Source organism: Bacillus fungorum (assembly GCF_002746455.1).
GTDB classification, from domain to species: Bacteria; Bacillota; Bacilli; order Bacillales; family Bacillaceae_G; genus Bacillus_A; species Bacillus_A fungorum.
Genome location: NZ_NWUW01000009.1, coordinates 57,672 through 168,655, shown reverse-complemented (window position 1 = coordinate 168,655; position 110,984 = coordinate 57,672). Strand labels below are relative to the sequence as shown.

The following is a 110,984-nucleotide window of genomic DNA, read 5'->3' as shown; positions in this document are numbered from 1 at the left end:
CCCATAGCGTAAGCTAGTAAGATCCCTGAAAGATGATCAGGTTGATAGGTTCGAGGTGGAAGCATGGTGACATGTGGAGCTGACGAATACTAATAGATCGAGGACTTAACCATATAATATGTAGCAAATGTTATCTAGTTTTGAAGGAATATGCCTTCAATAGTTTGGTGATGATGGCAGAGAGGTCACACCCGTTCCCATACCGAACACGGAAGTTAAGCTCTCTAGCGCCGATGGTAGTTGGGACCTTGTCCCTGTGAGAGTAGGACGTCGCCAAGCAAAAACCTAAGTCGATTCGACTTAGGTTTTTTTGTTTTTATTTTTATGTAGAACTTGCTAATGTATATATTTTGATTTGAGTTTACTGGAGTATTATATAAATAGCTATAGGTAAAATAGATCTCTAGAAATATATATTCTAATTCCCTTTCCTTCTTGCATATACTTGCAAATCTTCTTTTGAATATAACTAAAACACGAACGTTATCGAGAACAAATAAAAAAACATTCGATTATTTATTGACATTGTTTATGAAATATTGTTAATATAGCCATAGAAACAATAATATAAGACCTCATATAATCGCGGGGATATGGCCTGCAAGTCTCTACCTAACGACCGTTATTCGTTAGACTATGAGGGAAAGTCACTCGGTATTTTTCTATTCACAAGGGATACGTATGCCTGAGTAGAGCGCTTTCTCTCATAGTAAAAGAGAAACTGTTCTATTTCAGGCTTTTTTTATTTGAATCGGGGGGATTCTAATATGAAATCACTAGTTGGAGTCATAATGGGAAGCACGTCAGACTGGGAAACAATGAAATATGCTTGTGACATTTTAGATGAATTAAATATACCGTATGAGAAAAAAGTTGTATCCGCTCATCGGACTCCGGATTATATGTTTGAATATGCAGAGACGGCTCGTGAACGTGGATTGAAAGTTATTATTGCTGGAGCTGGTGGAGCAGCGCATTTACCAGGAATGGTTGCAGCGAAGACGAATCTTCCTGTAATCGGGGTTCCAGTTCAATCAAAAGCGTTAAACGGCTTAGATTCATTATTATCCATCGTCCAAATGCCAGGAGGGGTTCCAGTTGCAACTGTTGCAATTGGTAAAGCTGGTTCAACAAATGCTGGTTTACTTGCTGCACAAATACTTGGATCATTCCATGATGATATACATGATGCATTAGAATTGAGACGAGAAGCAATTGAAAAAGATGTGCGCGAAGGTAGTGAGCTAGTATGACGAGAATCATTTTACCTGGAAAAACAATCGGTATTATTGGAGGCGGCCAGCTAGGAAGAATGATGGCATTGGCAGCTAAGGAGATGGGATATAAAATTGCTGTTTTAGATCCTACAAAACATTCACCATGTGCACAAGTTGCTGATATTGAAATTGTTGCATCATATGACGATTTAAAAGCAATTCAGCATTTAGCAGAGATCAGTGATGTTGTCACATATGAATTTGAGAATATTGATTATAGATGTTTACAATGGCTTGAAAAACATGCTTACTTACCGCAAGGCAGCCAGTTGTTAAGTAAAACACAAAATCGTTTTACAGAAAAGAATGCAATTGAAAAAGCGGGATTACCAGTAGCAACGTATAGATTGGTTCAAACTCAAGAGCAGCTTACTGAAGCAATCACCGAGTTATCATATCCTTCCGTCTTAAAAACAACGACGGGTGGATATGATGGGAAAGGGCAAGTTGTTTTAAGAAGTGAAGCAGACGTTGAGAAAGCACGAAAGCTTGCGAACGCAGCAGAGTGTATTTTAGAGAAATGGGTGCCTTTTGAAAAAGAAGTATCAGTTATTGTAATTCGTAGTGTAAGTGGTGAAACGAAAGTATTTCCGGTAGCAGAAAATATTCATGTAAATAACATTTTGCATGAATCTATCGTTCCAGCTCGCATTACAGAAGAACTTTCTCAAAAAGCAATTGCTTATGCAAAAGTGCTCGCGGATGAACTAGAACTTGTGGGAACACTAGCGGTAGAGATGTTTGCTACAGCTGATGGTGAGATTTACATTAATGAATTAGCACCAAGACCACACAATTCAGGACACTATACACAGGATGCATGTGAAACGAGTCAATTCGGTCAACATATTCGAGCAATCTGTAATTTACCTCTTGGAGAAACAAATTTGTTAAAACCAGTTGTCATGGTAAACATTTTAGGCGAACATATAGAAGGGGTCCTAAGACAAGTGAATAGATTAACCGGGTGCTATTTACACTTGTATGGAAAAGAAGAAGCAAAAGCGCAGCGAAAAATGGGGCATGTTAATATTTTAAATGATAATATTGAAGTCGCTCTAGAAAAAGCGAAGAGTTTGCATATTTGGGACCATCAAGAACAACTGTTGGAGGGAAAAAGATGATTAGTCGTTATACACGCCCAGAAATGGGTGCAATTTGGACGGAAGAGAACAAATTTAAAGCGTGGTTAGAAGTTGAGATTTTAGCTTGTGAAGCATGGGCTGAGCTTGGCGATATTCCAAAAGAAGATGTTAAAAAAATTCGTGAGCATGCATCATTTGATATTGATCGTATTTATGAAATTGAAAAAGAGACACGTCATGACGTAGTTGCATTCACTCGTGCTGTATCAGAAACACCAGCATTAGGTGAGGAACGTAAATGGGTTCATTACGGTTTAACATCTACAGACGTAGTAGATACAGCATTATCTTACATCTTAAAACAAGCGAATGAAATTATATTAAAAGACTTAGAAAACTTTGTAAGCATTTTGGCTAACAAAGCGAAAGAGCATAAATACACGATCATGATGGGAAGAACACACGGTGTTCATGCAGAACCAACAACATTTGGTTTAAAACTTGGTCTTTGGTATGAAGAAATGAAACGCAACGTAGAGCGTTTCAAACAAGCTGCTGATACAGTTCGCGTGGGTAAATTATCTGGTGCGGTTGGTACATATGCAAATATCGATCCATTCGTAGAAAAGTATGTTTGTGAAAACTTAGGATTAGAAGCAGCACCAATTTCAACACAAACATTGCAACGTGATCGCCATGCTCATTACATGTCAACACTTGCACTAATCGCAACATCTATCGAAAAGATGGCAGTTGAGATCCGTGGTTTACAAAAGAGTGAAACACGTGAAGTTGAGGAAGCTTTCGCAAAAGGCCAAAAAGGTTCTTCTGCAATGCCACATAAGCGTAATCCAATTGGCTCAGAAAATATGACTGGTTTAGCTCGTGTTATCCGCGGTTATATGATGACAGCTTATGAGAATGTTCCATTATGGCATGAGCGTGATATTTCTCACTCTTCGGCAGAACGCGTAATTTTACCAGATGCTACAATCGCGTTAAATTACATGTTAAATCGCTTTGGTAATATCGTTAAAAACTTAACTGTATATCCAGAGAATATGAAACGCAATATGACAAGAACATACGGCTTAATTTATTCTCAGCGCGTAATGCTTACATTAATCGACAAAGGTATGGTGCGTGAAGAAGCTTACGATATCGTACAGCCTAAAGCGATGGAAGCTTGGGAAACACAAGTACAATTTAAAGAGCTTGTAGAAGCTGATGAGCGTATTACAAGCAAGTTAACACAAGAAGAAATTAATGAATGCTTCAACTATGAGCATCATATGCAACACGTTGATACAATCTTTGAACGCCTTGGATTAAACGAAGCGTAAAATTTCATATGGCACAGAATAGAGTCATTCTGTGCCATTCTTTATAAAAACATTATTCACATTTTTCAAACTACAGGGGGCTTGCGAAATGCAAAAGCTAGAATTGCTGTATGAAGGTAAGGCAAAAAGAATTTATCGTACAGAATCAGCAGATATGGTTTGGGTAGAGTACAAAGATAGTGCGACTGCTTTCAATGGGGAGAAAAAAGAGACGATTACAGGAAAAGGTCGTTTGAACAATGAGATTACAACTTTATTGTTCAGAAAGTTACAAGAAGTAGGAATTAAAACACACTTTGTTGAGAAGCTATCTGAAACAGAACAACTTGTTAAAAAAGTGAGTATTATTCCTTTAGAAGTTGTCACAAGAAATGTAATTGCAGGAAGTCTTTCAAAACGATTAGGAATGGAAGAGGGAACTGTACTTGCAGAACCAATCGTAGAATTTTACTTCAAAGATGATGATTTAGGAGATCCGCTTGTAACGGAAGATCATATTCGTGTATTAAACGTTGCATCGCCAGAGCAAGTAAGCGTATTACGAGATATGGCTCTACAAATCAATCAAGTGTTGATTGATCATTTCGCAAGCTGTCGTGTAAGATTAGTAGATTTTAAATTAGAGTTTGGTGTAACGGATGAAGGAGAAATCATTTTAGCAGATGAAATTTCACCAGATACTTGCCGTTTATGGGATGAAACGAGCAATGAAAAGTTTGATAAAGACGTATTCCGTCGTGATCTTGGAAATTTAACAGATGCTTATGAAGAGATTTTAAAACGTTTAGGGGGAATTTCACATGTATAAAGTTAAGGTATATGTAACATTAAGAGAAAGCGTATTAGATCCACAAGGAACAGCAGTAAAAGGAGCACTTCATAGTCTTTCATTCACAGAAGTACAAGATGTTCGAATCGGAAAGTATATGGAATTAACAATTGATAAATCAGTATCTGACCTTGACGCAAAGGTAAAGGAAATGTGTGAAAAACTATTAGCGAACGTTGTAATGGAAGATTTCCGTTATGAAGTTGAGGAGGTTGTCGCACAGTGAAATTTGCAGTAATAGTATTTCCGGGTTCGAACTGTGATGTCGATATGTTCCATGCAATTAAAGATGAGCTTGGCGAAGAAGTAGATTACGTTTGGCACGATACAGAGAATTTAGATGAATATGATGCAATTTTACTACCAGGTGGATTCTCTTACGGTGACTACTTACGCTGCGGTGCTATTTCTCGCTTTGCGAATGCAATGAAAGCAGTGCAAAAAGCTGCTGAGCAAGGCAAGCCGATTTTAGGTGTATGTAATGGATTCCAGATTCTTGTTGAATCAGGATTACTACCAGGAGCATTAATGAGAAACGAAAACTTAAAATTTATGTGCCGAACAGTTCAGTTACGTGTTGAAAATAATGAAACGATGTTTACATCACAATATGAAAAAGATGAAGTAATCAATATTCCAATTGCACATGGTGAGGGGAATTACTATTGTGATGAAGAGACTCTTAAAAGATTAGAAGAGAATAATCAAATCGCATTCCGTTACGTGGAAAACCCGAATGGAAGCGTTTCAGATATTGCTGGTATTGTAAATGAAAAAGGAAATGTACTTGGTATGATGCCACACCCAGAGCGTGCTGTAGATGAATTACTTGGCGGTGCTGAAGGGTTAAAAGTCTTTCAATCTATTTTAAAACAGTGGAGGGAAACATATGTCGTTAATGCTTGAGCCAAATCCAACACAAATTAAAGAAGAGCGTATATATGCGGAAATGGGGCTAACAGACGAAGAGTTTGCCATGGTTGAAAAGATTTTAGGCCGTTTGCCAAATTATACAGAAACAGGATTATTCTCTGTAATGTGGTCTGAACATTGTAGTTATAAAAATTCAAAACCAGTTCTGCGCAAATTCCCAACGACAGGTGAGCGTGTCCTACAAGGACCTGGAGAAGGCGCTGGAATTGTAGATATCGGTGATAATCAAGCGGTTGTATTTAAAATGGAAAGTCATAACCATCCTTCTGCAATTGAGCCATATCAAGGAGCAGCAACAGGCGTTGGTGGTATTATCCGTGACGTATTCTCTATGGGAGCGCGTCCAGTAGCTCTATTAAACTCACTTCGCTTCGGTGAATTACAATCACCACGTGTGAAATATTTATTTGAAGAAGTAGTAGCGGGAATCGCAGGATACGGTAACTGCATTGGTATCCCTACTGTTGGCGGCGAAGTACAATTTGATCCATGTTATGAAGGAAATCCACTTGTAAATGCAATGTGCGTAGGCTTAATTAACCACGAAGACATTAAAAAAGGGCAAGCGCACGGTGCTGGAAATACGGTAATGTACGTAGGAGCATCAACTGGTCGTGACGGTATTCACGGTGCAACATTCGCATCTGAAGAGTTATCTGAAAGCTCGGAAGCGAAGCGTCCAGCAGTTCAAGTAGGAGATCCATTTATGGAGAAACTTCTTATTGAAGCTTGTTTAGAACTTATTCAGTCGGACGCACTTGTTGGAATTCAAGATATGGGAGCTGCCGGTTTAACTTCATCTTCTGCAGAAATGGCGAGTAAAGCAGGTATGGGTATTGAAATGTACTTAGATGATGTACCACAGCGTGAAACTGGAATGACTCCATATGAAATGATGCTATCTGAATCACAAGAGCGTATGTTAATCGTTGTGAAAAAAGGTAGAGAGCAAGAAATAGTAGATTTATTTGAGAAGTATGGTCTTGCAGCCGTTACGATGGGGAAAGTAACGGAAGATAAAATGCTTCGTTTATTCCATAAAGGTGAAATGGTAGCTGAAGTACCAGCGGATGCTCTTGCAGAAGAAGCGCCAATTTATCATAAACCATCAAAAGAAGCAGCATACTTTGCTGAATTCCAGCAGATGAAAATGGAAACACCAAAAATAGAAAATTATAAAGAAACGTTATTCTCTCTATTACAACAACCGACGATTGCAAGTAAAGAGTGGGTATATGATCAATACGATTACCAAGTTCGCACAAGCACAGTTGTTACACCAGGTTCAGATGCAGCAGTTGTACGTGTACGCGGTACAGAAAAAGGATTAGCAATGACGACAGATTGTAACTCTCGCTATATTTATTTAGATCCAGAAGTGGGCGGTAAAATTGCAGTAGCAGAGGCAGCGCGTAATATCGTATGTTCTGGAGGAGAGCCACTTGCAATTACAGATTGCTTAAACTTCGGTAATCCAGAAAAACCAGAAATCTTCTGGCAAATTGAAAAATCAGTAGATGGTATGAGTGAAGCTTGTCGCAAGTTACAAACGCCAGTTATTGGCGGAAACGTATCAATGTATAACGAGCGTAGTGGTGAAGCAGTATATCCAACACCGACAGTTGGGATGGTTGGACTTGTACACGATTTAAAACATGTAACAACACAAGAGTTTAAGCAAGCTGGCGATTTAGTTTACGTAATCGGAGAGACGAAAGCTGAGTTTGGTGGAAGTGAATTACAGAAAATGATCCACGGTAAAATTTTCGGTCAATCACCAAGTATCGATCTAGATGTAGAATTAAAACGTCAAAAACAAGTACTCGAAGCAATTCAAGCTGGCCTTGTTCAATCTGCACATGATGTTGCAGAAGGTGGTTTAGCAGTTGCAATTACTGAAAGTGCAATTGGTGCTAACGGTTTAGGTGCTAATGTGAAATTAGACGGAGAAGCAACAGCTGCATTATTCTCTGAGTCACAATCTCGCTTCGTTATAACTGTAAAGCGTGAAAATAAAGAAGCGTTCGAGAAAGCGGTAGAAGCACTTCAAGTTGGAGAAGTAACAAATACAAATGAAGTAAAAATTCACAATGAAGAAAATGAAGTATTACTTACAGCAAATGTAGATGAAATGAGAAAGGCTTGGAAAGGGGCAATCCCATGCTTGCTGAAATAAAGGGGTTAAATGAAGAATGTGGCGTTTTCGGAATTTGGGGGCATGAAAATGCAGCACAAGTTTCATATTACGGATTGCACAGTTTACAGCACCGTGGGCAAGAAGGCGCAGGCATTGTCGTAAATAATGGGGAAAAAATCGTCGGTCACAAGGGGTTAGGTTTAATATCAGAAGTGTTTTCAAGAGGTGAGCTAGAAGGATTGAACGGAAAATCAGCAATCGGGCATGTACGATACGCAACGGCTGGTGGGAGTGAAGTTGCTAACGTTCAACCATTATTGTTCCGTTTCTCCGATCATAGCATGGCGCTAGCCCATAACGGAAATTTAATTAACGCAAAAATGCTTCGCCGTGAATTAGAGGCAGAGGGAAGTATTTTTCAAACGAGTTCAGATACAGAAGTACTTTTACATCTTATTAAGCGTAGTACGAAAGATTCTTTAATTGAAAGTGTAAAAGAGGCACTAAACAAAGTGAAAGGTGCGTTTGCGTATCTTTTACTAACTGGAAATGAAATGATTGTTGCACTAGATCCGAATGGGTTCCGTCCTCTTTCAATTGGAAAGATGGGGGATGCTTACGTTGTAGCATCAGAAACATGTGCTTTCGATGTAGTAGGTGCAACATACATTCGTGATGTAGAACCAGGTGAATTACTTATCATCAATGATGAAGGAATTCACGTAGATCGTTTTACAAATGAAGTAGATCATGCAATTTGTAGTATGGAGTACATTTACTTTGCACGTCCGGATTCTAATATTGCGGGTATTAACGTCCATGCAGCACGTAAAAACATGGGGAAACGTTTGGCGGCAGAAGCTCCTATTGAAGCTGATGTTGTTACTGGTGTACCAGACTCTAGTATTTCAGCAGCAATTGGTTATGCTGAGGCGACAGGCATTCCATATGAGTTAGGGTTAATTAAAAATCGTTACGTTGGACGTACGTTTATTCAACCTTCGCAAGAACTGCGAGAGCAAGGGGTTAAGATGAAGCTTTCAGCAGTAAGAGGTGTAGTTGAAGGGAAACGAGTTGTTATGATTGACGATTCTATCGTAAGAGGAACAACGAGTAAACGAATTGTTCGTATGCTTCGCGAGGCTGGAGCGACAGAAGTTCACGTAAGAATTGCGTCACCACCTCTGAAATATCCATGCTTCTATGGCATTGATATTCAAACGAGAAAAGAATTAATTGCAGCAAATAATACAGTAGAAGAAATCCGTGAAATGATCGGAGCAGATTCACTAACATTTTTAAGTGAAGATGGATTAGTAGATGCAATTGGACGTCCATATGAAGGGAAATATGGCGGTCTATGTATGGCTTACTTTAATGGGGACTATCCGACAGCTCTTTATGATTATGAGCAAGAGCTTTTAGAAAGCATGAAATAAGAAGAAAACAGCTTCTACATGATTTGATGTAGAAGCTGGCTTCTTTCTGAAAATAGCCTGTCCTGGATGGGGAGAAATTAAAAGACGAGGTGTAGAGAACGATGGCGAATGCATATAAGCAAGCAGGAGTAGATATTGAAGCTGGATATGAAGCGGTATCTCGCATGAAAAAACACGTACAAACAACAATGAGAAAAGAAGTACTAGGTGGTTTAGGCGGTTTTGGAGGTATGTTTGATCTATCAAAATTTGCATTAGAAGAACCTGTATTAGTATCTGGAACAGATGGCGTGGGAACGAAATTGATGCTCGCTTTTATGGCAGATAAACATGACACAATTGGTATTGATGCAGTAGCAATGTGTGTAAATGATATTGTTGTCCAAGGGGCAGAGCCGCTTTTCTTCCTTGATTATATTGCTTGTGGTAAAGCTGAACCTAGTAAAATTGAAAGCATCGTCAAAGGTATATCAGAGGGCTGCCGCCAAGCTGGTTGTGCATTAATTGGTGGAGAAACAGCTGAAATGCCAGGGATGTATTCTACGGAAGAATACGATTTAGCTGGTTTTACAGTTGGAATTGTTGATAAAAAGAAGATTGTAACAGGTGAAAAGATTGAAGCTGGCCACGTATTAATTGGCTTAGCATCTAGCGGCATTCATAGTAACGGTTATTCTTTAGTACGAAAAGTATTGCTAGAAGATGGAGAACTATCCTTGGATCGCATTTACGGACGCTTAGAGCTACCTCTTGGTGAAGAATTATTAAAACCAACGAAAATTTATGTCAAACCTATTTTAGAACTATTGAAGAAACATGAAGTATACGGTATGGCGCATATTACAGGTGGCGGATTCATTGAAAATATTCCACGTATGTTACCAGAAGGAATCGGTGCAGAAATTGAATTAGGATCTTGGAAAATTCAACCGATTTTCAGTTTGCTTCAAGAAGTTGGAAAGCTAGAAGAGAAAGAAATGTTCAATATTTTTAACATGGGTATTGGTATGGTAGTAGCGGTGAAGGAAGAAGATGCAAAAGATGTTGTTCGTCTTCTTGAAGAGCAAGGAGAAACAGCTCGTATTATTGGACGTACTGTACAAGGGGCTGGTGTTACTTTCAATGGGGGCACAGCACTATGAGTAGATTAGCAGTTTTTGCTTCTGGGAGTGGATCTAACTTTCAATCTCTCGTTAATGCGGTAGAAGAAACAAGATTGGATGCAGAAATTAGTTTATTAGTATGTGATAAACCAGAAGCACGCGCTGTGGGACGGGCACATTATCATCATATTCCATGTTTCGCTTTTTCAGCAAAAGCGTATGAGTCAAAAGAAGCATTTGAAAAAGAAATATTAAAGAAGCTAGAAGAATATGAAATTGATTATGTTATTTTAGCTGGCTATATGCGTTTGATCGGGCCGACGTTATTAGACGCATACGGCGGGAAGATTATTAATATTCATCCATCACTACTACCGAGTTTTCCAGGTAAAGATGCTGTTGGTCAAGCGTTAGAAGCAGGTGTGAAAGTAACTGGAGTAACGATTCATTATGTAGATGCAGGTATGGATACAGGGCCAATTATTGCGCAAGAAGCAGTAGTTGTTTCTGAAGGGGATACGAGAGAAAGCTTACAGAAGAAAATTCAACAAGTGGAACATAAATTATACGTAAATACAGTCAATCGAATTGTTCAGTCTGTAAAAGAGCCAACTGTTAACTAACATACAACTAGGGGTGAAGGGTCAATGAAAAAGCGTGCATTAGTAAGTGTTTCAGATAAAACAGGAGTAGTAGAATTTGTTAAAGGTTTACTAGAACAAGGAATCGAAGTTATATCAACAGGTGGTACAAAAAAATTACTAGAAGAAAATGGCTTACAAGTAATCGGTATTTCTGAAGTAACTGGGTTCCCAGAAATTATGGATGGTCGTGTGAAAACATTACATCCAAATATTCATGGTGGTCTATTAGCAGTTCGCGATAATGAAACGCATGTAGCGCAAATGAATGAGTTAGGTATGGAGCCAATTGATTTTGTTGTTGTTAACTTATACCCATTCAAAGAAACAATCGCTAAGCCTGATGTAACATTTGCTGATGCAATTGAAAACATTGATATTGGTGGCCCGACAATGATTCGCTCTGCTGCGAAAAATCACAAATTTGTATCGGTAATTGTAGATCCAGTAGATTACGATGTTGTATTAGCAGAGCTGAAAGAGAACGGTCAAGTAAAAGAGGAAACGAAACGTAAATTAGCAGCGAAAGTATTCCGTCATACAGCAGCATATGATGCGTTAATCTCTAACTACTTAACAGAGCAAATGGGTGAAGAAAGCCCAGAAACATTAACAGTGACATTTGAGAAAAAACAAGATTTACGCTATGGAGAAAATCCACATCAAAAAGCAACATTCTATAAAGCACCATTCGCTGTAACTTCTTCTGTTGCGTACGCAGAACAATTACACGGTAAAGAATTATCTTATAACAATATTAACGATGCAGATGCAGCACTTAGTATCGTGAAAGAATTTACAGAACCAGCAGTAGTAGCGGTAAAACATATGAATCCATGTGGTGTTGGAGTAGGAACTGATATTCATGAAGCATACACACGTGCTTATGAAGCGGATCCAGTATCAATCTTTGGAGGCATTATTGCAGCGAATCGTGAAATCGATAAAGCTACAGCTGAAAAGTTACACGAAATTTTCTTAGAAATTATTATCGCACCTTCTTTCTCAAAAGAGGCTTTAGAAGTGTTGCAAAGTAAGAAAAACTTACGTTTACTAACTGTAAATATTGAAAAAGCGAAAAGTGCAAGCAAAAAACTAACTTCTGTACAAGGTGGTCTTCTCGTTCAAGAGGAAGATACGTTATCATTAGATGAAAGCACAATTTCAATTCCAACAAAACGTGAACCGTCAGAGCAAGAGTGGAAAGATTTAAAACTAGCTTGGAAAGTTGTAAAACATGTGAAATCAAATGCAATTGTTTTAGCGAATGATAACATGACAGTTGGTGTAGGTGCAGGACAGATGAACCGTGTAGGTTCTGCAAAAATCGCAATTACACAAGCTGGCGAAAAGGCACAAGGTAGCGCACTTGCATCTGATGCTTTCTTCCCAATGCCAGATACAGTAGAAGAAGCAGCAAAAGCAGGAATTACAGCAATCATTCAGCCAGGCGGATCAATCCGTGATGAGGATTCTATAAAGATGGCAGATGAGTATGGGATTGCTATGGTGTTCACTGGCGTACGTCATTTCAAACACTAATAGAGGATGTTTAAAAGGTCCGGTCGAGATAACCTCTCTTTTAAACTTTTATTGATATGAAAAGGCAAACTAGGAGCAGAGCTTCTAGTTTGTACTTATTTAAGTATTGGGGGATGAAATATGAATGTTTTAGTAATTGGCCGAGGTGGGCGTGAACATGCTTTAGCTTGGAAGTTTGCACAATCTGCAAAAGTGAAAAAGGTGTATGTAGCACCAGGTAATGAAGGTATGCGAGATGTTGCAACGCCAGTTGATATTGATGAAAATGATTTTGATGCATTAGTCTTATTTGCAAAAGAGAATAATGTGGAGTTAACTTTCGTTGGACCAGAAATTCCACTTATGAATGGAATTGTTGATCGTTTTAAAGAAGAGGGACTTCGTGTATTCGGTCCGAATAAAGCGGCTGCTGTTATTGAAGGTAGTAAAGCTTTTACAAAAGAATTGATGAAAAAATATAATATTCCAACTGCAGCGTACGAAACTTTTACAGACTATGAAGAAGCGGTGAAGTACATTGAAAAAGTTGGTGCACCAATCGTTATTAAAGCAGATGGCCTAGCTGCTGGTAAAGGTGTAACAGTAGCGATGACACTTGACGAGGCATTACAAGCTGCGAAAGAAATGCTACAAGATGTGAAATTCGGTGAAGCGAGCAAGAAGGTCGTTATTGAAGAGTTTTTAGATGGACAAGAATTTTCATTAATGGCATTTGTGAATGGAACAACTGTACATCCGATGGTAATTGCGCAAGATCATAAACGAGCTTTTGATGGTGATAAAGGTCCAAATACAGGTGGAATGGGTGCATATTCTCCAGTACCACAAATTTCGGAATCAGCAGTTCAAGAGGCGATTGAAACGGTGTTACATCCAACTGCTAAAGCGATGATCCAAGAAAACCGATCTTTTACAGGAATTTTATATGCGGGACTTATTTTAACAAATGATGGTCCAAAGGTAATTGAATTTAATGCACGCTTTGGCGATCCTGAAACTGAAGTTGTATTACCACGCTTAGAAAATGATTTAGTGGATGTATGTAACGCTATATTAGATGAAAGTGAGTTAACGTTACAATGGTCAGATGAAGCGGTAATTGGTGTTGTACTTGCTTCGAAAGGATATCCGGAAGCATATAAAAAAGGTGAAATTATTAAAGGATTAGATGCATTGCAAGATGTGATTGTTTTCCATGCGGGTACAGTAATGAAGCATGGTGACTTTGTGACAAACGGTGGCCGTGTACTATTTGTTGCTTGTAAGGCAAATAGTTTACAAGAAGCGAAAGATAAGGTGTATAAAGAAATCAGTAAAATTGAGAGTGATGGTCTATTTTACCGAGGTGATATAGGATATCGTGCAATTGGGCATGAGATGACGAGAAGCTAATATGTGAAAAATCCCGCTGATTTCTCAGCGGGATTTTTATGCATCTTTATCTTTTTTTAATTTACCTTTTTGCTTTGCCATTTCTCGAAGTAAATACTCGATGTGTGCATTGACGCTACGAAACTCATCATTCGCCCATTTTTCGATGACTGCGTGTAATTCAGGATCAATACGTAATGGAAAGCTTTTCTTTTTAGCCATAATGATTTACAACCTTTTAGTATAGGCTTCCTGTATTAATAACTGGTTGCGCACCTTTATCTGAAACGATGGCAACTAATAAGTTGTTTACCATATTCGCTTTACGCTCGTCATCGAGTTCCAGTACGCCTTCCTCATCTAACATATGAATTGAATCTTTTGCCATCTTCACAGCACCTTCAACAATCTCTTTTCTAGCAGCTAATACTGCTTTTGCTTGTTGACGTTGTAACATTGCATGGGCAATTTCTGTTGCATAAGCTAAATGTGTTAAACGAGTTTCTAATACTTCTACGCCAGCGATTTCAAGGCGCGCTTCCAACTCACGTTTTAATTCTTCAGAGACTTCTTCAGTATTTCCGCGTAACGTAATGCAGGTTTCATCTTGGAAATTGTCATAAGGATATTTTGTTGCAACGTGGCGGATTGCCGTTTCACTTTGAATTTCTACAAATCGATCATAATGTTCAACGCCGAACATTGCTTTTGCAGAATCAACAACTTTATATACGATAACAGCTGCAATTTCAATTGGGTTTCCGTCGACATCATTTACTTTTAATTTCTTACTATTAAAGTTTTCAACACGTAACGATACAGTTTGACGGAACGCGAACGGAATCGTTAAAAATAAACCGTTTTGACGAATTGTTCCTAAATAATTACCGAAAAACGTAATGACTTTTGCTTGGTTTGGTTGAACAATACCAATACCTGTAGCAAGAACTGCGGCTAAAATAATAGTTAATGCCGCTCCTATAAAAATTTCTTGTACGAGGAAAAATACACCGATAGCGGCTAAAATCAAAATTCCAATAATCCCAAGAAAACCATTAACATACAATACTTGTTTTTCTTTCATATGATCGCCTCCTGATATAAAAATGATATCACTTTTATATCATTTTAAGCAAGGGGTTTACACCTAATTTTCTGAAATTTATTGATTAGGTCTATTTTAATGTTCAAAATAAGAATGTACGTTCTGTTTTGTGGTAAAATAAAGAAGACTTAACCGCCCACTGCAGCAGCTAAGTCTCTTTGAGAGCATCTTACATCGTGACAAATGATTCAAAGCGGTTTTGCCAGGATTATATCTTCAATCGCTGACTCAATCTCTTTGTCAGAAGCGTCATAACTTCCATTTGACTGTGGTTTGTCGTGATTGGAAGTTTGATTCACTTCTTCTTTAGTATGTCCCTTTTCAGCAAAATTCATGCTAGGCATTTTAAATGCCCCCATGTTCATGTATTTTCCGAATTTCCACATTTCAACAACAGGGCAGAAACGAACAATTCCCTCTGCAATTTTCATTGCACCAACCCATAGCAAAATGTTAGACCAAATGCACCAAGGCTTGCGTACGAGTTTCGTTGCACTACAACCGAAGAGGACAAGTCCGAGTGTAATTCGAATTAGGGCATTTATTGTACCGATATTTTGCTTCATTAGAAAAACACTCCTTTTTATGAAAGTTGAAATAGATAATACTATTTCTCTTATTAGTATCCCGTTTGATTTTTGGGATATGTAATCCAACATTTGACGTGGAAAAAGATGTTGGATTGTGCGTGTGTGTAAGTAGCTTTTTTTGTTATAATGAAAGAATGCATAAAAGGAAGTGCAAAATTAAATCCTCTCGTTTGAAAAAATGTGGAAGAGGAAATTCCAAACTTAATTCTCCGTTTGAAACAAATATTTAAGATGAAGTTAAAACAATAATGATGAAAATAAACTGTTATTTTGAACAGAAATATATATAACTAGAGAAAAGAAAGGGTGTTTTCATGTACGATATTTCCGGGTGGAAACATGTATTTAAGCTTGATCCAAATAAGGAGCTAAGTGACGAACATTTAGAAATGATTTGTGAGTCTGGAACAGATGCTGTTATTGTAGGCGGAAGTGATGGAGTGACAATTGATAATGTACTACATATGCTAGTTAGCATTCGTAGATATGCGGTTCCTTGTGTGTTAGAGGTTTCTGATGTAGAAGCAATTACACCAGGATTTGATTTTTATTATATCCCAAGCGTTTTAAATAGCCGAAAGGTAGAATGGGTAACAGGCGTTCATCATGAGGCTTTGAAAGAATTTGGGGATATTATGGATTGGGACGAAATTTTCATGGAAGGGTATTGTGTTTTAAATCCTGAAGCGAAAGTAGCACAGCTTACAGATGCAAAATGTGATGTAACAGAAGATGATGTGATTGCATACGCGCGTTTAGCAGACAAGCTATTACGTTTACCGATATTTTATTTAGAATATAGCGGTACGTATGGAGACGTTGAACTTGTTAAAAATGTAAAAGCAGAATTGAAGCAAGCAAAATTATATTATGGCGGCGGTATTTCTAATGCAGAGCAAGCAAAAGAAATGGCGCAATATGCTGATACGGTAGTTGTTGGAAATATTATTTATGATGATATAAAAGCAGCGTTAAAAACAGTTAAAGCAGTAAAAGGAGAGTAGGTGCAGGCGTATATGGGTATGACAGATAAGTTATTAAATGGTTTAAATCCGCAGCAACAAAAAGCAGTACAAATAACGAACGGACCACTTCTATTAATGGCAGGTGCAGGTAGTGGTAAAACACGTGTGTTAACACATCGTATTGCGTATTTACTTGGTGAAAAAGGTGTAGCACCATGGAATGTACTAGCTATTACCTTTACAAATAAAGCTGCTCGTGAAATGCGTGAGCGTATTGATACACTTGTCGGACCAGAAGCAGAAGATATTTGGATTTCTACGTTCCACTCTATGTGTGTACGTATTTTACGACGTGATATCGATCGTATTGGTATTAATCGTAACTTTACAATCTTAGATTCAGGCGATCAGTTAACTGTAGTCAAAAAAATTATGAAAGAGCGTAATATTGATCCGAAGAAATTTGAGCCGCGCTCTATTTTAGCCGGTATTAGTAATGCGAAAAATGAATTGTTATCTGCAGATAACTATGCAAAAAAAATTACAATCGCTGATCCATATGAAAAATTAACAAGCGATGTATATACAGAATACCAAAAACGCCTTCTGAAAAATAACTCATTGGACTTTGATGATTTAATTATGACAACGATTCAGCTATTTGAACGTGTTCCAGAAGTACTAGAGTTTTATCAGCGTAAATTCCAGTATATTCACGTGGATGAGTATCAAGATACGAACAAAGCGCAGTACCTTCTTGTTAAACATTTAGCAGCACGTTTTAAAAACTTATGCGTTGTAGGTGACTCAGATCAGTCGATTTATCGCTGGCGTGGTGCGGACATATCTAACATTTTGTCATTCGAAAAAGACTATGAGAATGCGCAAGTTATTCTGTTAGAACAAAACTATCGTTCGTCACAAAATATTTTAAATGCAGCGAATGCTGTAATTGAAAAAAATACGAATCGTAAACCGAAGAAATTATGGACAGACAATCAAGTTGGAAGCAAAATCTCGTACTATCGTGCTGCAACGGAAAAAGACGAAGCATACTTTGTTGCGAAAAAAATTCGTGACGATATTCAAATGGGAAAACGAAAATATACTGATTTTGCAGTGTTATATCGTACAAATGCGCAGTCTCGTATGGTCGAGGAGATTTTCCTGAAATCTAATATTCCTTACAAAATTGTTGGCGGAACGAAGTTCTACGATCGTAAAGAGATTAAAGACATTTTGGCGTATTTACGCTTAATTGGGAATCCAGATGATGAGATTAGTTTCGCACGTATTATTAACGTGCCAAAGCGCGGAATTGGTGCGACTTCTATCGACAAAATTATTAATTACGGTGTACAAAATGGAATTTCATTAACAGCTGTATTCGATGAGATTGAGCATGTTGGAGTAAGTGCAAAGGTTACAAAGGCAGTAAAAGAATTCGCAGGTTTATTACACAACTGGGTAAATATGCAAGAGTATTTATCTGTTACAGAATTGGTAGAAGAAGTTATTGAAAAAACAGGCTATCGCGATATGTTGAAAAATGAGCGTACGTTAGAAGCGGAAGGTCGTCTAGAGAACTTAGATGAGTTTTTATCTGTTACGCAAACATTTGAATCTCAAAGCGAAGATAAGAGCCTTGTTGCATTCTTAACAGACTTAGCACTTGTTGCAGATATTGATCGTGTAGATGAAGACCCAACTGCTGGTGAGGAAGTTATTTTAATGACGATGCACTCAGCGAAAGGATTAGAATTCCCAGTTGTCTTTATTGTTGGTTTAGAGGAAGGAATATTCCCGCATACTCGTTCTCTAATGGAAGAAGATGAAATGCAAGAAGAACGTCGTCTTGCTTATGTAGGTATTACTCGTGCGGAAGAAGAGTTGTATTTATCCAATGCACAAATGCGTACTTTATTTGGTAGAACAAGTATGAATGCCGCATCTCGATTTATTACAGAAATCCCGACAGAACTAGTGGAATCATTAAATGAAACAGCGCCGAAGCGTGAAACTTCGTTTGGTGCAAAAGGAAGAACAGCAAGTAGCAGTAAAACGACAACTACAACACGTTCTCGCTCAGCTTTCGTGCGTCCTGCAGCTAAGACGACGGGCGGCGAACAAATCGGCTGGGCAGTAGGCGATAAAGCTTCCCACCAAAAATGGGGAGTCGGTACAGTTGTAAGTGTAAAAGGTGAAGGTGATGCAAAAGAATTAGATATTGCGTTCCCAAGCCCAATTGGTGTTAAACGTTTGTTAGCAAAATTTGCACCTGTGACGAAACAATAGGAAAGGAATGAGGATATGTCAAAAGAGATAGCAAAAAAACGTATAGAAGAACTACGTGATTTGTTAAATACATTTAACTATCAATATCACGTATTAGACAATCCTTCTGTTTCTGATGCGGAGTACGACCGTAATATGCAGGAGCTTATAAAATTAGAAGCAGAGAATCCAGAGTTTATGAGTGAAGATTCTCCCTCTATTCGTGTTGGGGGGACTGTTCTTGATATATTTGAAAAAGTAACACATAAGTCACCGATGTTAAGTTTAGGAAATGCATTTAACGAAGGAGATTTACGTGATTTTGACCGACGAGTACGTCAAGGAATTGATGGTGCGAATGTAAGATATATATGCGAATTAAAAATTGACGGACTTGCTGTTTCGCTTCATTATGAAAAAGGACGCTTCATTCAAGGGGCAACACGTGGTGATGGTGTAACAGGTGAAGATATTACCCAAAATTTAAAGACGATTAAAGCAATTCCACTTCGTTTAAATGAAGAAGTAACGTTAGAAGCACGAGGCGAAGCTTATATGCCTAAGCGTTCATTCGTTAAGTTAAATGAAGAGAAAGAGCAAAATGGTGAAGATGTATTTGCGAATCCGCGTAATGCGGCAGCAGGTTCAATACGCCAACTTGATCCGAAAATTGCAGCGAAGCGTAACTTGTCTATGTTTGTGTACGGTCTTGCGAATGTAGAAGAAAAAACAATTCCATCACATAGTGAATCGCTTGATTTCTTAGGTGAACTTGGGTTCAAAACAAATCCAAATCGTCGTACATGTGAAACAATCGAAGAAGTTATAGCTTATGTAGAAGAATGGCAAGAAAAACGTCCGCATCTTGATTATGAGATTGATGGAATCGTTATAAAAGTAGATGATGTTGCCCTTCAAGAAAGTTTAGGAACTACAGCAAAGAGTCCAAGATGGGCAATTGCTTATAAATTCCCGGCGGAAGAAGTTGTAACAAGATTAACAGGCATTGAATTAAGTGTTGGGCGTACAGGGGTTGTAACACCGACTGCAGAGCTAGAGCCAGTACGAGTGGCTGGTACTATCGTTCGTCGTGCTTCTTTACATAACGAAGATTTAATTCGTGAAAAAGATATTCGAATTGGTGACTACGTTGTTGTGAAGAAGGCCGGAGATATTATTCCTGAAGTTGTGAATGTTATTTTCGATAAGCGTACTGGTGAGGAAGAAGAATATCATATGCCAACGCATTGCCCAGCATGTGAGAGTGAACTAGTTCGTTTAGAAGAAGAGGTAGCACTTCGTTGTATAAATCCAACTTGTCCTGCTCAAATTCGAGAAGGGTTAATCCATTTCGTTTCAAGAAATGCAATGAATATTGATGGACTTGGAGAACGTGTCATTACACAACTCTTTGATGCTGATTATATTCGTACATTTGCTGATTTATATTCGTTGACGAAAGAGCAATTATTACAGTTAGAACGATTTGGAGAAAAATCAGCAACGAATTTAGTGCAAGCAATTGAGAATTCTAAAGAAAACTCATTAGAACGATTATTATTCGGTCTTGGTATTCGCCATGTCGGAGCGAAAGCAGCACGTACATTTGCAGAGCATTTCGAAACGATGGATGCACTTGTGAAGGCAACGGAAGAAGAACTAAAAGCAATTAATGAAATTGGTGAAAAAATGGCTCAATCCGTCGTGACGTATTTTGATAATGAAGACGTATTAGAGTTATTACAACAATTTAAAGAGTATGGCGTGAATATGGCATACAAAGGTATAAAAATTGCTGATTTACAAAATGTTGAGTCGTACTTCGCAGGAAAAACTGTCGTTTTAACAGGGAAATTAGAAGTTATGGGGCGTAGTGAAGCGAAGAAGAAGATTGAGGCATTAGGTGGAAAAGTAACAGGAAGTGTTAGTAAGAGTACGGATTTAGTTGTTGCAGGTGAAGCGGCAGGTTCGAAATTAGCACAAGCTGAGAAGCATAATGTTGAGGTTTGGAATGAAGAGAGGTTCTTACAAGAGCTAAATAAGTAAGAGGTGCAAACTTACCATGAAAAAAATAGCATTAGCGGTATTAAGCCTTAGTCTACTTGTAAGTGGGTGTAGTGCAGGTGCCGATAAAGATGAAAAAGTGGTTGAGAAATCGGGGAAAGCAAAAGAGCAAGCAATCGTCCCGAATTACTCTATTTCGGATGAATATTATAAGACGACTATTCCATTTGATGGAGGAAAGGCACGTGGCTTAGTTGTACAAGGAGTAAGTAATCGTCTTGATATAGATGAATTTGAAACAGGATTAATGCGTATTGCGAAAGAATCATTTAGTACGAAAGATAATGTTTTAAAAGGCGGAAAGTCCCTAAATACTCAGTATATACAGATGCTTGTTAAAAGAAAACGTACAGATGTAGAACAAAAGGAACTAGAAGATACATTAAAAAAAGATGCGGTTAAATTCCCGAACATAGGGTTAAATCCTGCATTAGGTGCAGGATCCGAATCACTAGAAGTGAAAAATAAAAAAAATCCAATATATATTTCAAATATTTTAGAGCATGATTATTATGTGAACAAAGGCGACAAAGGTGAGCGTAGCGGGATTGTAGTTGGATTAGCGATGAATTCGGTTCATTATTACGAGGAAGAACATGGTTACCCGCGTGAAGCTACAATCTCGAATGAAAAAATGTTAGCTGAAGGGAAAAAAATGGCGCAAGAAATCTTGAAAGTTATGCATCAACAAGATGCTGAAACAAAAAACCTTCCGATAACATTTGCAATTTATCGTCAGGCTCCGAAGTCTTCACTCGTACCAGGTAACTTTGTTTCTTATGCGAATGTCGAAAAAGGAAGCGAAACGGTTGAGGACTGGAAACAAATTAATGAGAAATATTATTTGTTCCCATCTGAACAAGCGAAAACAGATAATAAACGTGAAGACTTGGCGAGAGTATCAAACTTCAAGGCAAAATTAAGCGATTATTTCCAAGGTGACTATACAGCTGTTATCGGTACTGGTATGTATAGAGACGATGAATTAAGAGAAATAAAGCTTGATATTCCTGTCCAGTTTAATGGGAAAGCAGAAATAATTGGCTTTACACAATATGTAGCCGGGCTTGTTATGGAATACTTCCCGAATTATATGAAAGTACAAGTAACGATTAAATCTGTAGAGCGTCCAGAAGCGATTATTATACGTGAAGCGAAGCAAGATGAACCGTTTGTGAAAATTTTAGATTAAATAGAAGGGCCGTTCCTTTATGGAACGGCTTTTTTTCTTGAAAAATTTTGTTATAATTTAAAATGTTATAAATAATGGGGTAAGGGGTAAAGCGCATGGACGAATTAAGTTTTCAAGTCATTATTTTATTAATTGCATTCGGCTTTTTAGCAGCTTTTATTGATTCAGTTGTTGGCGGTGGAGGATTAATTTCGCTTCCGGCACTTATGTTTGTTGGTTTACCACCAGCTTCGGCAATTGCAACGAATAAATTAGCTGCAACGATGGGGACGTTTACGAGTGCGATTTACTTTATTCGATCGGGAAAGGTCGATTTTAAAATTGTAGGAAAGTTAATCCCGTTAACTGTTATAGGAGCAGTCGCAGGTGCTTTAGTAGTAAAGTTTATTCCACCGGATATTTTACGTCCGTTAGTGCTTGTGATGTTGGTGTTTATTGCCATTTATATTATTGCGAAAAAGGATTGGGGAAGTGTATCTACCTATAAGAAGATGACGAAAAGAAAAACATTAATATTTTTCTTTGTTATTTTAATGATAGGGTTTTACGATGGATTTTTTGGACCAGGGACAGGATCCTTTTTAATTTTTGCATTTTTATTAATTGGCTTGGATTTTATTCAAGCGGCAGCATCTGGAAAACTTTTGAACTTTGTTAGTAATATCGTATCGTTAATTACTTTTCTATTTTTAGACGTAATTCATTTTGAATACGGTATTATTATGGGATTATCGATGATTTTGGGTGCTTATTTTGGATCGAAGTTTGCAGTTCAAAAAGGTGTTGGATATGTAAGGACTTTGTTTTTATTAGTAACTATTTTATTAATCGGCAAAAACATTTTGGAATATACTCATATTTTGTAGAGTTATACGTATGTATAACTCTATTTTTTATTATATTTTAAAAATTAATTAATTTTTAAAATATAAGTCTAGGAATATTTGAATAAATCTAAATTATCGTGTAGAATAATGTTGTAAAATGTAAACGTTTTTCTAAGGGGAGGCTAAAAAGAATGGTAGTAGCATACAAACATGAGCCATTTACAGATTTTTCAGTAGAGGCTAACAAATTAGCGTTTGAAGAAGGTTTAAAGAAAGTAGAATCTTATCTTGGACAAGACTATCCATTAATTATTGGGGGAGAAAAAATCACTACAGAAGACAAAATTGTTTCTGTAAACCCTGCAAATAAAGAGGAACTTGTTGGTCGCGTTTCAAAAGCAAGCCGTGAGTTAGCTGAAAAAGCAATGCAAGTAGCGGATGAAACATTCCAAACTTGGAGAAAGTCAAAACCAGAAATGCGTGCAGACATTTTATTCCGTGCTGCAGCAATCGTTCGTCGTAGAAAACATGAATTTTCTGCTATTCTTGTAAAAGAAGCAGGTAAACCATGGAATGAGGCAGATGCTGATACAGCAGAAGCAATCGATTTTATGGAATATTATGGTCGTCAAATGTTGAAATTAAAAGACGGAATTCCAGTAGAAAGCCGTCCAATTGAATATAATCGTTTCTCTTACATTCCATTAGGAGTAGGTGTTATCATTTCTCCTTGGAACTTCCCATTCGCAATTATGGCAGGTATGACAACAGCTGCTTTAGTTTCTGGTAACACAGTATTACTAAAACCAGCTAGTACAACTCCTGTAGTAGCTGCGAAATTCATGGAAGTATTAGAAGAAGCTGGCTTACCAGCTGGCGTAGTAAACTTCGTACCAGGTAATGGTTCTGAAGTTGGTGACTACTTAGTAGATCACCCTCGTACACGTTTCGTGAGCTTCACTGGATCTCGTGATGTAGGTATCCGTATTTATGAGCGCGCAGCGAAAGTAAACCCAGGCCAAATTTGGTTAAAACGCGTTATCGCTGAAATGGGTGGTAAAGATACAATCGTTGTTGATAAAGAAGCGGATCTTGAATTAGCAGCTAAATCTATCGTTGCATCAGCATTCGGATTCTCAGGACAAAAATGTTCTGCATGTTCTCGTGCAGTAATCCACGAAGATGTATACGATCACGTATTAAATCGTGCTGTTGAATTAACGAAAGAATTAACAGTTGCTAACCCAGCTGTATTAGGTACAAACATGGGCCCTGTTAATGACCAAGCTGCATTCGATAAAGTAATGAGCTATGTTGCAATTGGTAAAGAAGAAGGTAGAATCTTAGCAGGTGGTGAAGGAGACGATTCTAAAGGCTGGTTCATCCAACCAACAATCGTTGCTGACGTTGCAGAAGATGCTCGCTTAATGAAAGAAGAAATCTTCGGACCAGTAGTAGCATTCTGTAAAGCAAAAGACTTTGACCATGCACTTGCAATTGCAAACAATACAGAATACGGTTTAACAGGAGCAGTTATCTCTAACAACCGTGACCATATTGAAAAAGCACGTGAAGACTTCCACGTAGGTAACTTATACTTCAACCGTGGATGTACTGGTGCAATTGTAGGATACCAACCATTCGGTGGCTTTAACATGTCTGGTACAGACTCTAAAGCTGGTGGCCCTGACTACTTAGCACTTCACATGCAAGCAAAAACTACTTCTGAAACTTTATAAGAAATAGTAGAAGAGATCTTCGCAGTCTGCGAAGATCTCTTTTTTTGAAAAACTTTCTATATGTGGATTGAAGCATAAATTGGTCTGCAAATTAATTATATATTGTCTATTTTATCCCGCTATTTGCCGGGCAGCCCGTAAAAGCCTGATTGGTGAAGGCTGATTAAAGTTGCACTTTATATACGTTTTTTCATTTTCCACTAAGCTAAAATTAATAAACAATAAAGTAATAAGGTTTACTTCAGTAAAATAAGGTATATTATATTTGTTGAATAAATTCTCTTTAAAGACAAGAAAAGTAGGTGAACAAAGTGGGAAAATATCAATTGGATTACAAAGGCCAGGTAGCTGTCGCAAAGTTTCATGAAAAACAGACGCCTGTCAAATTTGATAAAAAGCAGCAAATTGAAAAATTGCGTGCGGAGTATTTGAAAAAGAAGCAAAAACAAACAGATAAATAATATGTTACGTTTTTAATCGTGTTTCTCGAAATTTTTTGTATATGGTGCAACTAAACACAAGAAAATAGGTAAGTTATTCAGCGTTCAAATATATATACATCAGTAGTTTATGTTCTATTGTGCTACACATAAACCTGTTGTTGATTAAACGTTATTTTAAAGATACAACAAATAATAGAGGCTATATCGAAAAGGAAATGGCTATTGAAGATACAGGCTTGATTTTTCAATGGCCATTTACACTTTAACTTACACTAGAGGAAACTAGTTAATTTGAATTGGAAGGATTACCGCATATTACCATTTGTTAGTTAGAACTTGCTAAAACCTATTAATAACGGGATAAACATGTAAATAGAAACAAAACAACGAGAAAAGTTGACTTATTAGTCACATTTTTTAGTATTCATTTTAAGGATTTCCTGTATAATACAATTTGAAAGAAAATCTATGGTTTGACAAGAAACACTCTTTTCGGTTTTGCTCACTGAAGGGAGTGTTTTTTTGTAGCTAAAAACTCCTCTGTACTCATTACATTTGCATATACGCCATTTAAACTAGCCAAAATTGTGTTATGAATATAAACGGCTGGTATAGTGGCATTCTTAAAAGAAAGATCTTTTGTAGTACAAGCATCATGTATAACAGTACAATGCAAGCCAAAATCAAAAGCAGCCCTTACGGTAGCATCAATACACATATGAGTCATCATCCCGCATATGACGACGTGCTTAATAGCTAAACGTTGTAATTGTTCTAGAAGATTAGTTTCGCGAAAACTATTTGGATAATGTTTGAGTATAACGGTTTCTTCTCTAAGTGGGCGTACGCTTTCATGAATATGTACGCCTTCTGTATTTGGTAGGAAGAAAGTAGCGTCATCTTTTATTGCTACATGTTGGATATGAAAAATAGGTTCGTTTTTCGTTCTAAAGAGTTGTAGTAGCTGACTAGCATATTCGCTTGCTTCTACTGGATTACGCAATTCCATCTTTCCATTTGGAAAATAATCATTTTGAATATCAATGAGTAAAAGGGCTGTTTTCATATATTTATCTTCCTCCAAGTTTCATATTCAAATAATGTTATTCAATTAGTAGAGAAGATTATCCTTTTTAAAAATATGCGAGAGGGGAATTTTACATAACTTTTAAAATTGCTATTTTCTCATGAATTTTCATTTGGAAGTTTTAATAAAGAAACAATTAAAACTTTTTCGAAAAATATGTTGACTCTCATTATTCTGAGTTCTATAATAGGAATTAATTAAACGACAATTAAATCGATACATTCTTATCCAGAGAGGTGGAGGGACTGGCCCTACGATACCTCAGCAACGGGTTTTTTAATACCGTGCTAACTCCAGCAAGCCTATGAATGGCTTGGAAGATGAGAAGATGTGAACGAGTACATATAAGTGCTCTCCTTCTTATCTTTATGGTTGATAAGAAGGAGAGCACTTTTTATTTTACCTAGAAAGCTCTACTTCAAGTTTTTACAGCATATAGGAGGGGAAAAATGATTTCTTTTAACAATGTAAGTAAAGTATATGAATCGGGTGGGCAATCTGTTCATGCGGTGGAGGATGTAACGTTATCTGTTGAGAAAGGCGAAATTTTTGGCATTATCGGTTTTAGTGGAGCTGGAAAGAGTACGTTATTACGCCTGGTAAACATGTTAGAGAGACCAACGGCAGGGACGATTTCAATAGATGATAAAGATATTACCTCATTATCAACGAAAGAATTACGGAAATTAAGACAAAGAATCGGGATGATTTTTCAAAGTTTTAATTTATTTAATTCAAGAACAGTGTTTGGGAATATTGCGTATCCATTAAAGTTAGCGAAAGTGCCAAAGAATGAGATAAAAGAAAGAGTAAATGAACTGCTCAAGTTTGTAGGGTTAGAAGATAAAGCAAACTATTATCCAGAGCAGCTATCAGGTGGACAAAAGCAGCGTGTTGGTATTGCTAGAGCGCTTGCAACATCGCCAGATATTCTTATATGTGATGAGGCAACATCAGCTTTAGATCCAGAAACAACGACAGAAATTCTAAACTTATTAAAGAAAGTAAATCGAGAATACAATGTAACAATTCTTCTTATTACACATGAAATGCATGTTGTGAAAGAAATTTGTCACCGTGTAGCTGTAATGGAGAAAGGAAAAGTTATTGAAGAAGGAAAACTGTTTGATGTTTTCACACAACCGAAAACAAAGACGACTCAAAACTTTGTACGTTCTGTTATTAATGATCATTTACCGGAAAGTGTTTTAGCGAAAATTCAAAACGGAGGACAGATTTATCGCTTAACATTTACTGGTGAGGAAACAGGTCAACCAGTACTGTCATATATCGCGAAAAACTATAACGTCGATGTAAACGTTCTTTATGGAAATATTATTGAACTTCAAAATGTGCTATTTGGAAATCTTCTTGTAGAATTGCAAGGTGAACAGAAGGAAATCCAAAAAGCATTACAACATCTAAGACTGCAAGTGCAGCTGAAGGAGGTAGCAGCTCATGCGAGTTGATTGGAGTATATTTTGGCCGCGCATACTAGATGCGACGGGGGATACCCTCTTAATGGTAATCGTAACCCTTATATTCGCTACAATTCTTGGTATACCTCTAGGTTTACTATTGTATGTAACACGAAAAGGAAACTTTTTAGAAAATAAATGGGTTTTTTCTATTCTTAATATCATTATTAATACAATTCGTCCTGTTCCATTCATTATCTTTTTAGTAGCTTTAAGCCCGTTAACAAGAAGCGTAATTGGAACGACGATTGGAACAGCAGCAGCAATTTTCCCAATGACGTTGGTGGCATCAATTGGTATTGCGAGAATGGTTGAAACAAACCTTGTGTCTGTTCCGAAAGGAGTAATTGAAGCGGCTCAAGCAATGGGCGCTTCACCACTTAGAATTGTTTTTGAAATTCTCGTGCCAGAAGCGTTAGCACCATTAATTTTAGGTGTTACATTTATGACGGTTGGTTTAATTGAATTTTCTGCAGTTGCTGGGCTTGTCGGTGGTGGCGGTCTTGGTGACTTAGCAATGACATATGGTTATCAACGCTTTGATACATCAGTTATGTTCGTAACGGTCGTTTTACTTATTATTCTCGTACAGATAGCCCAAAATTTAGGAAACTATTTTGCGAAAGTCTTTTTACGCAGATCATAAAAAGGAAGAGGGGAAAAGAAAATGAAGAAAATTTTAGCATTTGCATTATCAGCGATTGTAGGTGTTTCAGCATTAAGCGGCTGTTCAAGTGGAGACACGGGGGCAGGAGCGAAAGAAAAAGTAGTTCGCGTCGGTGTAACTGGAACGGATGGAGACGCTTGGGAAATTTTAAAGAAAAAAGCTGAAAAAGAAGGAATTAAAATTAAACTGGTTGAGTTCTCTGATTATACAACGCCAAATAAAGCGTTAGCTGATGGAGATATTGAATTAAACTCATTCCAGCACATTGCATTCTTAGAACAATTTAAAAAGGAGCATAAGCTAGATATTACAGCTGTTGGTACAACGCAAATTGCACCAATGGGTTTATACTCTGAAAAACATAAGAAAGCAAATGAAATTCCAGATGGTTCAGAAATTGCAATTCCAAACGATCCAACGAACCAAGCACGTGCATTAAAACTTCTTGATGCAGCAGGCTTATTAAAGCTAAAAAAAGACTTTGGCCTATTTGGAGATCCAAGCGGTATCGCTGAAAATCCGAAGAAGTTAAAAATTACACCGGTTATCGCACAGCAAACACCTCGTGTTTTAAAAGACGTAGCAGCTTCAGTTATTAATAACGGTGTTGCTGGTCAAGCTGGATTAGACCCAGCGAAGGATCCAATTTTCTTAGAAGATCCAAAGAATGAAAATGCGAAGCCGTATATTAATATTTTCGCAGCTCGTACGAAAGATAAAGATGATCCAACACTGAAAAAAGTAATTGAACTATATCATTCAAAAGAAGTAACAGATGCAATTAAGAAAGAAACAAATGATGGTTCCATTTCAGTAGATCTTTCACTTGATGAGCTTGAAAAAATCGTAAAATAATGATTGGGTTTAATGGACTAACAGAAGGAACCCCTCCGCTGTTAGTTCGTTCAACATATAATCTACTTAACAAACAAACCCTAATTCTGTACCTTCCAATTCTGTATAACGTAGAATCCAATGTTCGTTAAGTAGAGTAATGGACCAGGAGTTTTTCCTGGTCTTTTTTTATGAATGAAAGTAACTAGCGAATAGTAAGGTAATCCAAATTATAATAGGATAAGAAAATAAGCTGAAAGCGAGTGTAATTATGAATTTCTTTTTATGAATGAAGTGTTTTTGGGATGAAAAAAAGAAAATAGAAAAGATGACAATGAAAGCTGCGGATATTACGCCAGGGTTATAGGAACGGTAAATGAAAAACAAAATAATATGTTGAACAGAGTTAAATAAGATTGCCCCCTGTATAAAGATAATCCAGTATATAGAAGAAAAGAAGTTTAGCTGATATAGAAAGACGATAAGTGAGACAAAGATTGTTAATACGAAAATCGCAATGAAAAATCGTCGACTTGTTATAAAATGAATTGAAAATTGATTAGCAAGATATTGTGGCATTTGGAAAGATTCTTCAAGATTATGAATGAAAAATAATAAAGGAATGATCCAAGGTATAATAGTAGAATGTTTTTTCATCAACTTACATCACTCCAATAAAGGTATAGAAAGCCTAAAAAGGCCATCTATACAGAGATAGTTATTCAATTATGATGCTTTTTAAATTATCTTCATGATGCTCCCGTACCTTCGGATAATTAGCTAGCTCCTCTTGCAAAATATTTAGTATTTGCTTAACTGATTGCTGGATTGGGGCAGGTAACTCTTCTAATATATTCATACCGACTTTTATTTTTGTACGAATTAGTTTTCGTAGTAGTTCCTCACGCATGCACGACACCTCCAAATCGAATGTTTAGTACATCATCTTCGAATTTTGCTCCTTGAATAGAAAGGTGTGTTAATGTTTTGGGTAATGTGATGTTCCTTTTTACAGAACCAGCACGAATGATAAGCTCATCACCTTTTTGATTTAATGCAAGTTCACTTTTGTTTGAGAAGGGAATGGACAGAACGAAAATATACTCATCGCCATCTTTTTTTACATATTGAGTGCGACCGTTAAATTTCACTTCAGTAGGACAATGATCAGTTTTAAATAAGGCATCTCCTACGCGTTCTAACATAGGTAAACCAACAACTTCTTGTTCAAACATTGGAGCTTCGTAAATAGGAAGTGGATCAAAACTATCTTGAATTAATGTTTTATATTTCTTTTGGGTATCTTTCCATGCTTGAAAGTAAGGATCGGTGACAGTATTAGGGATGACGCGGTTAATCATAATGGCATCTACGTTATAATCGTATAAGTTTAAATAAGTAAAGCTACGCTGAGCTTCTTTAATGACCATTTTTTCGGGATTTACAACGATGCGGATACTTGTTATTTCTCGGTTTGATAAAATATCTCTCATTTCTCCAAGCTGTTCAAGTGTATTTGTTAATTCGTCCATAATATCATCGGTTGGAAGGGGGACACCAAGAAGTGGTTGAGCTACAGGGCGAACAACTTTTAAAACTTTTCTTTTAATAGGAAAGAGTTTTTCCATCCACCAGCCGAGCATGTCTGGAAAGCTGAGCATTGCTAATGTTTCTCCTGTTGGAGCACAATCAATGATAATAACATCATATGTGTTTTGTTTATAATAATCGAGTACGCGAAGCAAGCTAATTAAGTCTTCCATACCAGGAAACATCGTTAATTCTTCTGTTGTAATATCATCAGCTGCTTTGGAAGTGAAGAGTAGTGTAATATATTTTTGTAATTTCCCCCAGCCTTTTTCCATTTCATAAATCGTATTAATTTCTTGTGCCCATAAATTTTCACGAATTTCTAATGGCTCAGAAGATAGCTTTATACCAAATGAATCTCCTAAACTATGGGCTGGGTCTGTGCTCATCACTAAAGTTTTTAAGCCTTGTTTTGCGCTTTGAAGTGCTGTTGCTGCTGAAATGCTAGTTTTTCCTACGCCGCCTTTACCTGTATACAAAATAATTCTCATCATTATATCCCCTTTGTTTCGAGTGTCGAATATTACGAATTACGAAATATTTTTTTGAATAAAAACCCTAATAGGGTTTTATTCAATCGGAATGTTTTTCATTTTAGGTGTAGAAACCTTTTCTTCTGTTTTTTGCTGTGACGTAGCAATGTGATTCATGATCTTTTGGAAGATTTGTAGTAAGAATGCTTTTTCTTCTTCTGATAATGCTTCTGTCACTAGGCTAAAGTAATGGGCCGCATTTTGTTTTACTTCTTGAACGAGTATTACGCCGTTTTCTGTTAAACGAATGAATACAATACGTCGGTCGTTTTCATCACGATAGCGTTCAATATATCCTTTTTTTACAAGGCGATTTACAACACCTGTCGTTGTACTCATCGGTATATCAAGAAGATCAGCAATTTTTGTCATTGTAATATCTGTATTTCGCTCCATCCAAAGTAAACAAAATACTTCAGTTTTAGAAAGTGTTAAATCTAGGCTTACCCATTCTTCTGGATAAAAAAGTTTCTTGGCGTTATCTAGCAGTAAGTCTAAAAAATGTTCATATTGCAACAATTATTTCCACTCCCGTATATTTCGAGGTTCGTAATATTTATTTTTATTTTATGTAGAATAGAAATAAATGTCAATGGTTTTAATTATTTTTTTCAGATTAGACAGAAAACTAACTTTAAAATAGTATTTTTTTATGATAGATTTATAAATATAAAACTAGAATTTACATAAAAACCCATCATGGTAAATATATTTATCTATAATGGATGTACAGCTAACGAGGGGGAGAACGATGAGAAGACGAAATACGCAAGCGTTCACGTTTTTAGCATGGACTTCATTTGTTTGCGCACTTTCAGGTATGCTAATTGGGATTTATACGTTAGATGAAACGCTTAGTGTAAAAGGATACTATTTAATTGGAACATTATTTTTGACGATGTCTTGTTTTGTGTTACAAAAAACAATTCGTGATAATGAAGAAGATAACGAGAGATTTCCGAAAAATAAACCGTTAGATAAAGAGTAAATTGTAAAGAAAGGCGTTGGCCTTTCTTTTTTTATGTAAAAATGGCGTAAGTGCCATGTGTTGACTTGCTTGAAGTACTGAAAATTTGGTATCATCAATAGTATTGTAGATTGAACGATATATTATGGAGGTGGCCTAGCCGTGTCAAGAATTTCCGTTGAGAATGTAAAGCACGTAGCACATTTAGCACGTCTTGCTATTACTGATCAAGAAGCAGAAAAATTTCAAAAACAACTAGATGCAATTGTTACATTTGCAGAACAGTTAAATGAATTAGATACAACAGATGTAAAACCAACAACTCATGTATTAACTATGAAAAATGTTATGCGTGAAGATGTACCAGAAAAAGGTTTACCAGTTGAAGAAGTATTAAAAAATGCACCGGATCACAAAGATAATCAAATCCGTGTTCCAGCAGTATTAGAATAGAGGAGGGGAATTTCGATGTCATTATTTGATCATTCAGTATCAGAGTTACATAAGAAATTAAACAACAAAGAAATTTCCGTTACGGATTTAGTAGAAGAATCTTACAAACGTATTGCGGATGTTGAAGATAACGTAAAAGCTTTTCTTACATTAGATGAAGAAAATGCACGCGCGAAAGCGAAAGAATTAGACGCGAAAATTGGTGCTGAAGATAATGGTTTATTATTCGGTATGCCAATTGGTGTAAAAGATAACATTGTAACTAACGGTCTTCGTACTACTTGTGCGAGCAAAATGTTAGCAAATTTCGATCCAATTTATGATGCGACAGTTGTGCAAAAGCTAAAAGCTGCTGACACAATTACAATCGGTAAATTAAACATGGACGAGTTCGCAATGGGTTCTTCAAATGAAAACTCAGGTTTCTATGCTACGAAAAATCCATGGAACTTAGATTACGTTCCAGGCGGATCTAGTGGTGGTTCTGCAGCAGCTGTAGCAGCAGGAGAAGTATTATTCTCTCTAGGTTCTGATACAGGTGGTTCTATCCGTCAACCAGCTGCATATTGCGGCGTTGTAGGTTTAAAACCAACTTACGGACGCGTATCTCGTTACGGATTAGTAGCATTTGCATCTTCACTTGACCAAATCGGACCGATTACACGTACAGTAGAAGACAATGCATACTTATTACAAGCTATTTCAGGTATTGACCGTATGGATGCAACTTCTGCAAACGTTGAAGTAGGAAACTACTTAGCTGGTTTAACAGGTGATATTAAAGGTTTACGCATTGCTGTACCGAAAGAATACTTAGGAGAAGGTGTTGGCGAAGAAGCTCGTGAGTCAGTACTAGCTGCTTTAAAAGTATTAGAAGGTATGGGCGCAACTTGGGAGGAAGTATCTCTTCCCCACTCTAAATACGCTCTAGCAACGTATTACTTATTATCTTCTTCTGAAGCATCTGCTAACCTTTCACGCTTTGATGGCGTACGTTACGGTGTTCGCTCTGATAATGTAAATAATTTATTAGATCTTTACAAAAACACACGTAGCGAAGGTTTCGGTGATGAAGTAAAACGTCGTATTATGCTTGGTACATTTGCACTTAGCTCTGGTTACTATGATGCATATTACAAAAAAGCACAACAAGTACGTACATTAATTAAAAACGACTTTGAAAATGTATTTGCTAACTACGATGTTATTATTGGGCCAACAACGCCAACTCCGGCATTTAAAGTAGGCGAAAAAGTTGATGATCCAATGACAATGTATGCGAACGACATTTTAACAATCCCAGTAAACTTAGCTGGTGTTCCAGCGATTTCTGTTCCATGTGGATTCGGTGCTAACAACATGCCACTTGGTTTACAAATCATTGGTAAACACTTCGATGAAGCGACAATTTACCGCGTTGCACATGCGTTTGAGCAAGCAACAGACTATCATACAAAAAAAGCAAGTCTGTAAGGAGGCGAGCATAGATGAATTTAGAAACAATTATTGGTTTAGAGGTTCACGTTGAGTTAAAAACGAATTCGAAAATTTTCTCTGCGAGTCCAACAGAATTCGGAGCGGAGCCAAATACACAAACAAGTGTAATTGACTTAGGATACCCAGGGGTACTTCCTACTTTAAATAAAGAAGCAGTTAACTTTGCAATGAAAGCTGCAATGGCATTAAACTGTGAAATCGCAACGGAAACGAAGTTTGACCGTAAAAACTATTTCTACCCAGATAATCCGAAAGCTTACCAAATCTCTCAATTTGATAAGCCAATTGGTGAAAATGGTTGGATTGAAATCGAAGTAGATGGTAAAAAGAAACGTATCGGTATTACACGTCTTCATTTAGAAGAAGATGCTGGTAAATCAACGCATACAGCTGATGGTTCATTAGTAGACTACAACCGTCAAGGTATGCCTTTAATCGAGATCGTATCTGAGCCAGATATGCGTACGCCAGAAGAAGCATATGCATACTTAGAGAAGTTAAAATCAATCATTCAATACACTGGTGTATCTGATTGTAAGATGGAAGAAGGTTCCTTGCGCTGTGATGCGAACATTTCCCTTCGTCCAGTTGGACAAGAGAAGTTCGGTACAAAAGCAGAACTGAAAAACTTAAACTCATTTACTTACGTACAAAAAGGTCTTGAGCATGAGCAAGTACGCCAAGAAAAAGAATTATTATCTGGTGGTATCATCCAACAGGAAACACGTCGTTATGATGAAGCAACGAAGAAAACAATCTTAATGCGTGTGAAAGAGGGATCTGACGATTACCGTTACTTCCCAGAGCCAGACTTAGTTGAACTTTACATCGACGATGAGTGGAAAGAAGCTGTTCGTGCTTCTATTCCAGAACTTCCAGATGCACGTAAAGCTCGCTACGTTGCAGAACTAGGCTTACCAGCTTATGATGCACACGTATTAACATTAACGAAAGAAATGTCTGATTTCTTTGAAGCGACTGTTGCAGACGGTGCTGATGCGAAATTAACATCAAACTGGTTAATGGGTGAAGTGCTTGCATACTTAAACAAACAACAAAAAGAATTAAAAGACGTTGCATTAACGCCTGCTGGTTTATCTAAAATGGTTCAATTAATTGAAAAAGGTACAATTTCTTCTAAAATCGCGAAGAAAGTATTTAACGAATTAATTGAAAAAGGTGGAGACCCAGAAGAAATCGTTAAAGCGAAAGGTCTTGTTCAAATTTCTGACGAGGGTACACTTCGTAAAGTTGTAACAGAAATTCTTGATAATAATGAGCAATCTATCGAAGACTTTAAAAACGGTAAAGACCGTGCAATTGGCTTCTTAGTTGGTCAAATTATGAAAGCTACAAAAGGACAAGCAAATCCACCGCTTGTTAACAAAATCTTACTTGAAGAGATTAATAAGCGATAATAGTAGTAACTTGTAAAGATTAAGCAGAAAAACACCCGTACATGGGTGTTTTTCTAGGTTAATCAAACGTTTGTTTAAATGAGAGAGAATCGTTTAAACAAACGTTTGATTAACTGTCGAAATTGTAAAAATGTTTGTATAGCAACTATGGTATGATAGTTGCAAAAAGGTGGGAATAATGATAAATCTAAACGTAGAGGTTTTTTTCATCTCATGAAATAATAGATAGTTATTATTCGTTATATGTAAATTGTTGTGAGGAAAATAGATAGACATAAATTTTTTTGGCAAATAAAACAAAACCATTGAAATGAATATTTACTTTTGATGGACTACACGAATCGGGTTCTTACTGCCTGTTTGAGCGGGATAAAAGAAGGATAGGAAGATGAGAGGAGGTAGGCATGGGAATACTGAATAGAAGTTCGGTATGTTCTTTTTTGATACATAAAGAAATTTCCTGTGCTAATAAATGATGAAGCGAGCAAGAATTATTTATAATCCTACTTCTGGGCGTGAGCTATTTAAGAAGAGCTTACCAGAAGTATTACAAAAATTAGAACAAGCTGGATATGAAGCATCTTGTCATGCGACAACGGGTCCTGGAGACGCAACTGTGGCGGCGAGGCAAGCTGCGGATCGTAAATTTGATGTTGTTATTGCGGCTGGTGGTGACGGTACGTTAAATGAAGTCGTAAACGGTTTAGTTGGGCATGAATTCCGTCCGAAATTTGGAATTATTCCAGTTGGAACGACAAATGACTTTGCACGTGCAATCGGTGTGCCTCGTTCTATTGAAGAGGCGGCGGATATTATTTGTGAAGGAAAAACTGTACCATTAGACCTTGGTAGAGCAAACGATACATATTTTATTAATATCGCTGGTGGCGGTCGTATTACAGAATTAACATATGAAGTACCGAGTAAGCTAAAGACCGTATTAGGACAACTTGCTTATTATTTAAAAGGTATCGAAATGTTACCCTCATTACATCCAACATATGTTGAAATTGAGTATGATGGAAAATTACTACAAGAAGAAATTACGATGTTTTTAATTACGAATACTCGTTCAGTGGGTGGTTTTGAAAAGGTAGCACCATATGCATCAATTAACGATGGCTTATTTGATTTATTAGTGCTGAAAAAAGGATCTATTGCCGACTTAATTAAAGCAGCAACACAAGCGCAGCGTGGTGAACATATTAACAATCCAAAAGTGCTATACACACAAGCAAACCGAATTAAAGTACATTCACCAGATAAACTAATGATTAATTTAGATGGTGAATACGGTGGAGATGCACCGATGGAATTCGAAAATATATACCATTGTCTTGAACTATTTGTTCCTGAACATCAAGAGGATGCCCTGTAAAGGCATCCTTTTTTATTTTGTTAAAATGAATTGTAAATTGGAAGTTAGTTTGATTTTTATGGTATTTTTACAATTCATTTATTTTATATCCATACTTTATTGATACACTGGAGGAGATAAGAAACGAGAGGTAGGGTGCTATGAAGAAGGTAAAAGCAATACTATTTGATAAAGATGGGACATTAATGGATTTTCATTCAATTTGGATAAAAGTAGCTGAAGAACTTGTGGCGGAATGTATAAATTTATATGAACTGCCAAAGTCAATGCAGCCTACTTTATTAAAAGAGATCGGTGTGGATGGGGTATTTGTGAACCCTCGTAGCGCAATAGCGGCAGGAACAAGCCTTGATGTTGCAAAGGGGCTTTGTAAGTATATTACGTCATCTAAGGAAGAGGAGATGCATGAGTGGGTAAGTGAAAAGTTATTTTCTCTTATGTATGAGCATCGTTCTTATATGAAAATGACGGCGGATTTACCGAGAATTTTACAAGGTTTAAAGGATAGAGGATTTATTTTAGGTGTTGTGACAGCTGATGATTTTGCACCAACAGAATTGTTTTTGAAACAATATCAATTAGAGTCTTTTTTTGATTATGTTGTAGCTTCAGATACATTTCTGGCACAAAAACCAGATAAAAGAATTGTAGAATCTTTTTGTGAGAAGTTTCATTTAGAAGCATGTGAAGTAGCCGTCGTGGGAGATACGCCAACTGATTTACATTTAGCTAAAAATGGCGATTGCTATGCAATTGGAGTACTATCTGGTACAGGAGATCGTCAAACATTAGAACCACTTGCGGATTTAGTAGTACAATCTGTTGGGGATTTTATTTCTCATTCAGGTGAGTTTATTTGGGAACAAGGAAAGTCTAGTGTGTAAGGAAAATAAGTCTATAGGGACTCTTAATGAGTCTCTATAGACTTATTTTTTATGGCGAAATAGAAGGTGTGTAGGATGAATACTGGAAAAGAATGTTGGCATACATTTTGCAATGAAAAGAGAAAACAATGTAAAGAAAAGGATGGGGTAAGTAATGAACACAAAAAAATTTACTAAAGTAAATGAACAAATTCCTGGACCGAAAGCAGCGTCTTTATTAGAACGCCGCCAAAATATAGTACCAAAAGGAGTAAGTAACGGCATCCCGACGTTTGTACAATCTGCAAATGGTGCTCTTGTAACAGATGTTGATGGCAATCAGTACATTGATTTTGCGGGAGCAATTGGAACAATTAACGTAGGACATTGTCATCCAGCTGTGAAAGAAGCGCTTCATAAACAAGTAGATCAATACATTCATACTGGATTTAATGTCATGATGTATGAGCCATATATTGAATTAGCAGAAAAACTTGCGGCATTAGCGCCAGGGAGTTTTGATAAGCAAGTACTATTTTTAAATAGTGGTGCAGAAGCAGTCGAGAATGCGGTGAAAATTGCTCGTAAATATACAAAAAGACCTGGTATTATCGCATTTTCTAAAGGTTTCCACGGACGTACATTAATGACAATGACGATGACAAGTAAAGTAAAACCATATAAATTTGGATTTGGCCCATTTGCTCCGGAAGTATATAAAGCACCATTCCCATATGAATATCGTCGCCCAGAAGGATTAACTGAAGAGCAGTACGATGACTTTATGATTGAAGAGTTTAAGAATTTCTTCATATCAGAAGTAGCACCAGAAACAATTGCAGCCGTTGTCATGGAACCTGTTCAAGGGGAAGGCGGATTTATCGTTCCAAGTAAGAAGTTTGTGCAAGCAGTACGCAATATTTGTTCAGAACACGGCATCTTATTTGTAGCGGATGAAATTCAAACAGGATTTAGCCGTACAGGAAAGTATTTTGCCATTGATCATTATGATGTCGTTCCAGATTTAATTACGGTATCTAAATCATTAGGCGCTGGTGTACCGATTAGTGGTGTTATTGGGCGTAAGGAAATTATGAATGAGTCTGCACCAGGAGAGCTTGGTGGAACGTATGCAGGAAGCCCACTAGGATGTGCGGCAGCATTAGCAGTACTTGATGTAATAGAAAAAGAGAATTTAAATGATAGAGCGATAGAATTAGGAAAAGTCGTAATGAACCGATTTGAAGAGATGAAAAATAAATATAATTGCATCGGTGATGTGCGTGGTTTAGGAGCAATGTGTGCATTCGAGCTCGTTCAAGACCGTAAGACGAAAGCACCAGATAAAACGTTAACGGCTAATTTGTGCGCAGAAGCAAACAAACGCGGATTACTTCTACTATCAGCAGGGACATATGGTAATGTTATTCGTGTGCTAATGCCATTGGTGATTACAGATGAGCAACTTGAAGAAGGATTAACAATCATTGAAGAATCATTGCAAGTCTGTTATGAGAAAGCAAATACTACTCGTGTTTAAAAGCTAAATAATAAAACAGCAAACATTCTAGCTGACTCTATATAAAATGCAGAAAATTCACTTTATAATAAAGATAGCGAAGTGAATCGATGGATTGGAAGTGAGGGGTGGCTAGAATGGTTGCAGAAAAGGAACGAGTGTTAATGGATTTACAAGATGTATTTGAATATGCGTTTGACGAAATTTTTGTGACTGATGAAAAGGGAATCGTTGTGCGTGTAAATAGTACATGTGAAAGGCACTATCAATTAGCTGCTAAAGAGTTAGTAGGTAAGCATGTAAAAGAGTTGCAGAAGGATGGTATTTTTTATCCATCGGCAACGTTAGAAGTAATTGAAAAAAAGAGACCGATTGAACTCGTTCAAACGACAAAATCGGGAGAGTACTTACATGTTCGGACAAGGCCTGTTTTTGATAATGAGGGGAATTTAAGAAGGGTGATTAGTTACTCTCGTGATCTTACAGAGCTCTATCAATTACGTCAAAAGGTAGAGGAAATGGATAATCAATTAAAAACATATAAAAAAGAATTAAGAGAAACATATGAACATGAAGGACTTATTTTTAAAAGTATCGCTATGCAAAAAATAGTCGAGACAATCAAGAAGGTATCTGTGGTAGATAGTACAGTTCTCGTTTTAGGTGAGACAGGAGTAGGGAAAAGTCGATTAGTACGTCATTTACATGAAGTGAGTAACCGGAAGAATGAAAGTTTCTATGAAATTAACTGTGCGGCATTGCCAACGAATTTAATTGAATCAGAGCTTTTTGGATACTCAGGTGGATCTTTTACAGGTGCGAATCGTGAAGGGAAAAAGGGACTACTAGAATCAGCTCATAAAGGAACTCTTTTCTTAGATGAAATTGGCGAAATGCCGCTTGAAATTCAAGCAAAGCTTTTGCAAGTATTGCAAGAAAAAACGTTTCGCCCTATAGGCGGAAGAGAATTAAAAAAGGTGGACGTCAGAATTGTAGCAGCAACAAATAGAGATTTAAGTATGATGGTGAAACAAGGAACATTCCGGAAAGATTTATATTACCGTCTGAATGTCATTCCAATTGTAATTCCACCACTTCGGGAAAGAACAGAAGACATTTTGCCACTCATTTATCATTATTTACAGCACTTTAACGAGAAATATGGACGGAATGTAAAATTGGCGCCTAGCACATTGCAAATATTTGTCGGTTACCCGTGGGAAGGAAATAATAGAGAAATTGAAAATGTGATTGAGCGAATTGTTATAACTGCTGATGATATCGTTACGATAGAGGATTTGCCAATAGCGATGCAAGAATCAACGGTTGAACAGTCCGGTCAAAGTCTCTATAAAATGTTAGAAGAAGTAGAACGGAATATTATTTTGAAAGCATATAAAACATATGGATCGAGTTATAAAGTAGCGGAGTTTTTAAAAATAAGTCAATCTGCTGCCACTAGGAAGATAAAGAAACTTATAGAGGAGGAAGAAAACATTGGATAAAAAAGCGACGTTTGTAAATGTAGAGAAAAAGGCGATGTATATAAATGGTGAGTGGATTATGTTGCAAGAACAAATTGAAGTAAATAATCCAGCAACGAAGGAAATATTTGCGACGGTACCAAAGGGCGGGATAACAGAGGCAAAGCAAGCTGTTGATGCTGCGCATGAAGCTTTTAAATCATGGTCTAAGTTAACAGCAGCAGACCGTGCAGTGAAGTTAAGAAAATGGTTCACACTTATTGATGAAAATAAAGAAGAAATTGCGGCGATCATGACGAGAGAACAAGGAAAGCCATTTGCAGAAGCACTTGGTGAAGTGAATTATGCAAATAGCTTCGTTGAATGGTATGCAGAAGAAGGAAAACGCGTATATGGTGAAATGATTCCTGCTTCTCATTCGAATAAACGTATTTTAGTTATGAAGCAACCAGTTGGAGTTATGGCAGCTATTACACCTTGGAATTTCCCTGCTGCTATGATTACGAGAAAGGTAGCCCCGGCACTTGCAGCAGGATGTACGGCAGTTGTAAAACCTGCAAGTCAAACGCCGTTAACGGCGTTGAAATTAGCTGAATTAGCTCATGAAGCGGACATTCCAAAAGGCGTAATAAATATTGTAACAGGTAGTGCGAAAGCAATTGCTGATACGTGGATGGAAGATGGACGCGTTCGAAAAGTTTCCTTTACAGGATCAACGGAAATTGGGAAAGAATTAATGGCTAGTGCTGCACAAACGATGAAAAAGGTTTCACTTGAGTTAGGTGGTCATGCGCCGTTTATTGTTATGAATGATGCGGACTTAGATAAAGCAGTAGAGGCGGTAATCGGTTCGAAATTCCGTAACGCGGGACAAACGTGTATATGTACAAACCGAGTATTCGTTCAAGAGGAAGTGTACGAAGTGTTTGTAGAGAAGTTCCAAAAGGCGGTAGGGCAACTTAAAATAGGAGACGGGTTCGGTGCAGGAACAACTGTAGGACCACTTATTGACGAGAATGCAGTTTCGAAAGTACAGGAACATATCGAAGATGCTATTCAAAAGGGTGGAACAGTTTTATATGGTGGGCAAAAGGTTGCAGGGCTAGATGGACACTTTATTCAACCGACCGTAATTGGATTGGCGAATGACACGATGCTTTGTATGAATGAAGAAACATTCGGGCCAGTTGCACCAGTTGCGAAATTTAAAACGATTGAAGAAGTAATCGAACGTGCAAATAATACACCATATGGCTTAGCTGCTTATATTTTCACAAAAGATATTAGTCAAGCATTCCAAATTAGCGAAGCGTTAGAGTACGGTATTATCGGATTAAATGATGGACTTCCATCAGTTGCACAAGCACCGTTCGGTGGCTTTAAAGAAAGTGGTATTGGCCGTGAAGGAGGCCATTTCGGTATCGAGGAATATTTAGAAATTAAATATATTTCATTAGGACTATAAGTAGTATACTAGAATCTCTATAAGGTAACAGAGAAGGAGATTCTAGTATGGTATATTGGCTATTATTACTCGTAACAATTATTTTTGAAGTAGCTGGAACAATTGCGATGAAATTATCGAACGGTTTAACAAAGCTCGTTCCAAGTGTACTTATTTTCGTATTTTATGGAATTTGTTTCAGTGTATTTGCTATCGTTGTCAAAAAAATTCATTTAAGTATTGCTTATGCAATTTGGTCTGGTGTTGGGACGTTACTTATTACAATTATTAGTGTGTACTTTTTTAAAGAGCACATTAGCTTATTCCAAGCATTTTGTATTCTCTTTATTGTTTTAGGAGTAATTGGACTTAAGGTTTCATCGGCATCATAAAAAGCTATCTTCCGGTGCGGGAGATAGCCTTTTAGTTTTATTAAAATGCCCAGTTACCTTTACGGAAGATTGCTTCATGTCTCCCGTCATCTGTAATACCATCGATATCAAGCTCGGCTGATCCAATCATGAAGTCGTTGTGTGTAATACTAGTGTTTGCTCCGTTTTCAGCAAGTTCTTCTTTAGACATTGTTTTTCCGCCAACTAAGTTGAATGCATAAGCACTTCCGATTGCAAGGTGGCAAGATGCATTTTCATCAAATAGCGTATTGTAGAATAAAATATTTGTGTTTGAAATTGGTGAGTCATGAGGTACTAAAGCCACTTCTCCTAAGAAGTGAGAACCTTCATCTGTTTCTACTAAATGTTTTAAAGCTTCTTCACCAGTTTCAGCTTTATAGTCTACGATACGTCCGTTTTCAAATGTTAACGTGAAGTTATCGATAATGTTACCTGCAAATGCTAACGGTTTTGTGCTAGATACTTGGCCGTTTACACCTGTTTTAAGTGGCATTGTAAACACTTCTTCAGTTGGAATGTTCGCCATAAATGGTACGTTCTTTTCATTTAAACTACCAGCGCCAGCCCATACATGCTTTTCTGGAAGTTCGATCGTTAAATCTGTTCCAGGACCTGTATAGTGAAGGGCTTTATAATGCTTTTCGTTTAAGTAATCAACTTTTGTATGTAACGTTTTATCGTGTTCTTTCCATGCTTCCACAGGATTTTCTAAATCAGCACGAGTAGCTTTGAAAATAGCATCCCATAGTTTTGCTTCCTGTTCTTCTGGTGCAACGTCAGGGAATACTTTCGCAGCCCATTCTTTCGTAGGAACAGAAATGACACACCAGCTTACTTTATCAGCTTGTACGTAGTCACGGTATACTTTCATTGCTTCACCAGCTACTTTATGAGCTGTTGCGATACGCGTTGGTTCTACACCTTTTAATAAATCAGGGTTTTCTGCATAAATAGACATAAATGCAGCGCCTTCTTTTGCTAATTCTTCACGAGCGTGCGCTTTCCAAGATGGGAACTCAGCGAAAGCTTCTTCGGGAGCTAGTTCGAACTTTAAGCGTGTTAACGTCTCATCATTCCAATCCACATATACGTGTTTTGCACCAGATTTATATGCTTTTTCTGTAACGAGGCGTACAAATTGTACAGCTTCAAGAGGTGCACTAATTGATAATGTTTGTCCTGGTTGAATATTAACACCAACATTGACTGCAAGAGCAGCATATTTCTCTAACGTTTGTTCAAATGACATATGTATAATCTCCTTTAATTTGAAAGATTTCTTATTTTATATAATACAAGAAAATTCGAAATATATATATAAATATAGCGTAAAAAGAGAGCTCAAAATATTGAGCTCTCTTAGTTATTTAATTGAAGAAGCAAATTGTTCTACGGTCGTCGTATTGTGTATGCGAACACGCTTCATTTTTAATAACTCATCGGGTTCACCTTTTGTAATGAACTTTCCGGGTTTTGTTGTCGTCGCAAATTGATAATATTTCTTCGTTTCTGCAACGACTTTATCATCTACATGACCAAATGGATAAGCAACTGCGATAACAGGCTTACCTGTTATTTTTTCTAGATTTTCTTTCGATCCCTTTAATTCTTCTTCATAGTTTGTAATCTTCGGTAAGTCTGCATGTGTTGCAGTATGAGATTGCATGGAGAAAATACCGGAATCAATCATTTCTTTTATATCAGATGTAGAAAGAGATCCTTCAGCATCAACATTATTAACAATCATATATTCTGTTGCTGTTGGTTTAAACGTATCGTCTTTTAGCTTTTGCAAAATATGAAATGCATTCATATTATTTTTCATACCGTCATCAAATGTAACAAAGATAGGTTTATTCACTTTATTAATATCGCCCCAGCGTTCAAAAGTTAGTAATGTATAGCCGTTGTCCTTTAAATATTTCATTTGGGCTTCAAAGTTAGCGGGTGATACGAATAAATCTTTAATGCCTTGTCCATGATAATCATCGATTGCATGGTACATAAGAACGGGAACCTTTTGCTCGAAAGTAATAGCAGACTTTGTGAGTGGAATAGTTTTCCCATCTTCTTTCATTCCTATTGCTTCAATTTGGAACTCACCACGTTTTCCTTCAAATTCTTTTATGTCAAAAGGAAGTGAAAATTGCTTTTCCCTTTCTTTAGAAGACAAAGATTTAGCAGTTTCTTTTCCATCAGCAGTTCGCCAAATTTTATATTGTACCTCAGTTAAAGTATCTTTTATATCTGTCATATGAATAGTAGTGTTTGTAGATTCATTTGTAATTTGATTATAAGAAATTTTCCCTTGTTCTTTCACAGTCTCTTCTTGTTTCTTAGTTTCTTGAACCTGTTTCTCTTTTTTAGGTTCTTGACTTATATTGTTAGTATTACAACCTGCTAAAATGGCAGACGTACATAAAGCAATTGCTGCGTATTTTTTCATAAAATCACCTTCTATTATGTATTATGTTGCATCATACTTATATTTAAAATCCCCACCGCTGTAAGAGAGGTGGGGATATACCCTTGTTTATCATATCATTTTAGTAATGAGATAGAGTAGTGACTTTTAATAGAGCTATTTCTATCACCTTTTAGTAAATTTTACTTTATAAGAGATATGAATTTTTCCATCGATGTATTAGGCCCTACAAAATGGCGTTTAATTAAGTACTGTTCGTTTGGCATTCCTTTTGTAATGTGATTGCCGTGATCAGTAGTTACTGCGAACTCATAATATTTTTTCGTTTCTTCAACAGCTGGATCATTATAGGAACCTACTGGATAAGCGAGAGCGATGACTTTTTTACCAGTAAGAGCTTCAATTTTTTCTTTTGAACCACGTAATTCCTCATCATAATTACTGGAATGAGCCATCATCGTATGATTAGCAGTATGCGATTGAATAGAAAAAATACCTGAATCCATCATTTGTTTTATATCATCTGTTGATAGACGATTCGGTTTGTCTATCTCATTTGCAGTAAGAAATTCAGTAGCCGTAGGTTGGAATGTATCATCCTTTAATTTTTGTAAAATATGAAGAGCGTTCATATTATTTTTTCGCCCATCATCCATCGTTACAAAAACAGGTTTATTTACACGATTTATATCATTCCAACGTTCAAACGTAAGCATCGTATAACCGTTATCTTTCAAATATTGCATATGCTTTTCGAATTGTTCAGGTGGTACATATAAGCCGTAATCCCCATCACTTGGCCCAGGGTATTTTTCAATCGCGTGGTACATTAAAACGGGTACATGTTGCTGGAATGTAATTTTAGATGCTACTAGATTTGTTTCAGTGTTATCTTCTTTAATTCCTACTGTTTCAATTTGGAATTCGCCACGTTTTAAATGAAATGATTTTAAATGTAGTGGGAGGGCAAAGTCACGATCTTTTTCTTGTGAAGTAAAAGTCTGCTTGCTTTCAGGACCATCAGCAGTGCGCCAAATATTGTAACGTACTTGTGTAAATGCATCTCTTAAATTTTTGGTATAAAGCGTGGTATTTTGTGCGTTATATTCATACGGATCCCATGTAATAATCCCTTGTGTTAAAGGAATTTCAACTGTTTTTGCTTGTGCTTTTTTGGGTTCCACTGCTTGTTTCGATGTTGCTTCTTTTATTTGTTTATCACTAGTATCACTAGTGTTACAACCTACGAGAATAGCAGAAGAAAGTAAAGCGATATATGTATACTTTTTCATTCTATCATCCTTCTATTGTGATTTAATTATTATCACTTATGTCATGAAACCATCTTTCGTATAAGTGACACTAATTCAAATTTTTGGTTCTAAAAAATTTGAATTATACCCTTGTCCATCATATCACTATAGAATATATAGGGGAATATGTTTTTGGAATAATTCGGAAAAAATACCTTATATTTTTCTGGTGGAGTTTACATAAAAATACATATAGAGAACAATAAAAAAACTCCACCCAAACTGCCTTTAAAAAGGAGAAGTAAGGTGGAGTTTTTATTAAATAAACAATCCAGCGATTGTTGCAGATAAAATAGAAGCAAGTGTTGATGCAAATAACATTTTCCAACCAAATTTAGAAACGATACTTCCTTGTTTTTCAGAAAGGGCACGGATTGTACCAACAATCGCACCAATTTGGCTAATACTTGCGAAGCTAATTAAGAATACTGTAACGATTCCAACTGTACGTGGAGACAATGTTGATGCAACATCTTTTAAATCAAGGATTGCTACAAACTCGTTTAATACAATCTTCGTACCCATAATACCACCAGCTGGGATAATATCTTGAGTTGGAATACCCATTAAGAATGCGAATGGAGCAAGTATATAACCGAAGATTTGTTGTAACGTAACAGCATGTCCCATTGCACCTGAAGCTGCACTAATTACGTAGTTTACAACTTCCATCACACCGATGAAGGCGATCATTAATGCTGCAACGATACCAGCTACTTTTAAACCATCAAGCGCACCGTTAATCATTGCGCCGATAAAGCTGTCTCCGAATAGCGTTCTATCAAATTTTTGAACCACTTCGTCTTCTTTTTTCGTATCAACTGGTGTTAATAACGAACAAACGATTAAGCTTGAGAATAAGTTTAGTGGAAGAGCTGCTAGTACGTATTTTGCATCTAACATCATTACGTATGATGCTGTAACAGAAGCAGAAACTGAGCTCATTGCAGAACAACAAATGATAAACATACGGTTTTTATTGAAATGTTGTAAATCATTTTTAATAACGATTAATGCTTCACTTGAACCGAAGAATACAGAGTTTACCGCATGGAATGATTCAACGCGTGGTAAACCAGTAATTTTTGAAATGGCACCGCCGACAACGCGAACGATGAATGGTAAAACACCTAAATAACTAAAGATAGAAAGTAGTGCTGAGAAAAATACGATAATTAATAGTACGTTTAAGAAAAAGACAAAATCTCTTTGAATTCCATTAAAAAGAAAATCGACACCTGTCGTACCAAGTTTAATTAGTTTGTTGAAAACTTTACCAATGAAAATAATGATTTGTTGACCAATCTTTGTGCCAAACATAAACCAACCGATTAAAATTTGAAAACCAATCATAATAGCAATTGCACGGAAGTTGATTTTACTTTTGTTGTTTGACAAAGCAAAACATAAACCTAAAACGACAAGAATACCGATAATGCTCATTACATATTGCATGTAGTTGCCCCTTTCAGAAGTTCGTATAAAGTTTGTACATAAAACGCGCGTTATATTACTAAAAATAAAACAAAGAGGTTTTATGTCATACGTAAGATGTCTGACCTTTTAGAAAAATAAAAATAAAAAAAGACCCATATGGATTCACTTTCATCTATGAGAGAAAGCTAATCAATATGAGTCCTTTTTTGCACATAGGCTAATATTCATTAGTTTTCCCCATAGTCCAGCAATTTAAGGTTGCCGGGTAGAAACTCTCGATCCATATTATCGAGTATATATGAGGTAACATCGTCCGTATTAAATTAGTAGTAGCGTAACATTAACAGAGAACTATCGTCAATAGCTTTTTTTCTTCCGATAGAAATAGACCATATAAGTATGATAAAATGTAACGCAGTGTTATGAAAAAGAGAGGTCGGAAAATGAGTACAAAAATGACGCCACCAGTTGAAAAAAACGAGTTTATAGATGTAGTATTTGAAGATTTAACACATGATGGTGCCGGTGTTGCGAAAGTAAAAGGCTATCCTATTTTCGTTAAAAACGGATTACCAGGTGAAGAAGCACAAATTAAAATTATTAAAGTGAAGAAAAACTTCGCATTCGGTCGTTTAATGAAGCTTCATACAGAGAGCCCATATCGTAAAGATGCAGAGTGCACCGTGTACAATCAGTGCGGCGGTTGTCAGCTTCAGCACTTAACATATGAAGGACAATTACAAGCGAAAGAAAAACAAGTACGTGACGTTATGAAGCGTATCGGCGGATTAAGCGATGTTCCTGTGCATCCTGTACTTGGCATGAAGAACCCATGGGTATACCGTAATAAAGCACAAGTACCGATCGGAGAACGTGAAGGCGGACTTGTAGCAGGTTTCTATCGTCAAGGAACGCATGACATCATTAATATGGAATCATGTTTAATTCAGGCAGAAGAAAATGATACATTAATTCAAGAAGTAAAACGTATTTGTGAAAAACACGGTATTTCGGCATACAACGAAGAGCGTAACAAAGGAACACTTCGTCACGTAATGGCTCGTTACGGACAAGTAACAGGGGAAATTATGCTTGTCTTCATTACTCGTACAGCAGAACTGCCAAACAAAAAAGCAATCATTGAAGAAATTGCTGCGAAATTCCCAGAAGTAAAATCAATTGTTCAAAACGTAAACCCGAAACGTACAAACGTAATCTTCGGAGACAAAACGACAGTACTGTACGGATCAGAATATATTTATGACTTTATCGGTGACATTAAATTTGCAATTTCAGCACGTTCATTCTATCAAGTAAATCCAGAACAAACGAAAGTGTTATACGATAAAACGTTAGAATATGCAAAATTAGATGGCAACGAAACAGTAATTGATGCCTATTGCGGAATTGGATCAATCTCCTTATTCCTAGCACAAAAAGCGAAAAAAGTGTACGGTGTTGAAATCGTCCCAGAAGCAATCGAAGACGCAAATCGAAACGCAGCACTAAACAACATGACAAACGCAGAATTTGGCGTAGGAGAAGCAGAAGTAGTCATTCCAAAATGGTACAAAGAAGGCGTAATCGCTGACACAATGGTCGTAGATCCACCGCGTAAAGGCTGTGATGAAGCATTACTAAACACAATCATCGACATGAAACCAAAACGCGTCGTATACGTATCATGCAACCCAGCAACATTAGCACGTGATTTAAAAGTACTAGAAGAAGGCGGATATAAAACACAGGAAGTACAACCTGTTGATATGTTCCCGCATACGACGCATGTGGAGTGTGTAGCTTGGCTTAAGTTGGTATAATAGAAAAGCAGTTGATATAGGAAAATCTATACCATCTGCTTTTTGGTTTACAAAAATACCATTTATAAGCGATTTTAGTTAAAATAAATATTGCTGATTTTCACAAATTATAAATTGAGAGTTTGAAATTGTATTCATAGTGAGAGGATTTGAATTTGAAATGATAGATAATTTTTGGCGTGATTTACCACGACCATTTTTCGTACTTGCACCAATGGAAGATGTGACAGATGTTGTTTTTCGTCACGTAGTAAGTGAGGCTGGTCGTCCAGATGTATTCTTCACAGAGTTTACAAACTCAGATAGCTATTGTCATCCAGAAGGTATGAAAAGTGTGCGTGGCCGTTTAATTTTTACAGAAGATGAACAGCCAATGGTGGCACATATTTGGGGAGATAATCCCGAATACTTCCGTCAAATGAGTATTGGTATGGCAGAGTTAGGATTTAAAGGTATTGATATTAATATGGGCTGCCCTGTACCGAACGTAGCATCAAGAGGAAAAGGTAGTGGCCTTATTCTACGTCCAGACGTTGCGGCAGAACTTATTCAAGCGGCAAAAGCGGGCGGACTACCTGTCAGCGTAAAAACACGACTTGGCTTTAAAGAGTTAAGCGAGTGGGAAGATTGGTTAACGCACATTTTCAAACAAGATATTGCAAACCTTTCTATTCACTTACGTACAAGAGAAGAAATGAGCCAAGTAGATGCACACTGGGAGCTAATTCCGGAGATCAAAAAATTACGTGATCGTATTGCACCAAATACACTCCTAACAATCAACGGAGACATCCCTGACCGTAAAACTGGCCTGGAACTTGCTGAAAAATACGGTATTGATGGTGTCATGATTGGACGAGGCATCTTCAAAAATCCGTTTGCTTTCGAAAAAGAACCAAGAGAGCATAGCAGTAAAGAACATCTTGATCTTTTAAGACTGCAGCTTGATCTTCAAGACCAATATGCAGAAGTATTACCACGTTCTATCACAGGACTACATCGCTTCTTCAAAATTTATGTAAAAGGCTTCCCAGGAGCTGCTGAATTGAGAAATCAGTTGATGAGTACGAAATCTACTGATGAAGTGCGTGCGTTGTTGGATAAGTTTGAGGCGAGTGTTGATAAGGCTGGGGATAGTGAAACGGTGTAACTCTCTAAAGTTAGAGGGAAATGAATTGCATCAATTTATGTGTATTTATTTTATCGAGTTTCGAGTGCCTTTGCAGATGGCCATTTTTGTTTTTGGAAATGTAGGTATTAACGAACACATATAAAAATTGCCCCTTATTGAGGCATAACCACCAAATTAAGAAAATGTATGATTTTTATCTAAATAGGACACCCTTTCATGCGTAATGCAAGAAAGGATGTCCTATTTTATGTTTAAATTAAATGATTTACCATCAGAAAAAATAGATGCTAAATGTCCTATGTTAGATTTGTGTCTTCGTAATCTTGGGTATTATTATATAGAGAAATTCACCGGAATTACAGAGATGTGTACAAAACTCATCACTATCAATAGTGCTTAAATAAAAAGCTCTTGGTATAATACCGTGATTATTTACTAGCTATATAGGCACTTTTTTAGCTGGTCATAAAAGGGTAAAGTTCAACAAGTAAGTCACATTTTATCATTTGCTACTATATTAATATTATTAAGATTCCACTTTTCCCTTTTCTTGTAATATTGTAAACTATTATATGCAGATTATTAAAAAGGAGATACATATATGAAGTCCTTAATTAGAGGGGAAAAAGTTAAGTTATCAGATTACACTTCATTTAAACAATTACAAGTTGAGATTTCGATACAATCTAGCGCAGAAATTGACATTACCTGTTTTGGATTAAATGCAGACAAGAAAATAGTAGATGATCGATTTGTAGTTTTTTATAATCAATTACAATCTCCAAATAGGGAAATGTGTCTTATATCGAATGGTAATGGATATAGCAATTTTTTAATTGATTTATCAAATGTTCCACTTTCTACTATTCAGAACTTAGTGTTTACAGCAACAATTGATGGAAATGGAACAATGTCTATGATTTCTTCTGGATATATGCAAATTACAGTAAATGGACAGCCAATCCTAAGATACGAATTTACAGGAAATCAGTTTGAAAATGAAAAGGCTATCATTATTTCGGAAGTTTACTATAAATCAATGTGGAGATGTTCTGCTGTAGGGCAAGGATTTAATGGTGGATTAGCTACATTATTAGAGCATTTTGGTGGTGAGGTCGCAGATGAACAAGAAGCGCAAAATACCGTGAATCAAAAAATGCTTACTCCGATTGTAAACAGTAAAAAAATTTTATTAGAGAAAAAAATGGCTAAACAATCTCCGAAATTACTCGACCTTTCTAAAAAGGCAAAGATTTCTTTGGAGAAAGTTGGACTACAAAATCACGAAGCCAAAGTGGCCCTTTGTTTAGATATTTCTGGTTCAATGTATGATTTATATAGATCTGGAAAAATTCAGGAGTTCGCTGAAAGGATATTAGCACTTGGAACTAGGTTTGATGATGATGGTTCAATTGATATCTTTTTGTTTGGAGAACGGGCTCATGATGCTGGTGAATTAACGATTGATAATTTTGATGGTTTTGTTAATCGGATGGTTCGCCGTTATCCTCTTGAGGGTGCTACCTATTATGCCGATGTTATGAAAATGGTTAGGGAGCATTATTTTGGTTCAGCTCAAAGACGTAGGGGATCGCTGTCTCAGGAAATCCCTGTATATGTTATGTTCTTAACAGATGGCGCAGCATTTGATGAAGGCAATACTATTGATGAAATAGAAAGTTCTTCATATGAACCTATTTTCTGGCAGTTTATGGCGATAGGTGAATCAAATTATGATACTTACGGTAACTATCAAGATGTTGCCGATTTTGGATTTTTAGAAGAGTTAGATAACCTAACAGGGCGTTTTATTGATAACGCAAATTTCTTTAATGTAGCAAATCCGGCAGGAATACCTGATAATCAACTATATGACTTGCTTATGACCGAATACCCAGAGTGGGTCAAACTTGCTACATCTAAAGGATTGATCTTACGAAAAGTTGGGAGCCGAATTTAATAGGTTATTATTTAGAAAAAGCCTTAACAGTCTCATAACTGTCAAGGCTTTTTCATTGAATGTTATTTACTTCCATTTGTCCATCTCATGCCCCAACCATAGAAACGGTCCATCTTTTCATGGCCTTCAAAATATTCAACAAGTCTCTTTACATTAAAAGTTTTGTCTTGTACATTTTCAATCATGGCGATTGCACACATAGTCATACCGTTGCGGTGTTCATCCATTCTCACTACAATATCTTGTCCATCTTTATATTTAAGGGTTACGACCCCGTCAACCTCACTCCAGTTTGCAGCTCCCTCATAAATAAAAGTATACACAAGAATTCTTTTAATCTCAGATAGCTTATTACCGTTTATTCTAATATTTTCGCCACCAACAGAAGCTCCTGTTCGATCGTCGTGATCAAGTTGAATATAAGGCTCATACCTTAAGCCACCAAAGGCATTACCTAAAGCTTGCACACAACCCTTTTGTCCATTTTTTAATTCATATAAGCAGCCTAAATCTAGATCGGTATTTTGAGAACCGCCGCCGAATAGACTAGAGAAAAAATTTCCTGATGACTTGGATTTTTGATTCCAATTCAAGTTTACTAAAATCTCTCCGAATGAATCGTTAGAATCTTTCGATAGGTTGATAGATTCTCCTTTTTTTGTTAACTGAATCATTTTTCTTCTCCTTTTAATTTAAAATATTACAGTCTATAAAAAAGAAGGGATAAATTTGAACTTTCTTCTTTTTTATTCCTCTTTAGTAGCAGCCATTTCCTCACGAGCTTTCTGTTGTTCATTGAAGTAATGTACAATAAATGTTCCTAAGAAAGCTAAAATTAATAGGCCAAAGAAAACTAAATGATTTAGATTGTATCCAAAAACACTAGCAAACATTTTGATAGAAATAATGGCAATTAAGATGAATGCTGTATTCTCTAATTCAGGGACTTTATCAATTAATACTAAGAAAAATTTAGCAACAGTTCTCATCATTAAGATTCCGAGCATACCACCTATTAATAGAATCCATACTTGTTCAGATACTGCAAAAGCAGCCAAAATACTATCCGCAGAGAAGGCTAAATCCATTAATTCAACTGAAATGACAGTTGCCCAAAATGTCCCGAATACCCGGACAAGCCAGCTTTCTTTTTTCATTTCATTAACATCTTCGTCTTGTTCACCGAACCAAAAGTGTTTAATTACAATCCAAGCTAAGTAAGCAGCTCCAAGAACCTTAATCCACCAAAACTTTATTAGAAGCATGCCGATACCTATGAAGATAAAACGGAAGAAGTAAGCTCCAAATAGCCCATAAGTTAATGCTTTTTTACGTTGTTCTTCGGGAAGATGTTTTACCATAACAGCAAGAACTAGCGCATTATCAGCAGAAAGTAAACCTTCTAAAATGACTAAAGATCCTATGTACCCCCATGATACGGGATCTGATAATACTTTAACCCACATTTCCCAATCGAAAAAAGAAGCATAAGTTGAAAGTATTTGATTAATAATATCCATTAAAAATTCCCACCTTTTTACGCCTAGATAAAGACTTTAGGCAATTATTATACTTCCAGTCCATAATTTCGGCATAAGGATGCAAGCCCACCAGAAAACCCGCTACCTATAGCATTGAATTTCCAATCGCCTCCATGACGATATAATTCACAAACTACTACGGCAGTTTCTACAGAAAAGTCCTCGCCAAGATCAAAACGAAGTAATTCTGTATTGTTAGCTTCATCGAACAATCGTACAAAAGCATTAGAAACTTGTCCGAAGTTTTGATATCGCTGTTCAGCATCATGAATGGTTACTGTAATCCCTATTCTGTTGACGTTAGCAGGGATTTTTGAGAAATCAATAATTAACTGCTCATCATCACCTTCGCCTTCACCTGTCCGATTGTCTCCTGTATGAATAACGGAACCGCTTGGATGTTCGAGATTGTTATAAAATACAAAGTCTGAATCATTTACACAGCGATTATTAATGTCAACAAGGAAAGCAGATGCATCCAGGTCAAACTCAAACCCACCGTTATATTTATTTGTATCCCAACCTAAACCAATTACAGCTCTAACCAAACTTGGATTTGTTTTTGTTAGGTCAATACGTTGGCCCTTTGATAATTGAATCCCCATTATACTCTTCTCCTTATTTATAGAATTAGCTTACATAACATGTGTTACAAATAGAAATGACAAGCAGGAAATAAATTTCCAACTTGTCATGAAATGATTAAACTTGTAAACCAAAGTCTGTAGCAATACGAGCTAACCCACCTTGATATCCAGAACCTACTGCTGAGAATTTCCATTCTCCATTATGGCGGTATAATTCTCCAACGATGATTGCTGTTTCAACTGAGAAGTCTTCACCCAGGTCATAACGAGCAACTTCTTGGTTTGTGTCTTCGTTCACAATATGGCAAAAAGCATTAGAAACTTGCCCGAAGTTTTGGCTGCGTGCTTCAGCATCATGAATAGTAATAACAAAGGAAATTTTTTGAACGTTAGCTGGAACGCTAGATAAGTTGATCTTTACTTGTTCATCGTCACCATCACCGTCACCAGTACGGTTGTCCCCTGTATGTACTACTGAACCATTTCCACCTTCAAGTTGGTTGTAAAAAATGAAGTCTTGTTCGGAAGCACATTTTCCATTAGAGTCTAAAAGGAAAACACTAGCATCTAAGTCGAAATCTGTTCCTCCATCGTACTTATTTGTATCCCAGCCAAGTCCGACTATAACTTTTGTAAGACCAGGGTTTGTTTTTGTTAAATCAATTTTTTGACCTTTAGATAAAGATAATGCCATTGTTGTAACCCCTTTTAATTATTTTTGTCCCCCTAATAAACTAATTAGTCGTATTAATTAGTCACATTTTTGAACGCTTTCCTGAAAATTAGCATTAAAAAAGTAAAATTTTCTAAATTATAAATATGTATTCTTCAGATAAAGCGATGAAAATATCATGTTTAGAGAGCCATTATTATTCTACGAAAATTTATGAGAAATGAATAGCCTCTAAAAAAAATGATTATCGACTTATTTCGACATAATTCATGAGATTAATTATTTAATATTGGTATGAAGATCTTTTGAATAATGGGTCTTCTTTTAAAGTTGATAATGCTTTTGGATTAGTGTGGAATATTTTGTGGGGACTTAGTAGCGTAATTCTTTTTATTATTGAAAAATTTTATCTAAAACCTAACTTTTTTAATGGTTTAGGATTAGAGAATCAAGAACGTCCTGTTGTAATTGATTTACTGAAGGAGTATGAGGGTTCAGAAACCATTTTTTATTTTATTACGAAGGGGGATTTTCTCGAACCTGAATCCTTTTTTGAAACTATAAGTCATTCATCCAAAAATTATTTTTAGGAGATTATTATGTTGAAGGATGCCTTCAAATTATTAGGTCTTGATATCACGTTAGGTACTAAAGTGGAATCAGAAGGCACTGAGGCAGAAGGATATGCAAAATACGATGTTCGAGGAAATGATGCGGAAAGTGTGCAGATTGAGAAGTTTTCTGGAACTGGAGGCGGTAGCATATCTGTAAGTGTAGATGGAGCTTTCAAAAATAAAAACGTTAGTGTTTGGTTGGACTGTGACCAGGATGGTAATGTGAAATTTATTGAAATGACTTATGAGGATAAACCAGTGGAAAATGAAACAGAGATTGCCAATGATAATTTAGATAATCCCTCTACGGAAAAAATAACAGTGTATTCTTTAGTTCAAAATGAAATTAAAATTGGAGATAAATCAGAAGAACTTAAAAAAATCGCTTCTGATCAATATAAATCAGAATTTGACACATACTCATATAGTTTATCGGGCGATCTATATGGTCATATATCAAAAAGTCTCATTGAAACTTTAACTGTTCGGTTAGATAATGAACCGATTTCTTTGGAAGAAGCGGATCGTATAATAAATTCAATCCTGCCTGATGATGCCGTTCTTCTAGATTCTCGTAAGGAATCCCCTTACATTTTTTATAATTATAGTAGCGCTAGTCTGCCTTCACCTTCAAAAATAGAAGTGAAAGTAGGTGCCATCGGAGGAAGTGTAAAAGTAATCAGTTTTATATCTGATATTGGTACAACAGTATATTATAAAAAATAATGGGAAATGGTGTATGTTATTAGTTAAATTGAATGAAATTGAGCAGTGTAGAAATAATGATACAGTAATTTTAACCTTTCCATAGAATCAAACTATTATTTGGATTGCGATATACCCTTTACAAGTATTAATCCGGATAAGACTACAAAACACACCTTTAAAATGTTAAAGTATTAATTTAGCGAACATTAACTAAAACGTTATAGTAAAGATGATAATTCAAAGCATGTTAAAGGATAAACTTTAACTGCTATATAAATAATCAACATTTCAGGAGGAAAAACAATGGCAATGAGCAACAACGATATATTAAAAAGAGTAAGGTACGCTTTAGATATAAAAGATATAGATATGGTAGAGATCTTTAAACTTGGTGGTATGGAAGTAACGAAAGAAGACGTAGTTGATATGCTTACAAAAATAAAGAGAGCTCCTCAGCATGAAGCTGAAAATGATGATGTAATCGAAGATGAGTACGTATTAACATGCGACATGATGATGTTAGAGGCATTTTTAAATGGATTTATTACTTTAAAAAGAGGGAAGCAAGATCCGAAACCAGGACAACCGGCACCTGTACAAAGTAAAGATAGTGCGAATAACCTTCTTCTAAAGAAAATGAAAATCGCACTATCTTTAACGAGTGAGGATGTACTTGATATATTAGATAGCGTAGGTGTTACGGTAACAAAAGGAGAGTTAGGCGCTCTATTAAGAAAAAAAGGCCATAAAAATTACAAAGAGTGCGGCGATAGATACGCAAGGAATTTCATTAAGGGATTAGGTGTAAAGTATAGAGGGTAATGATTCCGTTAAAGCGATAAATGATATAATAGGTAGAGTAGGGCGTTTGTATCCTACTCTTTTTTATTTGTAAAATAATACGTTAGGTGATGAAATGGTACATACATATTTAGGTGAGACAATTAATTTTCATATAACTTATAAAAAGAAAAAATCGGTGCGTCTTTTTGTAGATTCGTACGGAAATGTGGAAGTGCAGGCTCCAAAAGGTACACCAGTTGAATACGTAGTTCAGTTGCTAGAAGAGAAATGGAATTGGATTCAGAAAACACGTAAGGAAATGCAAGAGAGATCGCTTGGACCACAGGAAAAGGATTATGATCAAGGAGAGGGTTTTCTGTACTTAGGGAATACGTATCCAATACAAATTTCTCAAGATGCAAGTATTACGCAAGACAATGCAGTGTTTGAAGAAGATAAGCTACATATTTATGTGAATGAGCTTAAGGATGAGAAAATACAACAAGCTTTAAAACGATTTTACTATAAGCAGTGTAAGTCGTTAGTAGAGAAGAGTATTAAAGTGCATCAAAGTAATTTCAAAACAAAACCGCGTTCTATTCGTATTACAGATAGTAGTCGTACGTGGGGTACTTGCGATTCAAATTTACAACTAACATTCAATTGGAAGCTAGCGATGGCACCACAGCAAGTAATTGACTATGTAGTTGTTCACGAAATGTGTCATATGGTTCATTTAAATCATGATCGATCTTTTTGGCGTCTTGTAGGGAAAATAATGCCTGATTATAAGGAAATGGAGAATTGGTTAGCGTTATCTAGTTGGAAGATGACGGTTTAGTGGTGCGCTTTATATAGGTTGCGATTATAGTCAATACTTGTCGGTAAGTCAATATATTTGGAGTTGCGGTCGATATGTTCAATAAAGATAAAGCAAAAGGAGATGTCACAGCAGACATCTCCTTTTTTCTGGCGTAGTAATCATCGTCCAAACTTCAAAACAAAATCTCCATCCACTTTCTTCATCTCATACCCAAGATAGCCTTCTGAAATTAACGTTTGCTGTCCATTAGCGTCACTCATCGGAACACTCTTAACATCCGTCCAATCTCTTTCCTTGGCCCCACGCAGTTCCTTCACAAAAACATACCGCATACTCCCGCCATACTTCTCCTTCAGCGCAGCAATCTCCATCCCTTGTGCGAACTTATCTTTTAAACTTGGAATGTTAAAAGGTGCAACGGTGCAGCAAACATAGTCGTAGTTGCTATCTTCTTTTTGTAATTCATCCATGATGACTGTCGCTAATATTTTTTGCATTCCATTTCCTCGGCAGTTCGGATGAACGTTTGATATTTCTTGATAGATGACGCGGTGCAGTTCACTTTCTGGTAAGCCGATATCAAGTCCTAAATGTTCATCGTCGATAGGAGGGACGAGTAGGGCACGAAATGCGATGAGTTCGGTTTCGATAAAAGCACCGATCATCATGCCATTTCCTTCTAAAATATATTGAAATTCTTCTTGTGAAAGTGGTTGTAAACGACTTTTATCTTCCAGTGCTTCAACTACAACGTTCTGTAGTAATAAAATTTGTTCGATGTGCTCTCTTGATAGTAATGTAACATGAAATGGATCGTTATTTTGTTTTAATGATCCTTTGTATAGAACTGTCATGCGTTAGTCCTCCTTTAGCGTACAACGTCTTGAAAGACGGTGAGTTCTTGCAGGATATCCTCATTTATTTCAATGCCGAGTCCTGGCTTTTCGTTTAAGCGAATAAATGGTACGTCGTAATGTAAGTTTCCGATGTCTTTCGTGAACTTTAATGGACCCGTTAGCTCGACGCTCGTAATGATTTTTTTCGAGAAAGCGACATGGAATCCTGCGGAAGAGGCAACAGATGATTCGACCATGGACCCAACTTGGCATTCAATGCCCGCCATTTCAGCTTGATGAGCAAGTTTTACAGCTGGATATATGCCGCCGCATTTCATTAGTTTTATATTTACTTTATCAGCAGCGTCTAATTTAATAATTTGGCGCATTTCACGAGAGCTCTTTAATCCTTCGTCAATCATAAGTGGAAGGTCTGTTTTAGAACGAATATGAGCCATTGCATCAATATCGTCTGCGATGACAGGCTGTTCAATCCAATCGATGTTTAAATGTCCTAATGAACGAAGTGCTGTTAATGTGTTTGCACTATTTTTCCAACCTTGGTTTACATCAACGCGAATCGCGATGTCATTTCCTACACGCTCTCGTACAGCTTCAATACGTTTTACATCTTCTTTTACATTTGTACCGACTTTCATTTTGAAAGATTGGTAACCTTTCTGAATCATAGAGGCAGCTTCTTCGGCCATTTCTTCTGGGTCTGCGATACTTAATACGTGAGTGACAGGAAACTCTGCATGATAGCGCCCGCCAATTAATTGATATACAGGTTGATTTAATTTTTTACCCATTATATCAAAGCAAGCAATATCAATTGCGGCTTTCGCTGTTGGAACACCGTAAATTGTATTGTCCATCATATCGTGTATTTTTTCGATATTCATTGGATTTTGGCCGATAAGGGCAGGAGCTAGTGTATGCTTTAAAGTATGGAAAGTACTTTCCCATGATTCGCCTGTAACGTGATCATCAGCAACGCCTTCACCGTAACCGATAATGCCTTCATCTGTTTCTATTTTGACGATAATAGAAGGCATATCAGAATAAGAACCGTAACTAATAACAAACGGATCGCGAAGCGGTAAACGAATTGAATAAAGATGAATAGCTGTAATTTTCATTAGGTAGAGACCCCTTCCTGTTTACAATAGTTTTGTACATTTGATATAGTTGACGTTAAATAGTCGTTAATTAATGATAAGGAGTTAGAGAAATGATGATAAAAATTGCAGTTGTCGGTTCAAAAGAGTTTATGGAGACACTTTTACCTATTGCTCATAAAATAGAAGAAATAGAGATTGATCCATATATTTACCTTCATCCGGCAGAATCTTCTGAACTATTAAAGCGTTTAAAGCCTTGTGATTTCATCTTTTTCTCAGGTGCTTTACCTTATTATATGGCAAAAGAAATAAGAGAACAATTACGAATTCCAAGTATGTACTTACAACAAGACGAGACAACTGTCGCATCTTCCATTCTTTCTGTTATGTATCACCAAGGGATTCAACCACATAAAATTTCAATTGATTTAGTAGACCGCTCATTTATTATAAATGTGTTCCAAGATATCGGTATAAAAGAAAGTCCACAAGTGTTTGATTATGAAAATATGCTATGGAGTAAAGATGAAATAAATAGAGTTATTGATTTTCATGTAGCTAAATATGAATCTGGAGAGGCTCTTTTAGCTTTAACTAGTATTCACGCTGTCTATGATGAACTTCAAAAAATAGGTATTCCTTCAGAACGTATGATAGATCCGAAGCAAGCCATTATACATGGGTTAAAAGATGCAAAAATAAAAGCTGAGTTAGCAAAAAGTCATTCAGCGACTGTTGGTGCTTGTATTATTTCTTCTTTAGAATTACGAGAAGGTTTGCTTGAGCAATTAGATGTCATTTCAAAAGAACTACGTGGTTCATTTAAAAAAGTTGATGAAATGATGTTCATTTTGTATACGACTCGAGGTGATATTGAATCGATTATAAAAACAAATATGATAAACAATTTATTTGCGAGCATAGAAGGAACGATAGCTATTGGATTTGGTTACGGAAAAACTGTGAAAGAAGCAGAACAAAATGCTAAAATCGCTCAAGGTTTCGCGAAGAATAATCCAATAGATCACTGTTTTTATATACTAACAAGTGATAAAGAACTATTTGGGCCATTCCCGAAAGAACAGAGAGTACAAAGCTTGAAGAATGACAAACCGGAACTAATGAAAATAGCGAAAGAAACGAAACTTAGTCCAGCAAACTTATCAAAAATTATTCAATTTAGTCAATCGCATCCGTCATTGAAGTTTACAGCAGCAGATCTTTCTGAATACTTACAAGTGACTCGGCGATCAACTGAAAGGCTATTAAAGAAACTAGTTGATTATGGGTATGCTCATATTTGCGGCGAGGAAATGCCATATCAACAAGGGCGCCCTCGCGCAATATATGAACTGAATTTACCGTTATCTTTAAGCTTCTAATTGAGACTTTTGTTTTTTTAGTAGTTCCGCTTTTTCAATGTCGGATAGTTTCGTAATTGTGAGACCAGTTATGCCGTAAATGATCGAGATAATAGGTACGATGAAATTCAATATAGCATAAGGAGCATATTCGAATGCGCCAACTCCAAGTGTTGCGAGTATAAATACACCACATGTATTCCAAGGTACGAAGACAGAAGTTAATGTTCCACCATCTTCTAATGCTCTGGATAAATTTTTAGAATGGAGTCCTTTTTCTGTGTATGCATTTGCGTACATTCTTGAAGGAACAACAATCGAAATATATTGTTCAGAGCAAGTAAGGTTTGTTGCAAAACATGAAGCGATAGTAGAAGCAATAAGCCCTTTTGCTGATGTCGCTAATTTTAAAATTTGATTTACAATTGAGCGAAGAATGCCAGTATGTTCTAGTACTCCTCCAAAAGTCATAGCGACAATTGTCATAGAGACTGTATTCATCATCGAATCTAAGCCGCCGCGGTTAAATAGTTCGTCTACTAGCTTGTTTCCAGTGTCTATAACAAATCCAGCTTGGAGTGCACCGACAGATGCTGAAATAGAACCACCTTGAATAAAGACTTGGGATAGAAATCCTAAAATAATACCTACGAGAATAGCTGGTATAGCAGGGACTTTTTTAGCGACCAATACCATAACGACTATGGGTATAATTAATAAAAAAGGTGAAATAACAAAGTTTTGTTGCAATACTTGTAGCGTTTGATCGATGCTTTTCGCATCAATATTGTTAGCGCCGAAGTTTCTTCCTAAGAAAGCGTAGACGATAAGAGTAATAATTAAACCTGGAACTGTAGTAAATAACATATGACGAATGTGTGCAAATAAATCTGTATTGGTTAATCCCGCGGCTAAGTTAGTTGTGTCTGAAAGCGGTGACATTTTATCGCCGAAATAAGAACCGGAAATGATAGCACCGGCAACCATTGGAGCTGGGATTCCCATACTTAGGCCAATTCCCATTCCTGCAACACCAATTGTCCCCATTGTAGACCAAGAGCTACCAATTGCTAATGCAACAATAGAACAAATCACGGTAATTGAAACTAAAAATAATGATGGAGTTAAAAGCTTTAAACCGTAGTAGATCATTGTTGCGACGATTCCACCGCCAATCCAAGCACCGATTGTTAACCCAACAAGAATAATAATGACGATAGCGGGTAATGCAAGACGAATCCCTTTATACATTGCCTCTTCAAGATCATTCCATTTGTAACCGTAACGCCAAGCAACGATAGAGGCAACGGTTGTACCAATAATAAGTGGAACGTGAGGACTTTGTTTTAATACAACAATTGTAACCATCATAACTGCGACGGTAATGATAATAGGGATAATCGCTATTCCAAAAGGTATTTCTTTTTTCATAAATTTCCTCCTTGTTACGTATCTTTGTTTGTATTTTTAGAATTGTCGTAAAATAGACGTTTATTAAGTTATGATAACTAAAAATATATGTAAGCGTCAACAAAAAACAGAAAATAGGGAATGTTCTAGTTGTTCGTTTAGTTTGTAATATGGATGTAGGGTAAGCTTTTGAAGTATTTAAAAATAAACAATTGACTTTTTTCTTAAAATTCAATATGTTCATAAAAACATCTGTTTTTCATAAGTATAATTAACCTGAATGGTTTTGGAATTTGGGAAGGAGAATGTAGCTTTGAAAACATTAGAACTACAAGAGCGTTTAACGGAAATTTTTCAGCATTTACATGAAAACCCTGAAGTGAGTTGGAAAGAGTATGAAACGACAGCGTATATTACTAACTTTTTAAAAGAAGAAGGAATTTCATATAAGATATTTGATGATTGCCCAGGCGTGATTGCTGAAATCGGAAGCGGGAATCCAGTTATTGCAATTCGTGCTGATATGGATGCACTTTGGCAAGAAGTAGACGGAGAATTTAAAGCGAATCATTCATGTGGTCACGATGCACATATGACAATTGTAATGGGGCTTATTTTACAATTGAAAAATATGAGATGGGATAGCGGTACTGTTAGATTTGTTTTTCAGCCGGCAGAAGAGAAGGGGAATGGAGCTTTAAAGATGGTAGAGAAAGGTGCTGTGGATGATGCGAATTTCCTATTCGGTGTTCATTTGCGCCCAATTGAAGAACTGCCTTTGAAACAAGCTGCTCCTTCTATTCGTCACGGAGCGGCAGGATTTTTAGAAGGTACGATTCATGGGGAAGATGCACATGGGGCACGCCCGCATCAAGGTGTGAACGCGATTGATGTCATTTCCATGATTAATATAGGTTTGAAAAATATATGGCTACCACCGCAAAGTTCCTATTCAGTAAAGATGACGAGGTGCCAAGCTGGTGGAGATAATTTAAATATCATTCCGGGTAACGGTCATTTTAGCTTAGATGTCAGAGCCGAGAATAATACATTATTAGAAGAATTAAAGAAAAAAATAGAGCATGTAATAGAATCAGCTGCATCGATGGGGTCGAAAACTTCATACGAATGGATTGATCTTGCACCAGGAGCAGAGGTGTCGGAAGAAGCAGAGCGCTATATGCGTAAAGGTATTCTTGAAGTGTACGGGGAAGAGGGATGCACTGGGCCACTGTATACGACAGGGAGCGATGATTTCCATTACTACACAGTGAAGAGACCACATTTAAAAGCTGTCATGCTTGGACTAGGAGCAAACTTACAACCTGGATTACACCATCCGTATATGAAGTTCGATCATAGTTGTATTATGGACGGGGTAGAAATATTGAAGCAAACTGTATTGAAAGTGTTAGAGGACAGGGGCTAGAGAGCTCCTGTTTTTTTGTCGTGAATTGTTGTTAAGTTTATATAATTTCAAGCACCAATTAATTCGATGAAAAATCCCTCTCCAGTACATGGTGTATAATAATAAGTACCATTTTTTAATAGGAGAAAACGAATGAACGAACAATATTACGATGCAGTTTTACATATAAAAACAGTCGGTGAGCAAAAAGGGTTTAACAAGTCTATGCATTATCATCGTTATGAACCGACGCCGTATAGCGGGTTAGATGAGTTATTGAATCAATATGAAATACGAAGTAGCGACCGAATTGTAGACTTTGGGTGCGGAAAAGGACGATTAAACTTTTATATGCATCATAAGTGTGGTGCCTTAGCAGTTGGAATTGAAATGAATGAAGAGTTTTATAAAGAGGCGATGGACAATCGTGATCGTTATGCACGAAAGGCGCGAAACAGTAAGGGGAAAATTCAATTTGAGTGTTGTTTAGCGCAAGAATATGAGATTGATCCGCGTGATAATCGGTTTTATTTCTTTAATCCATTTTCTGTACAAGTATTTATGAACGTAGTAAATAATATTTTGCTTTCGGTAGAAGAAACGGGGAGAGAAGTGGATATTATTTTATATTATCCTTCGGAGGATTATATTTTCTTCTTAGAGAACCAGACTGCGTTTGAGCTGAAGAAGGAAGTTAGATTACCAGGAGCTTATGAGAAGAATGGGAATGAGAGGTTTTTAGTTTATACATTAAGATTATAAAAAAGCAGGTGCCAAGGCACCTGCTTTTCTTTACTCACGTCTATCTAATTAGTTACGGATTAAGTAATCAAATGCACCTAAAGCTGCGTTTGCACCTGAACCCATAGAAATGATGATTTGTTTGTACGGATTATTTGTACAGTCACCTGCAGCAAACACTCCTGGTACGTTTGTAGCGCCGTGCTTGTCTGTTACGATTTCACCGCGAACGCGTTCAACTGTTTCGCCTAACCAGTCTGTGTTTGGCACAAGACCGATTTGTACGAATACACCTTGTAATTCAACGTGATGAACTTCTTCAGTTTCACGATCGATGTAAGAAATACCGTTTACTTTATCAGTACCAGTGATTTCTTTCGTTTGAACGTTTTTCAGAACAGTTACGTTTGGTAAGCTGTTAAGACGTTCTTGTAATACAGCATCAGCTTTTAATTCTGGCATGAATTCAAGAACAGTTACGTGCTTAACAATACCTGCTAAGTCGATAGCTGCTTCAATACCAGAGTTACCGCCGCCAATAACTGCTACATCTTTTCCAATGAATAATGGACCGTCACAGTGTGGGCAGTATGCTACACCTTTATTTTTGAACTCAGCTTCACCTGGTACGCCAACGTTACGCCAGCGAGCACCTGTTGAAACGATTACGCTCTTACTTTTCAGAATAGCGCCGTTTTCAAGTTCCACTTCAATAAGTTCTTTTTTCTCTAAACGTTTCGCACGTTGTAGATTCATTACATCGATGTCGTATTCTTTTACGTGCTCTTCAAGGCTTGCTACTAGCTTAGGACCTTCAGTGCGTTTTACGCTGATGAAGTTCTCAATGCCCATAGTATCCATTACTTGACCACCGAAGCGCTCAGCAACGATACCAGTGCGGATGCCTTTACGTGCTGCATAAATTGCTGCACTTGCACCAGCAGGGCCGCCACCAACAACAAGAACATCGTATGGATCTTTATCAGAAAGCTCTGATGCATCTGGACCGTTACCCATTTTAGCTAAAATTTCTTCAAGTGTCATACGACCGCTTCCGAAAGATTCGCCATTTAGGAAAACTGTTGGTACTGCCATGATGTCCTTGCTTTCTACTTCCTCTTTGAATGCAGCGCCATCAATCATAGTATGTGTAATACCAGAGTTAAGAACGCTCATTACATTAAGAGCTTGTACAACATCAGGACAGTTATGACAACTTAGGCTGATATAAGATTCAAAATGATATTCGCCTTGAATGTTTTTAATTTGATCGATTAATTTTTGTTCAACTTTTGGAGCGCGTCCACTTACTTGTAGTAAAGCTAACACTAATGAAGTAAATTCGTGTCCTAATGGAATACCAGCGAATACAACACCAGTGTTTTCACCAGGGCGGTTTACGCTAAAGCTTGGTGTTCTCTCTAGTTCAACTTTTTCTACTGTAATCTTAGATGACATAGTAGATAATTCATCAACTAGAGCTAACATATCTTTAGATATTGCATCGTCTCCAGCGCTTACTTTAAGTAAAATATCGTTCTCCATTAATTGAAGGTATTGGGATAGTTGTGTTTTTATATCTGCATCTAGTATCATTTTGATCGAACTCCTTAGATTTTGCCTACAAGGTCAAGGCTTGGTTTAAGTGTAGCAGAACCCTCTTGCCATTTAGCTGGGCAAACTTCACCAGGGTTGTTACGTACGTATTGAGCTGCTTTAATTTTGTTAACAAGAATGCTTGCGTCACGGCCGATACCGTCAGCATTGATTTCCATAGATTGGATAACGCCGTCTGGATCGATGATGAATGTACCACGAGCAGCAAGACCTTCTTCTTCCATTAAAACGTTGAAGTTTGTAGTGATTGTGCGAGTTGGGTCACCAATCATAATGTATTCGATTTTGCCGATAGTTTCTGAGCTATCATGCCATGCTTTGTGAGTGAAGTGAGTGTCTGTAGATACAGAGTATACTTCAACGCCTAACTCTTTAAGAGTTGCATATTGGTTTTGTAAGTCTTCAAGTTCAGTTGGGCAAACGAATGTGAAGTCAGCTGGGTAGAAACAAACTACACTCCATTTTCCTTTTAAACTTTCGTCAGTAACTTGGATAAATTCTCCATTATGGTAAGCATTAGCTTTAAACGGTTTTACTTCTGTGCCGATTAATAACATATTAAAATTCCTCCTAAATGTTGGTTTTGAGCATCAAAAAATAGTGTGCTCATAAAATAAATTTTTTAATTAACTATAATAATTCTAATTCAATATTAATTATCATATAGAAGTGGTTATTTTGTCAAGAGAATAAACCAACTTTATATCAATTTAATTAATATTTATTCTCAATTAGTGTTGTTAGGGAATTAAAAGGTAATTTTTATGTCATAAATCTTCAATGAGTGTTTGAAAGAGTAGTGTGTATGTTAGAGAGATGGTGTAAGTGTAAATTCTTAGGAAGGAGATATTTCTTAGAAGTTGTGGTTTTGAAAAGGAACTGCTTATTTCTATTTTACAAAGAATTTTGTGATAAATAAAATAAAATGAATCGGAATCTTTGTGAACAATTTTTTTCATCTCAAATATATAATTAGGAAGTATATATTTGAGGTGAAAATTAGGAACATTGACTCGAATTGCTAACAAGATATAATAAAACCTAGATATATCTTTCAAAAAGAAGAATATATAATATAGGATAAAAAGCATTCAACCTATTATTTTTTATAGCCTTTAGAAAACGCTTACAATTAGTGTGGAGGGGAAACCATGTCTAAGTTCACAAAGTATTTTTTAATGGAAGCTAACGATGTGATTGTATATGTGAAAGAGAAATTATCTAAGTTTGAGGATGCAAAGGGGTTACAGTGTAAAGAAATAGGCGATGGTAATTTAAATTATGTGTTTCGTGTTTGGGATGAACAGAAGAACATTTCTGTCATTGTAAAGCAAGCTGGGGATACAGCACGTATTTCAGATGAGTTTAAGTTGTCGACGAATCGTATTCGTATTGAATCAGATGTTTTGCAGTTAGAGGAGGAGTTAGCACCTGGGCTTGTTCCAAAGGTGTATTTGTTTGATAGTGTGATGAATTGTTGCGTAATGGAAGATTTATCGGATCACACAATATTACGTACAGCACTTATAAATCATCAAATGTTTCCAAAACTTGCGGATGATTTAACGACCTTTATGGTAAATACACTCTTATTAACATCGGATGTTGTAATGAATCATAAAGAGAAGAAGGAACTCGTGAAGAATTATATAAATCCTGAATTATGTGAGATTACAGAAGACCTCGTATACGCTGAACCATTTACAAATCATAATAAGCGTAATGAGTTATTTCTATTAAATGATGGATGGATTAGAGAGCATATTTATAGTGATAAAGAGCTTCGTATGGAAGTAGCAAAGCTTAAATTTTCTTTTATGACGAATGCGCAGGCATTGCTTCATGGTGATTTGCATACTGGTTCTGTTTTTGTGAAAAATGATTCCACAAAGGTTATTGATCCAGAGTTTGCCTTTTATGGACCGATGGGATATGACGTTGGGAATGTAATGGCGAATTTAATGTTTGCTTGGGTAAATGCAGATGCGACCATACCGTCTGGAGCTGAGAAAGATACGTATATGGATTGGTTACAATCTACAATGGTAGAAGTAATTGATTTATTTAAGAAGAAGTTTTTAGATGCTTGGGATATTCATGTGACCGAGATTATGGCGAAGGAAGAAGGCTTTAACGAAGTATATTTACAATCTGTATTAGAAGATACGGCTGCAGTGACGGGCCTTGAGTTAATTCGTCGTATTGTTGGGCTAGCGAAAGTAAAAGATATTACTTGTATTGAGAATGAGGAAGCACGTGCTAGAGCGGAGCGCATTTGTCTTCAAGTAGGAAAGAAATTTATTTTACGAGCTAATGAATATGAAACAGGTACAAGCTTTGTAGAAACGTTAAAAGAACAGTCAACGAACTACGCGAAGTAAGGGGAGAAGATGATGGAAGAGCAATTAATACCAATTCAGTGGAAAGATGATGCTTTAGTTTTATTAGATCAAACGTTATTACCGAATGAAGTTGTCTATGAATCTTTTAAAACAGCTGAAAGTATATGGGATGCCATTCAAGTAATGAAAGTAAGAGGAGCGCCAGCGATTGGTGTTTCAGCAGCTTATGGTGTGTATTTAGGGGTAAAGGAATTTGCTGAAAGTACGGAAGCAGGATTTATTGATGAAGTAAAAAGGGTATGTAGATATTTGGCCACATCAAGACCAACGGCAGTAAATTTATTTTGGGCACTTGAAAGAATGGAGGCGGTCACGACAGAGAACGCACACTTATCAATCGCCCAGTTGAAAGATAGATTACTAGAAGAGGCAAAAGAGATTCATAGAGAAGATGAAGAAATTAACCGTCAAATTGGAGAACATGCATTAACATTATTCCATGATGGAATGGGAGTATTAACACATTGTAATGCTGGTGCGTTAGCGACGACTAAGTATGGTACTGCGACAGCTCCAATGTACTTAGCGAAAGAAAAAGGATGGGACTTAAAAATCTATTCAGATGAAACACGCCCTAGATTACAAGGTTCAACGTTAACAGCATTAGAACTACAGCGAGCGGGAATTGACGTCACTGTCATTACGGATAATATGGCGGCTATGGTCATGTCACAAGGGAAGATTGATGCGGTAATTGTGGGATGCGACCGTGTGGCAGCGAACGGTGATGTAGCAAATAAAATTGGAACATTAGGCGTATCTATTTTAGCGAAATACTACAACATTCCGTTTTATGTAGCGGCACCAACGCCGACAATTGACTTAAAAACACCGACAGGCACAGAAATTCCAATCGAGGAAAGAGATGCTTCTGAAGTGATTAATCGCTTTGGACAATATTCTGCTCCGAAAGAAAGTAAAGTATATAATCCAGCATTTGATGTCACGCCACATGAAAATGTAACCGCGATTATTACGGAAAAAGGGATTGTAAAAGCACCGTTTACAGAGAACTTAAAAAAGCTATTTCAATAAGTAGATAGATTTAAAAAATCAGTCATCATAAGCTTCATACTTAGGGGGATGTATATGTTATTACAAAAAGAAAGAGAAGAAATTGTAGCATATGGAAAGAAAATGATTTCTAGCGGTTTAACAAAGGGGACAGGCGGTAATATTAGTATTTTCAATCGCGAGCAAGGTCTTGTTGCAATTAGTCCAAGTGGCTTAGATTATTATGAAACAAAACCTGAAGATGTAGTTATATTAAACTTAGATGGTGAAGTAGTAGAGGGAGAGAGAAAACCATCAAGTGAGCTAGATATGCACCTTATTTATTATAGAAAGCGTGAAGATATAAATGCGCTTGTGCATACACATTCTCCGTATGCGAAGACGATTGCGTCATTAGGATGGGAACTTCCTGCTGTATCATATTTAATTGCTTTCGCAGGCCCGAATGTACGCTGTGCACCGTATGAAACATTTGGTACAGAGGAATTAGCAGAGGCTGCTTTTGAAGGTATGATTGATCGCCGTGCCGTTTTACTTGCGAACCACGGTTTAATTGCGGGTGCAAATCATATAAAAATGGCATTTACTGTTGCAGAAGAGATTGAGTTTTGCGCCCAAATTTATTATCAAACGAAAAGTGTCGGGGAACCGAAGCTATTGCCAGAAGATGAGATGGAGAATTTGGCGAAGAAGTTTGAAGGGTATGGGCAGCAGTAAAGTTAAGTATTGATTAAAAATAGCCGTGAAAGAAAGTATATTCACGGCTGTTTTAGATTTTAAATTACTTAGATATGTTTTTTAGCTGAGCATCCAATTTCCAGAAACCAATTCCAGAGAATAAGGCTGCTAATGAACCAATAATTGCAGCAATACCGATATCTCCGAACATCATTCCGCCCATTAGTATACCGAAAATGCCAATTAATATAAGAATAATAGCGATAGCTTTCATGTAGTATTAATCCTTTCGAATGTAAAGTTAATACATAAGAATATAACATTACTTCAATGTTTAATCAAAGTCCTATCGTTATCTAGTGCCTTAAGAAGGTTAAAAGGACGACTACTAGTTAGAAGATGAAACTTTAAAACCTCGATTAGGAACGGAGAATACTTTTTGTAGAAGGCGTTGCTGTATTCATGTTTTGAATGGATATTTATTCCTATTTTTCGTATAATAAAATCAATGAAATCCTATTATTAAGATGAAGGGATGTAAGTAATTTGGGGAATAGTGAAATGTTAATGAATCAATTATTTCAAGGAATACAGTCTACTAATGATAGGTTGGAGGAAAAAATTATTTTACCTAATTTGACTGGTGGGTATGATTTAAGAGATAGAAGCGGAGAAGTAATTGCGGCGTATCAACCCTCTCCAGTTGGAGAGGGTGGCATTATAATGGATGGGCATGGAGAAACAATTGCTCGCGTTCAAGGGAATGTGTATGATGGTACGACCTTTGATTTTGGAGATGGGCATACAGTTACTTCTACCCAAAATATTTATGCTGGAGAAAACTTTCATGATAATTTTGAAGGAGTAATAGGATATTCCCAGCCTAATAGTTCGGGTGGAATAACAATGAATACAGCTACGGGAGAAAAGTTATATGATGTGAACTCGAATCCACTGGGAGAGGGGATGACGATTGATACAAGTCCAGAATTTATATCCGCGAATATAGATATAGGTGCGATTGATACTACTCATTTGGACGCTTTAGATGTAGTGAATAATGCTGTAGATATAACGGATGCAGGGTCTATTTTATCTGCATCTGCAGATGGATTAGATATTTTTGATTTGTTGGGTAATCTGTTTTGAGTTATATAAAAGAAAAAAAGCAACCTGATGATTCAGCAGAGTTGTATTTAGAAACTAAAAAACAATTATATGAGCAACTGACTTACGATGTCGCAGAAGAAATTGAATCTTTTGTAGAGAGAGTAGGAGAGGCATTTTTTAAAAAAATTCATAATCGTATTGAGAAGCGAAATGAAATGCTAGAAGAAGAAGTCTCAAAGCCCTTGCAGAATCCGGATAATAAAGAAGGTTATTCACAATGCATTACCCGTTTCTTTCAACTAACTCAGATAGGCGAAATTAGAGATGAGCTGAAGGAGATACTAAGTTTTCCGTATTTAGGGAAAGTGTATTATGAATTTCTTGAAGAAATATCAAAAAATCAACATGGACATTTATTTAAGAAGTTATATTTTTCTGGTAATATTTTTGAGGATTTAAAGAAAAAAATGAATCTTTCAATGGACACCACGATTAAAAATTTTCAAAATTACTATGAAGCATATGCGCAATATACAGAATTATTAAGAGATATACAAAGTAGGCTTTCAGGGAAAAAACTTGTACAGCTTGTATCACAAATAACGGCATCGTTAGTTGTGGGGTTTGGAGGCTCCCTCTTGGTTAAAGGACTTGCAAAACTATTGGACCCAGATGCTTTAAAAATAGTAAACGCGCAAGAGAATGTACGACAAATGTGGGAGAAATACAATGAGCAGTTGCAAATTGATCTGGAACAATTAAAAACCCATTATAAGTACGTCCAATTGAGCTTATATGGTGGTGCTTTTGTAACTGTTAATAAACAACTGAAAAAGAGTGGGATAGAATTTCAAAAGTTATATTTGCAAGATAATGTGTATAAATTGCAATTAATTAAAGGGGAGCAAGGGCAGGTAGGAACATGGGCTAAAGAAACAATTTCCCATATACAGTTGTTATTGAAGAAAAAGGAAATTAATCAGGCAATTAAAATATCTAATCAGTTTTATCAACATGTGAGCGAGTATCCGGTTATGGAACGAACGATTATAAAGAATGGAAAAAGTATTAAATATTATGCGAACTTATTAAAATTTGCAGCACTTATGTGTAAATCGTTAGAACTATACGAAAAAGAAAAGGATACTTTTATCACCTTTACGGCAGAGTTGTTTAAACAATTACCGATGGTAGTTCATGACCATGATCTTAGGAATTTAGGTTTGATGACAAAGACTGAGTTTATAATGAAATTTGTGCATCATAGTTTGAAAGAGAACCAAAAATTAAACCTGATTTTGGATTATGAAATGCGTATGATGAAACGAAAAGATGAGCATGATTTATATCCTGGTGAAGAACTAAAAGAGTTTAGCTCTTCCCAATACCTTGCTATTTTACTTTCTCGATTTATGAAATCGAAGCGTCATGAAATAAATTCTTTTTATCGGATTTCAAAATATGAAGAGGTACCATTCGCTGTTATGGTTAGTTTGAAAAGAGAGTATAAAGAGACACAAGGATGGGATGCTTTCTATAAATATTTGTTTGCTTGTACAACTAATGAAAGACTTTCAAATACCTTCGATAAAGTAAAAGGTGTAATAAAGGTTATAAAAAAGGATAAGAGAATCTATATTCCACTTAGTATGGTTACATTGATGCTATTTGGGATAAGTGGAATGTACTTGATGAAAGAGGACAATAATAGTGCTTGGCATGGAGAGAAAATAGTATGGCGTAGTAGTGGAGAGCAGAGTGCTGCTCAAGAAAATACTACTCGTGCTAAGGAACCGGAAGCAGATGAGTCCATTCCATCGATCTCGGTAAATGATAGCGCTGGTTCTTCTTATAATTTTAAAGTTAAAACAAAGAAAGAAATAAAACAGGTTTTAGAAACAGCTTTAATGGAAGGTAATTTAGGACCATTTGGATTGAGTGTGATTGGACAAGAAACAGTTGAGGTGACAAAAGAATTTGGTGCACCGGACGCTCAACAGGAGGCAGGGTGTACAGCTTGTGATGCACCTACTACTGTCGTATATGGCGATTACAACCTGGATATGTTTCCTTCAAAAGTTAAAAGAATTTGGTTGCATATGAATATTCCTATAAATGAGTTGAAAAGTTGGTTAGGCGAACCAGATGGAGTAGAAGAAGGGATGGATAGTGATGCTCTTGTGTATCGTAAGGAGGGGTACGCTATCTATTTCAGTTTCTCTGATGGTTTTGTAAAACGTGTTGATATGTATCAAAGTGAATAAAGTGCTAGAGATAAAAACACCCTCAAGAAAAAATCTTGAGGGTGTTTTTTACGCCTTTTTAAGCAACAAATACATAAAGTAAGGAGCACCAATTAAAGCGACAACAATACCTGCGGGGATGCCGTTAGGTTCAACGATATTTCGTCCGATTGTGTCTGCTAATAATAATAGCCATCCACCGATTAAAACAGCGATAGGCATGAAGAGTTGATGCCTTGGACCTACTAAAGATTTTGCGATGTGAGGAGCCATCAGCCCGATAAAGCTAATTCCTCCTGTTACGGAAACAGCTGCAGCAGCAAGTGCAACGGCCGTAATTAATAAGTATCTGCGCTCTTTTTCAATTTCAATTCCAATGCCGATTGCGACGGGTTCGTTTAATGCTAAAATGTTTAATCGATTTGCTTTATAGAAAACGAACGGAATTAATACGATTAACCATGGGAGCATTGCTAAAACGAAGATCCAGTCATCTCCCCAAATGTTTCCCGCAATCCATTTGGCGATAAAGTCAACTTTCATACGATCAGCAGATGAAATAAGGACAATCATCGCTCCAGATAGTGCAAATGAAAAGCCGATACCGGTTAATGTTAATCGTATTGGCTGAAGCCCTGTTGATTTGCTATATGAAAATACGTAAATTAGAACAGCTGTCAGAAATGCCCCGATAAATCCAACGACAGGTAGTAAGTAAAGAAATGAACCTACATCTATTGGAAAGTATAAGAAGAAAATAGCAACAGCAACACCAGCCCCAGAGTTGATACCGAGAATACCAGGTTCAGCTAAATCATTTCGGGTAATTCCTTGCAGAATCGCTCCTGATAAAGCGAGAGCCATACCAGCTAATAATGTAATGATAATTCTAGGTAGTCTTAAAGAGTATAAAACAAACTCCTCTTTAAAAGTTCCTTGTCCCATTAGTGTCGGGAGTAGCCGATCATAAGATAAAGATGCTGAGCCGAGCCCCATTCCAATTACAATGGTTGTAATGGTCAGTATAAGTAAAGCGAGTACGATAAGACGTTGTTTTCTTAGAATAGATGGTATCATGAGAATGTTTTTCCTCCTTTACGTACAATGAATAGGAAGAATGGTAATCCTACAATTGCGACAATAGCCGCAACTGGTGTTTCGTACGGAGCGTTAATGGTACGTCCGATTGTATCTGCAAGTAGCATAAAGGAAGCGCCAGCAATTGCTGACATCGGTATAACAAATCGGTAATCTGGACCGACAATTGGGCGTACCATGTGAGGTACCATTAAACCGATAAATGCCATATTTCCGACAAGCGCTACAGAAGCACCAGCAAGTAAGATGATAATGATAAATAAAATGGTTTTAATGAAGATAATTTTTTGACCGAGCCCAATAGCAACTTCTTCACTGAAACTAAGAACTGTCAATTTTTTTGCTAGTAATATAGCGATAAAGATACTGATTGAAATGACTGGAATAATAGCTTTTAATTGGCTCCAAGTTGTTCCAATTACGCCTCCCGCAGTCCAGAGTGATACATCTTGTGAAATCTTAAAGTAAATACCGACTCCTTCTGAAATTGCGAGTAGAAATGCTGAAACGGCAGCACCGGCTAATACAATTCGAAGAGGGGACAGCCCGCCTTTTTTCACCATACCAATTCCAAATACCATAATCGCGCCAATTGCAGCACCAATAAAGCAAGCTAATGTTAAGTAAAGATAGCTTATAGAAGGGTTGAAAGCAAGTGTAAGTGCAAGCGCAGCATTTGCTCCACCAGTTAGCCCTAGTAATCCAGGATCTGCAAGTGGATTTCGTGTTAATCCTTGCATAATGGCTCCAGAAACGGCTAGTCCAGCTCCTACAAAAATAGCAGCAACTTCACGTGGCAAACGTATTTCGCGAATAATAGATATTTTGTCCCCTTTAGCGGAGGAGGTGAGTGCTAACCATACGTCTTTTATTGAAGTATCTGCAGCACCTAATACCATTGCTACCATAAAAATAAGAAAGAATGCAATTATGCTCAAAATTAGTTTGTATGTAAAAGCTATAGAACGTGGATTGTCGTGATATTTTGTCATTCGTTTCACATCTTTTCTGTTCATAGAATAAAGGAAGAGGAATTCTTAAATTAAGAATTCCTCGTGTTTGTATTATTTACCAAGAAAGCTCTTCTTGAAGAAGTCTAGTTGGAAATCTAATGTAAGTGGATCATTGAAATAGAATTCCATCATGTTTGCTTCGTATACGCGATTATTTTTTACTGCTGGGATGTTTTTATATGATTCTGTCTCTTGGAATGAGTTATCAGTATCTTTGTTTTTACTTATGATTAAGTAATCCCCAGCAAATTCAGGTAATACTTCAGTAGATAATGCGTAGTAACCTTCTTTTAATGCTTTTTCTTTTACTTTTTCAGGCATTTTTAATTTCATTTCTTGGTACAGAATTTCTGTTCCACGGCCCCAGTTCTCGCCGTATACATAAAGCTGTTTGTTGAAGTTTTCTACAACAGAAACTGTTGCATCTTCACCGATTTTTGCTTTAATTTCTTTACCAGCGTCTTGTGCACGTTTCTTGAAGTCATCAACCCAAGTTTTTGCTTCTTTTTCTTTGTTTAATAATTTACCGATTTCTAAATGCTGTGTTAAATAATCAACTTTTCCGTAAGTGTATGTTACAGTAGGAGCGATTTTCTTTAACTTATCAACATTTTTAATATTTGATAAACCAATGATTAAATCTGGGTTTAGTTCAGCAATTTTTTCAACATTTTCATCTGATACTTCAGCAACATCTTTAAGTTTACTATCAAAACGTGGGTTTTGCTTAGACCATGAATCTGCCCCAACAAGATTTACTCCTAATGACATTACGTTACCAGCGAATGATGATAAAACAACAACGCGTTTTGGATTTGCAGGAACTTCTACTTTACCATTTTCAGATTGGTATGTAATTGTTTCTGATTTACTACCTTTTGCATCGTTCTTTTTGTCTGTAGAGCCATTGCTACAAGCGCTCATAACAAGAATAAAAAGAACTGTTAGTGAAATAAATAACTTTTTCATCGTCTTTCTCCTTTAACATAGATGATATGTGTATACAATAATTTGTTTAACTGCAATCTTTTGGAATGAGTAGTGGTAATGCAAAATAGTTATTAAAAATCTTGAATATGAGATTTTACAATATAGTATTAGCCATATTAATGAAAGAAGATGTAATCTCAAATTTGCTAATTATTAACAAGTTGATAATGATTATCACTATTGATTCTTTCAATAATATAATTTTATATAGGTGTATTGTCAATAGTAATTTTGATTGTAAATTTTGCAGAAACAGGTTATATTTTATTGAGAATGATAATCAATTTTAACAACTGGGGAGTGAAGGTGAATGAATAGAGAGGAATTGTTTGATGTAACCGTGATAGGCGGGGGACCTGCAGGGCTTTATTCAGCTTTTTATAGTGGACTCAGAGAGATGAAGACGAAAATAATAGAATTTCAACCACAGCTAGGTGGAAAAATACATGTTTATCCAGAGAAGATGATTTGGGATGTAGGTGGAATATTACCGGTTACAGGTGATAAATTAATTGAACAACTTGTACAACAAGGATTAACATTTAAGCCAGAAGTGGTGTTAAATACAAAAGTAGAATCGATTATTCGCAATGAAGATGGCACTTTTACGTTAAAAGCAAACGATGGAAAAGAACACTTTTCAAAAACAGTTATTGTGGCAACTGGAAGTGGTATATTGAAACCACAAAAGTTATCAATTGAAGGTGCTGAGCGATTTGAAGTATCTAATTTAAATTATACAGTGAAATCTTTAAAGCGTTTCAAAGATAAAACGATCATTATTTCCGGCGGAGGAAATTCTGCTGTTGATTGGGCAAATGAATTAGAACCAATCGCGAAAAAAGTGTATGTAACGTATAGGAAAGAAGAGTTATCTGGTCATGAAGCACAAGTGAAGCAACTGCTGAAAAGTTCAGCGGAGTGTTTCTTTCATACATCGATTACAAAATTAATTGCTGGTGATAGCCATGAAGCGATTGAATATGTAGAATTAACGAATCATGAGACGGGTGAAGTTTCTCATTTACCTATTGATGAAGTTATTATTAATCATGGGTATGAACGTGACATTACATTATTAGAAAATAGTGAGTTAGACGTTGCGATTATAGATAATTTTTATATTGCAGGGAATGCAAATAGTGAGTCTTCAGTAGACGGATTATATGCTGCGGGAGATATTTTAAAGCATGAAGGGAAATTACACTTAATTGCGGGAGCATTCCAAGATGCTGGAAATGCTGTAAATAAAGCGAAACAATTTATTCAGCCAGATGCAAGTGAGTATGGAATGGTTTCTTCGCATAATGAAGTATTTAAGAAGAGAAATCGTGAATTGATTAAGCAGATGATGAAATAATAAAGGAACAAGTACCCCCCATTTACTTCTCTATTCGAATGACGAGAGAGGTAAATGGGGGTTTTCCTGTTTACTATATTTTCAATCATTATAATGACACCGGTTTCATCAGTTCATGTGACATGAACGTTTTATTTGTAAATCTTTCTAGAAAGCAATGAATCTATGCTTTGTTGACGCAGAACAGTATTAAATTATGCTGTCCCTTTAGCTCGTTCGTTAGGAAATGGCATATTTAATATAGAAGCAATGTACTGTTTTCCATGCATTCGAGCTAATGATTCTAATATTTGACGGACGCGTTTTGTAAGATGTCCTTGTTCCTTTATAGCTTCACAATATGCGTCATAGAAAGCGTATTTAGCCCAAAGGAAATCATCTTGTTGGAATAAAAAATGATTTTTGTACCATTCCCCAATTGTATGGTAACAATTGTTTTCATGTATTGCTGCGCTTTGAGAAAGAATACGATCAGATAAAGATGTGGTTAAATGAGAAATTGTGCTTTCTGTTTCAACTTGTAATGTTTTTTCTAACATTGTAATGATGTGACGAGTAGCCATATGTTAACTCTCCTTTGTGAAATGGGTAATACCATTCTATATTTAAAAAATCCTTACTATATTATTATACAATATATGGAATGCATCCACCTTCTTTTTAAATTGCATTTACAAAATCTTTTTTATTTGTTTACAAAAATAAAGTAAGATACAGTATATAGGAAAAAATAATAAAGGAATGAACGCGTTGTATATAACAGTAGAAGAAGCTGCGGAGTATTTGAATTTACCAAAGTCGTATATTGAAGAGCTAGTTCAGCAAAAGAAGGTTCGTGCGCTATTTGATGGAGAGCAATATTTATTAAATAAAGAACAATTCAATACACATTTAGAACAAATGGAGAAATATAAGCAATTAGTGGAAGAAATATTGAACGAACCAATTCCGGAAGATATGGACGTTAAAGACGAAGACTAGATTTTGTGAAGTCCCGTATGAAGATATACAGAAATGTATTCTCATACGGGATTTTTTGTCTCAAGAGATTAAATTTTTAAGGAGTATTCAGAATTTTTCGGGAGTTTTATAGGTAATAGTCTACCATGTTAAAAGCATATTTTTTTCGAGCTAGGACAAACATAGAGAACGTAACCTGTACAGATACATATACTATCAGTGCAAAAGCTTATAAATTAATGGAAGGGGTTTTCTCGTGAGTTTATTTCATTGTGATTTTTTGAAAGACTTAATTGGATCTTTTGTGAGAGTAAACAGGGGTGGTCCAGAATCTCAAAAAGGGACAATAGTCGCAGTATGTTCGGATTACTTTGTATTAAAGAATGAAAAAGGGGAGATCTACTACTATCAGACTTGTCATCTAAAAAGCATTACTAAAAATGCGAAAAATTGTAAAGTTGATGATTGCAGATGGTTGGAATGTGAAGATGACTTTGAAAAGCTACTTCAAAGCTTCAAATATCGCTGGGTGAAAATTAATCGTGGTGGCCCAGAGAAAGTTGAAGGTATCTTGCAAGATGTTTCTTGTGAATTTGTGAAATTAATTGTAAAAGAAGAAGTTATATTAGTTGCAATATCCCATATTAAGAGTGTCACAGTAGGGTGCGAAGAGAGCGAAGAGAGCGAAGAAAGCGAAGAAAGTAATAGTGAAAGTGAAAGTAATTCAGGTCGAGCTCGTGCACAAAGACAATCAAGTAGAGGAAGATAATAAGAAAGGAGGATATAAACTTGGAGAGTGTATTATGCTGTGAGCAAATTAAGTGCTTAGTCGGCGAGACTGTAAAAGTAAATCTTCGTGGACCAGAGAGTCGAGTGGGGGTACTTGTATCGTTAGGAAGAGATTACCTTACATTACAACTTCCTCTTGGTGAATTAGTATATTATCAATTGAAACACGTGAAGAGTCTAGTTAAGAAAGTGAAAGAAAGTAAATGTGACGATTGCTATGTTTCATGTTTCGACTCTGATGATGATACTTTTGTCGATGTATTATGTGACTCGAAGTATAAGTGGGTAAAGATTAATCGTGGCGGCCCAGAGTGTGTGGAAGGGTTATTAAGTGAAGTGCATGAAGAATTTATTACGCTAGTAAACTGCGATGAAGTCATTTATATCATAAACTATCATATTAAGAGTGTGAGTCAAGTAGTGAAATGTAAAAAGAATGAAGATGAATAATGTTTAATAAATAAGAGGGGCATTATGAGGAAAAGAAAAGAACAATTTCTTCTTTCGATAGTATGAAAAGGAATTACTTACTATTAAGACAGAACTTTGCCCTGATTATTTTTTTAAAATGGAAGATAGGAAAGAAGAAATTTATAAGAAGGAGGATATAAATGAATGAGTTGAACAAAAATATTGGAGAAAATATATATGTTAAATTAATCGGTGAAAAAAGATTTAAAGGTGTATTAATTGATGTAGGAAATGATATCGTCGTTCTTTACAATGGACAAGACTACGTATATATATCTTTATACCATGTACAATATTATAAATTTTTAAGACCATATGATGAGGAAATATCAAAACCAGATGTGGATTCTATAATTAAGAGGGAATCCCCTTCCATTTCTTTGAGAAAAGTATTAAGTACTTCTAAAGGGATTTTTACAGAAATTTATGTAGCAGGAAATGCTCCAATACATGGTTATGTTACAAGTGTAATGAACGATTATATTGTTTTTTATAGTCCAGTTTATAAAACGGTATATATATCTTTAAAGCATTTGAAATGGTTAATTCCGTATAAAGAAAATCAAGTCCCTTATTCCCTCAATAAAAATGAACTCCCCGTAAATCCATTAAATATTACGTTAGCTAGAACCTTTGAAGAACAACTTATTAAAATGGCTGGGAAAATCATGGTGTTCGATTTAGGTGAGGAATCTAATAAAATCGGAAAGATGGCGAAGATTAATGAAGGACATATTGAAATATTAAAAGCACGTGATGAGAAAATGTATGTAAATATTCAACATGTAAAATCTGTCCATTGTCCGTAAGCTAGTTGAAAGGGCTGGCTTTTTCTTTTATATGCAGAAGAAAAGGTCGAGCCCATTTGTTTAGCTCGATTTGATTAACGGGTTTGTTAGTGAATTGATGTTATTAGGAAAACCGAAACCAACGAATTATGAATGGTGTAATATACGGAAAATCCTTTTATATGTTGTCCAGCTAATGGAAAGTTATGCAGCACAATATAGAGTGAGATTTCATTTGCAAGTAGATGGGAATCTACCTGTTATAAATGGTGATGATAAACAATTAAAACAGGTATTATTAAACATTATTAAAAACGGAATAGAGTCAATGCCAGAAGGTGGAGATATTCATATCCGTGCATATCAAAAAACTGAAGGGCATTTGTGTATTTCTGTTGAAGATCAAGGCTTTGGTATAGAGAAGGAGAAATTAGAGAATATTGGTAAGGCTTTTTACAAAATAAAGGAGAATGGTACGGGACTTGGATTAATGATTACATATAAAATTATTAAGGAACATCAAGGAAATATCGCGATTCAAAGTAGCATGGGAATAGGAACGAAAGTGGAGATTTTTTTACCGACAGTATAATATGCTAGAAGAAAATATTTTTCAGAAAAGTGTTCTTGTTGTGTAAATATAAACATTTTATAAAATGTTTCAAGAAGGGTTTTTTTTATAAAATACTTCGTTTATAATGGAGGAAAATATCGACATGAAATTTGTTATTCATGTAACGGTTCGGTAGTGTTAGGAAAAGATGGGGTGCACGCGCATCCTTTTTTCTATGCAGATATTATGAAAGAGGTGGTATGATGGAATTAACATTAAATTCGACTGTATGTTTACACACGATTCAATTTCGAAAAGAGCAAAAGAATTATATTGTAAAAGATACAATTACAGGAGAAAAATATGAAATGCCGCCACTTTGGATTGATGCATTGGCAATGATGCGTGACGGTTTTTTATTGGGGGAAATTGAGGAGAAATTAAAAGAAGAGTATCCTGCCGAAGAAATAAATATGTTAGCATTTACGAGGCAACTGTTAGAGCTAGAGCTTGTCGAAATGGTAGATGGGGAAGAAATAGCTTGTACAAAGAAGAAAGAGAAAGATTATTTAGCTTGGGTACGTCCTCGTGTCGAGCAATTCTTTCTTAGTTTAAATAAAAAATATAGAAGCAAAGGTCAATGATGATCTTTGCTTTTTTATATCCGTGTTTAAAAAATAACAGCGAAAGCTCTTGCGAAAGCCCCGTCGCTATCTTTAATTTTTAAAGGTGCTGCTGAGAAAAAGAAACGTGTCGTGTTAATGGCATCTAAGTTTGTTAAGTTTTCAATTAAATAAATATTATTCCCAAGTAGTATATGATGAATCGGTGATGTTTCTGTCGTTACCTCATCAGGAGAAATGAAATCTAAACCGACCGATTTTACTTTTAATTGAACTAGTTCTTCGGCTAATTCTTCAGAAAGATAAAAAGCTTCTTTTGCATACGCTTCTGTATTCCATTTAGTAGATAGATTGGAATGGAAAATGACAATATCTCCTTCTTTTATGTCAGCGTCATACAATACTTCCTTAGGTAATTTTCGTTCTTGTACATGAGTTACATCAATAAGAACAGCTTCGCCTACAAATTGATCTAGGGGTAATTGATCAATAGTGGTTGCGCCTGAAATGAAATGGGCAGGAGCATCGCAATGCGTGCCAACATGAACGACAGAATGAAAATCTGTAACTTGATAGCCTGTCTCTTCAACACTTGTAATGGCTTCTAAATTGATTTTGGGTGTTCCAGGGAATTGAGACATATTATTTTCAAATGTTTGTGATAGATCAATTACTTTCACTTTAAATACCTCCAATATATGTTTTGAAATATAAAAAAACTCACCTTTCATAATCAAGAAAGATGAGTTTTGCACACAATAGTTACGTTTTATCTTTCAAAATGCAATGCATTTTGCAGGAATTAGCACCTATTCAGTTTGTATAAACTGAGGTTGCTGGGCTTCAAAGGGCCGGTCCCTCTGCCTCTCTTGATAAAGGTATATTCGATTTTAAAATCAGAATTTTCTTTATAATAAATTGTAATTCATTTCCTTTTTTTACGCAACATAAAATAGGTATTCACCCAAATAAAGTTGCTCGCATATTGTAGCTTATGTAAATAGAATGCTGCGAAGGAGTGAGTGCAGTGACAGGGAATGTATTGAATTATTATGCTGGCGGAAATACAGCTAGAGGATTTCATAATTTATATGAAGAGAATTTAAAAGGACTAAACAGGTTGTTTATTTTAAAGGGTGGCCCTGGAACGGGGAAATCCTCTTTAATTAAGGCAATAGGTCGTGAATGGGTTGAAAAAGGATATGACATTGAATTTTTACACTGTTCTTCTGATAATAAATCGGTTGATGGTGTAATTATCCCGAAGTTAAAAGTGGGAATTGTTGATGGCACATCACCGCATGTTATCGAGCCAAAAATGCCAGGAGTTGTCGAGGAATATATTAATTTAGGAGTTGCTTGGGATTCAGATAAATTAAGAAAGCAGAAATTGGAAATTGAACGATTTGTTTCAGAAGCAAGTAAGGCTTTTCAAGCTGCTTACGCTTGTTTTAACAAGGCGTTAGTTATACATGATGAGTGGGAGAAAATATATATTAATAACATTGATTTTAATAAAGCGAATGAACTAACCGATCAGCTGATTCAGAAATTGTTTACAGATAAAGGCGGGAAACAATCGCTTGTGAAACATCGCTTTTTAGGAGCAGCTACACCGAAAGGAGCAGTTGATTTTGTTCCTAATTTAACAGAAGGATTACCACATCGTTATTTTATAAAAGGACGCCCAGGCTCTGGAAAATCAACAATGCTCAAAAAATTAGCTAAGGTAGCAGAAGAAAAAGGCTTTGAAGTTGAAGTGTATCATTGTGGATTTGATCCAAATAGTCTTGATATGGTTATCGTAAGAGAATTAGGTTTTGCAATTTTTGATAGCACCGCACCACATGAATATTTTCCGAGCCGCGAAGGTGATGAAATTATAGATATGTATGCCCTTATTGTGACACCAGGGACGGATGAGAAGCATGCGACAGAGATTCGCGACGTGTCGATTCGATATAAAGCAAAAATGAATGAGGCGATGTCTTTCTTAGCGAAAGCAAAATCAGTCCGTGATAAATTAGAACGAATTTATATTGCTGCTATGGATTTTTCAAAAGTGGATGCATATAAAGAGGAGATTCAAAAAGAGTTTGAACGAATTGCGGCTAGTGTAACAGAAAAGAACAAGTAAAAAATAAGGAGTTTTGTTAGGCTGTCGGGAATTTTCTGACAGCTATTTTAGTATGTAGTAAACTTAGTAGTATATTTGTCGAATTTCCAAGGAAATAATCAAAAAATGGAGATGGTATGAAATGAGAGAGAAAATTAGGTCGGAGTTAGAAAGAATTGAAAAAGAGAATGATGTGAGAATTTTATTTGCAGTGGAATCAGGGATCGATATTGAGATTTTAAATACATTGTTTCGAGATACGTTGTTTGCAGCATATGAAAAAGAGCACAAGTGAATTTGTGCTCTTTTGATTTTGTAGGAATAAAGAAAACAGATATAGCTGCGAGAAGACCTGCGGATGAGAATAAGTAAAAATTCCATGCTAAGTTATATTGCATTGTCTACTCGAGATCAACTCGTTTTAACGGTTGATCTGCTGGACCTTCAAGAACGTCTCCTTTAATTGAAAAACGGGAACCGTGACAAGGACAATCCCAAGTACAATCACCATTATTCCATTCAACTTCGCAGCCGAGATGTGTACAAGTTGTATCGACAATATGTAATTTTCCATCTTTGTCTTTATAAGCACCTGCCCGTTTACCGTTAACATGTACGACAGACCCTTCACCAACTTCGAGGTCTTCTGGTTTACGTAATGCGGTTTCGATCTTTCCTTCAATTAAATGTTTCGCAACATCAATGTTCTGAGAGAAGAATGTTTTTATATCTGGATTTGCATGGAAGCGTGATGGTGCATACAGTTCTTTATATGGACTGTGTACTTTTAGAATAGAATCCTTCAGTAAATGAGCGGCAGCAGTTCCAGTTGTCATTCCCCATTTACGATATCCAGTTGCAACAAATATATTTGGGTTTCTTTCGTTAATATGTCCGATATAAGGAAGTTTATCTAGCGTGATTAAATCTTGTGCGGACCATCTATAGGGAACTTCGTCTACTCCAAAAGTTGCTTCTGCAAAAGAATACAGTGCGTCGTAATGAAGCATCGTATTAATTCCTTGTCCTGTTTTATGACTTTCTCCGCCAATTAAAATTAATTGTTCTCCATTGTTTGTTGTATAGCGTAAAGAGCGTTTTGGATCATCAATACTTAAGTACATGCCACCTGGATAATCTGTTTTTGCTCTGATGGCAAGAGCATAAGAGCGTTCAGCATACATGCGCGTAAAGAAAAAGCTATTCGCATCATAAAAAGGGAAATGCGAACAAGAGACAACACATTTGCAAGTGATGCGATGTCCGTCCTTTGTAATGACTTGTGGATAATCTCCTTTTTCCACATCCATAGCTGTTGTTTGTTCATAAACTTTGCCGCCCATCTCCACAAACTTTTCTAAAAGTGTTTTCAAATAAAGGAGGGGATGGAATTGTGCTTGGTTTTTCATGACAAGTGCAGATTGTACTGGAATTGGAATCGATAGAGATTGAACATAGTCACAAGGTATATTTAATTTTTGATAGGCTTCATATTCTTTCGATAAATTTCTTAATCCGTTATCGGTAGTTGTATATAAATATGAATCTTCATTTGAGAAATTACAGTCGATTTTATATGTTTGCACAGTCTCATTTATGAATTGTAGGGCATGATTATTTGATTCATAGTAAAGCCCGGCCTTTTCCACACCGAAATGATTTATTAATTCATCATAAATAATATCATGTTGCGCTGTTACCTTTGCAGTTGTATGCCCAGTCGTCCCATTTAAAATAAGACCAGAATCAATTAACACAACATCGATGCCTTCTTTTGCCAGTAAATAGGCAGTAGTAATACCTGTAATACCAGCACCGATAACAGCAACTTTTGTCTTTATATTTTCAGATAAAGGGGGAAAAGCAGGGATTTGAGTAGATTCAATCCAATAAGATAATGGGAATTGTGGAAATGTATCGCTTGTCATTATAGAAACCTCCCGATTTTAGAACAATTTTCCTTTTAATATTTCCATATGATATGAAATTCATGTGTGCTGTTTTTGAAGGAGTCTATTTTTATCCCGCTATTTGCCGGGCAGTAAGACCCCACCTCAAAATTCAGCGAAAGCAAAGAAGTTAGGTGCGGGTCGGACTGATTAAAGTTTCACTTTATTACAAGAAAGATAAAATTATTTTAATATAATTATTAAGTGTTGTCGGTATGAAGAGGTAGCAGTTGTGTAAAGCTAGATTTAGGTGAGTGTATTTATTGTTTACACCGAGAATTCTTGAATAAGATAGAGTCTATAGTATGTCCGCGTATGTATATGCATAATGGATAAAACCTTATAAAGTCTATGTTTTTTCTTTAGTGAAATAAAGTATAATTATAAAAATATAACCAACTTTTAATACTAGGTCATAAAAGTTGTTGACAATATAGAAATTCTATTGATATGATTCATCATGTGGAAAGGTTGATAGAGAGTAAAAAGAGAAATGTTTTTCATTGATAATAAAAGCGAAAAATAAGTGACGATAGAGTGAGTATATTTTCCTTATAATAGATGCTTTTTTAATCACCTAGTAAAATCAATCTGGAAGCAAGAATTGATATATGTAAGTTGCGCAAGGCGCGGCATAAGAAAGGGGCAAAAGGATGAAGGAGCTTCATACGTTTGGGTGGTATGCAGCACGTGTATCACCACATTTGCCGAAAAAAGCATTTAAACCAGTTCCTACTCGTTTATTTGGTGGACTGGCTTATTTGCTTGTGGCATTGGCGGGGTTAATATCGATTGGTGTATTTGAATTGAATGTGTGGGCAAATCTAGGAATTGCGATTGTTCTTGGATTATGTTTTGCTTCACTTGGGTTTTTAGGGCATGAAATTTTACATGGAACTGTTGTAAGAAAGGCATGGATTCGTGATTTCTTAGGCGCGATTGCATTTATGCCATTATCAACAGGTCCTAAACTTTGGAGAAAGTGGCATAATGCAACGCATCATGTTCATACACAACATGAAGAGAATGATCCAGATGCATGGCCGACACTTGAGAAGCTTAAAAAGAGTAAGTTTTTGAGTTGGGTATATCGCATGCCTCTTCATGTACGCTCATTCTTTAGTTTTCTATCACTAACCATTCAATTTACATTGCATTCGACTCGAATGTTCTTTCATTTTATAAAAGAGTTTAAGTCATCCAATCAAAAATCTGTATGGCTTCAACTTCTTTTGCCTTGGACAGTTTGGATTAGTTTATTGTTTATTATGGGACCTGGAAAATGGTTATTTGCATATGTAATTCCGTTGTTAATTGCTAACTTTATTGTAATGGCATATATCGCAACAAATCACCGCTTAAATCCAATTGTTCCGGTAAATGATCCGTTAGCAAACTGTTTATCAGTAACAGTGCCGCGTTGGGTAGACGTTTTACATTTCAATTTCTCATATCATACAGAACACCATTTGTTCCCTGCTATGAGCTCTAAATACTATCCATTAGTAAAAGAGAAAATTAAAGAAATGTGGCCGGAACGCTATCATGAGATGCCAATGACAAAAGCTTTGGCAGCGCTATGGAATACACCACGTGTGTATTATCAAGGAAGTGAATTAGTGGATCCGCATAGAGAGCATTTCTATGGTTCTTTAGGAAATGGACTAGATCCTCATAATATTTCATATCGTGAGGAACATATAGAGGAAGAAAGTATTAAAAAAGTAAATCAATAAAAATTAATATATTTTGCAGTGAAAAAGCAAGCCATCTCAGGCTTGCTTTTTTTTATAAAGAGACTTCTTTTTTATTCTTTGTACGAACTTGAACTGAATTTGTTTCTTTTCTTTGTAGTCGTTTTTCTAAAAGGTTAACAAAATAAGTAAATAGAAGAACAAGTACGAGGTAATATAAACCAACAATCATGTATGTATCTAATTGTTGGAAGTTACTTGCAGCAATTGATAAACCTGATCCCCATAATTCGGACAATCCTACATATGCAACGAGGGAAGAATCCTTTAATCCAATAATAAACTGATTTCCTAAAGGAGGCAGAGATTGACGAAATGCTTGTGGTAATACGATACGGCGCATCGCTAAAGGATACGGCATACCTAGAGAGCGAGCAGCTTCCAATTGTCCACGATCGACAGATTGAATGGATCCGCGGAAAATTTCAGTAATATATGCACCGTTATGGATTGCTAAAGCGATTGCTCCTGCCCAAAAAGGGGAGAAAACAATGACAGATGTGATACCAAAATAGAGAATTGCGATTTGAACAATTAAAGGTGTACCACGAATAATAGCGATGTATACATGAGCAATACTATTTAAAACTTTATTGTTAGAGATTCGAAAAAAAGCGAATAGTAATCCAATTAGTGAACCGAGTAATAGGGATGTTAGTGTTAATTGTAATGTGACAATAGTAGCCTTTAAAAGTGTGGGATAAGTAGACATAAAAATTTCAAACATATGTGTCACCTCATATTATATGGATTTTGGTAGGGAATGAAATGCCCCACTGATATTAGCCCACACCAATTGGGAGTTTTACTGCCCATAAATAGCGGGATAAAAAGTGGGGCATAATTCACGAAACATTTGACTAGCTAATTTACTTCGTTTTTTCCTCTTCACCAAAAATATTACGCTCGAACCATTTTTTACTGATCTTTTCATACGTACCATCTTTAATGATTTCATCTAACGCTTTATTTACTTTCTCAACCATTGCTTTATCATCTTTACGAATAGCAATTCCCATTTCATCAAGATTTAATGGTTTTCCAGCTTCTTTTATATTTGATTTACCTTCTTTGATCATGCGTAAACCAACCATTTGATCTGTGATTACTGCGTCAATACGTCCAGGCTCTAAGTCCATAAGTGCAGTAATATCACTATCATATTCTGTAATTTGATCTGTATGTTTGGCAACAAGGTCTTTAAAGGTACTAGCTTTTACAACACCAATTTTCTTACCTTTCAAATCTTCTGGAGAAGAGATAGACGTATTCTTTTTGGCTACAAAAATTTGTGCGCCAGAGCGATAATATGGGTTTGAGAAACTTACGGCTTTTAATCGTTCTTCTGTAATAGCCATACTTCCTAATATCACATCATATTTTTTCGATTGAAGACCTTGAATTAATGTTTCCCAAGGGTTTGTAACGGGAACTGGCTTCATTCCCATCTTTTTCGCAAGAGCTTCCCCTACTTCTACATCAAAACCAACAAGTTTGCCGTCATTTTCTTTATAATTAAAAGGCTTATATAAGCCACTCATCGCATAACGAAATTCTTTTTCACCATTTGAAGAAGTAGTAGAGCTTTCCTTACTACAGGCTCCTAGTATGAAGGATGTACATAATGTAATACTCGCAACAATGGTTAATAATTTTCTTTTCATAAAACCCCTCCTATATATTGATCATACGGATGGTTTTAAGTATGTTATTGAAATATTCTATTTGGATGATTAGTTGTGCACCGTATGAATGTATTCCTTTTCGTTTGAAACAGAAGTTACATTATAAAACGTTGCGTAAAAATTGTTTTGCTCGTTCATGTGATGGAGCTGAAAAGAATTGTGCTGGCGTAGCATCTTCTACAATCTTTCCATCATCCATAAAGATGACGCGATCAGCTACATCTCTTGCGAAATTCATTTCATGAGTAACAATAATCATTGTCATCCCTTCTTCAGCAAGTTCTTTCATAACTTGCAATACTTCTCCAACAAGTTCAGGGTCTAAAGCTGAGGTAGGCTCATCAAATAGCATAATCTTAGGGCTCATTGCCAGAGCTCGTGCAATGGCAACGCGCTGTTTTTGACCACCTGAAAGAAGATGAGGAGTTACATCCGCTTTATCTTGAAGGCCGACTTTTTGGAGAAGTTGATTTCCAATATCTTTTGCATTTGCTTTCTCTAATTTTTTTACGTGAATAGGTGCTTCTATGATGTTTTCTAGTGAGGTCATATGAGGAAAGAGGTTAAAGTGCTGAAAAACCATACCGACATTTTCACGGACTTTATTTAAATTTGAATGCTTTGGATCAATTCGCTCCCCTTGTAAGTGAATTTCGCCTTCATCGTACATTTCTAAAAAGTTAAGACAGCGAAGTAATGTACTTTTACCAGAACCACTGGCACCAATTAAAACAACAACTTCTTTTTCTTGTACTTCTAAATCAATTCCTTTTAACACATCAAGTGAGCCAAATGATTTTACTAGATTTCGAACCTGAATCATACAAAACCCCCAGTCAAAAATATATTTTACAAATGTTGCCCCTTATTTTTGTTATTAGTCATAAATTGTCAGAATCCTTTATTTTTTTCAGGAGACATTCCTTACATAAATAAATCTGAATGTATAATTTAAATAGAAAGACCACCTAAATTAGGCGGTCTTTCATATGCTTACAAGTTTTTAAGTTTAAATTGGGTTGCGAACGCTTCTAATTCTTCAACAAGTTTTTGCATTTGAAGAGACATATTGGTAATATCCTGTACTGATACCGACTGAGCTTGTGAAGATTGGGATGTATAATTAGTCTCCGAAACTATATTTTGTGAAATTGAAGAGATATTAATAAGTGCGCTATTTATTTCTTCTGAGTTTGCTGACATTTCTTCTGCACTTGCTGTTATATCTTGTATTTGATCTGTAACTTCATTAATATGATTCACAATATTATGGAATGCTAATTTTGCATTTTGAACGGCATGAATGCCTTCTTGAATTTCTTGTTGTCCTTTACCCATAATGTTGACTACATCTTTTGTATCATTTTGTATGAGTAAGTTTAGCTTTGTTATATCTTTAGCTGCTTGTTTTGATTGTTCAGCAAGCTTACGAACCTCTTCAGACACAACTGCAAATCCTTTTCCATGTTCACCGGCGCGAGCAGATTCAATTGCAGCGTTTAAAGATAATAGATTTGTTTGTTCAGAAATGTAAGTAATAGTTTGTAATGCTTTATCTATATCTTTTGTACGAACAACTAATTGATCTACTACTTTATATATTTCATTCATGACAGTATGGATAGTTGTCATTTGAGAAATGGATTTTTCAATGATTTCGGTTCCTACATTCGCCTTATCAGAAGTAGAAATAGCTAAGTTTGAAATCGTTGTAGAAGATTCAGCTATGCTTTGCACGCCATTTGCTATTTCATCCATTGCTGTAGAACTATCTTTAATATTTGCAGACTGATCGTTAATATGGTGAGACAACTGTTTCATTGTATTTGCAATGTTATCCATAGTAGAAGAGGAAACGGTTGCTGTTTCAACAATGTGGTTTGTAGAACTTTTTACTTTTGCACTTGTTTGAATCACATTGTTAATAATTTGTTGTAAATGTAATATCATTTGATCAAAACTATTAAACATATGACCGAATTCATGATGATATTGTTTTGGTACTGTAATAGTTAAATCGCCTTTTCCAGCTTTATTCATTATGCTCCGTAATGAATTGATTGGATTGATAATAGATTTAGCAGTAAATAAGGAGATAAGAATGCAAAGAACTAAACATGCAATGAATAAAATAATGGTTACGTTTATCACTTGTTTATAAGAGTGTTCACTGTCGTTATACACACTTTCAGCTAACTTTTCGTTATAATCACTAAGATTTTTTAAAGAACCTACTGTAGCCGATAAATTAGGTTCAACTGTAGTTAGGTAGAATGAATATGCTTGATTAAGTTTATTCTCTTTAATGAGATCGAGCATTTGAGCACGATGCTTTTTATAGTTTTCTAGCTTTTCTTTATATTGGTTGAGGAGCTTTTTTTCTTCACCTGTTATGTATGTATTTTCGTATTGGGCCTGTAATTTTTCGGTTTCTTTATGTGTATCTTTTAATTTACTTAAAATTGTAGTACGTCGATTTTCATCTTTAGTAATAATGAGTTCCTTTACATAACTAAACTCTTGGTACATGCTGCTCTCAATAGAGCCTAGCCATTTAATAGGTTGTAGACGATCCAAATATACTGTTTGAAGTTGTTTGTGCATTTTTAGTAAATTTATATAATTTACTACGCTAATAATCAATATGGAAAGAATCGGTACTGATACTAACAATGTTAATCTGTTTATAACATTTAAACGATATAAAATTTTTAACATAGAATCACCTAACCTTAAATTATTTAGTTGAATATATAATTGGCATCCAAATAAAATTATACATTACTTTCATTTCATATAAAGAAAAAGTAATGTAATGAATATGTAAATAAAAAATTAAAAATCAATATATCTTTCTATAGAGAAAATATGGATAATAATATATAGGTAGTACTTATATTGCTTATAAAAAGGGGGAAAGAAGAGATGGAAAAAGAAAGGAAGACATTTTCCTTTGGTTTACGTACACAACTTATGCTATTTACTACAGTTTTAGCTTTAATTACATATTCAACAAGTATATTTTTTATTTACGTTATATACGATTATTTTCAAAGTTATGTAAGTCAAACTGTATATAATATTATCGTTATGTTATTAGGGGTAGTATGGTCTGGAATTTTAGCATATGGAGCAGCCGTATTTTTAATTAAACCGCTTCGAAAGTTAGAGGAGGTGGCGAGAAAAGCGGCTGAAGGAGATATTCGTGAAGACGTTCCATTACCCAAAACAGATGATGAGATTAAATCTTTAAGTGTTGCATTTAATATGATGCTAGGAAACTTAAGGGGCATGGTAAAAAATATTGATACAACATTTTCGTATACAAACAATCAAGTACAGCAAATTAGAAAACAAACAGGCGAAGCAACGAAACAAGCACAAGGTGTATCTGAGACACTTGCAGAGATTTCTTCTGGTGCTGAGCAATCAGCGGCATCAATTCAAGCGATTGTTTCTACTGTTGATACAACAACTTCTATTGCAAGTGAAGTAGAAAAGAAAGCGAAACAGTCTGATGAGTTGTCTTTAGAAATGGTTCAAGCTTTAGGGCATAGTACTCGTGTCTTTACTTCTTTAATTCAAGGTATTCAAACATTGGCGAAAGAAAATGAAGATTCAATGCAAAATGTACAGAAGTTAGAGGAAAGAATGAAACAAGTAGAACACATTGTAGCTGTTGTGAGTGAGATTGCTAGCCAAACTAATTTATTAGCACTGAATGCTTCTATTGAGGCTGCTCGTGCTGGAAATCATGGGAGAGGCTTTGCGGTTGTAGCTGAAGAGGTACGGAAACTTGCTGATGAAAGTGACCATTCCGCAAGAAACATATCGCAATTATTACGGAATATGCAAGGTGAAGTACAACAAGTTGCAATGAAAATGACAGAACAAGTGAAAATAGCTAAAGAAGAGGCTAAACGTGGGGAAGCTACCGAATTAATTTTAAAAGAAATGTCATCAAGTGTTATGGAAGTAGCCGATGCAACAAAGCAAATTAGTAGCTATATGAATGAACAAGTGAGTCACATTCATCAAACAGGAGCACAGACAAAGGCTGTAGCAGCAATTGCTGAAGAGACGTCAGCTGGTTCACAAGAAGTAGCACGTGTGACGTTGCAACAATCTAAAAATATGATAGCGATCGATCAATTATTAAAGGATTTAGAGAAACAAGCAACAGACTTGAAACAAACAATTGAACGATTTTCAATGTAAAAGAGAAGAACAGAATGCTGTTCTTCTCTTTTTTTAGCTAGATGTAATATCTATAGTTAAAAGATATAAACTATGAACGTTTCCGCAACATTCTTTTCTGTCCCTTTCGGATGAAAATTATAGCGAGCTATAATATTAAAAGGGGTGTCTTTTATGAAAAAAGAAAAAAGACAACGATTAATTAAACAATTTGTAAAAGAGTATGAAATAGAGAAACAAGAAAGATTAGTAGAATTGTTAGCAAAAAAGGATGTATTAGTAACACAAGCTACGGTTTCTCGAGATATTCGTGAGTTAAACTTAACGAAGGTACCTTCTCAAGAAGGATTGATGATATATAAAATTTTCTCAGAAGAACATTTACAAACTGATATAAAGTTAAAGAAAAAATTACGAGAGGTTGTTGTGAAAATTGATTGTGTAGATCAATTAATGGTTATTAAAACATTACCTGGAAATGCACATGTTATTGGTGTTTTGTTTGATGAGTTAGATTGGAAAGAAAAAATAGGATGTATATGTGGAAATGATACATGCCTTATAATTTCTCAGTCGAAATCAGATAGAGAGGTTTTAGAAGAAAGGTTAAATTTAATTATTTAGATGCAAAATCCTGTTTTTAATTTTTATTAAAAACAGGATTTTTGTGTAAATACGGAAGTTAAATATTCAACATATATACGTAATATATGTGTTTTTTTATTAAAAAACGGGATGGATTGTTATAAAAATACAAATTAATATGACTTTAAAAAAATAACTTGTTTAATATTTCACAATGATAATGTGGATGAGTTCACAAAGTTGAAAGCGCGTAGCATTTATTATGTACTTGTAAGACATCAAACATATTTAAAAGGAGGTACAACAAATGAAGCATCCGATACATGTTACTTCAGAAATTGGGGAATTACAAACGGTTTTATTAAAGCGACCTGGTAAAGAAGTGGAAAACTTAACGCCAGATTATTTGCAGCAATTATTATTTGACGATATTCCATACTTACCAATTATTCAAAAAGAGCATGATTACTTTGCACAAACGTTACGCAATCGGGGTGTTGAAGTTCTTTATTTAGAAAAACTAGCTGCTGAGGCGTTAGTAGATAAAAAACTTCGAGAAGAATTTGTTGATCGTATTTTAAAAGAAGGACAAGCTGACGTAAATGTTGCACATCAAACTTTAAAAGAATATTTACTTTCCTTTTCAAATGAAGAATTAATTCAAAAAATTATGGGTGGTGTACGTAAAAACGAAATTGAAACAAGTAAGAAGACACATTTATACGAATTAATGGAAGATCATTATCCGTTTTACTTAGATCCTATGCCTAATTTATATTTTACTCGTGATCCAGCAGCTAGCGTGGGCGATGGCTTAACGATAAATAAGATGAGAGAACCAGCACGTAGACGTGAATCTTTATTCATGGAGTACATCATTAAATATCATCCAAGATTTGCAAATCATAATGTGCCAATTTGGTTAAATCGTGATTATAAGTTTCCAATTGAAGGTGGCGACGAGCTAATTTTAAATGAAGAAACGATTGCGATTGGAGTATCTGCTCGTACTTCAGCTAAAGCAATTGAACGTTTAGCTAAAAATCTCTTTAGCCGACAAAATAAAATTAAGAAAGTGTTAGCAATAGAAATTCCAAAATGCCGAGCATTTATGCATTTAGATACAGTATTTACAATGGTTGATTATGACAAGTTTACAATTCATCCAGCTATTCAAGGGCCAAAAGGGAATATGAATATTTATATTTTAGAAAAAGGTCCAGATGAGGAAACTCTTAAAATTACACATCGTACTTCTCTAATGGAAGCATTAAAAGAGGTATTAGGCTTAAGTGAATTAGTTCTTATTCCATGTGGAGGAGGAGATGTAATTGCTTCTGCTCGTGAACAATGGAATGATGGCTCAAATACATTAGCAATCGCGCCAGGTGTAGTTGTTACATATGATCGGAACTATGTATCTAATACTTTATTACGAGAACACGGTATAGAAGTGATTGAGGTGCTAAGTTCGGAATTATCTCGTGGTCGTGGGGGTCCACGTTGCATGAGTATGCCAATTGTTCGTAAAGATATTTAGTATAAATAACGGAGAAAGTAGGGATGAAGTATGTTAATGACTAGACCAAATTTAAAAGGAAGAAGCTTTCTAGCAGAAAAAGATTTTACAAAAGAAGAATTGTTATATTTTCTAGATTTAGCAGCAGAATTAAAAGAGAAAAAGAAAAATGGTATTCCGCATCATTATTTAGAAGGTAAAAATGTAGCGCTCTTATTTGAAAAAACCTCAACTCGTACGCGTTGTGCATTTACAGTAGCATGTACAGATTTAGGGGCGAATCCTGAATATTTAGGGAAAGGTGATATTCAGCTTGGGAAAAAAGAATCCGTAGAGGATACAGCAAAAGTGTTAGGGCGTATGTTTGACGGAATTGAGTTTCGTGGATTTAATCATGAAACTGTAGAATCTTTAGCACAAAATTCTGGTGTGCCGGTTTGGAATGGATTAACAGATATGTGGCATCCAACACAAACACTAGCAGATTTATTAACAATTAGAGAACATGTAGGGAAATTAAAAAATGTGAAGCTTGTTTACGTTGGAGATGGACGAAATAATGTTGCTAATAGCTTACTAGTTGGTGGAGCAATCGTTGGAATGGATGTACGTATTTGTACACCGGAATTTTTATGGCCTGCACAAGAAGTAATTGATTTAGCAAAAAAATATAATGAACAGGTAATGATAACAAGTAATGTGGAAGAAGCTGTTGCGAGTGCAGATGTAATTTATACAGATGTATGGGTGTCTATGGGGGAAGAAGAGAAATTTGCTGAACGTGTCGAGTTATTGAAACCTTATCAAGTAAATATGAAAATGATTAAAGAAACAGGGAATGAAAACGTGATTTTCTTACATTGTTTACCTGCATTTCATGATGTTGAAACGATGTATGGCGAAGAAGTTTATGAGAAATATGGGTTGAAAGAAATGGAGGTAACTGACGAAGTATTCCGCAGTAAACATTCAAAAGTATTTGATCAAGCTGAAAATAGAATGCATACAATTAAAGCGGTTATGGCAGCTACTTTAGGAAACATGGAGTAAAGAAGAAAGGGAGTCTTCCTTTCCTCTTTCTCCTCCTTTGGACACTATCATTCACTATTGCTTTTGTATTGTTATTGCAATTAAAGAGAGGTGAGTGGAATGGGTGAAGATAAGAAATTAGGTTTGTTTACATTAACGGCTCTTGTAGTTGGGTCTATGATTGGCGGTGGAGCATTTAATTTAGCAAGTGATATGGCAAAAGGTGCTGGTGCTGGAGCCATTATTATTGGTTGGGTTATAACAGGAATTGGGATGATTGCACTCGGATTATCTTTTCAAAATCTAACTGTAAAACGGCCAGATTTAGATGGTGGTATTTTTAGCTATGCAAAAGCAGGGTTTGGTAATTTTATGGGGTTTAATAGTGCGTGGGGATACTGGCTATCTGCTTGGCTTGGTAATGTAGCTTACGGTACATTATTGTTTTCTTCATTAGGATATTTCTTCCCAATCTTTGAAGGCGGGCAAAATGTAGCATCCATTATTGGTGCAAGCGTATTATTATGGTGTGTTCACATGTTAATTTTACGTGGAGTTCAATCAGCAGCACTTGTGAATTTAGTAACTACAATTGCAAAATTAGTACCTGTATTTGTATTTATTGTCATAGGAATCTTCGCGTTTCATATTGATACGTTCCTAGATGGATTTTGGGGGCAAACTGGTTCTTTTTCATGGGGGGCAGTCGGCAGCCAAGTTAAAAGTACAATGCTTGTAACTTTATGGGTATTCATTGGGGTAGAAGGGGCTGTTGTTTTATCTAGTCGAGCAAAAAATAGAAGTGATGTAGGGAAAGCAACGGTTATTGGCTTAATTGGTACACTCATCATTTATATTTTAATCACATTATTGTCTCTTGGACTTATGCAGCAAGCAGATATTGCTGGTTTGAAAAATCCGGCTATGGCTTATTTATTTGAAAGTGTTGTTGGAAAATGGGGTGCTATCTTTATTAATTTAGGTTTAGTCATCTCTGTATTAGGTGCTTGGTTAGGTTGGACTTTGCTCGCTTCTGAAATTCCATATTTAGCGGCTAAAGATGGAGTATTTCCAAAATGGTTCGCAAAAGAAAATAAAAATAAGGCTCCAGTAAATTCATTATGGATAACAAATGGTTTAATTCAAATGTTCTTGTTAACATTCGTCGTTTCTGATCAGGCGTATAAATTTGCATTCTCTTTAGCATCTTCAGCTATTTTAATCCCATATGCTTTTTCGGCATTTTATCAACTGAAGCATAGCTTAAAGTCTGAAGAAGCAGATCGAAATAAAAATATAATAATTGGCTTGATAGCAAGTATTTATGGCGTGTGGTTAGTTTATGCAGCTGGTTTAGAGTATTTATTATTAACAATGACTTTATACGCGCCAGGTATTTTTATTTTTTACAATGTTCAAAAGCAAAAGAGTTCGAAGCAAATATTTACTCGAGTGGAATTAGCATCATCGGTAGCGATTGGTGCTTTAGCATTCTTTGCGATTTATGGATTAATTACAGGCAGTATTACTTTATAAAGCGCTGTGAAAGCGAAATCAACTGGAGGGCTGAAATATGGCACGAAGAAAAATTGTAGTTGCACTAGGAGGAAATGCGATACAGTCTGGAAAAGCTACTGCGGGAGCGCAGCAACAAGCATTGGAAAAAACAGCGGAACAACTTGTGAAAATAATAGAAAATGATATAGATATAGTAATTGCACATGGAAATGGCCCACAAGTGGGGAATATTTTATTACAGCAAAAAGCTGCAGAAACGGAAAAGATACCTGCAATGCCATTAGATACTTGTGGAGCAATGAGCCAAGGGATGATTGGATATTGGATGGAAAACGCGATTGAAAAAGCATTGAAAAAACGGAATATAAAAAAAGACGTGGCAACGGTTATAACACGCGTTGTTGTGGATAATAAAGATGAGGCATTTAAAAATCCAACTAAACCAATTGGTCCTTTTTATACAGAAGAAGAGGCCAGAAGATTAATGGACGAAACAAAAGCAGTGTTTAAAGAAGATGCGGGTAGAGGGTGGAGACGTGTTGTTCCATCACCGAAGCCTATAAGTATTCATGAACATAAAGTGATTAATTCTTTGGTCGAAGATGGAAATATAGTGATAGCTGTTGGCGGTGGTGGAATTCCAGTAATTGATTCTGAAGAAGGGCTAAAAGGAACTGAAGCGGTTATCGATAAAGATTTCGCTGCGCAGAAATTAGCAGAATTAGTAGATGCCGATACACTCGTTATTTTAACTGCAGTTGATCATGTGTATGTAAATTATAATCAACCGAATCAAAAAAAATTAGAGCATGTCACAGTGAATCAATTAGAAGAATACATTGAGGAACAGCAATTTGCTACGGGAAGCATGCTTCCAAAAATTGAAGCTGCTATTAATTTTGTTAATACAACTCCAAAAAGAAAAACAATTATTACGTCTTTAGAAAAAGTATATGAAGCACTAGAAGAAAAAGCCGGTACTATTATTTCAAAACAAAATGTATGCATGTATGTTTAAATTATTATGTACGCTACTTAGTAGTAAAAAAGAATGAAGTTAGTAACTTCATTCTTTTTATTTATTCATATTTTTTGTACTCATTGTTCATAAAGTTTTCATGATGAAATCTGAATATATAAGTTAATTATGATAAAATTCAAATTGAATACGCTTTCTTGATTCTTCGCTCCAACATACAGCAAGAGAGAGGGAATTTTATGAATAGACGGAACGTAGTTAAGGACTTAAAGCAGTTCGAATTATTTGCTCATTTAACAGAAAAGAAATTGAAAGGTTTGACGGAGTTTGTCTATTGGCGAACTTATAAAAAGGGTCAATTTTTATTTTTAGAAGGGGATTCAAGAGAAAGAATTTACTTCATGTTAGATGGATTTGTAAAGTTAGAGCGGGTAAATCAAAGCGGGAATTTATTATATGATGACTATGTAAAGAGATATTCTATTTTTCCTTATGGTGGTATGTTTACAGACAGAGGATATAACTATACGGCAGAAGCGATGACAGACGTAGAGGTCTATTATATTCCGACAGTAATTTTCGAAGATATGGTGAAATCTAGTAGGACACAATTAATGTATGTTGTTCAGCAATTATCATCGATATTAAAGCTAAACGAAAATCGAGTACAAAATATTACAATTCCTAATGCACAAGATCGGGTCATTCAAACATTAAATTATTTAATGCAGGATTTAGGAGAACAGAGTGGCGAAACGATTGTAATTTCCTGCCCACTTACAACAATTGAAATATCGAAAATATCTGGTACGTCTCGAGAGACGGTTAGTAGCGTATTAAAACAATTAAAAAATGATAGTATTGTTACAATTCTAGATAAAAAAATTACAATACATAATCCAACATATTTTGAGGAAATTTCTATGTGAAAATTGCAGATTGATTTTTTAATTCATATTGTATATTAATAAGGTTCTTTATATATTTATAAGGAACTTTTTTACGTTATCCTCTATAAAAAGATTGTATAGTATAGTAATAATAGCTAAAATCGATAATAAAAAACAAAGTGAAGGGGAGAAGGAATGATTCGCATTGAGTATGATCGATTAGTAGCTATTTTTTACAGTATAGGGGTTTTATTATTATTAAAAATTCCAAATGATAATGAATTAATAGGGGAAAAGCTATTTAATCTCTATAAGGTTCCGATACATACGGATATTTATATGAATTACAAAGTTTCAAATATATTGATTGTTTCTTTCGTACTACATGTAATTGCATTTATATTATTTTTAAAATGGCTAGGAAAAAAGGAGTCTAGTACATTTAGAAAAATGAATAAGATAAAAGTAGTAGGTATTAGTATTTTGATTTTAATTATGCCGTTTATTTTAAATAACATCCTCCAGACATTAAATAAAACATGGTACTACGCAGGAAAAACAGGGGTAGAAGCAATAGAATATAAAAAAGAAGATAGTCAGTGTAGAATGGAGAAAAATGGAGAGGATATCGAACGAAAGTGTATTGTTACTTTAAAAAATTATCGTAATCATTCACAAGCATTAAAAGTTGTTTTATATGATAATGCAAACGAGAATTCAAAAAGTTATCCAGTACCGAAACCGGTCTATTTACAAAAACATGAGACAAAGCAATTCGAATTTCAAATTCCTGTTGCTTATAATAGCGGTATTGAAAAAGAGAAAGTACCAAATATTAAATTACATTCATTGCATGAAAATGATGTGAAATACAATTAATCCGTAATTGAAAGTTTATCCCGCATTAACGGGCAGTAAGACCCCCACCTCAAAATTCAGCGAAAGCGAAGAAGTTAGGTGGGGATCAACTGCCCGTTAAAGCCCGATTGGTTCAACTAATAATCATTGGGGGATGAACAAAACCCCCAATGATTAAAGTTTCACTTTATGAGTAGGAGCAATAATTTGAAACAATATAGAAAGTCAACTTGAATCATCCAACATGCTGCAAGGTAACGGCATATTGGATGATTTTTTATTTTATCCCCATTTTTTACGTATGAAAGGGTGGGATACTTTGTTGAAAACGAAAAACATTGCAAGGATCATATATGGTTTTCCATTTACGTAATATTTGAAAGCTAAGGTCATAATAACTAGTTTGCCAATAGGGGAGATAATAAGGAATGGAGTTCAGACGGAGGGCCAATAAACTTACCTTTTACTTCAATTTATCACTCCTTTCTAAAATAAGCAGTGCTTTTTATTAATACTATGAAAAGCATATGTAACGTGCGTGGACAAAAGTAGATGAGGAATGAGATTTGCTTTTGTGAGAAATAAATAAAGCATAAGAATAAGGAATCTACATAGAGTTCAATGAAAACAGTTGCAAACTATGTAGATTTTGTTATGATAGTGTTACGAAAACGTTTGCATAAATTTATGATGGGATGCAAAAGGAGAGAATGACTATGAATAAGACATGGTGGAAAGAAGCAGTTGCTTATCAAATTTATCCACGTAGCTTTATGGATTCAAATGGTGATGGTATTGGAGATTTACAAGGTATTATTGCAAAGCTGGATTATTTAAAAGATTTAGGTATAGATGTAATTTGGATTTGTCCAATGTATAAGTCACCTAATGATGATAATGGCTATGATATTAGTGATTATCAAGATATCATGGATGAGTTTGGTACGATGGAAGACTTTGATGCTTTACTAGATGAAGTTCATAAGCGTGACATGAAGCTGATTATTGATTTAGTTATTAATCATACGAGTGATGAACATCCATGGTTTATTGAATCTCGTTCATCTAAAGACAATCCGAAGCGTGATTGGTACATTTGGCATGATGGTAAAGATGGTGCGGAACCAAACAACTGGGAAAGTATTTTTAATGGTTCGGCATGGGAATATGATGAAGTAACAGAACAATATTATTTACATTTATTCTCACGTAAACAACCAGATTTAAACTGGGAGAATAAAGAAGTTCGTGAAGTGTTATACGATACAGTTAATTGGTGGCTTGATAAAGGGATTGATGGTTTCCGTGTGGATGCAATTAGCCATATTAAAAAAGAAGATGGCTTAAACGATATGCCAAATCCAAAAGAATTAAAGTATGTACCATCTTTTGATAAACATATGAATGTGGACGGTATTCAACCTTTATTAGAAGAGTTAAAAGAAAATACATTTTCTAAGTACGATATTATGACGGTTGGTGAAGCGAATGGCGTTAAGATTGAAGATGCTGAGCTTTGGGTTGGAGAAGAGCAAGGTAAGTTCAATATGGTATTCCAATTCGAACATTTAAGCTTATGGGATGCAGAAAAGAAGAAAGATCTTGATGTTGTAGGATTGAAAAAGGTATTAACGAAATGGCAAAAAGGGTTAGAAAATAAAGGATGGAATGCTTTATATATTGAGAATCACGATAAGCCGCGTATCGTTTCAACTTGGGGAGACGATAAACAATATTGGCGTGAAAGTGCGACAGCTCTTGGAGCAATGTATTTCTTTATGCACGGTACACCGTTTATTTATCAAGGACAAGAAATTGGGATGACAAATGTTCAATTTCCAAATATTGAAGATTACGATGATGTAGCAATTAAAAATTTATATCGAGAGAAGATTGCAGAGGGCGTATCACATCAAGATATGATGGAAATTATATGGGCTTCTTGCCGTGATAATTCACGTACACCTATGCAGTGGAATGATGAGATGAATGCTGGCTTCACAACAGGTGCAACTTGGTTTGGTATGAATCCAAATTACAAAGAAATTAATGTTGAAAAGCAAAAAAATGACGGAAAGTCTATTTTCAATTTCTATAAGAAAATGATTGCCTTGAAAAAAGAGCACGATGTACTGAATTATGGTACGTACGATTTACTTTTAGAAGATGATCCGCAAATTTATGCATATACTCGTACATTAAACGATGAAAAAATCGTTGTAATTAGTAATATCTCAAAAGAGGAAGCTGTATATAAAGAGGGTTCATTCGCACTAGAACGCAAACGTTTGCTTTTAAATAACTATGAAGTTGCGGAACATGAACAAGTAACTACAATTACGTTAAAGCCGTATGAAACAAGGGTTTATCGCATTTCATAATAAAAAAGGATGCTCCTTGAGCATCTTTTTTTATGAAAAAAAATAAATTTCTATTGCAAAGTGAAAACGCTTTTATTAAAATAGATTTATGAAAACGGTTGCGTAAAGATAAAAATAAAGTAACATAAGGAATCGTTTTCATAAAGGGAATAGAAATTATAATTTAAATCATTATGTTGTTATAAATAAAGGGGAGGAAGAACAGATGAAAATTACGTCTTTTGATTTTTGGCAAAAGTTCGGGAAAGCGTTATTAGTTGTTGTAGCTGTAATGCCAGCAGCTGGTTTAATGATTTCTATCGGTAAATTAATTGGGATGTCTGCTGGGGATATTAACGCAGTTCATACAATTGCTCGTGTAATGGAAGACATCGGTTGGGCAATCATTACAAATCTACACATTTTATTCGCAGTAGCAATTGGGGGATCTTGGGCGAAGGATCGTGCAGGTGGTGCATTTGCAGCACTATTAGCCTTCGTCTTAACAAACCGAATTACAGGAGCTATATTTGGCGTAAACGCTCAAATGTTAGCGGATTCAAAAGCGACAGTTTCTTCAGTAATAGCAGGAGATTTACTTGTAAAAGATTATTTTACTTCTGTACTTGGTGCACCAGCATTAAACATGGGAGTTTTCGTGGGGATTATCACAGGTTTCTTAGGAGCTAATCTATATAACAAATATTATAACTATAATAAACTGCCACAGGCATTAGCATTCTTTAATGGAAAACGATTTGTGCCATTCGTTGTAATTCTTTGGTCTACAGTTACTGCGATTGTATTATCACTTTTATGGCCATTTATCCAAAGTGCATTAAATGAATTTGGTCGCTGGATTGCAGCTTCAAAGGATAGTGCGCCAGTTGTTGCACCGTTTGTATATGGAACGTTAGAGCGTTTACTATTACCATTCGGTTTACACCATATGTTAACGATTCCGATGAACTACACAGAGCTAGGCGGAACATATACGATGTTAACTGGTTCAAAAGTTGGACAAGTTGTAGCAGGACAAGATCCATTATGGCTTGCATGGATTACAGATTTAAATAACTTATTAGCAAATGGAGATACGAAAGCATATAACGATCTATTAAATAATGTTGTACCAGCTCGTTTCAAAGCTGGACAAGTTATCGGCTCAACAGCAGCGTTAATGGGGATTGCTTTCGCGATGTTCCGTAATGTTGATAAAGAAAAACGTGCAAAATATAAACCAATGTTCTTATCAGCAGCATTAGCAGTATTTTTAACAGGTGTAACAGAACCAATTGAATTCATGTTTATGTTTATTGCTCCAGTATTATATGTTGTATATGCAATTACAACAGGACTTGCATTCGCATTAGCAGATTTAATCAACTTACGTGTTCATGCATTCGGATTTATTGAATTAATTACTCGTACACCGATGATGGTTAATGCGGGACTAACTAGAGATTTAATCAATTTCGTTATCGTTTCACTAGTATTCTTCGGTCTGAACTTTACATTATTCAATTTCTTAATTAAAAAGTTCAACTTACCAACACCAGGACGTGCAGGTAACTATATTGATAATGAGGATGAGTCATCAGAAGGAACAGGAAATGTACAAGATGGTTCATTAGCAACAAAAGTTATTGATTTATTAGGTGGAAAAGAAAATATTGCTGACGTAGATGCTTGTATGACACGTTTACGTGTAACAGTAAAAGATTTAGATGTTGTTGCATCAGAAGCACAGTGGAAACAAAATGGTGCTTTAGGGCTTATTGTAAAAGATAAAGGTGTACAAGCGGTATATGGTCCGAAAGCTGACGTATTAAAGTCAGACATTCAAGATATGTTAGGTGCGTAATAATATGAAATTGCTAACTTTAAACTGTCACTCTTGGCAAGAAGAGAATCAAGTAGAAAAGATAAAATATCTTGCTAAAGTCATTCAAGAAGAAGAGTACGATGTCATCGCATTACAAGAAGTAAGTCAGTCGATAGCGGCTAAAAATGTATGCGGTAACAAGAAAGAAGATAATTTTGGACTTTTACTATTAGAAGAGTTAAAAGCGTTACATGTAAAAGATTACAATATTACTTGGGATTTCTCTCATATTGGTTATGATGTGTATGAAGAAGGATTAGCGATTATAACGAAGCATAATGTTGTAAAAGAAGATACGTTCTTTATTTCAGAAAATAAGGATACAACGTATTGGAAAACACGCAAAATTGTAAGTGCAACAATTGCTTATAATGGTAAGAACATCACGTTTTACTCTTGCCACCTCGGTTGGTGGAATGATGAAGAAGAATCATTTAAAGATCAAGTGAATCGTTTGATGGAGCATGTAGATAGCAAGGAACTATCCTTCTTAATGGGTGATTTTAATAATAACGCCCGTTTGCAAGGGGAGGGTTATGAATATATGATGCAAAAAGGTTTGTATGACACATATGAACTAGCAATAGAGAAGGATGAAGGAACAACTGTCCAAGGTGAGATTGCTGGTTGGGATGAGAATAAGCATAATTTACGAATCGATCTAATATTGTGTAACCGAAGTGAAAAAGTTCGTTCTTCAAAAGTTATTTTTAATAGTACAAACCGAAAGGTAATTTCAGATCATTTCGGTGTAGAAGTACAAGTAGATATATAATAGAAGAAATCCTCACAGGGAATAAAAGCTGTGAGGATTTTTTTAGGAATACAAGTATTTCCAAGAGAAAATACTTGTATTTTTTATGACATTTCCTATATATTTGTTATTATTGAATCTAAAACCGATTTGGTCATTTTGTATTCATACTTTGACTGACTTCGTTATATAATGTAGTAAGTCAAAGTTAATAGGAAAAAATAGTTCGTTTTTGGTTAATCCACGATGTAGAAAGTGATATAATTGCAAAATGTATGTATCATTTTCTAAAGAAGGAAAAATATATAATTAGGTGATAACTTCTATGAAACAAATTTGGCGTATTTATAAGACAGATTTACGGAATGTAGCTAAACATTGGGCTGCAATTGTTATTGTTTTAGGGTTAATGATTTTACCATCGTTATATGCATGGTTTAACATTAAAGCTTCCTGGGATCCGTACGGAAATACAAAAGAGGTTCCCATTGCAGTTTCTAACCAAGATGCAGGCTCTAATTTAAGAGGGAAAGATATCAATATCGGGGACGAGATTGTAGATTCTCTGAAGAAAAACAAAAATCTTGGTTGGAAATTTGTAGATGAAAAGCAGGCAATTTACGGAGTTGAGCGTGGGGATTATTATGCGAGCATTACGATTCCAAAAGACTTCTCTGAAAAAATTGCAACTGTTCTGGATGAAAATCCACAGAAACCAGAACTGGATTACTATGTAAATGAAAAAGTAAACGCAATTGCACCGAAAATTACAGCAAAAGGTGCATCAGGTATTACAGAAGAAATTAGTAAAAACTTTGTTAAAACAGCGAACGGTGAGATTTTTAAAATCTTCAATGACCTTGGAATCGATTTAGAAACAAACTTACCAAGTATCGAGAAAGTAAAAGATCTTGTATTTAAGTTAGAAGCGCAGTTCCCAGAAATGAATACACTGATGGATAAGGCATTAGATGATGCGACTCGAGCAGAAGATGTTGTGAAAGTAGCGCAAAAAGAGCTGCCAGTTGTAGAAAGTGTTATCAATGATGGTCAAGAAGCGTTAGGGAATTTAGATAAGTTCTTTGCAAACAATGATCAAACATTGCAAAATGCACCTGGGACGATACGAAATCATTTGACAGCAGCTAAAAATGTAATGGATAAAGCTAATGCTTTTACAGATTTTTTAATGCACCCGGGAATAGACTTTTCTGGTATGGAAGGGTTGCCTGAGTTTCCAGCACGTCCGGATCTTTCAAAGTTGAACGATGAAGGTTATAAAAATATTGCAAGAAATATTAATCAAACAGTGAATAACGTTTTAAACTCGGCACGTGCAGGAACAACATACGGGAAAAGTGTTGTAAACGGATTGCAAAATGGTCAATTTGATCCAGAAAAGGCAAAACAAGATCTTAATGCGGTTTCTGAAAATCTTCAAGGTCGTACAGATAGTATTGCATATCTTATTAATGTATTTACTGAGCTTCAAAAATCGGCGACGACTGATTTTGGTCAAAGCTTTTTCCAAGGGCGAGTGGATCGCTTAACTAGTCTTAAAGGAAAAATGGAAAATGCGAACAACGGTATTAAAGATATTGTAAATGTTATCGGTACAGGACAAGAAGTAAAGAAAGATGTAACAGATGTAGCAAATCAAAAATTAGATGCAGCAAATGGATTAATTGATCAAGCAGAAAAAGATTATAATGAAATGTTTGTAGCAGATTATAAAAAAGCAGTTAGCACAGTTGATCAAGCTAAAGTTGATGCAAATGAAGCATATGATAGTGTGAAAAATGAATATGATAAGTTCAAAAATGGTGTTGAAGATGCTAAGGCAAACATATCAAATAAAGGTGTTACTGATTTAGAGTGGGCAAAAGTATCTTTAAACGATTTAAATGGTCAATTACAAGCTACTAATAATCTAATTGGTGATGCGATTCCGGTTCTAGAAAGCACAAATAAGGTATTAGCAGATGTAAATAGCGGAAAAAACCTTAATGGTGGAATTGCAAAATTGAACAAAATACAAAATTCTGTTCAAAAAGGTATAGATGCAACGAATAAAGCAACTACGCTAATTAACAATGGACAGAAGCCTACAAAAGAGGTTGTAGAAAGTATTAATGAAGCAACTAAAAATGCTTCAGCTCAATTAGGAGATTTCTTAGCAACATATGATTCAGAAATCGTTCCAAACTTTAACACAGCAATTGAACGTACGAAACGTATGTCTAAAAACACAACTCAAATTTTAAAAGAAGCAGACAAAAAGCTTCCAGATGTTAAAAAGTTACTAGAAGATTCATCAAAAGGCTTAGTAGACGGTAGAAAGAAATTAGCAGATATTAAAGCTGACATGCCAGAGACTGAGAAAAAGGTTAAGGAATTAGCAGATAAAATTCGTGATTTTGAATCTGAAGAGGATATAAAAGACATCATACGCTTATTGAAAAATGATGTTGAGAAGCAAAGTGATTACTTTGCGAATCCAGTAAATTTAAAAGAGAATAAATTATTTGCGATGCCGAACTACGGTTCAGCAATGTCACCATTCTATACAGTGCTTGCACTATGGGTAGGCGCATTATTAATGGTTTCGTTATTAACGGTAGAAGTACACGAAGAAGGCGCGAATTATAAGAGCCATGAAATTTACTTCGGACGTTTATTAACATTCTTAACGATAGGTCTTTCACAAGCGTTTATCGTATCAATGGGAGATATATTCTTACTCGGTACGTATGTAGTCGATAAGTTCTGGTTTGTATTATTTAGTTTATTTATTGGCGGAGTCTTCGTTTGTATCGTATACTCACTCGTTTCTATTTTCGGAAACGTTGGGAAATCGATGGCGATCATTTTACTTGTACTGCAAGTAGCAGGATCGGGCGGAACATTCCCAATTCAAATGACACCAGCGTTCTTCCAAGCACTTTATCCGTTCTTACCATTCACATACGCAATTAGCGCAATTCGTGAAACAGTAGGCGGAATGCTTTGGGATATCGTAACGCGAGATTTACTTGTGTTAAGTGCTTTCGTAGTAGTTATGATTGTTGCTGCGTTATTACTGAAAACACCAATTAATAAATCAAGTGAAAAATTCGTTGAGAATGCAAAAGGAAGTAAAATCATTCACTAACATAAAAGGTTCCTACCGATAGAGGTAGGAACCTTTTTGTTTAATCAAATTTTAATTTCTTTAATGCTTCTGCGAATGGGTTGTTTAATGGTTCTTCTTCTTTGTTCTGTTGTTTCATATATTTTTGAACGTCGCGTTTATCGGCCTTGTTTCCAGATTCTTTTTTACGTCTCTCTTGGAATGTCGATAATTTCTCGCGATAGCCACATTTACATGCGAAGATTTGTCCAGCACCTTCACCACGTAATTCTAATTTCTTCTTACACTGAGGGCAACGAGCGTTTGTTGTACGAGATACATTTTTACGATGACCACATTCACGGTCTTGGCAAACGAGCATCTTTCCTTTTTTGCCGTTTACTTCTAGCATTGGTTTACCGCAATCTGGACAAGACTTTGTTGAAATGTTGTCATGTTTATATTTTTTATCACTCGATTTAATTTCAGAAACAATTTCTTTCGTATAGTTCTTCATTTCTGAAATGAATACTTCTTTTTTCAGTTTACCCTTTGCAATTGCCTCTAGCTTTTGTTCCCACTCACCAGTTAGTGTAGGTGATTTTAATTCTTCTGGTACTAAATCAAGTAACTGACGGCCTTTTGAAGTAATGTGAATATCTTTACCACGTTTTTCAATTAAGAAGGAATTGAATAGCTTGTCGATAATATCAGCACGCGTTGCTACAGTACCTAATCCACCAGTTGATTTTAACGTATCAGCAAGTTGTTTATTTTGCGTATCCATATATTTTGTAGGATTTTCCATTGCTGAAAGTAAAGTCGCTTCATTAAAACGTGCAGGTGCTTTCGTTTGACCTGATGTTTG

Annotated in this window: 98 protein-coding genes, 2 rRNA genes, 5 pseudogenes and 4 riboswitches (1 of these 109 only partly in view); of the genes and pseudogenes, 70 read left to right on the top strand and 35 right to left on the bottom strand. The window is 35.8% G+C overall.

From position 1 onward, the window contains the following. The 14 genes from CO726_RS15510 to purD form a co-directional block, all read left to right on the top strand. A 23S ribosomal RNA gene (locus CO726_RS15510) occupies window positions 1-113 on the top strand; the annotation flags it as partial. A gap of 50 nt (window positions 114-163) precedes the next feature. Next, window positions 164-279: ribosomal RNA gene (gene rrf, locus CO726_RS15505) — 5S ribosomal RNA — on the top strand. Between the two features lie 276 nt (window positions 280-555). Further along, window positions 556-657: riboswitch (purine riboswitch) on the top strand. A 110-nt stretch (window positions 658-767) separates the two neighbouring features. Further along, complete coding sequence (gene purE, locus CO726_RS15500; RefSeq protein WP_000839367.1) at window positions 768-1,253, top strand: 5-(carboxyamino)imidazole ribonucleotide mutase; 486 nt, start codon at window positions 768-770, stop codon at window positions 1,251-1,253. Further along, entirely contained in the window at window positions 1,250-2,401 is a 1,152-nt protein-coding gene (purK, locus tag CO726_RS15495) for a 5-(carboxyamino)imidazole ribonucleotide synthase (RefSeq protein WP_098758370.1), read from the top strand. Before purE ends, purK begins: the two co-directional genes overlap by 4 nt. Then, a complete protein-coding gene (purB, locus tag CO726_RS15490; protein ID WP_000625682.1) occupies window positions 2,398-3,705 on the top strand; it encodes an adenylosuccinate lyase in 1,308 nt (435 codons plus the stop codon). Before purK ends, purB begins: the two co-directional genes overlap by 4 nt. 88 nt (window positions 3,706-3,793) lie before the next feature. Continuing rightward, window positions 3,794-4,513: a phosphoribosylaminoimidazolesuccinocarboxamide synthase gene (gene purC / locus CO726_RS15485; RefSeq protein WP_001170542.1), complete on the top strand. Its 720-nt coding sequence runs from the start codon at window positions 3,794-3,796 to the stop codon at window positions 4,511-4,513. Next, window positions 4,506-4,760: a phosphoribosylformylglycinamidine synthase subunit PurS gene (gene purS, locus CO726_RS15480; protein ID WP_000278820.1), complete on the top strand. Its 255-nt coding sequence runs from the start codon at window positions 4,506-4,508 to the stop codon at window positions 4,758-4,760. The genes purC and purS overlap by 8 nt, the downstream gene beginning before the upstream one ends. Then, entirely contained in the window at window positions 4,757-5,440 is a 684-nt protein-coding gene (purQ, locus tag CO726_RS15475; protein WP_048375606.1) for a phosphoribosylformylglycinamidine synthase subunit PurQ, read from the top strand. The genes purS and purQ overlap by 4 nt, the downstream gene beginning before the upstream one ends. Continuing rightward, window positions 5,424-7,643: a phosphoribosylformylglycinamidine synthase II gene (purL, locus tag CO726_RS15470; protein ID WP_099684862.1), complete on the top strand. Its 2,220-nt coding sequence runs from the start codon at window positions 5,424-5,426 to the stop codon at window positions 7,641-7,643. Before purQ ends, purL begins: the two co-directional genes overlap by 17 nt. Next, window positions 7,628-9,043, top strand: a complete 1,416-nt coding sequence (gene purF, locus CO726_RS15465) for an amidophosphoribosyltransferase (protein ID WP_000879031.1) — start codon at window positions 7,628-7,630, stop codon at window positions 9,041-9,043. The genes purL and purF overlap by 16 nt, the downstream gene beginning before the upstream one ends. A 101-nt stretch (window positions 9,044-9,144) precedes the next feature. Further along, window positions 9,145-10,185: a phosphoribosylformylglycinamidine cyclo-ligase gene (purM, locus tag CO726_RS15460; RefSeq protein ID WP_099684861.1), complete on the top strand. Its 1,041-nt coding sequence runs from the start codon at window positions 9,145-9,147 to the stop codon at window positions 10,183-10,185. Next, window positions 10,182-10,769 carry a phosphoribosylglycinamide formyltransferase gene (gene purN, locus CO726_RS15455; RefSeq protein ID WP_098758374.1) on the top strand — a complete coding sequence of 196 codons (588 nt, stop codon included), beginning with the start codon at window positions 10,182-10,184 and terminating at the stop codon, window positions 10,767-10,769. The genes purM and purN overlap by 4 nt, the downstream gene beginning before the upstream one ends. Before the next feature lie 24 nt (window positions 10,770-10,793). Then, window positions 10,794-12,329: a bifunctional phosphoribosylaminoimidazolecarboxamide formyltransferase/IMP cyclohydrolase gene (gene purH, locus CO726_RS15450; RefSeq protein ID WP_099684860.1), complete on the top strand. Its 1,536-nt coding sequence runs from the start codon at window positions 10,794-10,796 to the stop codon at window positions 12,327-12,329. Between the two features lie 120 nt (window positions 12,330-12,449). Then, window positions 12,450-13,721 carry a phosphoribosylamine--glycine ligase gene (gene purD / locus CO726_RS15445; protein WP_099684859.1) on the top strand — a complete coding sequence of 424 codons (1,272 nt, stop codon included), beginning with the start codon at window positions 12,450-12,452 and terminating at the stop codon, window positions 13,719-13,721. A 36-nt stretch (window positions 13,722-13,757) separates the two neighbouring features. Here purD and CO726_RS15440 read toward each other — a convergent pair whose 3' ends face one another. The 3 genes from CO726_RS15440 to CO726_RS15430 all read right to left on the bottom strand — a co-directional run bounded on the left by CO726_RS15440 (window position 13,758) and on the right by CO726_RS15430 (window position 15,371). After that, window positions 13,758-13,922 carry a type II toxin-antitoxin system antitoxin gene (locus CO726_RS15440; RefSeq protein ID WP_001085171.1) on the bottom strand — a complete coding sequence of 55 codons (165 nt, stop codon included), beginning with the start codon at window positions 13,920-13,922 and terminating at the stop codon, window positions 13,758-13,760. A 16-nt stretch (window positions 13,923-13,938) separates the two neighbouring features. Further along, complete coding sequence (locus CO726_RS15435) at window positions 13,939-14,784, bottom strand: SPFH domain-containing protein (RefSeq protein WP_099684858.1); 846 nt, start codon at window positions 14,782-14,784, stop codon at window positions 13,939-13,941. A gap of 209 nt (window positions 14,785-14,993) precedes the next feature. Next, window positions 14,994-15,371, bottom strand: coding sequence for a YgaP family membrane protein (locus tag CO726_RS15430; RefSeq protein ID WP_099684857.1), 378 nt, complete (start codon window positions 15,369-15,371; stop codon window positions 14,994-14,996). A gap of 338 nt (window positions 15,372-15,709) precedes the next feature. Here CO726_RS15430 and pcrB point away from each other — a divergent pair, with 338 nt between their 5' ends. The 7 genes from pcrB to CO726_RS31810 all read left to right on the top strand — a co-directional run bounded on the left by pcrB (window position 15,710) and on the right by CO726_RS31810 (window position 24,917). Further along, window positions 15,710-16,399, top strand: a complete 690-nt coding sequence (gene pcrB, locus CO726_RS15420; protein ID WP_000272090.1) for a heptaprenylglyceryl phosphate synthase — start codon at window positions 15,710-15,712, stop codon at window positions 16,397-16,399. A gap of 12 nt (window positions 16,400-16,411) precedes the next feature. Continuing rightward, complete coding sequence (gene pcrA / locus CO726_RS15415) at window positions 16,412-18,655, top strand: DNA helicase PcrA (protein ID WP_136699657.1); 2,244 nt, start codon at window positions 16,412-16,414, stop codon at window positions 18,653-18,655. Between the two features lie 15 nt (window positions 18,656-18,670). Further along, entirely contained in the window at window positions 18,671-20,680 is a 2,010-nt protein-coding gene (gene ligA / locus CO726_RS15410; protein WP_099684855.1) for an NAD-dependent DNA ligase LigA, read from the top strand. Window positions 20,681-20,696: 16 nt separating this feature from the next. Next, window positions 20,697-21,890, top strand: a complete 1,194-nt coding sequence (locus tag CO726_RS15405; protein WP_099684854.1) for a CamS family sex pheromone protein — start codon at window positions 20,697-20,699, stop codon at window positions 21,888-21,890. A gap of 95 nt (window positions 21,891-21,985) precedes the next feature. Next, window positions 21,986-22,756, top strand: a complete 771-nt coding sequence (locus tag CO726_RS15400) for a TSUP family transporter (protein ID WP_098758382.1) — start codon at window positions 21,986-21,988, stop codon at window positions 22,754-22,756. A 152-nt stretch (window positions 22,757-22,908) separates the two neighbouring features. Further along, window positions 22,909-24,456: an L-glutamate gamma-semialdehyde dehydrogenase gene (gene pruA, locus CO726_RS15395; protein WP_000259554.1), complete on the top strand. Its 1,548-nt coding sequence runs from the start codon at window positions 22,909-22,911 to the stop codon at window positions 24,454-24,456. Window positions 24,457-24,767: 311 nt separating this feature from the next. Continuing rightward, window positions 24,768-24,917: a hypothetical protein gene (locus CO726_RS31810; RefSeq protein ID WP_000521648.1), complete on the top strand. Its 150-nt coding sequence runs from the start codon at window positions 24,768-24,770 to the stop codon at window positions 24,915-24,917. A 484-nt stretch (window positions 24,918-25,401) separates the two neighbouring features. Here the strand turns inward: CO726_RS31810 and CO726_RS15385 are convergent, their stop codons facing one another. After that, window positions 25,402-25,965 carry a cysteine hydrolase family protein gene (locus tag CO726_RS15385; RefSeq protein ID WP_099684853.1) on the bottom strand — a complete coding sequence of 188 codons (564 nt, stop codon included), beginning with the start codon at window positions 25,963-25,965 and terminating at the stop codon, window positions 25,402-25,404. Window positions 25,966-26,207: 242 nt separating this feature from the next. Then, window positions 26,208-26,313, top strand: a riboswitch (SAM riboswitch). A 122-nt stretch (window positions 26,314-26,435) separates the two neighbouring features. Between CO726_RS15385 and CO726_RS15380 the strand changes: the two genes are divergently transcribed. The 3 genes from CO726_RS15380 to CO726_RS15370 are packed head-to-tail and all read left to right on the top strand — an operon-like array spanning window position 26,436 to window position 28,986. After that, entirely contained in the window at window positions 26,436-27,455 is a 1,020-nt protein-coding gene (locus tag CO726_RS15380; protein WP_098758384.1) for a methionine ABC transporter ATP-binding protein, read from the top strand. After that, window positions 27,445-28,110: a methionine ABC transporter permease gene (locus tag CO726_RS15375; RefSeq protein WP_001261872.1), complete on the top strand. Its 666-nt coding sequence runs from the start codon at window positions 27,445-27,447 to the stop codon at window positions 28,108-28,110. The genes CO726_RS15380 and CO726_RS15375 overlap by 11 nt, the downstream gene beginning before the upstream one ends. 21 nt (window positions 28,111-28,131) lie before the next feature. Then, entirely contained in the window at window positions 28,132-28,986 is an 855-nt protein-coding gene (locus CO726_RS15370) for a MetQ/NlpA family ABC transporter substrate-binding protein (protein WP_087951962.1), read from the top strand. Between the two features lie 168 nt (window positions 28,987-29,154). Here the strand turns inward: CO726_RS15370 and CO726_RS15365 are convergent, their stop codons facing one another. From CO726_RS15365 to CO726_RS15350, 4 genes are all read right to left on the bottom strand, one after another. Further along, window positions 29,155-29,622 carry an HXXEE domain-containing protein gene (locus CO726_RS15365; RefSeq protein WP_136699660.1) on the bottom strand — a complete coding sequence of 156 codons (468 nt, stop codon included), beginning with the start codon at window positions 29,620-29,622 and terminating at the stop codon, window positions 29,155-29,157. Window positions 29,623-29,683: 61 nt separating this feature from the next. After that, on the bottom strand, window positions 29,684-29,875 hold the full coding sequence (locus tag CO726_RS15360) for a DUF3926 domain-containing protein (protein WP_136699655.1): 192 nt from the start codon (window positions 29,873-29,875) through the stop codon (window positions 29,684-29,686). Beyond that, on the bottom strand, window positions 29,868-31,049 hold the full coding sequence (locus tag CO726_RS15355; protein WP_099684852.1) for an ArsA family ATPase: 1,182 nt from the start codon (window positions 31,047-31,049) through the stop codon (window positions 29,868-29,870). The genes CO726_RS15360 and CO726_RS15355 overlap by 8 nt, the downstream gene beginning before the upstream one ends. 75 nt (window positions 31,050-31,124) lie before the next feature. Then, window positions 31,125-31,607: a MarR family winged helix-turn-helix transcriptional regulator gene (locus CO726_RS15350; protein ID WP_099684851.1), complete on the bottom strand. Its 483-nt coding sequence runs from the start codon at window positions 31,605-31,607 to the stop codon at window positions 31,125-31,127. 232 nt (window positions 31,608-31,839) lie between these two features. Here CO726_RS15350 and CO726_RS15345 point away from each other — a divergent pair, with 232 nt between their 5' ends. From CO726_RS15345 to CO726_RS15300, 10 genes are all read left to right on the top strand, one after another. Beyond that, window positions 31,840-32,076: a YiaA/YiaB family inner membrane protein gene (locus tag CO726_RS15345; protein WP_001254393.1), complete on the top strand. Its 237-nt coding sequence runs from the start codon at window positions 31,840-31,842 to the stop codon at window positions 32,074-32,076. A 141-nt stretch (window positions 32,077-32,217) separates the two neighbouring features. Further along, window positions 32,218-32,508 (top strand): Asp-tRNA(Asn)/Glu-tRNA(Gln) amidotransferase subunit GatC, encoded by a 291-nt coding sequence (gene gatC / locus CO726_RS15340; RefSeq protein ID WP_000086999.1) that lies wholly within the window; start codon window positions 32,218-32,220, stop codon window positions 32,506-32,508. Between the two features lie 15 nt (window positions 32,509-32,523). Continuing rightward, entirely contained in the window at window positions 32,524-33,981 is a 1,458-nt protein-coding gene (gatA, locus tag CO726_RS15335) for an Asp-tRNA(Asn)/Glu-tRNA(Gln) amidotransferase subunit GatA (protein ID WP_099684850.1), read from the top strand. 14 nt (window positions 33,982-33,995) lie between these two features. Next, window positions 33,996-35,423: an Asp-tRNA(Asn)/Glu-tRNA(Gln) amidotransferase subunit GatB gene (gene gatB, locus CO726_RS15330; protein WP_001047685.1), complete on the top strand. Its 1,428-nt coding sequence runs from the start codon at window positions 33,996-33,998 to the stop codon at window positions 35,421-35,423. 472 nt (window positions 35,424-35,895) lie between these two features. Then, window positions 35,896-36,801: a diacylglycerol kinase gene (locus CO726_RS15325; RefSeq protein ID WP_099684849.1), complete on the top strand. Its 906-nt coding sequence runs from the start codon at window positions 35,896-35,898 to the stop codon at window positions 36,799-36,801. 140 nt (window positions 36,802-36,941) lie between these two features. Next, window positions 36,942-37,685, top strand: coding sequence for an HAD family hydrolase (locus CO726_RS15320; protein WP_099684848.1), 744 nt, complete (start codon window positions 36,942-36,944; stop codon window positions 37,683-37,685). A 154-nt stretch (window positions 37,686-37,839) separates the two neighbouring features. Next, entirely contained in the window at window positions 37,840-39,204 is a 1,365-nt protein-coding gene (gabT, locus tag CO726_RS15315) for a 4-aminobutyrate--2-oxoglutarate transaminase (protein ID WP_099684847.1), read from the top strand. A 116-nt stretch (window positions 39,205-39,320) separates the two neighbouring features. Then, entirely contained in the window at window positions 39,321-40,688 is a 1,368-nt protein-coding gene (locus tag CO726_RS15310) for a sigma-54 interaction domain-containing protein (protein ID WP_099684846.1), read from the top strand. Next, window positions 40,681-42,132 (top strand): NADP-dependent succinate-semialdehyde dehydrogenase, encoded by a 1,452-nt coding sequence (gene gabD / locus CO726_RS15305; protein ID WP_099684845.1) that lies wholly within the window; start codon window positions 40,681-40,683, stop codon window positions 42,130-42,132. Before CO726_RS15310 ends, gabD begins: the two co-directional genes overlap by 8 nt. A 47-nt stretch (window positions 42,133-42,179) precedes the next feature. After that, the gene (locus CO726_RS15300) at window positions 42,180-42,503 is read left to right on the top strand and encodes a DMT family transporter (protein ID WP_000263262.1); all 324 of its coding nucleotides are present in this window, start codon (window positions 42,180-42,182) and stop codon (window positions 42,501-42,503) included. A 40-nt stretch (window positions 42,504-42,543) separates the two neighbouring features. Here the strand turns inward: CO726_RS15300 and CO726_RS15295 are convergent, their stop codons facing one another. The 4 genes from CO726_RS15295 to CO726_RS15280 form a co-directional block, all read right to left on the bottom strand. Continuing rightward, window positions 42,544-43,773: an aminopeptidase gene (locus CO726_RS15295; protein WP_099684844.1), complete on the bottom strand. Its 1,230-nt coding sequence runs from the start codon at window positions 43,771-43,773 to the stop codon at window positions 42,544-42,546. Between the two features lie 114 nt (window positions 43,774-43,887). Beyond that, window positions 43,888-44,970 (bottom strand): polysaccharide deacetylase family protein, encoded by a 1,083-nt coding sequence (locus tag CO726_RS15290; protein WP_099684843.1) that lies wholly within the window; start codon window positions 44,968-44,970, stop codon window positions 43,888-43,890. A gap of 161 nt (window positions 44,971-45,131) precedes the next feature. Beyond that, the gene (locus tag CO726_RS15285) at window positions 45,132-46,241 is read right to left on the bottom strand and encodes a polysaccharide deacetylase family protein (RefSeq protein WP_099684842.1); all 1,110 of its coding nucleotides are present in this window, start codon (window positions 46,239-46,241) and stop codon (window positions 45,132-45,134) included. Window positions 46,242-46,520: 279 nt separating this feature from the next. Next, window positions 46,521-47,717 carry a NupC/NupG family nucleoside CNT transporter gene (locus CO726_RS15280; RefSeq protein WP_099684841.1) on the bottom strand — a complete coding sequence of 399 codons (1,197 nt, stop codon included), beginning with the start codon at window positions 47,715-47,717 and terminating at the stop codon, window positions 46,521-46,523. 202 nt (window positions 47,718-47,919) lie between these two features. Continuing rightward, window positions 47,920-48,021: riboswitch (purine riboswitch) on the bottom strand. 121 nt (window positions 48,022-48,142) lie between these two features. On the opposite strand from CO726_RS15280, the gene rlmD reads away from it, so the two are divergent. The 3 genes from rlmD (at window position 48,143) to CO726_RS15265 (ending at window position 52,611) form a co-directional block, all read left to right on the top strand. Next, the gene (gene rlmD / locus CO726_RS15275) at window positions 48,143-49,519 is read left to right on the top strand and encodes a 23S rRNA (uracil(1939)-C(5))-methyltransferase RlmD (RefSeq protein WP_099684840.1); all 1,377 of its coding nucleotides are present in this window, start codon (window positions 48,143-48,145) and stop codon (window positions 49,517-49,519) included. Between the two features lie 160 nt (window positions 49,520-49,679). After that, window positions 49,680-50,669, top strand: a complete 990-nt coding sequence (locus tag CO726_RS15270) for a tRNA dihydrouridine synthase (protein WP_099684839.1) — start codon at window positions 49,680-49,682, stop codon at window positions 50,667-50,669. A 583-nt stretch (window positions 50,670-51,252) separates the two neighbouring features. Next, on the top strand, window positions 51,253-52,611 hold the full coding sequence (locus CO726_RS15265) for a VWA domain-containing protein (protein ID WP_099684838.1): 1,359 nt from the start codon (window positions 51,253-51,255) through the stop codon (window positions 52,609-52,611). Window positions 52,612-52,673: 62 nt separating this feature from the next. Here CO726_RS15265 and CO726_RS15260 read toward each other — a convergent pair. From CO726_RS15260 to CO726_RS15245, 4 genes and pseudogenes are all read right to left on the bottom strand, one after another. After that, window positions 52,674-53,288: pseudogene (locus CO726_RS15260) on the bottom strand (TerD family protein); the annotation flags it as partial. Between the two features lie 69 nt (window positions 53,289-53,357). Further along, complete coding sequence (locus CO726_RS15255) at window positions 53,358-54,131, bottom strand: TerC family protein (protein WP_099684836.1); 774 nt, start codon at window positions 54,129-54,131, stop codon at window positions 53,358-53,360. A gap of 47 nt (window positions 54,132-54,178) precedes the next feature. After that, a complete protein-coding gene (locus CO726_RS15250) occupies window positions 54,179-54,757 on the bottom strand; it encodes a TerD family protein (protein ID WP_099684835.1) in 579 nt (192 codons plus the stop codon). A 97-nt stretch (window positions 54,758-54,854) separates the two neighbouring features. Further along, window positions 54,855-55,433 carry a TerD family protein gene (locus tag CO726_RS15245; RefSeq protein ID WP_099684834.1) on the bottom strand — a complete coding sequence of 193 codons (579 nt, stop codon included), beginning with the start codon at window positions 55,431-55,433 and terminating at the stop codon, window positions 54,855-54,857. Between the two features lie 578 nt (window positions 55,434-56,011). On the opposite strand from CO726_RS15245, the gene CO726_RS32455 reads away from it, so the two are divergent. The 3 genes from CO726_RS32455 to CO726_RS15225 all read left to right on the top strand — a co-directional run bounded on the left by CO726_RS32455 (window position 56,012) and on the right by CO726_RS15225 (window position 58,358). Next, window positions 56,012-56,752, top strand: a complete 741-nt coding sequence (locus CO726_RS32455) for a hypothetical protein (protein WP_245916656.1) — start codon at window positions 56,012-56,014, stop codon at window positions 56,750-56,752. Window positions 56,753-57,037: 285 nt separating this feature from the next. Further along, complete coding sequence (locus CO726_RS15230; RefSeq protein ID WP_099684832.1) at window positions 57,038-57,556, top strand: YehS family protein; 519 nt, start codon at window positions 57,038-57,040, stop codon at window positions 57,554-57,556. Window positions 57,557-57,650: 94 nt separating this feature from the next. Then, window positions 57,651-58,358 carry a M48 family metallopeptidase gene (locus CO726_RS15225; RefSeq protein WP_099684831.1) on the top strand — a complete coding sequence of 236 codons (708 nt, stop codon included), beginning with the start codon at window positions 57,651-57,653 and terminating at the stop codon, window positions 58,356-58,358. A gap of 140 nt (window positions 58,359-58,498) precedes the next feature. On the opposite strand, the gene CO726_RS15220 is transcribed toward CO726_RS15225, so the two are convergent. Further along, window positions 58,499-59,194, bottom strand: a complete 696-nt coding sequence (locus tag CO726_RS15220; RefSeq protein ID WP_099684830.1) for an N-acetyltransferase — start codon at window positions 59,192-59,194, stop codon at window positions 58,499-58,501. A 14-nt stretch (window positions 59,195-59,208) separates the two neighbouring features. After that, window positions 59,209-60,318: a mandelate racemase/muconate lactonizing enzyme family protein gene (locus tag CO726_RS15215; RefSeq protein ID WP_099684829.1), complete on the bottom strand. Its 1,110-nt coding sequence runs from the start codon at window positions 60,316-60,318 to the stop codon at window positions 59,209-59,211. A 92-nt stretch (window positions 60,319-60,410) separates the two neighbouring features. Here CO726_RS15215 and CO726_RS15210 point away from each other — a divergent pair, with 92 nt between their 5' ends. Continuing rightward, complete coding sequence (locus tag CO726_RS15210) at window positions 60,411-61,682, top strand: transcriptional regulator (protein ID WP_099684828.1); 1,272 nt, start codon at window positions 60,411-60,413, stop codon at window positions 61,680-61,682. Here CO726_RS15210 and nhaC read toward each other — a convergent pair. After that, window positions 61,671-63,092, bottom strand: coding sequence for a Na+/H+ antiporter NhaC (nhaC, locus tag CO726_RS15205; protein ID WP_099684827.1), 1,422 nt, complete (start codon window positions 63,090-63,092; stop codon window positions 61,671-61,673). The genes CO726_RS15210 and nhaC overlap by 12 nt on opposite strands. A 292-nt stretch (window positions 63,093-63,384) precedes the next feature. Between nhaC and CO726_RS15200 the strand changes: the two genes are divergently transcribed. Further along, window positions 63,385-64,500 carry a M20 peptidase aminoacylase family protein gene (locus CO726_RS15200; protein ID WP_099684826.1) on the top strand — a complete coding sequence of 372 codons (1,116 nt, stop codon included), beginning with the start codon at window positions 63,385-63,387 and terminating at the stop codon, window positions 64,498-64,500. A gap of 132 nt (window positions 64,501-64,632) precedes the next feature. Beyond that, complete coding sequence (locus CO726_RS15195) at window positions 64,633-65,241, top strand: SAM-dependent methyltransferase (protein WP_099684825.1); 609 nt, start codon at window positions 64,633-64,635, stop codon at window positions 65,239-65,241. Between the two features lie 48 nt (window positions 65,242-65,289). Here the strand turns inward: CO726_RS15195 and ahpF are convergent, their stop codons facing one another. Beyond that, complete coding sequence (gene ahpF / locus CO726_RS15190; protein WP_099684824.1) at window positions 65,290-66,816, bottom strand: alkyl hydroperoxide reductase subunit F; 1,527 nt, start codon at window positions 66,814-66,816, stop codon at window positions 65,290-65,292. Between the two features lie 14 nt (window positions 66,817-66,830). Further along, on the bottom strand, window positions 66,831-67,394 hold the full coding sequence (ahpC, locus tag CO726_RS15185; protein ID WP_000924422.1) for an alkyl hydroperoxide reductase subunit C: 564 nt from the start codon (window positions 67,392-67,394) through the stop codon (window positions 66,831-66,833). Window positions 67,395-67,988: 594 nt separating this feature from the next. On the opposite strand from ahpC, the gene mtnK reads away from it, so the two are divergent. Genes mtnK through CO726_RS15170 form a run of 3 tightly spaced genes read left to right on the top strand, consistent with a single transcriptional unit; the run spans window position 67,989 to window position 70,970 of the window. Further along, window positions 67,989-69,218, top strand: a complete 1,230-nt coding sequence (gene mtnK, locus CO726_RS15180; protein ID WP_099684823.1) for an S-methyl-5-thioribose kinase — start codon at window positions 67,989-67,991, stop codon at window positions 69,216-69,218. Between the two features lie 9 nt (window positions 69,219-69,227). Next, window positions 69,228-70,274 (top strand): S-methyl-5-thioribose-1-phosphate isomerase, encoded by a 1,047-nt coding sequence (gene mtnA / locus CO726_RS15175; RefSeq protein ID WP_099684822.1) that lies wholly within the window; start codon window positions 69,228-69,230, stop codon window positions 70,272-70,274. Window positions 70,275-70,328: 54 nt separating this feature from the next. Beyond that, window positions 70,329-70,970, top strand: coding sequence for an L-fuculose-phosphate aldolase (locus CO726_RS15170; protein WP_099684821.1), 642 nt, complete (start codon window positions 70,329-70,331; stop codon window positions 70,968-70,970). 64 nt (window positions 70,971-71,034) lie between these two features. On the opposite strand, the gene CO726_RS31805 is transcribed toward CO726_RS15170, so the two are convergent. Continuing rightward, a complete protein-coding gene (locus tag CO726_RS31805) occupies window positions 71,035-71,205 on the bottom strand; it encodes a hypothetical protein (protein ID WP_165761968.1) in 171 nt (56 codons plus the stop codon). A gap of 287 nt (window positions 71,206-71,492) precedes the next feature. Between CO726_RS31805 and CO726_RS15165 the strand changes: the two genes are divergently transcribed. Next, window positions 71,493-72,080 (top strand): hypothetical protein, encoded by a 588-nt coding sequence (locus CO726_RS15165; protein ID WP_098758419.1) that lies wholly within the window; start codon window positions 71,493-71,495, stop codon window positions 72,078-72,080. A 176-nt stretch (window positions 72,081-72,256) separates the two neighbouring features. Continuing rightward, entirely contained in the window at window positions 72,257-74,305 is a 2,049-nt protein-coding gene (locus CO726_RS15160; RefSeq protein WP_245916654.1) for an S-layer protein, read from the top strand. A gap of 48 nt (window positions 74,306-74,353) precedes the next feature. Here CO726_RS15160 and CO726_RS15155 read toward each other — a convergent pair whose 3' ends face one another. Genes CO726_RS15155 through CO726_RS15145 form a run of 3 tightly spaced genes read right to left on the bottom strand, consistent with a single transcriptional unit; the run spans window position 74,354 to window position 77,364 of the window. Further along, window positions 74,354-75,361, bottom strand: a complete 1,008-nt coding sequence (locus CO726_RS15155) for a FecCD family ABC transporter permease (RefSeq protein WP_099684819.1) — start codon at window positions 75,359-75,361, stop codon at window positions 74,354-74,356. Continuing rightward, window positions 75,358-76,398, bottom strand: coding sequence for a FecCD family ABC transporter permease (locus CO726_RS15150; protein ID WP_136699651.1), 1,041 nt, complete (start codon window positions 76,396-76,398; stop codon window positions 75,358-75,360). The genes CO726_RS15155 and CO726_RS15150 overlap by 4 nt, the downstream gene beginning before the upstream one ends. A gap of 48 nt (window positions 76,399-76,446) precedes the next feature. Continuing rightward, window positions 76,447-77,364, bottom strand: coding sequence for an iron-hydroxamate ABC transporter substrate-binding protein (locus tag CO726_RS15145; RefSeq protein WP_099684817.1), 918 nt, complete (start codon window positions 77,362-77,364; stop codon window positions 76,447-76,449). A gap of 331 nt (window positions 77,365-77,695) precedes the next feature. Between CO726_RS15145 and CO726_RS15135 the strand changes: the two genes are divergently transcribed. After that, window positions 77,696-78,745 carry an NAD(P)/FAD-dependent oxidoreductase gene (locus tag CO726_RS15135; RefSeq protein WP_099684816.1) on the top strand — a complete coding sequence of 350 codons (1,050 nt, stop codon included), beginning with the start codon at window positions 77,696-77,698 and terminating at the stop codon, window positions 78,743-78,745. Between the two features lie 194 nt (window positions 78,746-78,939). On the opposite strand, the gene CO726_RS15125 is transcribed toward CO726_RS15135, so the two are convergent. Next, window positions 78,940-79,308, bottom strand: a complete 369-nt coding sequence (locus CO726_RS15125) for a hypothetical protein (protein ID WP_099684815.1) — start codon at window positions 79,306-79,308, stop codon at window positions 78,940-78,942. Between the two features lie 178 nt (window positions 79,309-79,486). Here CO726_RS15125 and CO726_RS15120 point away from each other — a divergent pair, with 178 nt between their 5' ends. The 6 genes and pseudogenes from CO726_RS15120 to CO726_RS15090 all read left to right on the top strand — a co-directional run bounded on the left by CO726_RS15120 (window position 79,487) and on the right by CO726_RS15090 (window position 82,950). Further along, entirely contained in the window at window positions 79,487-79,726 is a 240-nt protein-coding gene (locus CO726_RS15120) for a helix-turn-helix domain-containing protein (protein ID WP_098758426.1), read from the top strand. Between the two features lie 235 nt (window positions 79,727-79,961). Then, on the top strand, window positions 79,962-80,474 hold the full coding sequence (locus tag CO726_RS15115; protein ID WP_099684814.1) for a spore coat protein: 513 nt from the start codon (window positions 79,962-79,964) through the stop codon (window positions 80,472-80,474). 20 nt (window positions 80,475-80,494) lie between these two features. Then, window positions 80,495-80,944: a spore coat protein gene (locus tag CO726_RS15110; RefSeq protein WP_099684813.1), complete on the top strand. Its 450-nt coding sequence runs from the start codon at window positions 80,495-80,497 to the stop codon at window positions 80,942-80,944. Between the two features lie 161 nt (window positions 80,945-81,105). Then, the gene (locus CO726_RS15100; RefSeq protein ID WP_099684812.1) at window positions 81,106-81,774 is read left to right on the top strand and encodes an LSm family protein; all 669 of its coding nucleotides are present in this window, start codon (window positions 81,106-81,108) and stop codon (window positions 81,772-81,774) included. Window positions 81,775-81,838: 64 nt separating this feature from the next. Further along, a pseudogene (locus tag CO726_RS15095) lies at window positions 81,839-82,345 on the top strand (ATP-binding protein); the annotation flags it as partial. Window positions 82,346-82,569: 224 nt separating this feature from the next. Continuing rightward, complete coding sequence (locus CO726_RS15090; protein WP_000424105.1) at window positions 82,570-82,950, top strand: hypothetical protein; 381 nt, start codon at window positions 82,570-82,572, stop codon at window positions 82,948-82,950. A 26-nt stretch (window positions 82,951-82,976) separates the two neighbouring features. Here CO726_RS15090 and CO726_RS15085 read toward each other — a convergent pair whose 3' ends face one another. Further along, entirely contained in the window at window positions 82,977-83,609 is a 633-nt protein-coding gene (locus CO726_RS15085; protein WP_098758430.1) for a cyclase family protein, read from the bottom strand. 86 nt (window positions 83,610-83,695) lie between these two features. Beyond that, window positions 83,696-83,808: riboswitch (SAM riboswitch) on the bottom strand. A 148-nt stretch (window positions 83,809-83,956) separates the two neighbouring features. On the opposite strand from CO726_RS15085, the gene CO726_RS15080 reads away from it, so the two are divergent. Continuing rightward, on the top strand, window positions 83,957-85,066 hold the full coding sequence (locus CO726_RS15080) for a PRK06851 family protein (RefSeq protein WP_099684811.1): 1,110 nt from the start codon (window positions 83,957-83,959) through the stop codon (window positions 85,064-85,066). 94 nt (window positions 85,067-85,160) lie between these two features. Continuing rightward, window positions 85,161-85,268, top strand: a pseudogene (locus CO726_RS31500) (DNA polymerase beta superfamily protein); the annotation flags it as partial. Window positions 85,269-85,356: 88 nt separating this feature from the next. On the opposite strand, the pseudogene CO726_RS15075 reads toward CO726_RS31500, so the two are convergent. Both CO726_RS15075 and CO726_RS15070 read right to left on the bottom strand, forming a co-directional pair. Further along, window positions 85,357-85,446 (bottom strand): annotated as a pseudogene (locus CO726_RS15075) (MFS transporter); the annotation flags it as partial. Then, window positions 85,447-86,973, bottom strand: a complete 1,527-nt coding sequence (locus CO726_RS15070; protein ID WP_099684810.1) for an FAD-dependent oxidoreductase — start codon at window positions 86,971-86,973, stop codon at window positions 85,447-85,449. A 674-nt stretch (window positions 86,974-87,647) separates the two neighbouring features. On the opposite strand from CO726_RS15070, the gene desB reads away from it, so the two are divergent. After that, window positions 87,648-88,730: a Delta(10) desaturase DesB gene (gene desB, locus CO726_RS15065; RefSeq protein ID WP_099684809.1), complete on the top strand. Its 1,083-nt coding sequence runs from the start codon at window positions 87,648-87,650 to the stop codon at window positions 88,728-88,730. A 52-nt stretch (window positions 88,731-88,782) separates the two neighbouring features. On the opposite strand, the gene CO726_RS15060 is transcribed toward desB, so the two are convergent. The 4 genes from CO726_RS15060 to CO726_RS15045 all read right to left on the bottom strand — a co-directional run bounded on the left by CO726_RS15060 (window position 88,783) and on the right by CO726_RS15045 (window position 93,151). Beyond that, window positions 88,783-89,484, bottom strand: coding sequence for an amino acid ABC transporter permease (locus CO726_RS15060; protein ID WP_342750587.1), 702 nt, complete (start codon window positions 89,482-89,484; stop codon window positions 88,783-88,785). Between the two features lie 133 nt (window positions 89,485-89,617). Further along, window positions 89,618-90,412: an ABC transporter substrate-binding protein gene (locus CO726_RS15055; RefSeq protein WP_099684807.1), complete on the bottom strand. Its 795-nt coding sequence runs from the start codon at window positions 90,410-90,412 to the stop codon at window positions 89,618-89,620. A gap of 121 nt (window positions 90,413-90,533) precedes the next feature. Continuing rightward, the gene (locus tag CO726_RS15050) at window positions 90,534-91,256 is read right to left on the bottom strand and encodes an amino acid ABC transporter ATP-binding protein (protein WP_099684806.1); all 723 of its coding nucleotides are present in this window, start codon (window positions 91,254-91,256) and stop codon (window positions 90,534-90,536) included. Between the two features lie 170 nt (window positions 91,257-91,426). Next, window positions 91,427-93,151, bottom strand: coding sequence for a methyl-accepting chemotaxis protein (locus tag CO726_RS15045; RefSeq protein WP_099684805.1), 1,725 nt, complete (start codon window positions 93,149-93,151; stop codon window positions 91,427-91,429). A 207-nt stretch (window positions 93,152-93,358) separates the two neighbouring features. Here CO726_RS15045 and CO726_RS15040 point away from each other — a divergent pair, with 207 nt between their 5' ends. From CO726_RS15040 to CO726_RS15005, 8 genes are all read left to right on the top strand, one after another. Continuing rightward, entirely contained in the window at window positions 93,359-94,651 is a 1,293-nt protein-coding gene (locus CO726_RS15040) for a methyl-accepting chemotaxis protein (RefSeq protein WP_099684804.1), read from the top strand. 153 nt (window positions 94,652-94,804) lie between these two features. Further along, window positions 94,805-95,254 (top strand): arginine repressor, encoded by a 450-nt coding sequence (argR, locus tag CO726_RS15035; protein WP_099684803.1) that lies wholly within the window; start codon window positions 94,805-94,807, stop codon window positions 95,252-95,254. Between the two features lie 268 nt (window positions 95,255-95,522). Then, entirely contained in the window at window positions 95,523-96,755 is a 1,233-nt protein-coding gene (gene arcA, locus CO726_RS15030) for an arginine deiminase (RefSeq protein ID WP_099684802.1), read from the top strand. A gap of 30 nt (window positions 96,756-96,785) precedes the next feature. Continuing rightward, window positions 96,786-97,784: an ornithine carbamoyltransferase gene (argF, locus tag CO726_RS15025; protein ID WP_099684801.1), complete on the top strand. Its 999-nt coding sequence runs from the start codon at window positions 96,786-96,788 to the stop codon at window positions 97,782-97,784. Between the two features lie 99 nt (window positions 97,785-97,883). After that, on the top strand, window positions 97,884-99,299 hold the full coding sequence (arcD, locus tag CO726_RS15020) for an arginine-ornithine antiporter (RefSeq protein ID WP_099684800.1): 1,416 nt from the start codon (window positions 97,884-97,886) through the stop codon (window positions 99,297-99,299). 37 nt (window positions 99,300-99,336) lie between these two features. Next, window positions 99,337-100,299, top strand: coding sequence for a carbamate kinase (gene arcC / locus CO726_RS15015; RefSeq protein WP_099684799.1), 963 nt, complete (start codon window positions 99,337-99,339; stop codon window positions 100,297-100,299). Between the two features lie 200 nt (window positions 100,300-100,499). Next, entirely contained in the window at window positions 100,500-101,189 is a 690-nt protein-coding gene (locus tag CO726_RS15010) for a Crp/Fnr family transcriptional regulator (RefSeq protein ID WP_001081912.1), read from the top strand. A gap of 156 nt (window positions 101,190-101,345) precedes the next feature. After that, window positions 101,346-102,029, top strand: a complete 684-nt coding sequence (locus tag CO726_RS15005; protein WP_099684798.1) for an ABC transporter permease — start codon at window positions 101,346-101,348, stop codon at window positions 102,027-102,029. Window positions 102,030-102,303: 274 nt separating this feature from the next. On the opposite strand, the pseudogene CO726_RS15000 reads toward CO726_RS15005, so the two are convergent. Continuing rightward, window positions 102,304-102,417 (bottom strand): annotated as a pseudogene (locus tag CO726_RS15000) (BBE domain-containing protein); the annotation flags it as partial. A gap of 307 nt (window positions 102,418-102,724) precedes the next feature. On the opposite strand from CO726_RS15000, the gene CO726_RS14995 reads away from it, so the two are divergent. From CO726_RS14995 to CO726_RS14980, 4 genes are all read left to right on the top strand, one after another. Next, a complete protein-coding gene (locus tag CO726_RS14995) occupies window positions 102,725-104,389 on the top strand; it encodes a glycoside hydrolase family 13 protein (protein ID WP_099684797.1) in 1,665 nt (554 codons plus the stop codon). Between the two features lie 205 nt (window positions 104,390-104,594). Further along, window positions 104,595-106,232: a PTS transporter subunit IIBC gene (locus CO726_RS14990; RefSeq protein WP_099684796.1), complete on the top strand. Its 1,638-nt coding sequence runs from the start codon at window positions 104,595-104,597 to the stop codon at window positions 106,230-106,232. 4 nt (window positions 106,233-106,236) lie between these two features. Next, complete coding sequence (locus tag CO726_RS14985; RefSeq protein ID WP_098758445.1) at window positions 106,237-107,028, top strand: endonuclease/exonuclease/phosphatase family protein; 792 nt, start codon at window positions 106,237-106,239, stop codon at window positions 107,026-107,028. 304 nt (window positions 107,029-107,332) lie between these two features. Beyond that, window positions 107,333-110,158 (top strand): YhgE/Pip domain-containing protein, encoded by a 2,826-nt coding sequence (locus CO726_RS14980; protein WP_099684795.1) that lies wholly within the window; start codon window positions 107,333-107,335, stop codon window positions 110,156-110,158. Between the two features lie 40 nt (window positions 110,159-110,198). Here CO726_RS14980 and topB read toward each other — a convergent pair whose 3' ends face one another. Next, window positions 110,199-110,984, bottom strand: the 3' portion of a protein-coding gene (gene topB / locus CO726_RS14975; RefSeq protein ID WP_099684794.1) for a DNA topoisomerase III. The gene runs 1,404 nt beyond the window's last position; 786 of the gene's 2,190 nt are visible here — the last part of the coding sequence; its start codon lies off the right edge, out of view; it ends in the stop codon at window positions 110,199-110,201.

Coding starts and splice junctions, on each gene's coding strand:
- CO726_RS15120 (WP_098758426.1), top strand. CDS start 79,487: ATGAACGCGTTGTATATAACAGTAGAAGAAGCTGCGGAGTATTTGAAT.
- CO726_RS15100 (WP_099684812.1), top strand. CDS start 81,106: ATGAATGAGTTGAACAAAAATATTGGAGAAAATATATATGTTAAATTA.
- CO726_RS15435 (WP_099684858.1), bottom strand. CDS start 14,784: ATGAAAGAAAAACAAGTATTGTATGTTAATGGTTTTCTTGGGATTATT.
- purD (WP_099684859.1), top strand. CDS start 12,450: ATGAATGTTTTAGTAATTGGCCGAGGTGGGCGTGAACATGCTTTAGCT.
- pcrB (WP_000272090.1), top strand. CDS start 15,710: ATGTACGATATTTCCGGGTGGAAACATGTATTTAAGCTTGATCCAAAT.
- nhaC (WP_099684827.1), bottom strand. CDS start 63,092: ATGAAAAAAGAAATACCTTTTGGAATAGCGATTATCCCTATTATCATT.
- CO726_RS15005 (WP_099684798.1), top strand. CDS start 101,346: ATGATTCGCATTGAGTATGATCGATTAGTAGCTATTTTTTACAGTATA.
- CO726_RS14985 (WP_098758445.1), top strand. CDS start 106,237: ATGAAATTGCTAACTTTAAACTGTCACTCTTGGCAAGAAGAGAATCAA.
- mtnK (WP_099684823.1), top strand. CDS start 67,989: ATGTCTAAGTTCACAAAGTATTTTTTAATGGAAGCTAACGATGTGATT.
- pcrA (WP_136699657.1), top strand. CDS start 16,412: ATGGGTATGACAGATAAGTTATTAAATGGTTTAAATCCGCAGCAACAA.
- CO726_RS15040 (WP_099684804.1), top strand. CDS start 93,359: ATGGAAAAAGAAAGGAAGACATTTTCCTTTGGTTTACGTACACAACTT.
- CO726_RS15220 (WP_099684830.1), bottom strand. CDS start 59,194: ATGACAGTTCTATACAAAGGATCATTAAAACAAAATAACGATCCATTT.
- CO726_RS15145 (WP_099684817.1), bottom strand. CDS start 77,364: ATGAAAAAGTTATTTATTTCACTAACAGTTCTTTTTATTCTTGTTATG.
- pruA (WP_000259554.1), top strand. CDS start 22,909: ATGGTAGTAGCATACAAACATGAGCCATTTACAGATTTTTCAGTAGAG.
- mtnA (WP_099684822.1), top strand. CDS start 69,228: ATGATGGAAGAGCAATTAATACCAATTCAGTGGAAAGATGATGCTTTA.
- CO726_RS15165 (WP_098758419.1), top strand. CDS start 71,493: ATGTTAATGAATCAATTATTTCAAGGAATACAGTCTACTAATGATAGG.
- CO726_RS15150 (WP_136699651.1), bottom strand. CDS start 76,398: ATGAACAGAAAAGATGTGAAACGAATGACAAAATATCACGACAATCCA.
- purK (WP_098758370.1), top strand. CDS start 1,250: ATGACGAGAATCATTTTACCTGGAAAAACAATCGGTATTATTGGAGGC.
- CO726_RS15225 (WP_099684831.1), top strand. CDS start 57,651: ATGGTACATACATATTTAGGTGAGACAATTAATTTTCATATAACTTAT.
- CO726_RS15050 (WP_099684806.1), bottom strand. CDS start 91,256: ATGATTCAGGTTCGAAATCTAGTAAAATCATTTGGCTCACTTGATGTG.
- CO726_RS15215 (WP_099684829.1), bottom strand. CDS start 60,318: ATGAAAATTACAGCTATTCATCTTTATTCAATTCGTTTACCGCTTCGC.
- CO726_RS15230 (WP_099684832.1), top strand. CDS start 57,038: ATGGCAATGAGCAACAACGATATATTAAAAAGAGTAAGGTACGCTTTA.
- CO726_RS15255 (WP_099684836.1), bottom strand. CDS start 54,131: ATGGATATTATTAATCAAATACTTTCAACTTATGCTTCTTTTTTCGAT.
- CO726_RS15010 (WP_001081912.1), top strand. CDS start 100,500: ATGAATAGACGGAACGTAGTTAAGGACTTAAAGCAGTTCGAATTATTT.
- CO726_RS15055 (WP_099684807.1), bottom strand. CDS start 90,412: ATGAAAAGAAAATTATTAACCATTGTTGCGAGTATTACATTATGTACA.
- CO726_RS15270 (WP_099684839.1), top strand. CDS start 49,680: ATGATAGATAATTTTTGGCGTGATTTACCACGACCATTTTTCGTACTT.
- CO726_RS15440 (WP_001085171.1), bottom strand. CDS start 13,922: ATGGCTAAAAAGAAAAGCTTTCCATTACGTATTGATCCTGAATTACAC.
- CO726_RS15365 (WP_136699660.1), bottom strand. CDS start 29,622: ATGAAAAAACATTCTACTATTATACCTTGGATCATTCCTTTATTATTT.
- CO726_RS15345 (WP_001254393.1), top strand. CDS start 31,840: ATGAGAAGACGAAATACGCAAGCGTTCACGTTTTTAGCATGGACTTCA.
- CO726_RS15380 (WP_098758384.1), top strand. CDS start 26,436: ATGATTTCTTTTAACAATGTAAGTAAAGTATATGAATCGGGTGGGCAA.
- CO726_RS15300 (WP_000263262.1), top strand. CDS start 42,180: ATGGTATATTGGCTATTATTACTCGTAACAATTATTTTTGAAGTAGCT.
- CO726_RS15295 (WP_099684844.1), bottom strand. CDS start 43,773: ATGTCATTTGAACAAACGTTAGAGAAATATGCTGCTCTTGCAGTCAAT.
- CO726_RS15325 (WP_099684849.1), top strand. CDS start 35,896: ATGATGAAGCGAGCAAGAATTATTTATAATCCTACTTCTGGGCGTGAG.
- CO726_RS15310 (WP_099684846.1), top strand. CDS start 39,321: ATGGTTGCAGAAAAGGAACGAGTGTTAATGGATTTACAAGATGTATTT.
- CO726_RS15375 (WP_001261872.1), top strand. CDS start 27,445: ATGCGAGTTGATTGGAGTATATTTTGGCCGCGCATACTAGATGCGACG.
- CO726_RS15385 (WP_099684853.1), bottom strand. CDS start 25,965: ATGAAAACAGCCCTTTTACTCATTGATATTCAAAATGATTATTTTCCA.
- CO726_RS15280 (WP_099684841.1), bottom strand. CDS start 47,717: ATGCAATATGTAATGAGCATTATCGGTATTCTTGTCGTTTTAGGTTTA.
- purL (WP_099684862.1), top strand. CDS start 5,424: ATGTCGTTAATGCTTGAGCCAAATCCAACACAAATTAAAGAAGAGCGT.
- gatB (WP_001047685.1), top strand. CDS start 33,996: ATGAATTTAGAAACAATTATTGGTTTAGAGGTTCACGTTGAGTTAAAA.
- CO726_RS15210 (WP_099684828.1), top strand. CDS start 60,411: ATGATGATAAAAATTGCAGTTGTCGGTTCAAAAGAGTTTATGGAGACA.
- ahpC (WP_000924422.1), bottom strand. CDS start 67,394: ATGTTATTAATCGGCACAGAAGTAAAACCGTTTAAAGCTAATGCTTAC.
- CO726_RS15250 (WP_099684835.1), bottom strand. CDS start 54,757: ATGGGGATTCAATTATCAAAGGGCCAACGTATTGACCTAACAAAAACA.
- CO726_RS14990 (WP_099684796.1), top strand. CDS start 104,595: ATGAAAATTACGTCTTTTGATTTTTGGCAAAAGTTCGGGAAAGCGTTA.
- CO726_RS15290 (WP_099684843.1), bottom strand. CDS start 44,970: ATGAAAAAATACGCAGCAATTGCTTTATGTACGTCTGCCATTTTAGCA.
- CO726_RS15160 (WP_245916654.1), top strand. CDS start 72,257: ATGCTAGAAGAAGAAGTCTCAAAGCCCTTGCAGAATCCGGATAATAAA.
- CO726_RS15170 (WP_099684821.1), top strand. CDS start 70,329: ATGTTATTACAAAAAGAAAGAGAAGAAATTGTAGCATATGGAAAGAAA.
- arcD (WP_099684800.1), top strand. CDS start 97,884: ATGGGTGAAGATAAGAAATTAGGTTTGTTTACATTAACGGCTCTTGTA.
- ligA (WP_099684855.1), top strand. CDS start 18,671: ATGTCAAAAGAGATAGCAAAAAAACGTATAGAAGAACTACGTGATTTG.
- CO726_RS15430 (WP_099684857.1), bottom strand. CDS start 15,371: ATGAAGCAAAATATCGGTACAATAAATGCCCTAATTCGAATTACACTC.
- purB (WP_000625682.1), top strand. CDS start 2,398: ATGATTAGTCGTTATACACGCCCAGAAATGGGTGCAATTTGGACGGAA.
- gatA (WP_099684850.1), top strand. CDS start 32,524: ATGTCATTATTTGATCATTCAGTATCAGAGTTACATAAGAAATTAAAC.
- CO726_RS15125 (WP_099684815.1), bottom strand. CDS start 79,308: ATGGCTACTCGTCACATCATTACAATGTTAGAAAAAACATTACAAGTT.
- CO726_RS31805 (WP_165761968.1), bottom strand. CDS start 71,205: ATGAAAGCTATCGCTATTATTCTTATATTAATTGGCATTTTCGGTATA.
- ahpF (WP_099684824.1), bottom strand. CDS start 66,816: ATGATACTAGATGCAGATATAAAAACACAACTATCCCAATACCTTCAA.
- CO726_RS15370 (WP_087951962.1), top strand. CDS start 28,132: ATGAAGAAAATTTTAGCATTTGCATTATCAGCGATTGTAGGTGTTTCA.
- arcA (WP_099684802.1), top strand. CDS start 95,523: ATGAAGCATCCGATACATGTTACTTCAGAAATTGGGGAATTACAAACG.
- CO726_RS15265 (WP_099684838.1), top strand. CDS start 51,253: ATGAAGTCCTTAATTAGAGGGGAAAAAGTTAAGTTATCAGATTACACT.
- purH (WP_099684860.1), top strand. CDS start 10,794: ATGAAAAAGCGTGCATTAGTAAGTGTTTCAGATAAAACAGGAGTAGTA.
- purF (WP_000879031.1), top strand. CDS start 7,628: ATGCTTGCTGAAATAAAGGGGTTAAATGAAGAATGTGGCGTTTTCGGA.
- purN (WP_098758374.1), top strand. CDS start 10,182: ATGAGTAGATTAGCAGTTTTTGCTTCTGGGAGTGGATCTAACTTTCAA.
- desB (WP_099684809.1), top strand. CDS start 87,648: ATGAAGGAGCTTCATACGTTTGGGTGGTATGCAGCACGTGTATCACCA.
- purM (WP_099684861.1), top strand. CDS start 9,145: ATGGCGAATGCATATAAGCAAGCAGGAGTAGATATTGAAGCTGGATAT.
- CO726_RS15155 (WP_099684819.1), bottom strand. CDS start 75,361: ATGATACCATCTATTCTAAGAAAACAACGTCTTATCGTACTCGCTTTA.
- purC (WP_001170542.1), top strand. CDS start 3,794: ATGCAAAAGCTAGAATTGCTGTATGAAGGTAAGGCAAAAAGAATTTAT.
- rlmD (WP_099684840.1), top strand. CDS start 48,143: ATGAGTACAAAAATGACGCCACCAGTTGAAAAAAACGAGTTTATAGAT.
- arcC (WP_099684799.1), top strand. CDS start 99,337: ATGGCACGAAGAAAAATTGTAGTTGCACTAGGAGGAAATGCGATACAG.
- CO726_RS15070 (WP_099684810.1), bottom strand. CDS start 86,973: ATGACAAGCGATACATTTCCACAATTCCCATTATCTTATTGGATTGAA.
- CO726_RS15360 (WP_136699655.1), bottom strand. CDS start 29,875: ATGCGTGAGGAACTACTACGAAAACTAATTCGTACAAAAATAAAAGTC.
- CO726_RS15285 (WP_099684842.1), bottom strand. CDS start 46,241: ATGAAAAAGTATACATATATCGCTTTACTTTCTTCTGCTATTCTCGTA.
- purE (WP_000839367.1), top strand. CDS start 768: ATGAAATCACTAGTTGGAGTCATAATGGGAAGCACGTCAGACTGGGAA.
- CO726_RS14980 (WP_099684795.1), top strand. CDS start 107,333: ATGAAACAAATTTGGCGTATTTATAAGACAGATTTACGGAATGTAGCT.
- CO726_RS32455 (WP_245916656.1), top strand. CDS start 56,012: ATGTTGAAGGATGCCTTCAAATTATTAGGTCTTGATATCACGTTAGGT.
- CO726_RS15405 (WP_099684854.1), top strand. CDS start 20,697: ATGAAAAAAATAGCATTAGCGGTATTAAGCCTTAGTCTACTTGTAAGT.
- argF (WP_099684801.1), top strand. CDS start 96,786: ATGTTAATGACTAGACCAAATTTAAAAGGAAGAAGCTTTCTAGCAGAA.
- gabT (WP_099684847.1), top strand. CDS start 37,840: ATGAACACAAAAAAATTTACTAAAGTAAATGAACAAATTCCTGGACCG.
- CO726_RS15355 (WP_099684852.1), bottom strand. CDS start 31,049: ATGATGAGAATTATTTTGTATACAGGTAAAGGCGGCGTAGGAAAAACT.
- CO726_RS14995 (WP_099684797.1), top strand. CDS start 102,725: ATGAATAAGACATGGTGGAAAGAAGCAGTTGCTTATCAAATTTATCCA.
- CO726_RS15090 (WP_000424105.1), top strand. CDS start 82,570: ATGGAATTAACATTAAATTCGACTGTATGTTTACACACGATTCAATTT.
- CO726_RS15400 (WP_098758382.1), top strand. CDS start 21,986: ATGGACGAATTAAGTTTTCAAGTCATTATTTTATTAATTGCATTCGGC.
- purS (WP_000278820.1), top strand. CDS start 4,506: ATGTATAAAGTTAAGGTATATGTAACATTAAGAGAAAGCGTATTAGAT.
- CO726_RS15195 (WP_099684825.1), top strand. CDS start 64,633: ATGAACGAACAATATTACGATGCAGTTTTACATATAAAAACAGTCGGT.
- CO726_RS15045 (WP_099684805.1), bottom strand. CDS start 93,151: ATGTTAAAAATTTTATATCGTTTAAATGTTATAAACAGATTAACATTG.
- CO726_RS15245 (WP_099684834.1), bottom strand. CDS start 55,433: ATGGCATTATCTTTATCTAAAGGTCAAAAAATTGATTTAACAAAAACA.
- CO726_RS15135 (WP_099684816.1), top strand. CDS start 77,696: ATGAATAGAGAGGAATTGTTTGATGTAACCGTGATAGGCGGGGGACCT.
- CO726_RS15320 (WP_099684848.1), top strand. CDS start 36,942: ATGAAGAAGGTAAAAGCAATACTATTTGATAAAGATGGGACATTAATG.
- argR (WP_099684803.1), top strand. CDS start 94,805: ATGAAAAAAGAAAAAAGACAACGATTAATTAAACAATTTGTAAAAGAG.